General features: G+C 65.6%; 111 protein-coding genes, 1 tRNA gene and 11 pseudogenes (1 of these 123 cut by a window edge). 60 read left to right on the top strand and 63 right to left on the bottom strand.

Annotated elements, in window-relative coordinates; genetic code table 11:
• The 3 genes and pseudogenes from ccrA to PE067_RS03930 all read right to left on the bottom strand — a co-directional run.
• Positions 1-616 (bottom strand): annotated as a pseudogene (gene ccrA / locus PE067_RS03940) (crotonyl-CoA carboxylase/reductase); it reaches 677 nt to the left of the window's first position.
• A gap of 356 nt (positions 617-972) precedes the next feature.
• Positions 973-1638 (bottom strand): hypothetical protein, encoded by a 666-nt coding sequence (locus tag PE067_RS03935; RefSeq protein ID WP_276187930.1) that lies wholly within the window; start codon positions 1636-1638, stop codon positions 973-975.
• Between the two features lie 384 nt (positions 1639-2022).
• Positions 2023-2949, bottom strand: coding sequence for a DMT family transporter (locus tag PE067_RS03930; protein ID WP_276187929.1), 927 nt, complete (start codon positions 2947-2949; stop codon positions 2023-2025).
• 28 nt (positions 2950-2977) lie between these two features.
• Here PE067_RS03930 and PE067_RS03925 point away from each other — a divergent pair, with 28 nt between their 5' ends.
• Positions 2978-3940 (top strand): LysR family transcriptional regulator, encoded by a 963-nt coding sequence (locus tag PE067_RS03925; RefSeq protein ID WP_276187928.1) that lies wholly within the window; start codon positions 2978-2980, stop codon positions 3938-3940.
• Positions 3941-4445: 505 nt separating this feature from the next.
• Here PE067_RS03925 and PE067_RS03920 read toward each other — a convergent pair.
• On the bottom strand, positions 4446-4625 hold the full coding sequence (locus PE067_RS03920; protein ID WP_276187927.1) for a hypothetical protein: 180 nt from the start codon (positions 4623-4625) through the stop codon (positions 4446-4448).
• Between the two features lie 794 nt (positions 4626-5419).
• Between PE067_RS03920 and PE067_RS03915 the strand changes: the two are divergent.
• A pseudogene (locus PE067_RS03915) lies at positions 5420-7380 on the top strand (protein meaA).
• A 2-nt stretch (positions 7381-7382) separates the two neighbouring features.
• On the opposite strand, the gene PE067_RS03910 reads toward PE067_RS03915, so the two are convergent.
• Positions 7383-8273, bottom strand: a complete 891-nt coding sequence (locus PE067_RS03910; RefSeq protein WP_276188293.1) for a LysR family transcriptional regulator — start codon at positions 8271-8273, stop codon at positions 7383-7385.
• 84 nt (positions 8274-8357) lie between these two features.
• Between PE067_RS03910 and PE067_RS03905 the strand changes: the two genes are divergently transcribed.
• Both PE067_RS03905 and katG read left to right on the top strand, forming a co-directional pair.
• Positions 8358-9188, top strand: coding sequence for an SDR family oxidoreductase (locus tag PE067_RS03905; RefSeq protein WP_346429652.1), 831 nt, complete (start codon positions 8358-8360; stop codon positions 9186-9188).
• A 243-nt stretch (positions 9189-9431) separates the two neighbouring features.
• Entirely contained in the window at positions 9432-11606 is a 2175-nt protein-coding gene (gene katG / locus PE067_RS03900; RefSeq protein WP_276187925.1) for a catalase/peroxidase HPI, read from the top strand.
• A gap of 51 nt (positions 11607-11657) precedes the next feature.
• Here katG and PE067_RS03895 read toward each other — a convergent pair whose 3' ends face one another.
• The gene (locus tag PE067_RS03895; protein ID WP_276187924.1) at positions 11658-12017 is read right to left on the bottom strand and encodes a LuxR C-terminal-related transcriptional regulator; all 360 of its coding nucleotides are present in this window, start codon (positions 12015-12017) and stop codon (positions 11658-11660) included.
• A 119-nt stretch (positions 12018-12136) separates the two neighbouring features.
• Between PE067_RS03895 and PE067_RS03890 the strand changes: the two genes are divergently transcribed.
• Together PE067_RS03890 and PE067_RS03885 are read left to right on the top strand one after the other, a co-directional pair.
• Complete coding sequence (locus tag PE067_RS03890) at positions 12137-12367, top strand: hypothetical protein (protein ID WP_276187923.1); 231 nt, start codon at positions 12137-12139, stop codon at positions 12365-12367.
• A gap of 342 nt (positions 12368-12709) precedes the next feature.
• Positions 12710-13666 (top strand): hypothetical protein, encoded by a 957-nt coding sequence (locus PE067_RS03885; RefSeq protein ID WP_276187922.1) that lies wholly within the window; start codon positions 12710-12712, stop codon positions 13664-13666.
• 113 nt (positions 13667-13779) lie between these two features.
• Here PE067_RS03885 and PE067_RS03880 read toward each other — a convergent pair whose 3' ends face one another.
• From PE067_RS03880 to PE067_RS03860, 5 genes are all read right to left on the bottom strand, one after another.
• Positions 13780-16227, bottom strand: coding sequence for a caspase family protein (locus PE067_RS03880; protein ID WP_276187921.1), 2448 nt, complete (start codon positions 16225-16227; stop codon positions 13780-13782).
• A 39-nt stretch (positions 16228-16266) separates the two neighbouring features.
• On the bottom strand, positions 16267-16902 hold the full coding sequence (locus tag PE067_RS03875; RefSeq protein ID WP_276187920.1) for a hypothetical protein: 636 nt from the start codon (positions 16900-16902) through the stop codon (positions 16267-16269).
• 1 nt (position 16903) lies between these two features.
• Positions 16904-18391, bottom strand: coding sequence for a hypothetical protein (locus PE067_RS03870; protein WP_276187919.1), 1488 nt, complete (start codon positions 18389-18391; stop codon positions 16904-16906).
• A gap of 399 nt (positions 18392-18790) precedes the next feature.
• Positions 18791-20179, bottom strand: a complete 1389-nt coding sequence (locus PE067_RS03865) for an ATP-binding protein (RefSeq protein WP_276187918.1) — start codon at positions 20177-20179, stop codon at positions 18791-18793.
• Positions 20176-20916: a response regulator gene (locus tag PE067_RS03860; protein ID WP_276187917.1), complete on the bottom strand. Its 741-nt coding sequence runs from the start codon at positions 20914-20916 to the stop codon at positions 20176-20178. Before PE067_RS03860 ends, PE067_RS03865 begins: the two co-directional genes overlap by 4 nt.
• A gap of 418 nt (positions 20917-21334) precedes the next feature.
• Here PE067_RS03860 and PE067_RS03855 point away from each other — a divergent pair, with 418 nt between their 5' ends.
• Both PE067_RS03855 and PE067_RS03850 read left to right on the top strand, forming a co-directional pair.
• A complete protein-coding gene (locus tag PE067_RS03855) occupies positions 21335-21520 on the top strand; it encodes a hypothetical protein (protein WP_276187916.1) in 186 nt (61 codons plus the stop codon).
• Positions 21521-21950: 430 nt separating this feature from the next.
• Positions 21951-22211 (top strand): hypothetical protein, encoded by a 261-nt coding sequence (locus PE067_RS03850; protein WP_276187915.1) that lies wholly within the window; start codon positions 21951-21953, stop codon positions 22209-22211.
• A gap of 792 nt (positions 22212-23003) precedes the next feature.
• Here the strand turns inward: PE067_RS03850 and PE067_RS03845 are convergent.
• The 3 genes from PE067_RS03845 to PE067_RS03835 are packed head-to-tail and all read right to left on the bottom strand — an operon-like array spanning position 23004 to position 23797.
• Positions 23004-23474, bottom strand: a complete 471-nt coding sequence (locus tag PE067_RS03845) for a hypothetical protein (protein WP_276187914.1) — start codon at positions 23472-23474, stop codon at positions 23004-23006.
• Positions 23453-23623: a hypothetical protein gene (locus PE067_RS03840; RefSeq protein ID WP_276187913.1), complete on the bottom strand. Its 171-nt coding sequence runs from the start codon at positions 23621-23623 to the stop codon at positions 23453-23455. The genes PE067_RS03845 and PE067_RS03840 overlap by 22 nt, the downstream gene beginning before the upstream one ends.
• 36 nt (positions 23624-23659) lie before the next feature.
• On the bottom strand, positions 23660-23797 hold the full coding sequence (locus tag PE067_RS03835) for a hypothetical protein (protein ID WP_276187912.1): 138 nt from the start codon (positions 23795-23797) through the stop codon (positions 23660-23662).
• Between the two features lie 157 nt (positions 23798-23954).
• Here PE067_RS03835 and PE067_RS03830 point away from each other — a divergent pair, with 157 nt between their 5' ends.
• The 5 genes and pseudogenes from PE067_RS03830 (at position 23955) to PE067_RS03820 (ending at position 27846) form a co-directional block, all read left to right on the top strand.
• On the top strand, positions 23955-25037 hold the full coding sequence (locus tag PE067_RS03830) for an acyl-CoA dehydrogenase family protein (RefSeq protein ID WP_276187911.1): 1083 nt from the start codon (positions 23955-23957) through the stop codon (positions 25035-25037).
• Positions 25034-25678, top strand: a pseudogene (locus PE067_RS21785) (CoA-binding protein); the annotation flags it as partial. The gene PE067_RS03830 and the pseudogene PE067_RS21785, both read left to right, overlap by 4 nt.
• A 52-nt stretch (positions 25679-25730) precedes the next feature.
• Positions 25731-25961, top strand: a complete 231-nt coding sequence (locus PE067_RS21780; RefSeq protein WP_346429658.1) for a hypothetical protein — start codon at positions 25731-25733, stop codon at positions 25959-25961.
• The gene (locus PE067_RS21775) at positions 25961-27070 is read left to right on the top strand and encodes an acetate--CoA ligase family protein (protein ID WP_346429657.1); all 1110 of its coding nucleotides are present in this window, start codon (positions 25961-25963) and stop codon (positions 27068-27070) included. Before PE067_RS21780 ends, PE067_RS21775 begins: the two co-directional genes overlap by 1 nt.
• On the top strand, positions 27067-27846 hold the full coding sequence (locus PE067_RS03820) for a carnitinyl-CoA dehydratase (protein WP_276187910.1): 780 nt from the start codon (positions 27067-27069) through the stop codon (positions 27844-27846). The genes PE067_RS21775 and PE067_RS03820 overlap by 4 nt, the downstream gene beginning before the upstream one ends.
• Before the next feature lie 9 nt (positions 27847-27855).
• On the opposite strand, the gene PE067_RS03815 is transcribed toward PE067_RS03820, so the two are convergent.
• Complete coding sequence (locus PE067_RS03815) at positions 27856-28797, bottom strand: GlxA family transcriptional regulator (protein WP_276187909.1); 942 nt, start codon at positions 28795-28797, stop codon at positions 27856-27858.
• 80 nt (positions 28798-28877) lie between these two features.
• Here PE067_RS03815 and PE067_RS03810 point away from each other — a divergent pair, with 80 nt between their 5' ends.
• The 8 genes and pseudogenes from PE067_RS03810 to PE067_RS03775 all read left to right on the top strand — a co-directional run.
• Complete coding sequence (locus tag PE067_RS03810; RefSeq protein WP_276188292.1) at positions 28878-29765, top strand: 3-keto-5-aminohexanoate cleavage protein; 888 nt, start codon at positions 28878-28880, stop codon at positions 29763-29765.
• 32 nt (positions 29766-29797) lie between these two features.
• Positions 29798-31363, top strand: a complete 1566-nt coding sequence (locus PE067_RS03805) for an ABC transporter substrate-binding protein (RefSeq protein ID WP_276187908.1) — start codon at positions 29798-29800, stop codon at positions 31361-31363.
• On the top strand, positions 31360-32814 hold the full coding sequence (locus tag PE067_RS03800) for a carnitine 3-dehydrogenase (protein WP_276187907.1): 1455 nt from the start codon (positions 31360-31362) through the stop codon (positions 32812-32814). Before PE067_RS03805 ends, PE067_RS03800 begins: the two co-directional genes overlap by 4 nt.
• Positions 32811-33785, top strand: a complete 975-nt coding sequence (locus PE067_RS03795) for an ABC transporter permease (RefSeq protein WP_276187906.1) — start codon at positions 32811-32813, stop codon at positions 33783-33785. Before PE067_RS03800 ends, PE067_RS03795 begins: the two co-directional genes overlap by 4 nt.
• A gap of 4 nt (positions 33786-33789) precedes the next feature.
• Positions 33790-34620: an ABC transporter permease gene (locus PE067_RS03790; protein WP_276187905.1), complete on the top strand. Its 831-nt coding sequence runs from the start codon at positions 33790-33792 to the stop codon at positions 34618-34620.
• A gap of 4 nt (positions 34621-34624) precedes the next feature.
• Positions 34625-36226: an ABC transporter ATP-binding protein gene (locus PE067_RS03785; RefSeq protein ID WP_276187904.1), complete on the top strand. Its 1602-nt coding sequence runs from the start codon at positions 34625-34627 to the stop codon at positions 36224-36226.
• Positions 36223-37128 carry an alpha/beta hydrolase gene (locus PE067_RS03780; RefSeq protein ID WP_276187903.1) on the top strand — a complete coding sequence of 302 codons (906 nt, stop codon included), beginning with the start codon at positions 36223-36225 and terminating at the stop codon, positions 37126-37128. The genes PE067_RS03785 and PE067_RS03780 overlap by 4 nt, the downstream gene beginning before the upstream one ends.
• Positions 37129-37727: 599 nt before the next feature.
• A pseudogene (locus tag PE067_RS03775) lies at positions 37728-37979 on the top strand (IS481 family transposase); the annotation flags it as partial.
• Positions 37980-38028: 49 nt separating this feature from the next.
• On the opposite strand, the pseudogene PE067_RS03770 reads toward PE067_RS03775, so the two are convergent.
• From PE067_RS03770 to PE067_RS03760, 3 genes and pseudogenes are all read right to left on the bottom strand, one after another.
• Positions 38029-38391 (bottom strand): annotated as a pseudogene (locus PE067_RS03770) (hypothetical protein); the annotation flags it as partial.
• A 928-nt stretch (positions 38392-39319) separates the two neighbouring features.
• A complete protein-coding gene (locus tag PE067_RS03765) occupies positions 39320-40138 on the bottom strand; it encodes a tyrosine-type recombinase/integrase (protein WP_276187902.1) in 819 nt (272 codons plus the stop codon).
• A gap of 161 nt (positions 40139-40299) precedes the next feature.
• The gene (locus tag PE067_RS03760) at positions 40300-40608 is read right to left on the bottom strand and encodes a DUF6538 domain-containing protein (RefSeq protein WP_276187901.1); all 309 of its coding nucleotides are present in this window, start codon (positions 40606-40608) and stop codon (positions 40300-40302) included.
• A 345-nt stretch (positions 40609-40953) separates the two neighbouring features.
• Here PE067_RS03760 and PE067_RS03755 point away from each other — a divergent pair, with 345 nt between their 5' ends.
• Positions 40954-41538 (top strand): DUF2177 family protein, encoded by a 585-nt coding sequence (locus PE067_RS03755; RefSeq protein ID WP_322789440.1) that lies wholly within the window; start codon positions 40954-40956, stop codon positions 41536-41538.
• 4 nt (positions 41539-41542) lie between these two features.
• Here PE067_RS03755 and PE067_RS03750 read toward each other — a convergent pair whose 3' ends face one another.
• Genes PE067_RS03750 through PE067_RS03735 form a run of 4 tightly spaced genes read right to left on the bottom strand, consistent with a single transcriptional unit; the run spans position 41543 to position 43517 of the window.
• On the bottom strand, positions 41543-41818 hold the full coding sequence (locus PE067_RS03750) for a hypothetical protein (protein WP_276187900.1): 276 nt from the start codon (positions 41816-41818) through the stop codon (positions 41543-41545).
• Positions 41815-42276 carry an SDR family NAD(P)-dependent oxidoreductase gene (locus PE067_RS03745; RefSeq protein ID WP_276187899.1) on the bottom strand — a complete coding sequence of 154 codons (462 nt, stop codon included), beginning with the start codon at positions 42274-42276 and terminating at the stop codon, positions 41815-41817. The genes PE067_RS03750 and PE067_RS03745 overlap by 4 nt, the downstream gene beginning before the upstream one ends.
• Positions 42277-42279: 3 nt before the next feature.
• Positions 42280-42912, bottom strand: a complete 633-nt coding sequence (locus tag PE067_RS03740; protein ID WP_119898624.1) for a ChrR family anti-sigma-E factor — start codon at positions 42910-42912, stop codon at positions 42280-42282.
• Positions 42909-43517 carry a sigma-70 family RNA polymerase sigma factor gene (locus PE067_RS03735; RefSeq protein WP_276187898.1) on the bottom strand — a complete coding sequence of 203 codons (609 nt, stop codon included), beginning with the start codon at positions 43515-43517 and terminating at the stop codon, positions 42909-42911. Before PE067_RS03735 ends, PE067_RS03740 begins: the two co-directional genes overlap by 4 nt.
• A 169-nt stretch (positions 43518-43686) precedes the next feature.
• Here PE067_RS03735 and PE067_RS03730 point away from each other — a divergent pair.
• The 6 genes and pseudogenes from PE067_RS03730 to PE067_RS03705 all read left to right on the top strand — a co-directional run bounded on the left by PE067_RS03730 (position 43687) and on the right by PE067_RS03705 (position 49054).
• A pseudogene (locus PE067_RS03730) lies at positions 43687-44971 on the top strand (FAD-dependent oxidoreductase).
• Positions 44968-45747 (top strand): DUF1365 domain-containing protein, encoded by a 780-nt coding sequence (locus PE067_RS03725; RefSeq protein ID WP_276187897.1) that lies wholly within the window; start codon positions 44968-44970, stop codon positions 45745-45747. The pseudogene PE067_RS03730 and the gene PE067_RS03725 overlap by 4 nt, the downstream one beginning before the upstream one ends.
• Positions 45744-46883 (top strand): cyclopropane-fatty-acyl-phospholipid synthase family protein, encoded by a 1140-nt coding sequence (locus PE067_RS03720; RefSeq protein WP_346429651.1) that lies wholly within the window; start codon positions 45744-45746, stop codon positions 46881-46883. Before PE067_RS03725 ends, PE067_RS03720 begins: the two co-directional genes overlap by 4 nt.
• A 187-nt stretch (positions 46884-47070) precedes the next feature.
• A pseudogene (locus PE067_RS03715) lies at positions 47071-47319 on the top strand (deoxyribodipyrimidine photo-lyase); the annotation flags it as partial.
• A gap of 180 nt (positions 47320-47499) precedes the next feature.
• On the top strand, positions 47500-48342 hold the full coding sequence (locus tag PE067_RS03710) for an FAD-binding domain-containing protein (protein ID WP_276187896.1): 843 nt from the start codon (positions 47500-47502) through the stop codon (positions 48340-48342).
• 109 nt (positions 48343-48451) lie between these two features.
• The gene (locus PE067_RS03705; protein WP_276187895.1) at positions 48452-49054 is read left to right on the top strand and encodes a hypothetical protein; all 603 of its coding nucleotides are present in this window, start codon (positions 48452-48454) and stop codon (positions 49052-49054) included.
• 75 nt (positions 49055-49129) lie between these two features.
• Here the strand turns inward: PE067_RS03705 and PE067_RS03700 are convergent, their stop codons facing one another.
• From PE067_RS03700 to PE067_RS03670, 7 genes are all read right to left on the bottom strand, one after another.
• Entirely contained in the window at positions 49130-49615 is a 486-nt protein-coding gene (locus tag PE067_RS03700; RefSeq protein ID WP_062563573.1) for a fasciclin domain-containing protein, read from the bottom strand.
• Positions 49616-50284: 669 nt separating this feature from the next.
• Positions 50285-50542, bottom strand: a complete 258-nt coding sequence (locus PE067_RS03695) for a hypothetical protein (protein WP_276187894.1) — start codon at positions 50540-50542, stop codon at positions 50285-50287.
• Positions 50539-51213: a D-Ala-D-Ala carboxypeptidase family metallohydrolase gene (locus PE067_RS03690; protein ID WP_276187893.1), complete on the bottom strand. Its 675-nt coding sequence runs from the start codon at positions 51211-51213 to the stop codon at positions 50539-50541. The genes PE067_RS03695 and PE067_RS03690 overlap by 4 nt, the downstream gene beginning before the upstream one ends.
• Positions 51214-51286: 73 nt before the next feature.
• On the bottom strand, positions 51287-51574 hold the full coding sequence (locus PE067_RS03685) for a DUF6127 family protein (RefSeq protein WP_276187892.1): 288 nt from the start codon (positions 51572-51574) through the stop codon (positions 51287-51289).
• Between the two features lie 19 nt (positions 51575-51593).
• Entirely contained in the window at positions 51594-52634 is a 1041-nt protein-coding gene (locus PE067_RS03680) for a DUF2793 domain-containing protein (protein ID WP_276188291.1), read from the bottom strand.
• Between the two features lie 427 nt (positions 52635-53061).
• Positions 53062-54471: a HAMP domain-containing sensor histidine kinase gene (locus tag PE067_RS03675; protein ID WP_276187891.1), complete on the bottom strand. Its 1410-nt coding sequence runs from the start codon at positions 54469-54471 to the stop codon at positions 53062-53064.
• Positions 54468-55127, bottom strand: coding sequence for a response regulator transcription factor (locus tag PE067_RS03670; protein WP_276187890.1), 660 nt, complete (start codon positions 55125-55127; stop codon positions 54468-54470). The genes PE067_RS03675 and PE067_RS03670 overlap by 4 nt, the downstream gene beginning before the upstream one ends.
• A gap of 142 nt (positions 55128-55269) precedes the next feature.
• Here PE067_RS03670 and PE067_RS03665 point away from each other — a divergent pair, with 142 nt between their 5' ends.
• The 6 genes from PE067_RS03665 (at position 55270) to PE067_RS03640 (ending at position 60348) form a co-directional block, all read left to right on the top strand.
• Positions 55270-55587, top strand: coding sequence for a PepSY domain-containing protein (locus tag PE067_RS03665; protein WP_276187889.1), 318 nt, complete (start codon positions 55270-55272; stop codon positions 55585-55587).
• Positions 55588-55797: 210 nt separating this feature from the next.
• A complete protein-coding gene (locus PE067_RS03660) occupies positions 55798-56100 on the top strand; it encodes a PepSY domain-containing protein (RefSeq protein ID WP_074970975.1) in 303 nt (100 codons plus the stop codon).
• A 114-nt stretch (positions 56101-56214) separates the two neighbouring features.
• Positions 56215-56595, top strand: coding sequence for a PepSY domain-containing protein (locus tag PE067_RS03655; protein ID WP_276187888.1), 381 nt, complete (start codon positions 56215-56217; stop codon positions 56593-56595).
• Positions 56596-56621: 26 nt separating this feature from the next.
• Entirely contained in the window at positions 56622-57092 is a 471-nt protein-coding gene (locus PE067_RS03650) for a DUF2271 domain-containing protein (protein WP_276187887.1), read from the top strand.
• A gap of 12 nt (positions 57093-57104) precedes the next feature.
• Positions 57105-59408: a PepSY domain-containing protein gene (locus PE067_RS03645; RefSeq protein ID WP_276187886.1), complete on the top strand. Its 2304-nt coding sequence runs from the start codon at positions 57105-57107 to the stop codon at positions 59406-59408.
• Complete coding sequence (locus tag PE067_RS03640) at positions 59389-60348, top strand: FAD:protein FMN transferase (protein ID WP_276187885.1); 960 nt, start codon at positions 59389-59391, stop codon at positions 60346-60348. Before PE067_RS03645 ends, PE067_RS03640 begins: the two co-directional genes overlap by 20 nt.
• A gap of 18 nt (positions 60349-60366) precedes the next feature.
• Here PE067_RS03640 and PE067_RS03635 read toward each other — a convergent pair whose 3' ends face one another.
• From PE067_RS03635 to PE067_RS03560, 16 genes and pseudogenes are all read right to left on the bottom strand, one after another.
• Entirely contained in the window at positions 60367-62370 is a 2004-nt protein-coding gene (locus PE067_RS03635) for a cation-translocating P-type ATPase (RefSeq protein WP_276187884.1), read from the bottom strand.
• A 46-nt stretch (positions 62371-62416) separates the two neighbouring features.
• Positions 62417-62794 (bottom strand): hypothetical protein, encoded by a 378-nt coding sequence (locus PE067_RS03630; protein ID WP_276187883.1) that lies wholly within the window; start codon positions 62792-62794, stop codon positions 62417-62419.
• Between the two features lie 16 nt (positions 62795-62810).
• A complete protein-coding gene (locus tag PE067_RS03625) occupies positions 62811-63503 on the bottom strand; it encodes an ABC transporter ATP-binding protein (RefSeq protein WP_276187882.1) in 693 nt (230 codons plus the stop codon).
• Position 63504: 1 nt separating this feature from the next.
• Positions 63505-64638: an ABC transporter permease gene (locus tag PE067_RS03620; RefSeq protein WP_276187881.1), complete on the bottom strand. Its 1134-nt coding sequence runs from the start codon at positions 64636-64638 to the stop codon at positions 63505-63507.
• Positions 64635-65780: an efflux RND transporter periplasmic adaptor subunit gene (locus PE067_RS03615; RefSeq protein ID WP_276187880.1), complete on the bottom strand. Its 1146-nt coding sequence runs from the start codon at positions 65778-65780 to the stop codon at positions 64635-64637. Before PE067_RS03615 ends, PE067_RS03620 begins: the two co-directional genes overlap by 4 nt.
• Before the next feature lie 3 nt (positions 65781-65783).
• Positions 65784-66380 carry a TetR/AcrR family transcriptional regulator gene (locus PE067_RS03610; RefSeq protein WP_276187879.1) on the bottom strand — a complete coding sequence of 199 codons (597 nt, stop codon included), beginning with the start codon at positions 66378-66380 and terminating at the stop codon, positions 65784-65786.
• A gap of 233 nt (positions 66381-66613) precedes the next feature.
• Positions 66614-66904, bottom strand: coding sequence for a hypothetical protein (locus PE067_RS03605; protein WP_276188290.1), 291 nt, complete (start codon positions 66902-66904; stop codon positions 66614-66616).
• Between the two features lie 318 nt (positions 66905-67222).
• Positions 67223-67588: pseudogene (locus PE067_RS03600) on the bottom strand (lysozyme); the annotation flags it as partial.
• 10 nt (positions 67589-67598) lie between these two features.
• Positions 67599-67730, bottom strand: a complete 132-nt coding sequence (locus tag PE067_RS03595) for a hypothetical protein (RefSeq protein WP_276187878.1) — start codon at positions 67728-67730, stop codon at positions 67599-67601.
• Positions 67723-68472, bottom strand: a complete 750-nt coding sequence (locus PE067_RS03590; protein WP_276188316.1) for a hypothetical protein — start codon at positions 68470-68472, stop codon at positions 67723-67725. The genes PE067_RS03595 and PE067_RS03590 overlap by 8 nt, the downstream gene beginning before the upstream one ends.
• 154 nt (positions 68473-68626) lie before the next feature.
• A pseudogene (locus tag PE067_RS03585) lies at positions 68627-69178 on the bottom strand (DNA cytosine methyltransferase); the annotation flags it as partial.
• Between the two features lie 90 nt (positions 69179-69268).
• Positions 69269-69850 carry a hypothetical protein gene (locus PE067_RS03580; protein ID WP_276187877.1) on the bottom strand — a complete coding sequence of 194 codons (582 nt, stop codon included), beginning with the start codon at positions 69848-69850 and terminating at the stop codon, positions 69269-69271.
• A gap of 19 nt (positions 69851-69869) precedes the next feature.
• The gene (locus PE067_RS03575; protein ID WP_276187876.1) at positions 69870-70340 is read right to left on the bottom strand and encodes a hypothetical protein; all 471 of its coding nucleotides are present in this window, start codon (positions 70338-70340) and stop codon (positions 69870-69872) included.
• A gap of 51 nt (positions 70341-70391) precedes the next feature.
• Positions 70392-71354, bottom strand: coding sequence for a response regulator (locus PE067_RS03570; RefSeq protein WP_276187875.1), 963 nt, complete (start codon positions 71352-71354; stop codon positions 70392-70394).
• The gene (locus PE067_RS03565) at positions 71351-72685 is read right to left on the bottom strand and encodes an ATP-binding protein (protein ID WP_276187874.1); all 1335 of its coding nucleotides are present in this window, start codon (positions 72683-72685) and stop codon (positions 71351-71353) included. The genes PE067_RS03570 and PE067_RS03565 overlap by 4 nt, the downstream gene beginning before the upstream one ends.
• Positions 72682-73266 (bottom strand): hypothetical protein, encoded by a 585-nt coding sequence (locus tag PE067_RS03560; RefSeq protein ID WP_276187873.1) that lies wholly within the window; start codon positions 73264-73266, stop codon positions 72682-72684. Before PE067_RS03560 ends, PE067_RS03565 begins: the two co-directional genes overlap by 4 nt.
• A gap of 29 nt (positions 73267-73295) precedes the next feature.
• On the opposite strand from PE067_RS03560, the gene PE067_RS03555 reads away from it, so the two are divergent.
• The 7 genes from PE067_RS03555 to PE067_RS03525 all read left to right on the top strand — a co-directional run bounded on the left by PE067_RS03555 (position 73296) and on the right by PE067_RS03525 (position 77670).
• Complete coding sequence (locus PE067_RS03555) at positions 73296-73778, top strand: hypothetical protein (RefSeq protein WP_276187872.1); 483 nt, start codon at positions 73296-73298, stop codon at positions 73776-73778.
• Positions 73779-73780: 2 nt separating this feature from the next.
• Positions 73781-74131, top strand: a complete 351-nt coding sequence (locus PE067_RS03550; RefSeq protein WP_276187871.1) for a hypothetical protein — start codon at positions 73781-73783, stop codon at positions 74129-74131.
• Positions 74131-75540, top strand: a complete 1410-nt coding sequence (locus PE067_RS03545) for a VWA domain-containing protein (protein ID WP_276187870.1) — start codon at positions 74131-74133, stop codon at positions 75538-75540. Before PE067_RS03550 ends, PE067_RS03545 begins: the two co-directional genes overlap by 1 nt.
• Positions 75537-76088, top strand: a complete 552-nt coding sequence (locus tag PE067_RS03540; protein ID WP_276187869.1) for a hypothetical protein — start codon at positions 75537-75539, stop codon at positions 76086-76088. Before PE067_RS03545 ends, PE067_RS03540 begins: the two co-directional genes overlap by 4 nt.
• A 5-nt stretch (positions 76089-76093) precedes the next feature.
• Positions 76094-76564: a hypothetical protein gene (locus PE067_RS03535; RefSeq protein ID WP_276187868.1), complete on the top strand. Its 471-nt coding sequence runs from the start codon at positions 76094-76096 to the stop codon at positions 76562-76564.
• A gap of 70 nt (positions 76565-76634) precedes the next feature.
• Positions 76635-77138 (top strand): hypothetical protein, encoded by a 504-nt coding sequence (locus PE067_RS03530; protein ID WP_276187867.1) that lies wholly within the window; start codon positions 76635-76637, stop codon positions 77136-77138.
• 16 nt (positions 77139-77154) lie between these two features.
• Positions 77155-77670 (top strand): hypothetical protein, encoded by a 516-nt coding sequence (locus tag PE067_RS03525; protein ID WP_276187866.1) that lies wholly within the window; start codon positions 77155-77157, stop codon positions 77668-77670.
• Between the two features lie 113 nt (positions 77671-77783).
• Here the strand turns inward: PE067_RS03525 and PE067_RS03520 are convergent, their stop codons facing one another.
• The 4 genes from PE067_RS03520 to PE067_RS03505 form a co-directional block, all read right to left on the bottom strand.
• Positions 77784-77999 (bottom strand): hypothetical protein, encoded by a 216-nt coding sequence (locus PE067_RS03520; RefSeq protein WP_276187865.1) that lies wholly within the window; start codon positions 77997-77999, stop codon positions 77784-77786.
• A gap of 97 nt (positions 78000-78096) precedes the next feature.
• Positions 78097-78516: an acyl-CoA transferase gene (locus PE067_RS03515; RefSeq protein ID WP_276187864.1), complete on the bottom strand. Its 420-nt coding sequence runs from the start codon at positions 78514-78516 to the stop codon at positions 78097-78099.
• A gap of 132 nt (positions 78517-78648) precedes the next feature.
• Positions 78649-79545 (bottom strand): dihydrodipicolinate synthase family protein, encoded by an 897-nt coding sequence (locus PE067_RS03510; RefSeq protein WP_276187863.1) that lies wholly within the window; start codon positions 79543-79545, stop codon positions 78649-78651.
• A gap of 142 nt (positions 79546-79687) precedes the next feature.
• Positions 79688-80299, bottom strand: coding sequence for a LysE/ArgO family amino acid transporter (locus tag PE067_RS03505; protein WP_276187862.1), 612 nt, complete (start codon positions 80297-80299; stop codon positions 79688-79690).
• A gap of 98 nt (positions 80300-80397) precedes the next feature.
• Between PE067_RS03505 and PE067_RS03500 the strand changes: the two are divergent.
• The 3 genes and pseudogenes from PE067_RS03500 to PE067_RS03490 form a co-directional block, all read left to right on the top strand.
• A pseudogene (locus PE067_RS03500) lies at positions 80398-80532 on the top strand (LysR family transcriptional regulator); the annotation flags it as partial.
• 52 nt (positions 80533-80584) lie between these two features.
• Positions 80585-80854, top strand: coding sequence for a hypothetical protein (locus PE067_RS03495; protein ID WP_276188315.1), 270 nt, complete (start codon positions 80585-80587; stop codon positions 80852-80854).
• Positions 80851-81567 (top strand): SprT family zinc-dependent metalloprotease, encoded by a 717-nt coding sequence (locus PE067_RS03490; RefSeq protein ID WP_276187861.1) that lies wholly within the window; start codon positions 80851-80853, stop codon positions 81565-81567. Before PE067_RS03495 ends, PE067_RS03490 begins: the two co-directional genes overlap by 4 nt.
• A gap of 266 nt (positions 81568-81833) precedes the next feature.
• Here the strand turns inward: PE067_RS03490 and PE067_RS03485 are convergent.
• A tRNA-Ser gene (locus PE067_RS03485) sits at positions 81834-81923 on the bottom strand.
• Positions 81924-82025: 102 nt separating this feature from the next.
• On the opposite strand from PE067_RS03485, the gene PE067_RS03480 reads away from it, so the two are divergent.
• The 4 genes from PE067_RS03480 (at position 82026) to PE067_RS03465 (ending at position 87683) form a co-directional block, all read left to right on the top strand.
• Positions 82026-82886: a DUF2059 domain-containing protein gene (locus PE067_RS03480; RefSeq protein ID WP_276187860.1), complete on the top strand. Its 861-nt coding sequence runs from the start codon at positions 82026-82028 to the stop codon at positions 82884-82886.
• Positions 82887-82888: 2 nt separating this feature from the next.
• The gene (locus tag PE067_RS03475; RefSeq protein WP_276188288.1) at positions 82889-84046 is read left to right on the top strand and encodes an NUDIX domain-containing protein; all 1158 of its coding nucleotides are present in this window, start codon (positions 82889-82891) and stop codon (positions 84044-84046) included.
• Between the two features lie 71 nt (positions 84047-84117).
• Positions 84118-85149, top strand: coding sequence for a cysteine synthase A (locus PE067_RS03470; protein ID WP_276187859.1), 1032 nt, complete (start codon positions 84118-84120; stop codon positions 85147-85149).
• An 8-nt stretch (positions 85150-85157) separates the two neighbouring features.
• Positions 85158-87683, top strand: coding sequence for a DUF3772 domain-containing protein (locus PE067_RS03465; protein ID WP_276187858.1), 2526 nt, complete (start codon positions 85158-85160; stop codon positions 87681-87683).
• Between the two features lie 70 nt (positions 87684-87753).
• Here PE067_RS03465 and PE067_RS03460 read toward each other — a convergent pair whose 3' ends face one another.
• The 4 genes from PE067_RS03460 to PE067_RS03445 form a co-directional block, all read right to left on the bottom strand.
• Complete coding sequence (locus tag PE067_RS03460; RefSeq protein WP_276187857.1) at positions 87754-88908, bottom strand: AI-2E family transporter; 1155 nt, start codon at positions 88906-88908, stop codon at positions 87754-87756.
• 59 nt (positions 88909-88967) lie between these two features.
• Positions 88968-91658: a DNA gyrase subunit A gene (gyrA, locus tag PE067_RS03455; protein ID WP_276188287.1), complete on the bottom strand. Its 2691-nt coding sequence runs from the start codon at positions 91656-91658 to the stop codon at positions 88968-88970.
• A gap of 205 nt (positions 91659-91863) precedes the next feature.
• Positions 91864-92346 (bottom strand): disulfide bond formation protein B, encoded by a 483-nt coding sequence (locus tag PE067_RS03450; RefSeq protein ID WP_276187856.1) that lies wholly within the window; start codon positions 92344-92346, stop codon positions 91864-91866.
• Positions 92347-92400: 54 nt separating this feature from the next.
• Positions 92401-92997 carry a DedA family protein gene (locus tag PE067_RS03445; RefSeq protein WP_276187855.1) on the bottom strand — a complete coding sequence of 199 codons (597 nt, stop codon included), beginning with the start codon at positions 92995-92997 and terminating at the stop codon, positions 92401-92403.
• Positions 92998-93162: 165 nt separating this feature from the next.
• Between PE067_RS03445 and PE067_RS03440 the strand changes: the two genes are divergently transcribed.
• The 3 genes from PE067_RS03440 (at position 93163) to PE067_RS03430 (ending at position 96321) form a co-directional block, all read left to right on the top strand.
• Positions 93163-94011, top strand: a complete 849-nt coding sequence (locus tag PE067_RS03440; RefSeq protein ID WP_276187854.1) for a zinc metallopeptidase — start codon at positions 93163-93165, stop codon at positions 94009-94011.
• A 414-nt stretch (positions 94012-94425) separates the two neighbouring features.
• Positions 94426-95136: a hypothetical protein gene (locus PE067_RS03435; RefSeq protein ID WP_276187853.1), complete on the top strand. Its 711-nt coding sequence runs from the start codon at positions 94426-94428 to the stop codon at positions 95134-95136.
• A gap of 99 nt (positions 95137-95235) precedes the next feature.
• Positions 95236-96321: an integrase core domain-containing protein gene (locus PE067_RS03430; protein WP_276187852.1), complete on the top strand. Its 1086-nt coding sequence runs from the start codon at positions 95236-95238 to the stop codon at positions 96319-96321.
• A 227-nt stretch (positions 96322-96548) separates the two neighbouring features.
• Here PE067_RS03430 and PE067_RS03425 read toward each other — a convergent pair whose 3' ends face one another.
• From PE067_RS03425 to PE067_RS03415, 3 genes are all read right to left on the bottom strand, one after another.
• Entirely contained in the window at positions 96549-96857 is a 309-nt protein-coding gene (locus tag PE067_RS03425) for a type II toxin-antitoxin system RelE/ParE family toxin (protein ID WP_276187851.1), read from the bottom strand.
• Positions 96858-96861: 4 nt separating this feature from the next.
• Positions 96862-97116 carry an addiction module antitoxin gene (locus PE067_RS03420; protein WP_276187850.1) on the bottom strand — a complete coding sequence of 85 codons (255 nt, stop codon included), beginning with the start codon at positions 97114-97116 and terminating at the stop codon, positions 96862-96864.
• A 94-nt stretch (positions 97117-97210) separates the two neighbouring features.
• A complete protein-coding gene (locus PE067_RS03415; protein ID WP_276187849.1) occupies positions 97211-97579 on the bottom strand; it encodes a hypothetical protein in 369 nt (122 codons plus the stop codon).
• Between the two features lie 145 nt (positions 97580-97724).
• Here PE067_RS03415 and PE067_RS03410 point away from each other — a divergent pair, with 145 nt between their 5' ends.
• The 4 genes from PE067_RS03410 to PE067_RS03395 all read left to right on the top strand — a co-directional run bounded on the left by PE067_RS03410 (position 97725) and on the right by PE067_RS03395 (position 102244).
• Positions 97725-99248 carry a recombinase family protein gene (locus PE067_RS03410; protein WP_276187848.1) on the top strand — a complete coding sequence of 508 codons (1524 nt, stop codon included), beginning with the start codon at positions 97725-97727 and terminating at the stop codon, positions 99246-99248.
• A complete protein-coding gene (locus tag PE067_RS03405; protein ID WP_276187847.1) occupies positions 99248-100159 on the top strand; it encodes a plasmid partitioning protein RepB C-terminal domain-containing protein in 912 nt (303 codons plus the stop codon). Before PE067_RS03410 ends, PE067_RS03405 begins: the two co-directional genes overlap by 1 nt.
• Positions 100156-101073, top strand: a complete 918-nt coding sequence (locus PE067_RS03400; protein ID WP_276187846.1) for a plasmid partitioning protein RepB C-terminal domain-containing protein — start codon at positions 100156-100158, stop codon at positions 101071-101073. Before PE067_RS03405 ends, PE067_RS03400 begins: the two co-directional genes overlap by 4 nt.
• Before the next feature lie 415 nt (positions 101074-101488).
• Entirely contained in the window at positions 101489-102244 is a 756-nt protein-coding gene (locus tag PE067_RS03395; RefSeq protein ID WP_276187255.1) for an IS5 family transposase, read from the top strand.
• Between the two features lie 198 nt (positions 102245-102442).
• On the opposite strand, the gene PE067_RS03390 is transcribed toward PE067_RS03395, so the two are convergent.
• The 5 genes and pseudogenes from PE067_RS03390 to PE067_RS03370 form a co-directional block, all read right to left on the bottom strand.
• Positions 102443-102640 (bottom strand): hypothetical protein, encoded by a 198-nt coding sequence (locus PE067_RS03390; protein WP_081962562.1) that lies wholly within the window; start codon positions 102638-102640, stop codon positions 102443-102445.
• Positions 102637-102933: pseudogene (locus PE067_RS03385) on the bottom strand (hypothetical protein); the annotation flags it as partial. The gene PE067_RS03390 and the pseudogene PE067_RS03385, both read right to left, overlap by 4 nt.
• 571 nt (positions 102934-103504) lie before the next feature.
• On the bottom strand, positions 103505-103663 hold the full coding sequence (locus PE067_RS03380) for a hypothetical protein (protein ID WP_276187844.1): 159 nt from the start codon (positions 103661-103663) through the stop codon (positions 103505-103507).
• 116 nt (positions 103664-103779) lie between these two features.
• Positions 103780-104604, bottom strand: coding sequence for an AAA family ATPase (locus tag PE067_RS03375; protein ID WP_276187843.1), 825 nt, complete (start codon positions 104602-104604; stop codon positions 103780-103782).
• 1210 nt (positions 104605-105814) lie between these two features.
• Positions 105815-106159: a hypothetical protein gene (locus PE067_RS03370; RefSeq protein WP_276187842.1), complete on the bottom strand. Its 345-nt coding sequence runs from the start codon at positions 106157-106159 to the stop codon at positions 105815-105817.
• 52 nt (positions 106160-106211) lie between these two features.
• Here PE067_RS03370 and PE067_RS03365 point away from each other — a divergent pair, with 52 nt between their 5' ends.
• Positions 106212-107534 (top strand): recombinase family protein, encoded by a 1323-nt coding sequence (locus PE067_RS03365; protein ID WP_276187841.1) that lies wholly within the window; start codon positions 106212-106214, stop codon positions 107532-107534.
• Positions 107534-107914 carry a hypothetical protein gene (locus PE067_RS03360; protein ID WP_276187840.1) on the top strand — a complete coding sequence of 127 codons (381 nt, stop codon included), beginning with the start codon at positions 107534-107536 and terminating at the stop codon, positions 107912-107914. Before PE067_RS03365 ends, PE067_RS03360 begins: the two co-directional genes overlap by 1 nt.
• Before the next feature lie 9 nt (positions 107915-107923).
• Here PE067_RS03360 and PE067_RS03355 read toward each other — a convergent pair whose 3' ends face one another.
• Positions 107924-108862, bottom strand: coding sequence for a metallophosphoesterase (locus tag PE067_RS03355; RefSeq protein WP_276187839.1), 939 nt, complete (start codon positions 108860-108862; stop codon positions 107924-107926).
• A 628-nt stretch (positions 108863-109490) separates the two neighbouring features.
• On the opposite strand from PE067_RS03355, the gene PE067_RS03350 reads away from it, so the two are divergent.
• Genes PE067_RS03350 through arsC form a run of 3 tightly spaced genes read left to right on the top strand, consistent with a single transcriptional unit; the run spans position 109491 to position 111258 of the window.
• A complete protein-coding gene (locus tag PE067_RS03350) occupies positions 109491-109814 on the top strand; it encodes a metalloregulator ArsR/SmtB family transcription factor (RefSeq protein ID WP_276187838.1) in 324 nt (107 codons plus the stop codon).
• Positions 109811-110830, top strand: a complete 1020-nt coding sequence (gene arsB, locus PE067_RS03345; RefSeq protein WP_276187837.1) for an ACR3 family arsenite efflux transporter — start codon at positions 109811-109813, stop codon at positions 110828-110830. The genes PE067_RS03350 and arsB overlap by 4 nt, the downstream gene beginning before the upstream one ends.
• Positions 110827-111258, top strand: a complete 432-nt coding sequence (gene arsC / locus PE067_RS03340) for an arsenate reductase (glutaredoxin) (RefSeq protein WP_276187836.1) — start codon at positions 110827-110829, stop codon at positions 111256-111258. Before arsB ends, arsC begins: the two co-directional genes overlap by 4 nt.
• Positions 111259-111310 lie beyond the last annotated feature (52 nt).

The raw sequence follows: 111310 nt of genomic DNA, 5'->3' as shown, positions 1-111310 counted from the left end.
GCGGTTCATGGCCGAACAGCATCCGGTAGGCGGTGGCCGGGTCAGCGTATAGCAGGCCGATTCTTCCCAGGTCAGGTGCCGGGGGCGGCGCATCAACTGCTGGGCCTGAACGCGGGTGAACTGGGCGAACGACCCGTCCGGCGTCTCGTAGCCCCAGATGCGTTGGCTGGGCGAAAACATCGGGTCGCCGCCGTTGCATTCCTCGTCATTGCCGTCGTCCTGGTTACAGTGGATCACGACCTCGTCGCCCACTTTCCAGTTCTTGACCTTGTCGCCCACGGCCCAGACAATCCCCGAGGCATCCGAACCCGCGATGTGATAGGGTTCGCCATGGCCGTCGAAAGGGCTGATCGGCACGCCAAGGCCGGCCCAGATCCCGTTGTAATTGACGCCCAGCCGCCATCACCAGGACCAGCACCTCGTTGCTGTCGATGCTGGGGGTGTCCACGACCTCGACCAGCATGGCCTTGTCGGGTTCGCCGTGGCGTTCGCGACGGATGGCCCACGCATACATGCTTTTCGGAACATAGCCGAGGGGCGGCATCTCGCCGATGTCGTAAAGGTCCTTTTCCGGCGCGTCATAGGGCGCGATCGGGGTGGGTTGGTCGAGGGCCATTGTCTATCTCCATTGCCGCATTGCAGAATCGGCGGATGGTCAGCACCTACGACCTGCCCTGAAATATTGCAACCGATCAGATGCGGTATTTGAAACAATATGTCGTCAGCGACACCAAAGTGGCAGTTTCCATGTTGCAGCACAGCATTTTCGGGCAGCGGCTGCGCCGTGAAACCATCACCTTGCCGGGCGAAAGGCGCATATGATGCCGCTGCGGAATAGGCCCCGCCGGAAATGATCACCACGGCCCGTCCCTCTCAGGATCCGCGAACCGGCAGATCCCGCAATCGCGATTCGAGGGTGCGGGCAGGTCCGGACGTCCTGCTCTCAGCCATCGCCCCGGTTGCCGCCGCCATTCACTGGCGGTGGGTCCTGATCCCGGCGCGTCGATCATGGGCATTTGCCCATGCAAGCCCGAGCCAGATTGCGGCGAAAGTCGCTGCCGCAATCTGGATCGCCGGCCCGGCGAAGTTCAGGACGGTATAGTAGTGAGCGCCCATGCTTTCGGCCCATCGCGCGAGATACTCGACCAGACCGCCGGGCAGCATCGCACCGGCGGCTGTCATCAGCGCGCCGGCGACGATCAGGACCAGAACGGGTTGCCACCACAGACCCCACAGGATTTTTCTGCCGGGCGGCAGCAGAACCGGCGGCAGCGTGAAGGCTGCGACAAGTGCCAGGATCAGGCCGAGCAGGATTTTCAGTTCGTGACCTCGCGATGCGGGCAGCGCCACCGCTCGCATCAAGACCCCCGCCAGAGTCATGAAAACGGCCATGATCACCAGGGCACTCAATGTCGTCATGACCAGCGTGAGAGGGGTCGGTCGTGGCGCGGCGGTCGACCTGAAGACGGCACCCGCGACCAAGGCGCAGGGCAGGGCAAAGAACGCCAGCCTGACCGCCGCAATCTGTGTGAATGAGCGTGGGAAATGCAGCGCTATCTCCAAACCGGATCGGTTTGCATAGAGAATCGCCAGTGCCAATCCGGTCACAGGGACCCAGATCGTGATGGCGATGGCCATATGCTTCCAGTTCGTCATGCTCACCCGTGGCAGCCGGCTGCTCAGGACCGGGATTTTAAGGCACCGTGATCGTCAAGGGCAAGGGTCGGCATGCCTGGCCGCATATTGGTTCATGGCCTGACGGGTGCGGTCGAAAAACTGCAGGATGCGGATCGACACGATTATGATGGTCGCCCATGGCGCGATCAGGCGCGGTGTGCCGGGTGCGCTGCATCTTTCCGGCGGCATCCGGCTCGTCGTGGTGCGCATGCCCGGAAACAGCCGGCAGGGCAGGTTCGCGGGCATTGGCCATCCGCGACGCCCGCTTCGATGGCGGCGCTGGCCTTCATGTATGGCGAGGTCATCGGCACCGCCGCGTTTCGGATGGGCTGAACCGGGCGGCGATCAGCCCCGGACCCGGTCGGATCGGGTCCGGGGCCGGGACACGCTGTTGATGCCAAGCGCCGCGATGACACAGGCCACGCCCATGATTTCGGCCATGTTCGGGACATGCCCCTTCAGCAAGGCGACAGCGAAGGCCGTCACCGGCACGAGGTTGATGAACAGCACGCCCCGCTTCGGCCCGATCGCAGCCATGCCCGCGTTCCAGAACAGGAAACCCATCACCGAGGCCACCAGGACCAGATAGCCCATCGCCGGGGCCAGTTCGGGGATGGCGCTCATGGCTGGCCAGCGCGCCAGACCGGTGGCCAAGGCGACCAACTCGACCGCGAGGATGGTGATCGTCCCAAAGCCGAGGGTCAGGGTGGTATAGCGCAGCCCCGACCAGCCCGGAAAACGGCCCGCGCCGAGGGTATAGAGCACCCAGCAAACCGCCCCCAGCAGGACGAGGATCTCGCCGCGACCCGTCCCGACTTGCAGCAATTGCGCCGGATCGCCCCGGCTGACCACCAGCAGCACGCCAAGGGCCGCCAGGGCAATCGCGGCCAGCGCAGGCACCTGCGGCCGGGTGCGCTCGCGCAGGGCGGTGACCACCACCGCGATCAGCGGCATCAGCGCCGGGACCACGGCGGCATGTTCGGGGCGGGTGCTCTGGACCCCCAGCACCAGAAGCAGGCCGAATCCGGCAAAGCCCAGTGTTCCCAGCCACCAGAGTTGCAGCATGCGGCCCCCGGTGGACAGGGCCTTGCGCCCCTCGACCACCATCAGCAGCAGGACAAGGACCGGAATGGACAGGCCGAAGCGGAGCAGGGTCAGGCTGACCGGATCGAGATGGGGCAAGAGTTGCTTGATGACGGGGAACATGCCGCCCCAGGCCATCCCGGTGGCGGCAAGCATCACCCCGCCGCGCAGGGAGCCGGCAGATGTCATGTGAAATCCTGTAAAGACCTGCCCCGATATGGCCGTGGATCTTCAAAAGGAAATCGCCTGGAATTTCGCAATGCCTGTGCAAAAATCCACAGCCCCCCTTGGTTTCAAATGGGACCGCCTGCGCATCGTGCTGGCGCTGGCCCGGCAGGGCACGCTGTCGGCGGCGGCCCGCGACCTCGGCGTGGACCACACGACCGTCGCCCGGCATCTGGAAAGCCTCCAGCGCGATCTCGGCGGCGCGCTGTTCGAACGCGGCCCGGAGGGCTTCGTCATGACGCCTCTGGGCGCAGAGGTGGTGACCAGCGCGGAACGGGTCGAGGATGAGCTTTTCGGCCTCTTGCGCCGCCTCGACGGCGATCCCGGCCGGATTGCGGGCACCCTGCGGCTGACCGCGCCGCCCTTTCTGGCGTCCGGTCTTTTCGCCCCGGCGCTCGGCCCGTTCCTGCGCGCCCATCCGCATCTGCGGATCGAGCTGATCGGCGACAACCAGAGCCTGGACGTCGCCCGGCGCGAGGCCGATCTGGCCATCCGCTTCGCACGGCCCGAACTGCCCGCCCTGATCGCCCGGCAACTGGATGAGGTGGCTTTCGCCTGCTATGCCGCGACCACGGACCCGCGCCCGTTCGAGGCGCTGCCGTTCCTGGCCTATGACGCCGCCGCGGTGCATCCGGCACTGGATCGCTACATCGCCGCTATCATGCCATCCGACCGGATCGCGATGCGCGCCAACACCACGCAGATCCTGCTGGAAGGGGTCCGCGCCGGGCTGGGCTGCGCGCTTTTGCCCTGCCTGACCGGCGAGGCGGACCCCGCCCTGCGCCGCATTCCCGTCCCGCAGGCGATGCCGCCGCTGCCGCTGTGGCTGACCTATCACGAGGACATGAAACGCAGCCCGAGGCTGCGCGCGGCGGTCGAATTTGTCGAGACCGTCATCCGGGCCAGCAAGGCATCCCCGGTCCCGCACGGCTTTCCCGCCGGGGTGGGTGGCTGACACAGCCTGCCGCCTTTGCCCCCGGCATGATTGCCGTGATCGTCTTGCGCGACTGTCGTTCTGTCAGCAGTCTGGCGGTCCGGGTGGCGCCCGTTCGCCGATATCCTGACGACATATGAATCAGCCAGATCGGCCACGCGATTCGATGGGCATCCGGACCTGACAGCATGTCCGGCGTCACAAGGAGCTGGCATGGGCCGACCGCTGGCCGTCTTTCCGGAATGCCGGGCCGTGACCAGCAGCCGCCGATCCTGCGGCAGGGTCACAGCGCCGACGCGCTTGCCGACCCGGGAGCAGCCGGCCCCTTCATCGCGTTTTGGGAAGCCCATCAGGATCTTCGCGGGTATATAAGGAGGCAGCGCGGCAGGGCCGTTTTCTGAAACGCGGCGATATGCTTGATTTCGGAGGGATGCGCGCGCATATTTCCCGTGAGGGTGAGCCAGCATCACTGGGCATGTTCCTATGACGGGATTGCGTCCGTCCGCCCTCATCCTTACCTCGGATTTCAGCCCGCGCGCGCCTGCAAGGCATTCGGTGGCACATGCCGGAACGATGTCAGAAAGACGGGCTTTCGGTCACCGGATTTCTGCAGGGTCGCCGTCCGGCGCATTCCATCGGCGGCCTGAATGGTGGTGTTGACCTTCATGCCGGTGGCTGCCCGCCCCGGCCTCATGCCCCGGAACATTGCGCCGCCCTCAGCCGGGCAAGGGTGCGGTTCGAGATCATGCCCGAGGTCGGCGCGGGGAATGAAACGACATTCGCCCGGCGCGGCTTTCTGCGGTTGGTTGGGCGCGTATCAAATACCCTTCCAATGCCGTTTCGGCTCTAACGTATCGAAGACGCGGATTCCAATGGGTTTTCCGGTGAAGCGGTCGATATCGGCCGTGCCAACGGTGCCACCACCCAATCCCCTCGGCGCAACTCCCGAAGGTACTCTGCCCGTGAGTCCCTCCACGATTTCGGCAAGAGCCTCCGAAGAGAGGGATTGGTCCATAGTTCAATCTGGCGTTCGGCCCATGATATGTTGGGCAACAAGCGGCCGTCCCTCAGGTTACAGCCCTCCGGCACCAGATCTTCCCAAGCCATTTCCAACCTCCGGGTTTGTCGGATGATTATACAATCGTGCAGACCGCGCGTATGGCGAAAAACCGTCAGGGGAATGGATATTTATGATATTATATTAATGACTTATAAAATATGAAACGTGCCGGGCGTGACCATCCCTGCTGTGTTCCATACGTCACGCAGATAACGCATTGTCGTAAAGGAGATAGCTGGCCGATCCGAACGGGTGGGGGCCAACGGCCCGCGAACCGGGTGCCGGGATTCCGAAAACGGGTCTTGATCGCCCGCCGATTCATTGCCGGAAAATGGCGCATCGGGGGAAACTCTGCGCTCTCTGCACTGCGGCGAATTGACAGGGTATGATTGTTTCCGTATTCAATCGTCGTCAGTAATAATGTTGCGAAGGGCGCCCCAATGGCCGAGAAAGACAAACCCTGGCTGTTCCGCACCTATGCCGGTCACTCGACGGCAAAAAAGTCGAACGAGTTGTATCGCACCAACCTGTCCAAGGGGCAGACGGGCCTGTCGGTCGCCTTCGACCTGCCGACCCAGACCGGCTATGACAGCGACCACGTTCTGGCGCGGGGCGAGGTCGGCAAGGTCGGCGTGCCGATCTGCCATCTGGGCGACATGCGCGCGTTGTTCGACCAGATCCCGCTGGAACAGATGAACACCTCGATGACGATCAATGCGACGGCGCCCTGGCTCTTGTCGCTGTATATCGCCGCGGCCGAGGAACAGGGGGCCGATGTCTCGAAGCTGCAGGGCACCGTGCAGAACGATCTGGTCAAGGAATACCTGTCGCGCGGCACCTATATCTGCCCACCGAAACCGTCGCTGACGATGATTACGGATGTCGCCGCCTATACGCAGCAGCATCTGCCGAAATGGAACCCGATGAACGTCTGTTCCTATCACCTGCAAGAGGCGGGGGCGACGCCGGAACAGGAGCTTGCCTATGCGCTGGCGACGGGTATCGCGGTGCTGGACGATCTGCGCGGCAAGGTCGAGCCCGGCGATTTCCCGAATATGGTCGGGCGGATTTCGCTTCTTCGTGAACGCGGGCATCCGTTTCGTGACCGAGCTGTGCAAGATGCGCGCCTTTACCGAGTTGTGGGATGAAATCACCCTGCAACGGTTCGGGATCGAGGACGAAAAATACCGCCGCTTCCGTTACGGGGTGCAGGTCAACAGCCTGGGCCTGACCGAACAGCAGCCCGAAAACAACGTCTATCGCATCCTGCTGGAAATGCTGGCGGTGACCCTGTCCAAGAATGCGCGGGCGCGGGCGGTCCAGCTTCCCGCCTGGAACGAGGCGCTTGGCCTGCCGCGCCCTTGGGATCAGCAATGGTCGCTGCGCATGCAGCAGATCGTCGCCTATGAAACCGACCTGCTGGAATATGGCGATCTGTTCGACGGCAACCCGGCGATTGCCGCCAAGGTCGAGGAACTGAAGGCGGGCGCCCGCGCGGAACTGGACCTGCTGGACAGCATGGGCGGGGCGATTGCGGCCATCGACTACATGAAGGGCCGTCTGGTCAGATCGAATGCCGCCCGTCTGGGCCGGATCGAAACGAATGAGACCATCGTCGTCGGCGTCAACCGCTGGCAGCAGGGCGAGCCTTCGCCGCTGACGGCGGGGGATGGCGGCATCATGACCGGTGATCCGGGCGTCGAGGCCGATCAGATTGCCAGGCTGGTCGCCTGGCGGCAGGCTCGCGACGAGGGGGCCGTCGAGGCCGCCCTCGCCGCGCTGCGCGAAGACGCGCAGGCCGGGCGCAACGTCATGCCTGCGTCGATCGCAGCCGCCCGTGCAGGCGCGACGACGGGTGAATGGGCGGGCGTGATGCGCGCGGTTCATGGCGAATATCGCGGGCCGACCGGCGTTTCGACCAGCCCCTCGAACCAGACCGAAGGGCTGGAGCCGATCCGCGAGGCGGTCGATGCCGTCAGCCAGCGTCTTGGCCGTCGCCTGAAATTCATCGTCGGCAAGCCCGGTCTGGACGGCCATTCCAACGGCGCCGAACAGATCGCCTTTCGCGCCCGCGACTGCGGCATGGACATCACCTATGACGGCATTCGCCTGACGCCCGAACAGATCGTCACCAGCGCGCAGGAAAACGATGCCCATGTCGTCGGGCTGTCGATCCTGTCGGGCTCTCATCTGCCGCTGATCGAGGAAACCATGCAGCGCATGCGCGCGGCGGGCTCTGGGCCATATCCCGGTTCTGGTCGGCGGCATCATCCCCGACGAGGACGCGGCCCAACTGCTGAACATGGGCGTGGCGCGGGTCTATACGCCCAAGGATTTCGAGCTGAACCGGATCATGATGGATATCGTCGGGCTGGTCACGCCCGAGGAGCAGGCGGCCTGACCCTAAGCGTCAAACAGGCCGTGCCGGTTCAGCAGGGCGGTGATCCAGTCCTGAAACAGCCGCACCCTGGGCGACAGGTTGCGGCGGCGCACGAACAGGAAGGACAGCGGCACGGGCGGCGGCGGATGGGCGGGCAGGATCTCGACCAACCGGCCGCTGGCGATCAGATCGGCCACGTCATAGGCCGGGACCTGAATCAGCCCGAGCCCGGACAGGGCTGCGGCCAGATAGGCCTCGGCCCCGTCGACGGTGATCGTGCTGGCCATGCTGACGGGCCGGGCCTGCCCGTTTTCGGTGATTTCCAGCTCGGCCGACATGGCGGGCAGGCGCGTCGCGTAATTGACCAGCCGATGGGTCGCCAGCGCACCGGGGGCGCGGGGCAGGCCATGGCGCGCGACATAGGCGGGGCTGGCGCAGGTCACGAAACGCAGCATCCCCAGATTGCGGCTGACCAGTTCCGAATTTTCCAGTGAACCGACGCGCAGCGCGCAATCGACGCCATCGGCGACCAGATCGACGATGCGGTCCGAGGCGCTGAGATCGACCGACAATCCGGGGTGGCGATCCAGAAAATCGGGCAGCGCGGGCAGGATCAGCCTGCGCCCGATCCGGCTGGGGACATCGACGCGCAGCCGCCCGCTCAGATGCAGGTCGGCGTGCCGGAACATCTGTTCCGATGCGGTAACCGCATCCAGAATGTCGCGCGCGCTTTCGGCAAAGCGCCGGCCGTCCTGCGTCGGCACGACCTTGCGCGTCGTGCGCAGGAAAAGCTGCGCCTGCAGGCGATCCTCGACCAGCTGGATTTCGGTCGAGACGGTCGAGCGCGGCAGGCCAAGCGCCTGCGCGGCGCGGGTGAAATTCCCGCTTTCCAGCACTTGCAGAAAGATCTGCATCTGACGGATGCGGTCGGCCATGATTGTTCGCGTTTTCTGACAGGTCAGGTCGAATTTTCCACACTTGTCCGAAACTGGCAACGGATGATCTTGGCGCAGACATTGACAGCCGTTGATGCGTCACGAAAAAAAGGAAACGCCATGTCCAGAAATTCGATCAAAGGCAAAGTAGTGCTGATCACCGGGGGCGCAAAGAACCTTGGGGGGCTGCTGGCGCGCGAATTCGCGCGCGCGGGCGCCGGGGCGGTGGTCATCCATTACCACAGCGATGTCCCCGACAACGGGGTCGAGGAAACGCTGTCCGCCATCCGTGTCGAGGGCGCGCAGGCCGTCGCACTGCAGGGCGATCTGACCAGCGCGGGCGCGATGGAAAAGCTGTTCGCCGATGCGGTCGCCGCCGTCGGCCGCCCCGATATCGCCATCAACACCATCGGCATGGTCATCAAGAAACCGATTCTGGAGATTTCCGAGGCGGAATTCGACCAATCCAGCGCCGTGAACGTCAAGACGGCCTTTTTCTTTCTGAAAGAGGCGGGCCGGCATCTGAACGACAATGGCAAGATCTGCACGCTGGTCAGCTCGCTTCTGGGGGCCTATACGCCTTTCTATGCCGCTTACGAGGGGTTGAAGGCGCCGGTCGAACATTTCACCCGCGCGGCGTCCAAGGAATTCGGTGATCGCGGGATTTCGGTCACGGCGATCGGGCCGGGGCCGATGGACACCTCTTTCTTCTACCCGGCCGAGGAAAGCGCCGCGGTCGATTACCACAAAACCGCCGCCGCCCTGTCGAAGTTTTCGAAAACCGGCCTGACCGATATCGAAGACATCGCGCCCTGGGTGCTGTTTCTGGTGTCGGACGGCTGGTGGATGACCGGCCAGACGATTCTGGTCAACGGTGGCTATACGACGAAATAGGCCGCCGGGCCGGGCGATCTGGTGATGGCTGTCCGGCCCGTCCGTTTGTGCCATAGTCATAACTTTTGATTATCAAAAATTAAAATATTTTGAATTTCTCATAATGTCTGATCCGCGCTACATCTTTGTCATGCCTGTGGGTCACAGTGGCCCACAGGGACGTTTGACAGCCACGCGCAGGGTGGCGGGGGCAGGTCGCAGGACCGGCCCTTCACCCCCCGCGCAGCAAAGCAGGAGGATTTCATGGACGGAAACGACAAGCCCACCGCAGGCAAGTGCCCGGTGCTGCATGGGGGCATGACCGCTGCCTCTGGTTCCGTGACAAGCTGGTGGCCGAATGCGCTGAGTCTGGACATCCTGCATCAGCAGGACAGCAAGACGAAGCCGCTTGGCCCCGATTTCAACTACCGCGAGGAATTCAAGAAGCTGGATGTCGAGGCGCTGAAGGCCGATCTGCGCGCGCTGATGACCGACAGCCAGGACTGGTGGCCGGCCGATTACGGCAGCTATGTCGGCATGTTCGCCCGCGTCGCATGGCACAATGCCGGCACCTATCGCACCAGCGACGGGCGCGGTGGCGGCAATAACGGCAACCAGCGTTTCGCGCCGCTGAACTCGTGGCCGGACAACGTCAACACCGACAAGGGCCGCCGCCTGTTGTGGCCGATCAAGAAGAAATACGGCAATGCGATTTCCTGGGCCGACCTGATCGCGCTGGCGGGCAATATCGCCTATGAGGTCGCGGGGCTGAAAACCTTTGGCTTCAGCTTTGGTCGCGAAGATATCTGGCACCCCGAAAAGGATATCTATTGGGGCGACGAAAAGGAATGGCTGGCGCCATCCGACAGCCGCTATGACAACGTGGCCGAGGCGAAGACGCTGGCGAACCCGCTGGCTGCCGTGCAGATGGGGCTGATCTATGTCAACCCCGAAGGCGTCAACGGGCGCTCGGACCCGCAGGCCACCGCCAACCAGATGCGCGAAACCTTTGCGCGCATGGGCATGAATGACGAGGAAACCGTCGCCCTGACCGCCGGCGGCCATACCATCGGCAAGACCCATGGCAACGGCAGTGCCGACGATCTCAGCGCCGATCCCGAAGCGGCGGGGCCGGAATTCCAGGGTCTGGGCTGGATGAACACCAAGGGGCGCGGCATCGGCCGCAATACCATGGTTTCGGGTCTGGAAGGCGCCTGGACGACCAATCCGACGGTCTGGGACAACGGCTTTTTCGAGATGCTGTTCAAGCATGAATGGACGTTGACCCGCAGCCCGGCGGGCGCCTCGCAATGGGAACCGATCACCATCGCCGAGGAAGACAAGCCCGTCGATGTGGAAGATCCCTCGATCCGGGTCATGCCGATGATGACCGATGCCGATATGGCGCTGAAGGTCGATCCGGTCTATCGCGAGATCTCGCTGCGCTTCATGAACGATTTCGACGCGTTCAGCGATGCCTTTGCCCGTGGCTGGTATAAGCTGCTGCATCGCGACATGGGACCGAAATCGCGCCATCTGGGTCCCGATGTCCCGGCCGAGGATCTGATCTGGCAGGACCCGGTGCCGCAGGGCCCGACCGGCTATGACGTCGCCGCGCTGAAGGCGCAGATCGCGGCCTCGGGGCTGTCGGTCACCGATCTGGTCACGACGGCATGGGACAGCGCCCGGACCTATCGCGGTTCGGACATGCGGGGCGGTGCCAATGGCGCGCGCATCCGTCTGGCCCCGCAAAAGGACTGGGAAGGCAACGAACCCGCCCGTCTGGCCCGCGTGCTGTCGGTGCTGGAACCTCTGGCACAGGCGGCGGGTGCAAGCATCGCCGATACCATCGTGCTGGCGGGCAATCTGGGCGTCGAACAGGCGGCCAAGGCGGCCGGCTATGATATCGCGGTGCCCTTTACCCCCGGTCGCGGCGACGCGACCGAGGCCCAGACCGACGCCGAAAGCTTTGCCGTGATGGAACCGATCCATGACGGTTACCGCAACTGGGTGAAACAGGACTATGCGGTTTCGCCCGAGGAACTGCTGCTGGACCGCACGCAGCTGATGGGGCTGACCGCGCCTGAAATGGTCACGCTGATCGGCGGGATGCGCGTTCTGGGCACCAACCACGGCGGCAGCGCGCATGGCGTCTTTACCGACCGTCCCGGCGCGCTGACCACGGATTTCTTCGTCAACCTGACCGATATGGGCAATAGCTGGAACCATGTCGGGGATGGCGTCTATGAAATCCGCGACCGCCGCAGCGGCGCGGTGAAATGGACGGCGACGCGGGTCGATCTGGTCTTTGGCTCGAACTCGATCCTGCGCGCCTATGCCGAACTTCACGCGCAGGACGATGGCGGCGCGCGTTTCGTGCAGGACTTCGTCAAGGCCTGGACCAAGGTGATGGAGGCGGATCGCTTCGACGTGAAGTGACGCGCCATTGCGACAAACCACCCCGCAGCGCGCAATCGCTGCGGGGTTTTTCTATTCGGTCAGATGGTCGATGAAACGCCGGAACAGCACGCTCTGGCTGGAAATCCCAAGGCGGTGATAGTTGTTCGAGCGCTGGATTTTCACCGTCCCTTCGGTGATGCCAAGGTTTTCGGCAATCGACAGGCTGCCATGGCCGCGCAGGATCAGCTTGGTCACCGCGCATTGCGCGGGCGTCAGCAGATCGCCGAAAACCTGATCGGCATCGGCCCTGCCGGGTGCGGGCCCGGTGCTGCCGTCCGGGTGGTGAACCTGCGGCCAGTGCCGGCGCAGGCTGGCCGCGATGATCGGCATCAGCGCGCGGATCGCGGCGAATTCGCCTGCGTCAAAGGGTGCGCCGTGACGGTTGCGCATCAGCGAACAGGTCGCTGAAAAACCTTCGTTCAGGGGGACGACAAAACCGATTTCCTCGATCAGCGTGCCCGCCTCATCGGAATTGCAGGGGCCTCTCGCGATGCGGCGAAATCGGAATTGTGGAACGCGTCGGGGGCTTTGACCTGACGGCCTGTCGCGAAACGCGGGACAGCGTCGGCCAGCCCGTGCTGGCGATGCTGCGCGACGAAGGCAATGGCGCCTTTCAGCTTGGCCATTCCGACCTGAACGCGGTCGTCGCCAATCCCGCACTGGCGGATGAGCCGCGCATTCCCGACCCGCAATCGCCCGCCGCATTCCGCGAATTCGGGATTTTTTCCATGATGGGCTGAAAACCTTTTTTACCCGATATTTCGAGGAATTGCAGAATTTCTCGCAACTCGCCGGAACGCGGGACATGGGCGCGGCAGATGCCTTCGGACCATGGCAAGGGGTAGGGGGCTGTTCAGCGAAGGCGTGAACCCCGCCGCGCCGGGCCGCGCAAGAGGTTCAGCATGTCTTTGCCATCGAAGACTTTGCCTTCCCGCGCAATCTGGATCACGCTTACCCCTCGGCGGTCGCCCCTACGGATGACGATATCGACGATGCAACGCTGGCCCTTGCATGTCGCGGGCTGGACATGGCATCCGGCGGCATGCCGCGCGATTACGAGTCCATGCTGGCCTGTTGCTTCAATGGCGAGGGGCGGATCGTCACGCAGGAAAATCGGTATCCCGGAACATTTCGAATTCACCGGGGCCTGTATCGCGGGCAGCAATGCGGCCGCGCATGCGCTGGTCGGCGTGAGCGATGATGACAGGATGCTGGCGGAACTCCAGCGCCTGCGGCCGCACAGCGACAATCTGCTGCATTTCGGATCGGTCGACGCGCTGCGGAACGGGTCACGGACCTTTCTGCGTGTCCATGACCGCCCCGAAATCATTGCGGAACTGCAGCCCGATGAAATCGCCCGGCGCGCGGCGCTGGACCAGAACCGTCCGGGTGGTCAGGCCGAGACCGTCATCCGCGCGCTGCTGAACGGTCAGGCCTCGGCGGTGGCGGCGGCTGATCTGGGGGCGCAGGATCGCGACCTGCTATCGCTGCTCGATCTGGATCCGGCCGCGCCCTTTGATCCCGACCCGCCCACGGTTCTGGTCTCCCCGGCGGAATGTCGTGGCGACATGGTCGAGGCGACTGTCGCCGCCGTATCGGCCCGGCGTGCGTTTCCGACCGATGGGACGCCCGATACGGATCAGGCGCTGGAGATGCGGCTGGAGCTTGGCGATCCCGCGACCGGCCAGCCCGCGCAGCCGCAGGCGGGTCAGTCCCTGTGCCTGCCCCTGTCGCTGCGCGATACGGTGACGGGGGCCGCGCCGCGCGGGATCCGGCCGCGCTTTTTCGCCCGCCCCGTGCAGCCCGGCATCGCCGGTTGCGAAATGGCCGGTAGCGCCTTTCTGGCGACGGGGTGCACGCCTGAGGGGCCGTTCATGCTCTATCCCGTCGCGCTGCCGCCGGGGCTGTCGCTGCAGGCCGCCGTCGGCCTGATCTCAAAAGAGGATCCGCCACGATCCGCCACGCCCTTGGTCTTGCACCGGGTTTTGGGACCGCCCTGTCGGGCTGGCCGTGCAGGGGCTGCTGTGCGCCCTGCATGATGCCGGGCGCGATCTGGGGCGGGGCCGATCTGTCGGACCTTGGCCTTGACCATCGCCGCCACCGCCTGACCGGCACATCCGAGGTGCGCCTGCTGTCGCTGGATTTCCAGCCGCTACCAATCCGTATTCGTTCCGTTCGTATCCAGATGGACATATTTGTCGAACATGCCGATGCCGCCTGAAAACACCCCTTCCAGATCGCGCATCTGGCGCAGTTCGGCGGCGGCGACGGCGGGGGACAGGCCCTGCACCATGAAATCCACCGCCGAGAAACGCTGATGTTCCGGGTCGTCATCGCCCAGACAGGCGCGATAGGCGGCGCTGCGATAGGCCGCGACGATCAGGATCGGGCGGGCCAGACGGCCGCGCAACCGATCCAGCACCCGCGCCGTCGGGACCATATTCGGCCAGAGCGCGGGCGGCGGCAGCGTGTTCAGCCCCGCGCAGGCCCCGCCCGGCGCATTCGGCCCGCCAAGCGCCAGAAACTCCTCGGGGGTGAAATGCTGCAGGTTCAGCCCGGCGGCCCATTCCAGAAAGGCCTGCTGTTCGGCGGGGCCGGTCGGGTTCGCGGGCTTTCCGGCGGGCGGCGGTGCGACCGGTTCCGGTTCCGGCAGGCCTTCCGGGGTGACGGGCGTTCTGGCGCCTTGCGGCACGCCGCATTTGCCCAGCTCGCATTCCAACTGGACGATGACCGGGTTGCCGCGCGGGTTCGCGGTGACGGTAAAGGGGTTTTGCGCCTCGAACGCGGGGTCTTTGGGACCATAGGTATTGTATTGCGGCACCTGATAGCCGGTGACCCTGGCTGCGATCATGTCCAGAAAGGCCCGGTGACTGCCGCGGTAGGCGCCATTGGCCCAGGTCTCGACCAGCGCGCGGGTAAAGCGCCCGCCGCCGTTGATTTCCAGCGCGGATTCGGTGTCCTGACAGGCCGAAAGGCTGATGACCGAGGCACTGATCGGCCCCATCGGGTCATGCACGGCATTTTCGTCGATCATCGAATAACGGGCAAAGGTCTTGTATTCGTTGATATGGACCGAGTTCACCAGATCGGCGATGCTGGTTGGCATCGACCGCGAAATCCCCGGTCCCGTCGTGATGGCAAAGGGGTCCAGCGGATTGGCGCGGATCACCGTGCCGGAATTGCAGCTGTCGATCACCGCCAGCACCCGCACGCCCGGCCTGAACAGCGACAGCAGCCGAAAGATCTCGTCATCCGCGATCATGTAGTCGAACAGGCAAAGCGCCTCGTCATGGCCGTCGTCTTCGTCCTGATTGAAATCGGTGATGCGGCCGCCGTGGCAGGCGAAGGTCAGCAGGTAATGATCGCCCTCGGCCAGTTTTCCGGCATCCTCTTCGACCGCGGCGATCACGGCGGCGCGGGTGGCGTCGCGGTTGTGCAGCGCGCGCGCGTCGTAGCCCTGTTCCGTCGCGATGACCTGCATCTTTTCGGCATCGTTGACACAGCCGAAAAGCTGGCCGTTCCAGCCCGCATAGGTCTGGGTGTTCAGGAAATCTATCCCGACATGCAGGGACCGGGCCTGCGGCGTCCGGGCCTCGGCCGTGCTGTCGCCGCCCCGCGCCCGGCCGCCCCGCGTGCCCGCGCTGCGCGTGCCGCCCGCCAGCGCCTGCGTGATCGCCTTGTCGATCCGCCCGGCCGCGCTGGCGTAACCCTCATTGCGCGGGTGCAGCTCGTCATACCAGTTCGAAACGCTGCCCCGGCAATCGACATAGGTCAGGTTCGGCATCCGCTGCGCCAGCAGGCGCAGGCCGTTGTTGAAACGGTCCACCATCCTTTGCGCGATCTGGACCTGCAGCTTCGGGTCGGTGATGCCGCGTTTTTCCATCGGCACCCCCATCCATCTGCCGCGATTGGGGATGGCGTAATCATAGCCGTGGCTGATGATGCGCACCGCCGGAAAGCTGCCCGCCACATCGCGGCACATCCGTTCATATTGCGCAAAGGCATTGTCCAGAATCTGCTGGAACGAGGCGCGCAGGTAATCCTCGGGGCGCATCTGGGACGCGGTGTCGCGGTCGTAGGATTCAAGGTGATTGGCCAGCGCGCCGCCCGCGACCAGATCATTGCCGCCCGCCGAAAACAGCAGGATCTGCGCGCCATAGCGTTCCAGCGGCCCGGCATATTCCGGGGTCGTCACCATGTCCTCCAGCAAGGCGCCCGCCGAACTGAGACAGTTGATCGCCCATTTTCCCGACAGGTGGTCGATGACATCGTTCAGGATCAGCGGATATTGAAACCAGCTGTCGCCTTCGGCCACGATGACCGGCCCCGCGTCGTTTCCGGCGATCCTGCGGTCAAAGGCGGTCTTGCGGCGCCAGCGGCAATAGTCATTGGCGGCCGACAACATGCCTGCGGCGCGGATGCCGTCCAACGTCTCGGCGCCTTCGACATATTGGGGGTTGGGGCGCAGCGCCGGGTTCAGCGGGGTCGAGCGCGCCTCGTCTTCGATGAAATAGCGGGCGATATCGGATTCGGGGACCGAAGGGTCGGCCAGCATCCGCATCAATTCGTCCAATGTGATACGAGGAAGATCCTTGGTCATGGTCTGTTCCTTTGCGATCAATGGTTTGTCCGGTCGGTCTCAATCCTGAAAGCTTTGCAGATTGCGCATGATTTCCGCCTCGAAGGCGGGCAGGCGGTCGAATTTCAACTGGTGCATGCGGCCAAATCTGCCATAGGCGCCGCCAAGCGCGGTGACATGGGTCAGCGCCGTTTTCAGCGCGGGATTGTCGAATGGCGCGGTCCCGGCGGCCTCTGCCTGTCCCAGCATCAGGGGCGGGGCGCCGGTGCGGGGATCGCGTCTTTCGCAGGCATTGGCGACCAGTTCCAGAAAGCCGCGACCGTAGCCATCCAGAAACAGCCGCTGCTGGATGTCGGCATTCGGCAGATAGATCCGGCCCCGCGCGACGGCGCCGTCCAGCGGTTCGGTGCTTGCGGGCGCGGGGTCCGGGGCAGGGTTCGGGGCCAGATCGGGGGCAGGGCGCTGGTTCAACTGCCCGATCAGCGGAAGCAGGCGTTGCGCCGCCTGATCCAGCCGGATGGCGGGCAGGACCAGTTGCAGGCTGGCCAGCGACGCGGTCCGGGCATCGCGGATCGTGCCGGGCCTGCCGCGCAGGGCCTCGACCAGCGCATCGGCGACCAGCGCGCCCGTGCCTTCGGCGACGATATGCAGCGGTAGGCCGCGCGGCCCGGTCCAGTTCAGCATATGGCGCAGCATGTCAAAGGCCGGACCGGCGGGCGATCCTGCCGGGGGCTGCGCATCGCCCCAGACCGCGCGTGTCGCATTGGCACTGGATCTCGCGCCAGATCGCGCGGCCGATGCTGCGGATCTCGCCCTCGAAAACCAGATCGCGCAGACGTTCGCCATCGGCGCCGTTGCTGCCTGCGATGCGGGCGCTGCGTTCGGCGCTGTCGTGCAGCGCCTGCAGGGCGGATTCGCCGAAATTCCCGGCCCAGAACAGGGTAAAGGGATAATAGCCCATCGCCTCGATCGCGGCACGGCGGCGGGCGGCGGCGGTAAAGGATTCGCCCAGCAGATGCAGCCCCGAGGACAGCCACAGCACCACGCCCTTCCAGTCGCTGCCGCCCAGCCCCCGCAGGCTGTTTTCCAGCAGCGCCGGGCTGGAGGGATAGGCGCCAAGCCGGATGTATTCGCCATCCTCCAGCGTCAGGTAGCGCCCGATCAGGGCGATGCAGGGCGTCGAGTTCGGCACGGGTTCCTGCGCGGATCCCGCGCCCTGCCGGCCAAGCGTGAATTCGAAACTGTCGGGCGCGGGCACGCCAAGGCGCAGCACCCAGCCATCCATGACATTCTTTGCCCAATCGGCATAGCGCCATAATGCGACCCCCGCATAGCCGCGATAGCCGCCCCATTCCGGCCCCAGTGAATTCAGCACCAGAAAGCCGTGTTCGTCATAGCCGATCAGAACAAAGGCATGGCTGCCGCGCCGCTCTGCCGTGGCGGGGACGCGGATTTCGCCCCCGGCCCCGGCCACGGCCCGCGCCGACCAGCCGTCATGGATATGGGCCGCGACCAGCGCCGTGCCGGTATCGGTCAGCGCGGCATGGTAATGGTGCAGGATCGGCGCCAGCCGGCAATAGGCGCCAAGCGGCACGGCGCGCGCCGCATCCGCCTGCGGCGCGGTCGGAAAGGTGATTTCGGCCGCCTCGCCTTCGGGCGGGTCGGTCGGCCCGGCCGTGGGCCAGCAGGCATTGGCGTCGGGACCGTTTTCCAGACAGACCCCGTGATGATAAAAGGCCTTGAGCACGGAACGCAGGCTGCGTATGCCATCGCGGCGCGGCCGCGTGATCCCGGCAAGGCGGCTCATCCGTGCCGCTTCGCGCGCGCCATCCTTGTTGTCGCCATCCTTGCCATCACCGTCCTGCGGGTAAAGATCGTGCAGCCGGGCCAGCTGATACAGCATGTCGGCGCTGGTGCGTTCGTCATCCGCACCCACGGGTTCCGGCGCGGATGCCGCCTGCAGGCGGCGCTGCATGTCGATCAGCGCGGCCAGCGCAAAGCCGGTGCAGCGCGCGCTCTGCCCCTGATCGCGCACGCCGAACAGCGGTAGCAGGCGCCCATCCGGCTGCGCGGGTTGAAACAGCGCGGGATCGGGCATGACGCTGCGCCGCAGGGTCGTCAGCGGCGGCGTATAGGTCAGGTCGCGCAGATCCAGCCGGTCGGTTTCGACACCGTTCTGTGTCAAGAGGTCCTTGGGATCCTGCGGCATGGCGCGACTCTCTGTGTCGGGAAATCAGGAGGATTTTGGCAACTGTATCATGGGTTACGTCAAATGGGCGCCTTAACTTCGCGCCCCGATGCAGGGCTGTCGCCGGGGAATGCGCGGCCCCCGGCCGGGTGCTTGCAGTCCGCGAAAAGACGGGACAGGTGCAAGGACGGGGCAGGTGAAAAGATGGGGCAGGGGCATCCCGGACCTGTCGGTGCGGGACGGGCCAGCAGGTCCCGGTTTTCCCGAAGTGGCCGAGGCACTGGCCATCTGCCCGGCTCTGCCTGACCGGGATCGCGCCGGTGGGATCATGGGTGGCAAGGATCGACCTTCGAGCCGGTGATATCCTGCCCGGCATCGCTGTCATGGAAGATCTGTTCAGGTCGCGCGCCGCCTTGCCCACCGGCCGATCGGCGCGACAGGGGCGTATTTCGATCCTTTTTCCCGTCCCGTCCAGAGTTGCCGGGTGGCGAATCCTCTGCGCCGTCCGATCACCCCGCGACAGGCAGATGGCAGGTCTGGACCAGCCCCTGCGGGAGGCGGTTGGCGATGGTGATGGTGCCGCCGTTGCGCTCGACGATCTCGCGCGCGATGGCCGGGCCCAGTGCCCGCGCCGGGAAAGGATTTGCGCCGGGCCTGATCGACGCGGAAGAAAGGCTCGAAAATCCGCGCCAGCAGTTCGGGGGGCACGCCGGGGCCTTCGTCCTCGATGGTGACGACCGCCTGCGTGCCATCCCGCGCCAGCGACACATGCGCCCCGCCGCCATGTGTCGCGGCATTGGCGATCAGGTTGCGCAGCGCACGTTTCAGCGCGATCGGACCGCCCATCACCGTCATCTCGGGCAGGGCACCCATGTCGACCCGGTGGCCCGTGGCGCGCAATTCCTGCGCGATCTGCCCCAGCAGACGGTCCAGCCGCAGCGGTTCGCGGCCGTCGGGGCCGACCTCTTCGCGGACAAGACGGATGGCGCTGTCGGCGATCAGGTCCAGTTCCTCCAGATCGGACAGCCATTTCGCGCGCTCGCCCGCGTCTTGGATGAATTCGGCGCGCAGGCGCATCCGGGTCATGGGCGTGCGCAGGTCGTGGCCCGCCGCAGCGACCAGCCGCATCCGGCTTTCCATCGCATCCTTGAGCTGCACGGACAGCCGGTTCAGCGCCCGGGCCGCCGATTGCACCTCGGCCGAGCCCGTCTCGGGGACATGATCCAGCGTGCCGTCCGGTCCGACCCGGTCCGCCGCATCCTCCAGCAGTTGCAGGGGCCGCGTCAGCCGTCGCGCGATATGGATCGAAATCGCGGCGCTTCCCAGAACGATCAGCGCCAGCCAGATCGCCAGCACCTTCCAGCGCCCGGCCGGGGGCGACATGTCGGGGATCGCAAAGACCCGCCAGTTCTCAGGCGATACCCGGACAGACGCGTTCAGCGCCGTCCGTTCGCCAACCCGTGTCACCACGACATCGCGGGGGCTGCCGGTCCGGCGCAGGGCCTCGCGCAGAAAGTCGGATTCGCGGGGCAGGATCTCGCCCGCGGCTGGTTCCGGATGCAGATCGGCCTGCGGCGCGGACCCCCTGCCAGGTTCCGTGCCATCATGCCCCGTCCCGTGACCCAGCAGGTCAAGCGCCAGATGGATCTGACGCGCCACCGGCTCCATCGTCGCCTGCGGGGCGGGCGGCTGCATGACCCGCGTGGCGGCAAGGCTTGCCAGCGTCACCACGCCGATGATGGCGGCGACCAGCAGCGCGGCGATACGGGCCTGAAGCGATTTCACCCTTGCCCCGCCCCCACGGTCACCCCCGCGGTCGCCCCCACGGTCACCGGCACGGCAAGCTGATAGCCGCCGTTGCGCACGGTGCGAAAGAGCGTCTCGCTGGCCTTTTCGCCCAGCTTGCGGCGCAGCCTGCTCATCAGCACGTCGATCGAGCGGTCCAGCGGATCGCGGTCGCGCCCCTGCGTCAGGTCCAGAAGCTGGTCGCGCGACAACAGCCGCCCCGGACGTTCCAGAAACACCCGCAACAGGTCGAATTCGGCCCCCGTCAGTTCGATTTCGCTGCCATCCGCCGCCGCGACACGGCGCTGGCCGGGGTCGGCCTCGAACCCGGCGAAGCGATAGGTGCGGGCGTCCGGCGCCGGGATGTCCTCGGGGCCGGAGCGGCGCATGACCGCCTTGATCCGGGCGACCAGTTCGCGCGGGTTGAAGGGCTTGCCCAGATAGTCGTCCGCGCCCAGTTCCAGACCGATGATGCGGTCGACGTCCTCTTTCAGCGCGGTCAGCAGAACGATGCGCAGGCCGGGGCGATGTTCATGCAGGCTGCGGCAGATATCCAGCCCCGAACCGTCGGGCAGCATCACGTCCAGCACGATCAGGTCGGGCGCGCCATCGGCCACCCGCGCCTCGCATTCGCGCCGGTCGGCCGCGGTCGAGACACGAAAGCCCTGTTCCTCCAGATAGCGGCGCAGCAGGCTGCGGATTTCGGGGTCGTCGTCGGCAATGAGGATATGCGTCATCGGATCCACGTTGCTTTGCGATTCGTTCTAGCCGATTCCGGATCGCGCCGCTTGGGCTATTTTGTGACGAAACTTTGCTGAAATCGCTGCGGAAACATTCGTTTGCAAAACCGCGTCCCCCGGAAAGAATTCGTTACACCCAGGACCTAAGCCGGAAAAACGGCAGGGCTAATTTCATCGGTATCGCAACCGATGAAAGGTTTGAAAGATGAACGGATTTGCCACGAAAATCCTGCCTGCCCCTTACCATGCTGGGCACGCTTGCCGCGCCGCTTGCGGCGCAGGAGCCGCCGGTGGGGGCCGGGGGAATGGGGGCTGGGGAAACGGTGCAGATGCGGCCCGGCCCGGCTGTGCCGGGACCGCAGCGCCCCCGCTACCCTCGCAGCGATGCTCCCTGCCGCGATGCTCTCCTGCCGGAATGCCCCCCGCCGCAATTTCCGGGCCGGGCCTTGCCGCCCATTCGGCCGGGGCCGGGATATGGCTGGATATCACGGATGCGCAACAGGATGCCTGGCACGACTATTACTCGGGCGCCGATCGCCAACGGTCGCGCCCGACATGCGCGCCCCGTCTCGATGTCGCGCCGGATGCCGCCCGCGAGTGATGCCCCTAGATAATGCCCTGCGGCCCTTGCCCGCCGAAAGAATGGCCGGAAAGCGAGGCGCTGACCAGCGGCCGAGACGGCCCGGACCCTGCTGGATGCGGCCGCCGCCCTGCGCGATGTGCTGGAGCCCGCGCAGATCGACAGGCTGGCGCAGATCGGGCCGGTCTTCGGACCCGGCCCGCGTCGAGCGCATGGGCAGCATGGGCCGGATATGCGGCCCTGAACCCGATCCGCGAATTTCCCGGACATCTGCGACATGAAAAAGATGACCGTTTCCTGATACAGATTGCTGCCGTTGCAGCGGCGGCGCTTGGTGGCGGACAGATGGCCACGGCCGACAGCCGCCCGACCCCGCCGGAATGCCGCCAGAATGACCGCAAATGCCCGGAACCCCGGCCGGCAGAGACGAAACGCAAGGACGGTGACCGGCGTGAACAGCCCGCGCGACGCGCATCGCAACGGCAATCACCGGCGCGAACAGCCGCGCGACGCGCGCCGGGCCGAACATCGGGCCCCGCGCCCCGGCGACAATGGACGCGACGCCCGCCCCCGCCTGCGCGCGGAAAACAGCCGCTTCGCGCCCGCCCCGCGCGGTCAGGAATATCGCGTGATCCGCGATCAGCTGGTGCTGGTCGATCAGAAGACCAAGCGCGTCGTTTCGGTCCTCGGTCCCGTCGAGGGGCGGCGCTGACATGGTGACCGCGCGCAAGCTGGCGGTCGCGGTCGCGCTGGTCCTGCTGCATCGTCGCGAACACGCCAGCGGCGGCCGGGGCCGCCCGCATCCTGCGGTCAGGGCGAAGCGCGCGCACCCTCGACCCCGGAGCCTACCCGGAACCGGGCCACCTCTGTGCCAGCGGATCAGGCATCGCAAGGGCCGCGCGTGACCGGGGTCGCGCGGCAAGGCGGGCCTGAACAACTGGCCGCGCCCATCCGCGCGCTGGCAAAAGATGGTCCGTGGCGTCTCTCGTCCGCTCTTTGGCGGCGGTTGCGAGTTCGCGCAACACAGCGGAAAACGCTGCCGACGGGCCACGCTGACTGGGCCACGCCGGCCGGGCTACCCGGCCATCCTGGGCACGCCGGCAATCTGGCCACCCCGCGATGATAGGATCGCTGCCGGATTGCGAGGTCGCAAAGGGCGGGGTCGCAAAGCATGGCAGATGCGCCCGAACCTGCCGGATGGGGCGAAGGGTCGGCGGTGACCGGTTTCCGGATCGGCTTGGGCCGGTTCGACTGATCCGGCGGCGGAATCCGGCGGCCGTGCGGCAGGGATTTCGAGGCACCCTGCGCCTGCGGGCCGGTGGCGCGGCGCATCGGTCTCGGCCGCAGATCGCTGGCGAGCGAGGGCGTCCGGCCGAAATTCCCCGCCGAAGGCGCGCGCCAGCGAAGCCGCGTTGACATAGCCGCAGCGGGTCGCGATTTCGGCGATGGTCTGATTGGTATTTTCAAGCAGCCTCGCGCGCTTCGCGCCGGCGGATCCATCACCTCATCCTGTGGCGTGCAGCCGGTTTCCGCGCTGAACAGGCTCTCCAGCCTCTTGCGGTCCATCGCGCTGCGGCGCGCGATTTCCGGGATGGGCAGGGGGTTTTCGATATTCCGGCGCATCCAGCGACACCGCGCCATGGATGGCGGCATCCGGAGTCATGCGGAAATTCCACGGTGGCTCGCGGGTGCCGTGCATGAACATCGCCGCGACCTCAAGCGACAGCATCGCGCCGTGGTGTTCCCGGATCAGGTGCAGGATCAGGTCAAGCGCGGTGGTGACCCCGCCGCAACTCAGCCGGTTGCCGTCGATCCGCAAAGCGCGGTCGCGCAGCACCTGCCTCCGGGGAAGGTTTCCGGCAAGGCTGTCGTATTCGTCCCAGTGAATCGTGGCGCGACGCCCGTCCAGCAGGCCGGCGGTGGCCAGCAGCCAACTGCCGGTATCCGCGCCGATCAGCGTCGGATAGCGCCCCAAGCGGCGGCCGCGCGCCAGTGCGCGCGTGGTGGCGATATTTTGGCGTGGCTGCGGAAATCGTAACCGGGCACCACGATCAGGTAATCCCCGCCTTCGCTGTTGCGCAGGGCGCTTTCAGGCATCACCGGCAAGCCGCTGGAGGAGGTCACCGGCGCCGCCTCGATCACCGAGAAAACGCCGAGCGTCTACAAAGCGGCCTGCGCGAGATGCTGTTGGACGCGCAGCAGCCGCTCGACCGCATTGGCAAGGCAGAGATTGGAAAAGCGATCGAACAGCAGGACGTCGATCTGCCGCGTTCTTTCGTCCGGTTTCCAGCTTTGCATGATATCGGGACAGCCTTGCATGATGCCTTGCCCCGATCTGTTCCATCCTGTCCGGGAATCAGCAAGGGGATTTGCAATGGATTTCGGGCTTGGCGAAGACCAGCAGATGATCGTTTCGACCGTGCCGCAGTTTCGTCGAAAATGAAATCGTACCCGCATGAGGCATTGGTCAGAACGCACGGGACGGGTTCCCCGTGAACTGGGCGAAGACATCCGCCGCAAGGTCATCGACCTTGGCTTTTACGCCTGCAATTTCCCCGAAGAGGTCGGCGGGGCAGGGTTGTCGCATCTGGACATGACGCTGGTCGAACGGGAACTGGGGCGCGGTTCGATGGCGCTGACGCATTTCTTTGGCCGTCCCCAGAATATCCTGATGGCCTGCGCGGGCGAACAGCGCGAACGCTATCTGCTGCCCGCCGTGCGCGGCCAGCGCATGGACGCGCTGGCGATGACCGAACCCGATGCCGGGTCCGACGTGCGCGGCATGAAATGTCGGGCGGTGCGGGACGGCGGCGATTGGGTCGTCAACGGCTGCAAGCATTTCATCGCCGGGGCGGAACATGCCGATTTTTTCATCGTCTTTGTCGCGACGGGCGTGGATGAGACGCCGCAGGGACCAAAGCGGCGGATCACCTGCTTTCTGGTGGACAGGGGCACGCCGGGGTTTGAAATACGCGACGGCTACCGCGCGGTCTCGCATCGCGGCTATCGCAATTACACCCTGTATTTCGACGGTTGCCGCCTGCCCGATACACAGGTGCTGGGCGAGGTGGATGGCGGTTTCACGGTGATGAACGACTGGCTTTACGCCACGCGCCTGACGGTCGCGGCCTTTTGCGTCGGGCGGGCGCGGCGCTGTTTCGACCACGCCCTGACCTATGCGGCCGCACGTCGGCAGTTCGGCCAGCCGATCGCGCGGTTTCAGGGTGTCGGTTTCCAGGTCGCCGACATGATTACCGAAATCGACGCGGCGGATTGCCTGACCCTGTCCGGCGCCTGGCGGCTGGACCGGAACCTGCCCGCCAACCGCGAGATCGCCAGCGCCAAGCTGTACGCATCCGAGATGCTGGCCCGCGTCACCGATGCAACGCTGCAGATCCACGGCGGCATGGGGCTGATGGAGGACCTACCGATCGAACGGTTCTGGCGCGATGCCCGCGTCGAACGCATCTGGGACGGGACATCCGAAATCCAGCGCCACATCATCAGCCGCGACCTGTTCCGGCCTCTGGGTGCATGATGGAACGGCTGCTGCGGCCCCGTTCGACTGCTGCCGTGGGGGGCAGCGGCTGGTGCGGCAATATCGTCCGCGCCTGCCGGCGCATCGGCTATCAGGGGCGGATCTGGCCCGTGCATCCGTCGCTGCCGGAAATCGGGGGCCTGCCGGCTCTTGCGCGGCTGGCCGATCTGCCTGCGGTGCCGGATGCGGTCTTTGTCGGCGTGAACCGCGATGCGGCGCTGGATGTCATGGCCGATCTGTCCGCGATGGGTGCGGGCGGCGCCGTCTGTTTCGCCGCCGGTTTCCGCGAGGCTGCGGGCGAACTGGCCGATGGCGCCGAGATGCAGGACCGGCTGGTCGCGGCGGCGGGCGACATGCCCTTTCTGGGGCCGAATTGCTACGGATTTATCAACGCGCTGGACGGGGCGGCGCTGTGGCCCGATCAGCATGGCTGCGAAAAGGTGGATCGCGGCGTGGCGATCATCACCCAAAGCTCGAATATCGCGATGAACCAGACGATGCAGCGGCGCGGTCTGCCGCTTGGCTATGTCGTGACGCTTGGCAATCAGGCGCGCGTGGGCTTTGCCGGGGTCGGGCAGGCGCTGCTGACCGATCCGCGCGTCACCGCGCTTGGCCTGCATATCGAAGGCATTGCCGATCCTGCTGGCTTTCCAGGCGCTTGCGGCGACGGCGCGGCGTCTTGGCAAGCGGATCGTGGCGCTGAAGGTCGGGGCCTCGGATCAGGCGCGGGCGGCGGCGATGTCGCATACCGCATCGCTTGCCGCGTCGGATGCGGCGGGGCGGGCGCTGCTGCGCCGCCTTGGGATCGCGCAGGTGGACAGCCTTTCGGTGCTGCTGGAGGTGCTGAAGCTGCTGCATGTCGCCGGACCGCTGGCGTCGAACCGATCGCCTCGCTGTCCTGTTCGGGCGGAGAGGCCGGCCTGATGGCGGATGCGGGGCGGGTGCATGGCGTCGATTTCCCGGCGCTGACCACGGCGCAATCCGATGCGCTGCGCATGGCGCTTGGGCCGCGTGTCGCGCTGTCGAACCCGTTGGATTACCACACCTATATCTGGGGCAACCGCGAGGCGATGACGAATTGCTTTCGCGCGATGGCCGATCCCGCGCTGGCCATGGCCTGCGTGGTGCTGGATTTTCCGCGCGCCGACCGCTGCGGCAGCAGGGAATGGAACGATGTGCTGGCCGCGCTTCAGGCCTCGCGCGGCGCCAGCACGGCCCCCGCGATGCCGCTTGGCCTGATCGCGACCCTGTCTGACAACATGCCCGAGGACATCGCGCGGCGTTGCATCGCCGAGGGCATCACCCCCTTTTGCGGCATTGCCGAGGCGATGGCGGCGATTGCGATTGCCGCCGCGCCCCTGCCCGCCACCGATCCCGAAGCCGTCTGGCCGCCTGGCCCCGATCCCGCCGCGCCCGCCCTGCTGACCGAGGCGGCGGCCAAGGCCGAACTGGCCGCGTTCGGCCTGCGCATCCCCGCCGCCATCCGCGCCGCGACCCCGGATCAGGCCGCCGAGGCCGCCTCCCGGATCGGCTTTCCGGTCGTGCTGAAGGGCGAAGGCTATGCCCATAAGACCGAGGCGGGGGCCGTCGCGCTGAACCTGACCGGCGCCGCGCTGGTCCGTGACGCCGCTGCAACCATGCCCGCCCCGTCGCGGCTGGTCGAGGAAATGGTGACGGGCGCCATCGCCGAAGTGCTGATCGGCGTCACTCGCGACCCGGCGCATGGCTGGCTGCTGACCATCGGGGCGGGAGGCGTGATGGCCGAATTGCTGCGCGACAATGTATCGTTGTTGCTGCCGGTCACGCGCGATCAGGTCGGGGGTGCCCTGCGCGACCTGCGCATCTGGGCGCTGCTGCGCGGCTGGCGCGGCGGCCCCGCCGCTTGCGTGGATGCGATCATCGACGCGGTGATGGCGGTGCAGGAACATGTCCGTGCCACCCCCGGTCTGGCCGAGATCGAAATCAACCCGCTCATCTGCCGCGCCCATGACGCCGTCGCGGTCGATGCGCTGATCCGAAAGGAAATGCCATGAACCCGATCCGAACCGAAACCCTCGGCCATGTGTTCGAGGTCACGCTGGACCGTCCCCCGGCCAATGCCATCGACCTTGCGACCAGCCGGATCATGGGCGAGCTTTTTACCCGCTTCCGCGACGACCCCGACCTGCGCGTCGCCATCCTGACCGGGGCGGGCCGGAAATTCTTCTGCCCCGGATGGGACCTGAAGGCGGCGGCGGCAGGGGATGCGGTCGATGGCGATTACGGCGTCGGCGGTTTCGGCGGCTTGCAGGAATTGCGCGGGCTGAACAAGCCGGTGATCGTCGCGGTCAACGGCATCTGCTGCGGCGGCGGGCTGGAACTGGCCCTGTCGGGCGATATCATCCTTGCCGCCGATCATGCGACATTCGCGCTGCCGGAAATCCGGTCCGGGACGGTCGCCGACGCGGCCGCGATCAGGCTGCCCAAGCGCATCCCCTATCATGTCGCGATGGAAATGCTGCTGACCGGCCGCTGGATCGACGCGGCAGAGGCCGCGCGTTGGGGGCTGGTCAACCGCATCATCCCCGCCGCAAGCCTGATGGATCAGGCGCGGGCGCTGGCGGATGAGCTGGCCGCTGGCCCGCCCCTCGTCTTTGCCGCCATCAAGGAAATCGTCCGCGAAGCCGAGGACATGAAGTTTCAGGACGCGCTGAACCGCATCGCCAGAAGCCAGTTCGAAACCGTGGAACGGCTGTATCGCTCGGACGACCAGCAGGAAGGCGCCCGCGCCTTTGCCGAAAAGCGCGATCCGGTCTGGCGGGGCCGCTGACGTCAGCCATCAGCCGCGCCGCGTGCCCCGGATGGTTTCTCCGAAATGCGCCCGGTAGGCGCGGGCAAGGGTCGATGCCGATGAAAACCCCGTCCGCGCCGCGATCTCGTCCAGCGGTTTGCCGGTGTCGATGGCCAAGGCGCGGGCATGGGACAGGCGGATCTGGCGGTAATAGCCGCCCGCCGCCATGCCCAGATGACGGCGAAACAGCCGGTCCATCGTGCGCGTGGACAGCGCCGCCCGCGTTGCGATCACCGCCAGCGGCAGCGGCTGTTCCGCGCTTTCGCGCATCGCCAGAACCGCGCGCTGCAAAGGGGTGGGCAGGGCGCGGTCGGTCAGCCTGGCCTGCCCGACCAGCGAGGGTTCCATATGGGTGCGCCCGAACATGTTGCCGACATCATAGCGCAGCGCGTCATCGGCGCGTTGCCCGATCAGATCCAGCGACCATGACAGCACCCCCTGCGCGCCCCCGGCCGTGACGGTGTTGCCATCGGCGATCCAGGGGGCGGCCACGACCTCGACCTCGGGGAAGGCTTCGGCAAGGGCCTCGTGTTCCATCCAGTGGATCGTGGCGCGGCGACCGGCCAGCAGACCGGCCTCGGCCAGCATCCAGGCGCCGGTGTCGATGCCCGCGACCAGGGGCAGGCCGCGTCCCTTTTGCAGCACCTCCTGCAAGGTCGCGCGGCGCAGATGGTCGCGCACGCCATAGCCGGTCACGACGACCAGCGCATCGGTCGCGCCGACGCGGGGCAGGGCGATATCCACCCCCACCGACAGCCGCGACGAACTGGTCACGCCATTCCCGTCGGGCGAGGCGATCTGCCATGAAAACAACCGCTTTCCACTCAGGTCACGGGCGGCGCGCAGCGGTTCGATCGCGCTGGCCAGCACCATATTGGAAAAGCCGTCCAGCAGCAGGAATGTCAGGTGAAACGCGGAAAATGGCTGCATGGGAAAAGATTATGGCGGAATGTGCACATCACGCCAGGCAAATCCTCGTAACCTGAAAGCAACCACTCCCCGAGGATATGATGAATCACGACGTCTTTATCACCTGCGCCGTCACCGGATCAGGGCAAAGCCACACGAAATCGAACCTTGTGCCGATCACGCCCAAACAGATCGCCGATGCCTGTATCGAGGCCGCGAAGGCAGGAGCCGCCATCGCCCATGTCCATGTCCGCAACCCCGAAACCGGCGCGCCGTCCCGCGATCCGGCGCTGTATCGCGAGGTTGTGGACCGGGTGCGTTCGGCCGATGTCGATGTCGTGCTGAACCTGACGGCGGGCATGGGCGGCGATATCGTGCTGGGTTCGGCCGAGTCGCCCCTGCCGCTGTCGCCGCAAAGCGATATCGTCGGCGCGACCGAGCGGCTGGTCCATGTCGAGGAACTGCTGCCCGAAATCTGCACGCTGGATTGCGGCACGATGAATTTCGCCGAGGCCGATTATGTGATGACCAACACGCCCGGCACCCTGCGTGCCATGGCCGCCCGCATACAGGCCGCCGGCGTGCGCCCGGAAATCGAGGTCTTCGACACTGGCCATCTGTGGCTGGCGAAGACGCTGGTCGACGAAGGGCTGATCGACGATCCGGTCATGGTGCAGCTTTGCATGGGCATCCCCTATGGCGCGCCGAACGACCCGAACAGCCTGATGGCGATGGTGAACAACATCCCGCAAGGCTGGGTCTATTCGATGTTTTCCATCGGGCGGATGCAGATGCCCTATGTCGCGCAGGCCGCACTGGCGGGCGGTAATGTGCGGGTGGGGCTTGAGGACAATATCTGGCTGGATCGGGGCGTTCTGGCCCGCAACGGCGATCTGGTCGAACGCGCCGCGACCATCCTGAACGGCATGGGCTGCCGCATCCTTGGCCCGGTCGAGGTGCGCGAGAAACTGAAGCTGACCCGCCGCTGAACGGCAGGGCGCCACAACAGGGAGAACAGAAGATGACGATCCGCAAAGACATCTCGCGGCGCGGGCTGCTGGCCGGGGCGGCGGGGCTGACGGCCTCGACCATCCTTGCCGGCGGGCTGATCCTGCCCGGCGCGGCGCGCGCAGGCCGCGCCGCAAAGGGCGGGCAGTTCCGCATCGGCCATTCCGGGGGCGCGACCTCGGACACCATCGACCCGGCGACCTTCGCCGCCGGGCCGGTGGTGACGGCGATGCTGGCGGTGTGCAACAATCTGGTCGAAATCGACGCCAAGGGGCAGGCAGTGCCCGAACTGGCCGAAAGCTACGAACCCGACGCCGAGGCCCGCATCTGGACGTTCCGCATCCGTGACGCCAGTTTCGGCGACGGGCGCAAGGTCACGGCGAATGATGTCATCGCATCCTTCAACCACCACCGGGGCGATGACACCGTGTCGGGCGCCAAGGGCGCGCTGGCGCAGGTCAGGGACATCCGCGCCGATGGCGACAATGTCGTGGTGTTCGAACTGGAAAGCGGGAATGCCGATTTCGCCTATCTGACCTCGGATTACCATTTCATCATCATGCCGGCGAATGATGACGGTACGCTGGACTGGCAGTCCGGGCTGGGGACGGGCGGCTATGCGCTGGTCGATCACGAACCCGGCGTGCGGATCACGCTGAAACGCCGTGATGATTACTGGAAAGCGGACCGCGCATGGTTCGACGATGTCACGCTGATGACCATCAACGACCCGACCGCGCGCCAGAACGCCCTGATGACCGGAGAGGTCGATGCGATCAACGGCCCCGACCTGTCGACGATCCACCTGCTGCAACGCCGCCCCGGCATCACGCTGGTCGAAACCACCGGCACCGCGCATTACACCATGCCGATGTTCTGCGACGCAGCGCCTTTTGATGACGTGAATGTCCGGCTGGCGCTGAAACATGCGATCAACCGCCAGGAAATGGTCGAAAAGATTCTGCGCGGCTATGGCAAGGTCGCCAATGACAGCCCGATTGCCCCGGCAAACCGCTACTATGCCGCCGACCTGCCGCAAAACAGCTATGATCCCGACAAGGCGAAACATTACCTGAAACAGGCGGGGCTGAGCGATCTGACGGTGGAGCTGTCGACCTCGAATTCCGCATTCACCGGCGCGGTCGATGCGGCGCAACTGTTCCAGCAATCGGCCAGGGCGGCGGGCATCAACATCACTGTCAAACGCGAACCCGAAGACGGCTACTGGTCGAATGTCTGGCTGAAAAAGCCGTTCTGCGTCGGCTATTGGAACGGCCGCCCGACCGAGGATGACATGTTCAGCCTGGTCTATGCCAGGGGCGCGGAATGGAACGAAAGCCATTGGGACAATGAGCGTTTCAACGAATTGCTGCTGAAGGCGCGGGCCGAGCTGGACGACAATCTTCGCCGCGAGATGTATACCGAAATGCAGGGGCTTGTCAGTCAGGACGGCGGCACGATCATTCCGGTTTTCGTCAATTACGTCGATGCGCATAACGACAAGGTCGCGCATGGCGAGGTCGCGGGCGACCGCTTCTTTGATGGCTGGAAACTGGTCGAAAGGTGGTATGCGGCATGAAGATCGCGGCAATCGGCGGTGGTGTGATCGGCGGGGGCTGGATCGCGCGGTTCATCCTGAACGGCCATGACGTGGCCATCTACGACCCCCATCCAGAGGCGCGGCGGATCGTGGGCGAGGTCATGGCCAATGCGGCCCGTGCACGGGACAAGCTGTTTCAGGCGCCCTTGCCCGAACCCGGCCGCCTGATCTGGGCGGGCTCGATCGCCGAGGCGGTGGCGGGCGCGGATTACATCCAGGAAAGCGTGCCCGAACGGCTGGACCTGAAACACCGCATCCTTGCCGAGATCGAGGCTGCGGCCCCGGCGAGGGCGATCATCGGCTCGTCCACCTCGGGGTTCAAGCCGTCGGAACTGCGTCAGGGTGCGGCCCATCCCGACCGTATCCTTGTCGCGCATCCCTTCAACCCGGTCTATCTGTTGCCGGTGGTCGAGGTTGTGGGCGGCGGCGAGGCGGCGGACCGCGCATCCGCGCTGCTGGCGCAGGTCGGCATGAAGCCCGTCACCATCGCCCGCGAAATCGACGCCCATATCGGCGACCGCCTGCTGGAAGCCGTCTGGCGCGAGGCGCTGTGGCTGGTCCGGGACGGCATCGCCACGACGCAGGAAATCGACGATATCATCCGTTACGGCTTTGGCCTGCGTTGGGCGCAGATGGGGCTGTTCGAAACCTATCGCATCGCCGGCGGCGAAGCGGGGATGAAGCATTTCCTGGCCCAGTTCGGCCCGGCCCTGAAATGGCCATGGACCAGGCTGATGGATGTGCCCGACCTTGACGACGCCCTGATCGACCGCATCGCCAGCCAGTCGGATGCGCAATCCGGCGCCCATTCCATCCGCGAACTGGAACGCATCCGCGACGACAATCTGGTTGGCATCTTCCACGCGCTGAAAGCCAATGACTGGGGCGCGGGCCGGACTCTGCGAGAGGCTGAAAACCGGCTCTACAAACGTCAGCTTGCCGCGCCGTCGACCTATCCGCTGATGCTGCATCAGGCGCGGGTCGGCGGTTCATGGGTCGATTACAACGGCCATATGACCGAATTTCGCTATCTTCAGGTCTTCGGCGACGCGACCGACGCCTTTCTGGTCCATATGGGTCTGGACGAAACATGGATCGCGCGCGGCTTTTCCGCCTATACCGTCGAAACCCATATCCGCCATCTGGCCGAGATCAAGGCGGGCGAAAAGCTGCGCGTCGAAACCCGTCTGCTGGGCCATGATGCCAAGCGTTTCCGCCTGCATCACCGCATTCTGCGCGAAAATGACGAAGAGGCGGCGACCGGGGAACATATGCTGGTTTTCGTCAACACCGCCGAAGCGCGTTCCGCGCCGATGCCCGATCAGCTTGTGCATCGGCTGGACGATATCGCCCGGCTGGAAACCGGCCCCATTCCCGAACATGCGGGCGCCGGTATCCGCACCCTGCGCGCAAGGGAACCCGCCGCATGAGCAAAAGCGCCCCCAGCCACCCCCTGACCCGAATGATCCTGACGCGGTTCGCCATCGGCCTTTTCACGCTTCTGGTCATTTCGATCCTTGTCTTTCTGGCGGTCAGCCTGCTGCCGGGCGACATCGCCCAGCAGATCCTTGGCCAGTCCGCGACACAGGAAACCGTCGCGGCGCTGCGCCGCGACCTGGGTCTGGATCAGCCCCTGATCACGCGATATTTCGACTGGATCGGCGGTATCCTGAGCGGCGATTTCGGCAATTCGCTGGCCAATGGCAGGCCGGTTGCGGAGCTGCTGGCGGCGAGGCTGGGCAATACGATGTTTCTGGCGGCCTATGCCGCAGTCATCGCGATCCCCTTTGCCGTGGTGCTGGGGTTGCTGGCGGCGCTGTGGCGGGGGACATGGTTCGACCGCATCGCCAATGTCGTCACGCTGTCGGCGATTTCCTTTCCGGAATTCTTCATCGCCTATATCCTGATGTTCTGGCTGTCGGTGCAGATGGGCTGGTTTCCGTCCATCGCCGATCCGGGCGTCGATCCCGGCCTTGGCCAGATGCTGGCGCGCGCCTTTCTGCCCGCGCTGACGCTGGTTCTGGTCGTCACCGCCCATATGATGCGGATGACGCGGGCGGCGGTCGTCAATGTGCTGGGCGCGCCCTACATCGCCATGGCCCGGCTGAAAGGCGTGCCGCGCTGGCGCATCGTCACCCGCCACGCGCTGCCGAATGCGCTGGCCCCGGTCATCAATGTCATCGCGCTGAACGTCGCATGGCTGATCACCGGCGTCGTCATCGTCGAGGTGGTTTTCGTCTATCCCGGACTAGGCCAGTTGATGGTCGACAGCGTCAGCAACCGCGACATGCCGGTGGTGCAGGCCTGCGCCCTGATCTTTGCCGCCGTCTATATCCTGCTGAACATCATCGCGGATGTGCTGGCGATCGCCACCAACCCGCGCCTGCTGCATCCGAGGTAGGGCCATGGCGAGCACCCTGACCCGCACCCTGCGCCAGATGCCCGTCACCGCCATGCTGGGCATCGCGATCATTGTGGCCTATGCCATCGTCGCGATCCTTGCCCCGCTGCTCGCCCCTTACGGAGAGGCCGAAATCGTCGGCGCCCAGTTCGAGCCGCAGGGCGGCGACCATCTGCTGGGCACCGACAACCTTGGCCGCGACATGCTGTCCCGCCTGATCTGGGGCGCGCGCAACACCGTCGGCGTGGCGCTGGTCACGACCGCGCTGGCCTTTGCCATCGGGGCGGTCACCGGGCTTCTGGCCGCGACGCTTGGCGGCTGGCCGGACATGATCCTGTCGCGCATCGTCGATATCCTGATGGCGGTGCCCGCGCTGATCTTTACGCTGCTGGCGCTGTCGGCACTTGGGCCGGGCGTGTGGAATCTGGTCATGGTGATCGCGGTGCTGGACGCCACCCGCGTCTATCGCCTGACCCGCGCCACCGCGATGAATGTCATCGTCATGGATTATGTCGAGGCCGCCCGGCTGCGCGGCGAGGGGACATGGTGGATCATCCGCCGCGAGGTCCTGCCCAATATCGCCGCCCCCCTGATCGCGGAATTCGGGCTGCGGTTCTGTTTCGTTTTTCTGACCATCTCGGCGCTCAGCTTTCTGGGGCTGGGACTGCCGCCGCCCATGGCGGATTGGGGGGGCATGGTGCGCGACAATGCGGCGTTGATCACCTTTGGCGACACGACGCCCCTGCTGCCGGCGGCCTGTATCGCGGTGCTGACCGTCGCCGTCAATTTCGTGGTGGACTGGATGCTTCACCGCGCCTCTGGCCTGAAGGACTGACGCCATGCTGCTGGACATTCAGAACCTGAAAATAGAGGCGCGCGGCGATGACGGATGGACCCCGATCCTGCACGGCGTCAATCTGCAGGTCGGCAGGGGCGAGGTCGTCGGGCTGATCGGCGAATCCGGGGCGGGGAAATCGACGCTCGGGCTGGCGGCGATGGGCTATGCCGCGCCGGGGTTGCGCTTTGCCGGGGGCAGGGTGGTCTTTGACGGCACTGACCTGCTGACGCTGCCCGACCGCCGCCGTGCCGCCCTTCGCGGCCGCCGCATCGCCTATGTCGCGCAATCGGCGGCGGCCAGTTTCAACCCCGCGTGGCGGCTGATCGAACAGTTCTGCGAAGGGCCGAAGATCCACCGCACCGCCAGCCGCGCCGACAGCGAAACCTTTGCCCGAGAGCTTTACGCCCGCATGCACCTGCCCGGCCCCGACCGGTTCGGGCTGCGCTTTCCGCATCAGGTTTCGGGCGGTCAGTTGCAGCGGGCGATGGTGGCGATGGCGATGGCCTGCCGTCCCGACCTGATCGTCTTTGACGAACCGACGACCGCGCTGGACGTGACGACCCAGATCGGCGTTCTGGCCGCGATCCGGCAGGCGGTCGAAAGCTTTGGCACGGCGGCGATCTACATCACCCATGACCTTGCCGTCGTCGCCCAGATGGCCGACCGCATCAAGGTCATGCGTCACGGCCGCGAGGTCGAAGAGGCCCCGACCCGCCAGATGATGCAATCCCCGCGCGAGGATTATACCCGCTCGCTTTGGGCGGTGCGCGAATTCCGCCGCCCCGAACGCGCGCTGCCGGTGGCCGGCCATCCCGCGATCCGCATTGCGGATGTGACGGCGGGTTACGGTTCCGCTCTGGTTCTGCGCGATGTCGAATTTTCGCTGCCGAAAGGGGCGACGGTGGCGGTCGTGGGTGAATCCGGGTCGGGCAAATCGACGACCGCGCGGGTCATCACCGGCTTGCTGCCCCCGGTCAAGGGCCGGGTCGAGCTGAACGGCCAGACCCTGCCCGCAGGCCTTGCCGGGCGCACGCGCGAACAGTTGCGGCAGGTGCAGATGATCTATCAGATGGCCGATACCGCGCTGAACCCGCGTCAGACCACCCGCCAGATCCTGTCGCGGCCGCTGTCGTTCTACACCGGCCTGACCGGGCGGGCGCGGGACGAACGGCTGGAACAGTTGATGGACCAGATCGAGCTGGAGCCGAAGCGTTTCCTTGACCGCCTGCCGGGCGAACTCTCGGGCGGCCAGAAGCAGCGCATCGGCATCGCCCGCGCGCTGGCCGCCGGTCCCGAGGTGATTATCTGCGATGAGGTGACCAGCGCGCTGGATCAGCTTGTCGCTGAAGGAATCCTGAGGCTGCTCAGCCGGTTGCAGGACGAACAGGGGCTGACTTACATGTTCATTACCCATGACATCGCCACCGTCCGCGCCATCGCCGACGAGGTCGTGGTCATGCGGCAGGGTCAGGTGATGGATCGCGGCGCCCGGGCCGAGGTGCTGGACCCGCCGCGCCATCCCTATACCGCCGAACTGCTGGCCTCGGTTCCGCAGCCCGATCCCGACTGGCTGACCCGCCGCATCGCCGAGGGCGCGGCATGATCCGCGATCCGCAGGTGCTGGACTTCATCGCCGCGACCGAAGCCGCCTATCCGGCAGATGCGAATGGCGCCAGCACCGCCGAAAACCGCCGTTCCTACAACGCGATGTGCGATCTGTTCCGGGCTCCGCGCCCGCCGGGGCTGGCGGTGGCGGATCGCGTGATCGCGGGGGTGGGCTGCCGCGTCTATGGCGCCGAAACGCCGGTTTTCGTGCTGTATCTGCATGGCGGCGGTTTCGTCGTCGGCGGTCTGGACAGCCATGATGACATCTGCGCCGAAATCGCCGATGCGACCGGGTTACAGGTCGTGGCGGTGGATTATCGGCTGGCCCCCGAACATCGCTGGCCCGCCCAGCTTGACGATGCCCGTGCCGTCTGGCGCGCGCTTGCCTCTGTCCGTCGGGCTGTGGTTGTCGGGGACAGCGCGGGCGGGATGCTGGCGGCGGCGCTTTGCCTTGCCGAAACCGATGCGGCCCCGCTCGGGCAGGTTCTGATCTATCCCGGACTTGGTGGCGACGGCAGCGCGGCCTCTTATCGCGAAAATGCCGAGGCGCCCTTGCTGCGGACGCGGGACCTGCATGGCTACCGCGCCGCGCTGCACGGCGAAGGGCCGGAAGGGCCGGTTTCCGACCCGCTGGCGGCCCCCCTGTCCGCGCGCCTGCACGCGGATCTGTCCCCGGCCTTCATTGTCACCGCCGATGTCGATCCGCTGCGCGATGACGGGCGGGACTATGCGGCGCGGCTGACCCGGGCCGGAGCGGAGGCGACCCTGCGCAACGAACCCGACCTGCCGCATGGCTTTTTGCGCGCGCGTCACCGTTCGGACCGGGTGCGGCGCAGCTTTCAGGCCATTCTGGTTCAGATCGCCGTGTTGGCGTCGGCTGCCTGTCGCCGCAGCGGTTGATCCGCGCATTTCCGGGGGCCAAAGGCGCCGCCAAGCCCACCGGCATGACGGTCGCCCTGACGCCGGTTGTCCGGGGGCGATGATCGCGCGCCGCCGGGCAAGTGCCCCGGCGGTGTTGAGGTCGATGGTCAGGCCGATTGCCATCGTTGAAAACGCCTGAAGAAAGACCTATCCTGTTCAATGTCGGTTGGGTGAAGCGGTGCCTGCTCTTCAAGCCTTGCCGGTGCGGCGGCCTGAACACCCAGACCGCTATTTCCGTTTTCAGACCAGATTTTCGACAGGCTGCTTGTCGATCTGTCCGAAGCGGGGCTCAGACCGGGGTCACGCTTGGCGCCCTTCCAACTGGATTGTCCATTGCGAAACAGTTGATCCGATATGGCGATGGGCCCGCGTCATCGCCTGCCAGCAGCAGGCTTGTCCGAGACTGCGGCCAAATGTTCCCATGGACGCGCAGACACGGTCTTGAACTCGCAGCCTCTCGGGCAGGGATTTGGCGCGCAAATCCGCCATTGGTCCGAGGGCTGGCCCGAATGATCGCAAGCTTCGCTCGCGCAGCTGAGCCTGGGGGCCAAGCGATAAGGGATTGATCCAGTGGATCAATCGCCGCGCAGGACGGCGTCAACCCCAAGACCGTTGCGAAGTGGCGCAAGCGCGCGACGGTCGAGGATATGAAGACTGGGCCGTTGGCGCCACGATCCACCGTGCTGACCGAGGCGGAAGAAGCAATGGTCGTGGCATTCCGGCGCCATACGCTGCTGCCATTGGACGATTGCCTTTATGCCCTGCAGCCGTCGATCCCGCACCTGACACGATCTGCGCTGCACCGCTGTCTGCAGCGGCATGGCATCTCTCCGAGAACGCGGATTCGTGCGCCACCCGCGCCGCGTCAACCGAGTCGAACCCCAGCATGACCTTGGCCTCATCATAGGCCCCGGTTTCTGCATCCACCTGGTCGATGACAAAAGCATGGGGCGCGTCCGGATTGTCGCCCATGTAGAAATCCACATGGTCGCCGTCCGCGCCTTCCGTGCCCCGGAAATAGCCATAATGCGCGGGCATGGTGACCGACCATTCTTGCCCATTGGGATCGGTCCCGCGCCGCTCGCTGCCCTTTGCATTCTCGATGGACAGATCAAGTCCGTTCCAGCGCGTGTGACCTTTCCGATAATTCCCCGCCTCTTTCTGCGCCTCGGTCGGCTCGGGGTTGGCCTCGGCCGCCGCAACATCGATCGTGTTCGGCGCGCGCTCAACCGGCCCGCGCATAAGCGCGCGATCTTCGGGCATGGTTCCGTGCGTGCGCGTTTCGCCCGTCGCAACCCATTCTTCGCCACGGCGTTCGACGGCCTCGATCGTAACCGTGCTGGTCGCGGGATCGAACGCCAGCACGCGCTGATGTTCGCCGCCATACCCCTGGATGATGTTGCCGGGGGCCAGATAATCGGCGGTCGCGCGAGGCCGCGTCGAGCGGTTCATTTTCTTGCCGCGCCACGGCCAGTTTGCCGGTCCTTGTTGCGCACCTGATGGCGACAAGATGGTTTGACGATCACCTTGGGCCGTTTCACGAGCATCAACGGCTTGCGGCAGGTCTTGGGGAGGTGCCGTCAGCACCGGTCGCGGGGCCTCGATCGTGCCTGCATTGCTGATAGTCCCATTGCGGTAGAGGCGACCATAGGCTTCTTGCAGTGCGCGCTTTCCGCCATCGGACATGCCGTCCCAGACCATCGCCTTGCGGTATTCTCTGGCAGTAGCTGGGCCAGCCTCTTTGACGATAGCCGCTTTCGTGGCGTCGTTGGCGGCGGTCCACCAGGGGCCACCAGCGGGACAGGGGGAGCCCTAAGTTCAAAGCCCGCAGCGCGCGCCGCTTCATGCCGGCGTCGTTCGTCATCTTCGGGGGTGATAATTTCCCCGTCCAGGGCGGCAGCCGGCGCGGGTGATTCCTTCTGCGCGGCCTCGATCTGGCCGACGGCATCGCGACCCATGTCGAATTGCTCGGGCGTCAGGTCGATCGTCTGTCCCTTGATGCGGACGCGGGCGTTGCCTTCCGGGGTTTCCCCATGAACACGCCGTCCATGATTTCGCCCGTTTCCGGCTGGCCCAACCGAACGGCGCCGCCCGGCTTCTGGTCGGGGAAGGTCGGGGGAACCTCGGGGGCGGGCGCGGGCATTGCTGAAGGCAAGGAAGGCAGCCTAACCTACAGCGCCAGCGGCAGCGACAGATCGCGAACGAAGGCCATATCGCCGCCGAGGCCGTATTTCTCGCGCTTCAGCCCGTGCCCCATCAGATCGCGCCGCACGCGCTCGTCGATCCCGCCGACCAGCAACCGGTCCTCGAAGGCATGGCGCAGGCCATACATGGAGTGATCCGGCGTTTCGAGCAGCTTGTTTTCGGACAAGAACTTGTTGACTGTCGCCGACAGCGTCGCGCTGTTCGTCGCGTAGCGCGGAAACCCGCCCTTCATGGCCTTGATTGCGTCAAGGCTGATTCCGGTCAGGGGAATGTAGCGTTCGGAATGAGCGTTCTTCAGCGCGCGGTTCGCATTGGGCTGGATCAGGATATGCGGCACCTTGGCGTCGAGCTTGATGTCCTCGGGCATGAGGCCCGCGATTTCGCTCGGCCGCGCGCCGGTGTTGATCAGGGCAAGAAGGATATAGCGCGCATCGTCGTTCAGGCCATCGAGCGCGCCGGCCGCCAGCAGCTTGTCGCGGATCCACGCATCGGAAAAGGGCAGGCGCGTTCGCTTTTTTGTCCCGGCTTCTGATAGCGGCACCCCAGCCATGGAATAGAGCAGCTTGATCGACTTGGCGCGGGCGACCACTTTCCACATCGCGTTCAGATAGGTGAAATCCTTGTTCGCGCTGGCGGCCATGACCTTGCCATCCGCGACCCGATCTGCCCACCAGCTGCGGAAGGTGAAGCAGTCGTCGGTGGTGATCGCGCCCAGATCCTGATCGCCATTCACCTTGACCCAGTTCGCAATCGCCTTTGCGCGCGGCGCGCGGTGGCGCCGCATCTGGTCATCCTTCTTGCCGACCGTGCGGTCTTTTGCGAGCCTGTAGAACTCATCCAGCGACTTCGAAACAGATACGGACGGCGCAGGGACCAACCCCATTGCAGCATCCGCCTCTTGAAGATTCAGTCGACCACGCGAGTCGACGGCAGCTTCAGATCGCTTCAACAGCTCCGATAGCTGTAGGGCAGCGACGCGATCGACGGGGACCAGGCATAGCCTCGTCTCTGGGCGAGGTTATGCGCGGCCGCCATGCGGGCCTCGGCGTCGTCGTGACGCCCTTCCAGCTTGGATTCCCATGCCTCGATCATCTCGCGCCAGATGGTCTGCGCCTTGTCCTCGGCCAGTTTCAGACTGTCGGTGAACAGGCATATCTGGATGTAACCACGCGTGTCGACATGCTGGTAGCGCCTCGGGACGCGCCGACGGATGTAGTAATGTTCGCCGCGGAGGATGGGTTTGATCTTTTTCATGCCGAGAATGTCGCCTTTTGGGCTACATTTTGCAATGGACTTGGTGTAGCCAAATGCGCCACATTTTGAGCGTCAATATGTGAACCAATATCACGCATGAAATCCCGATCTCGACAGGAGGTCGACGCATTGCCCGGCGATTGCAGGATTTTTGAGGGTGACGATACGGGAAATGTGGCGGAGGGAAAGGGCCTGAAAGACAACCTTCTCCAATTGTAACGCATTGATTGTATTATATTTTGTTGAACACGATCTCAGATCGTGCTTGGAAAGCATTGGTTTGGCGCATTGTTATGCCGTCAGGTGTCAGCGGAGGTTGACGTCCACACCGTCCCTGGGGCCCGAATGCGCTCGGCGCTGTCGTCTATAATGAGGGACGATCAGTCTGCCGTTCTGCACGCAAAAATTGATCTGCTGCGAGGTTATGTGCGTAAAGCAAAGAAAATGGCCCGAATAGCAGAAGGTTCGCCCTATCTGCGGCGGCTGGACGACAACTGGCAGCTCAAGAATTTCGAGGGACTCCCCATGCTTCAAGTCGCGCTTCTCTATACTGCAACCGCCGCGGTGTTTCTCGCTCTGGATGCGATAGGGATCCGGTTTCTCATCCGGCCGGTGTTCGAGCGCAATGTCGGCCATCTTCTTGCCGATCCGCTGCGGCTTGGTCCGGCAGCGCTGTTCTATCTGGGATATATCGCCGGGCTTGTGTGGCTGGTTTCCTGGCCCGCGCTGAAGGGCAACGATCCCCTGCAGGCGTTGATCGGAGGCATGGTCATCGGGCTGATGTGTTATGGTACCTATGAGATGACTAATTACGCCACGCTCGCCGACTGGTCGTGGGAGCAGGTCATCATCGATGGATTGTGGGGCATGCTGCTGACCGGATTTTCAGCCTGGATTGGCGTTCTGGCACTTTCGGGGCGATTTAACTGAACGATCAGCCCAAGCGTCGCAACAGGCGCAGCGAGAGCGCATAAGGCAAGGCCCGCACCAGCTTCATCACCCAGGTGAAGCGGCGCGGGAAATGGATCTCGAATCCCCGCCGCTGCATCCCGCGCAGCACCGCCTCTGCCGCCTGCTCGGGAGTGATGATTGCGGGCATGGCAAAGTCGTTTCTTGCTGTCAATCTGGTCTGGACGAAGCCAGGACAGACCAGCCGCACGTCCACGCGCGGTGCCAGTTCGACCGCAAGCGTTTCGGCCAGGTTGTTCACCGCAGCCTTGGTCGCTGAATAAGGCTGCCCCCGGCAGACCGATATAGCCCGCAACCGAGCCGAACAGCACCAACTGTCCACCGTCGCGCAGCAGCAGGGGGCATTGGCGGGCGACCTCGATCATGCCCGAGGATGTTGACCCGCACCATCGCCTCGGCTTGGGCGGGGTCGATGTCGGCGACGCGACCGGGATCATAAAGCGCGGCGGTGCAGATGATCGCATCGAGCGGCGCCTCAAGCGCAAGCCGCTTCACCACCGCTGCCAGCGTTTCGGGTTGTCCCAGATCCAGCGGCAGGGCCTGCGCACCGCCGCATTCCGTGGCCAGCACCTCCAGCGCGTCACCATCGCGGGCGGAAAGGATCAGCTGCGCACCTTGCCCGGCCAGCGCCCGGGCAAGTGCAGCGCCGATCCCGGCGCTGGCACCAATGATCCAGATGCGGCGGCCTGCATGGCCCATCCTTCAAATCCGGAAGATCGGCTGCAACAGCCGCGGGATCAACGCGCGAAAGCGCAGGGGCGCATCTGTTGCCGCCAGGCAGATGCAAGGCTCGCCTGGGCCGGCCACGGGTTGGTGGTCGATCTCGTCATGCGCCACTTCTACGTCGCCGCGATGAAATGCGCCCGCACTGTCGGAAAAGCTGCCCTGCAGCACCAGCGTCAATTCCTGCCCGCTATGCCCGTGTTCGGGCACGGCCTTGCCCGGCGGGATATACAACAACCGCAGTGAGCCTTCACGATCGGTGGTCAGGATCTGCTGGCGGATGCCACCGCCCAACATGCGCCAGTGCGGCGGCCTTCCGCCCAATTCGTGCATCACAGCCGAGGGAAACGGGCCAGAGGCGCGCGGGGGCGGTTTCGGCGCCGGTGCGTCCAGTGCCGCCATCATACGGTCGCGTGCATCGGCGCGCAGGTTTGCACCCTCTGCACCCAGCAAAAACGCGCCGCCGATCATGTCTGCCGCCTCGTGGCGGGCGCGGCATTGGTCGCAAAGTGACAGATGCGCAGCCACGACCACGCCGAAGGCATGTGGCAAGGTTCCAGCGCGATACGCGTCAAGCATGTCGTCGGGGATGTGGTGGCGGATGGCGGTCATGGTGCTATCTTCTTCAGCTCGTGCCGGAGGCGTTCAAGGCCAAGGCGGATGCGGGACTTGATGGTGCCAAGCGGCAAGCCCGTCATTTCACTGATACGGCTATGGGGAACGTCATCGAAATAGGCGGCGCGCAGCGCCTCGACCTGTTCGGGAGCGAGTCGCGCAAGTGCCTCGGCCAGGTGGCGCGCCTCCTGCTGCAGAGCGATGATCTGGTCTGCGTCGGGTTCCAAGCTCTCAAGCTCGGGCATCTCGTCGGGTTGTGCCAGCGGGCGGCGGCGCGCCATGTCGATGCGCCGGTTCCGGGCAATGCCATAGATCCAACCGGCCGCGTCGGCGCGATGCGGGTCAAACTGCCCTGCCTTGTGCCAGACCGCAAGCATCACATCCTGCACCACATCCTCGGCAGTGCCGTCGCGCAGCCCGCCGCGCAGCATCATCGCCTTGATCCTTGGGGCAAAATGGTCAAAGAGCCGTCCGAACGCCGCGCGGTCACGGCTGTCGCGGACAGCGATCAAATCTCGACTCAACTCGGAAAGATCACTCATCGGCTGCTGACTCACCACTGTGGCACCCACGGCACCGCTATCGACCAGTGGCGGTGCCATCGGACTGAGCGTTCTATAAGTGCAAGGCTCGACAGGTGCAAATGCAGTGTTCATGCCATGCAATACGGGTGACAAGGCGTAGCAGATCATTCTTACGGCAATTTTTCGGTTTGATTGATCCAAGGCCAGGTTCCACGCGTAACCTTGTCAAAGAGTTAGTGGAGTCCAGATGCCTTTTGACATCACCAACGGCGCGCCGCAGCGAATTGCCATCGTCGGCGGGGGCATATCGGGCTTGGCTTGCGCATGGGTTCTGTCGCGCCACCATCATGTTACGTTATACGAAGAAGCGATCCGGCTTGGCGGCCATGCGCGCACGGTTCTTGCCGGCAAGCGGGGCGATCAGCCGGTCGATACCGGGTTCATCGTGTTCAACCATGTCAATTACCCGCATCTGACGGCGATGTTTCGCGACCTTGACGTGCCAATCGTCAAAAGCGACATGAGCTTTGGCGTCTCGCTGGACGCTGGCGGGGTGGAATATGCGCTGCGGTCCGGCAATGCGCTGTTCGGCCAGCGCCGCAACATCGTGGACCCGCGCTTTCACCTGATGATCCGCGACATCCTGCGCTTCAATGCCGGGGCCGAGGCCGAAGTGGCGGCAGCGCCCGAGATGACCATCGCCGCCCTGATCGCGCGGATGCGTCTGGGTGCACGATTTCGCGACCATTACCTTTATCCGTTCTGCGGGGCGATCTGGTCCACGCCCGATCACGACATCGGGGCCTTCCCGGCCCGTGCGATGGTGCGGTTCATGCGCAACCACGGGCTATTGTCGCGCGGCCAGCATCACCCGTGGTGGACGGTGGACGGCGGCTCGATCTCCTATGTCGAGCGCCTGTTGGCGGCGCTGGTGCAGGCCGGAGTCGATCTGCGCCCCGGCACTTGCGTTGAGGGCGGTCACGCGCAGCGGCGATACCGTAACCCTGCGCGCCAAAGGGGCAGAGGCCGAAAGTTTCGATCATGTCATCCTTGCAACCCATGCCGATCAGGCGCTCGCGATCCTGAGTGATGCTGACGGGACCGAACAGGCCGCCCTTTCGGCAATCCGGTTCCAGCCCAACCACGCTGTCCTTCACGCAGATCCATCCGTGATGCCGCGCCGCCGCAGATGTTGGAGTTCATGGGTCAGCCGGGGCGATACCGGGCGAGCGGGTGTGGCCGTCACCTATTGGATGAACAGGCTGCAGAATATCCCGGACGACGATCCGCTGTTTGTCACGCTGAACGCGGGTGACGGGATCGACCCGCGTTTGATCTACGATCAGGTAACCTTCCGTCATCCGGTCTTTGATCTTACGGCGTTGGACGCACAGGCGCGGATTGCCGCGATGCAGGGCAATCGCAACACCTGGTTTGCTGGAGCATGGCTGCGCAACGGCTTTCACGAAGACGGCTTTGCCAGCGCCATGCGCATCGCGCGGCGGTTGCTGCCTGTGGCGGTGCTGCCATGACCCTCGCCGCGCGGCTTGAGGAGGGTGAGGTGCTGGCGATGCCCGCGCTGGTGACCCATGCCCGGCGCGGTGCCCTGCGCCACACATTCCGTACCCATGCCGATCATCTGCTGCTGGCGCCTGAACATTTTCACCCGCCCCGGCTGATGGGGCATAACAGGTTTGGCCTGATCGCCTTTTACGACTCCGACCACGGCGGCCCGCGTGGCGCGGGCACCGGCGCCCACTGGGCCTGGGCGCAGTTCGGCGCGGCCGGGATCGCCCGCCGTCCGGGGCTGGTGCTGGTGCTGGTGACGCAGCCACGTTTCTTGGGCTACTGGTTCAACCCAGTCAGCTTCTGGATGCTGATCCAGGGCGACGCGCTGATCGCCGCGATTGCCGAGGTCAACAACACCTTCGGCCAACGCCACAGTTATCTGCTGGCCCGCCCCGACCTTGCGCCGATTACCGCTGAAACGGAACTGACCGCGCGCAAGGTGTTTCACGTCTCGCCCTTTCAGGACGTGGCGGGGGAGTATCATTTCCGCTTTGCCCTGCACCCCGACCGCATCGCCATCCGCATCGCACAACAGGACGGCGCGGGCGGCATCGACACCGCCATGACAGGGCGCCTGGTGCCGCTGACCACCCTCGGGGTTCTTGCAACAAGTTTTCGCCGGCCGGGCGGTGCGCTGCGGGTGATTGCCCAGATCTATTGGCACGCGCTGCGGCTGAAACTCAAAGGCGCTGCCTATCGCCGCGTTCCCACCCCACCCGATCAGGAAATCAGTCGATGAACCTTGCGACACGCTTTCTCAAGTCCCGCTTTCTTTCCGCCCTTGAAGGGATCGGCGATGGCATCCTGACCCTTACCACGCCCGAGGGCACGCGCCACCGCTTTGGCAGCGCCGGCCCCGAGGCGGACTTGCAGATCCGCGACTGGCGGCTGCTTCCGCGTCTGGCGCTGCGCGGCGATGTGGGCTTGGGCGAAGGCTGGATCGCCGGCGAGTGGCACAGCGAGACGCTGGAAGGGACGCTGTCGCTGGCCCTGCGCAATCTTGGTCTTCGGGCCGGTTGGGGAGAGCCGGGGCGGCTTCAGGCCATGCGAATGCGGCTGGTCGACCGGCTGATGCGGCCAAACAGCCTGCGCGGATCGCGGCGCAATATCCGCGCACATTACGATGTCGGGAACGAGTTCTACCAGTTGTGGCTTGATCCCGGCATGACCTATTCCTCTGCACTGTTTGGTGAAGGCGATGATCTGTCGCGCGCTCAGGCCCGCAAGAACGCGCGCATCCTGGCGCAACTGACACCGGGCGAAAGCCTGCTGGAAATCGGCTGCGGCTGGGGCGGGTTCGCCGAAGCTGCTGCGGATCACGGCCATGACGTGACCGCGATCACGCTGTCGCCCTCGCAAAAGGGCTATGCCGATGCCCGGCTGGATGGCCGCGCCGAGGTGCGGCTTCAGGATTACCGTCAGGTGACGGGCAGCTTTGACAACATCGTGTCGATCGAGATGATCGAGGCGGTGGGAGAACGCTATTGGCCGACCTATTTCGCCACCCTCAAGGCGCGGCTGGCACCGGGTGGGCGGGTGGTCTTGCAGGCGATCACCGTGCCGGATGCCGAGTTTTCGGTCTATCGCCGCCGCTCGGATTTCATCCGTCAGCATGTCTTTCCCGGCGGCATGCTGCCCTGTTCTGCGATCATCGTCCATGAGGCCGCAAAGGCCGGGCTGCGCGTCCAAGACAGCCACGCTTTCGGCCCGGATTATGCCCGCACCTGCCGGATCTGGTGCGAGAGGATGATGCAACAGCGCCCGCGCATCGAGCGGCGCTTGGCTATGGTGACGCGTTCCTGCGCGGCTGGCAGTTCTATCTGGAGGGCTGCGCCGCTGCCTTTGCCACAGGGCGCTGCGATGTGGTGCAGGTGACGCTTGACCACGCGGATGCGGCTTGAATGACGGCGCCCGGCATCCTCTGGCTGACCCGTGATTTTCGTCTGCATGACAACCCCGCGCTTCCAGGCCGCCATTGCCGATGGTCCACTGCTGCCGGCTTTCATCATCGACCGGCTGACCATGACGCAGGGCGCGGCCAGCCGCTGGCGGCTGATGCGCGCTGCAATCGCTGGATGCGACCCTTCGGCAACGCACCGGCGGCAAGGGCATCACGATCCTGCGCGGCGAGGCGGATGAGATCCTGCCACCGTTGATGAAGCGGCTGGGAGTGCGCAGGCTGCACCAGTCCGACTGGCCCACATCCGAAATGCGGACGCTGCAAGGCCGCATGCGGGCGGCCCTGCGGCCTGCGGGTGCCGAGCTGGTCCTGCATCCGGGCCATCTTCTGGTGCACCCCCGGGCGATCCGAACAGGCAATGGGGGCGCCTATCGGGTCTATTCCCCCTTTGCGCGGGCAGTGCGGCAGCTCGGCCCCGATCGGCCCGCCGCTGACGCGCCGCGGCGGATCACAGCTTGCACCGAGCCGCTTCAGGGGCTTGATCCACTGAAATTGGATCTCGCTCCGGACCTGCACCGTGGCCGCGCCGCCTTGGAGCAGTTTGCTCCGCCTGCGGGCGAAGGCGCCGCGCTTGCCCGGCTGGACGACTTTCTCGACCGAGCCTCTGCCTATCCCGGCGGGCGTGATCGCCCCGATCTCGACGCGACTTCCGGCCTCTCCGACCATCTTGCGGTGGGAGAAATCAGTCCACGCGTGGTCTGGGCCAGAGCCATGCTGAGGGCCGAGGTGTCGCCCGAACACGCAGCCGGCATCGGCAAGTTCCTGTCCGAAGTGATCTGGCGCGACTTTTCACGGCATCTGCTGATCGAGTTCCCGCAGATGCCGGTTGCCTGCTGCCGTCCCGAATGGGAGGGCTTTCCCTGGCGCAAAGACGCCCCCGAGCTGATCGGCTGGCAGCGGGCGGAAACCGGGGTGGCGCTGGTCGATGCCGGATTGCGCCAGATGTGGTTGACGGGCCGGATGCACAACCGCGTGCGCATGGTGGTTGCAAGCTGGCTGACCAAGCATCTGCTGATCGACTGGCGCGTGGGGCTGGCGCATTTCGCCGATTGCCTGACCGATTGGGACCCGGCCGCCAATGCGATGAACTGGCAATGGGTGGCGGGCTGCGGCCCCGATGCGGCGCCCTATTTCCGCATCTTCAACCCCGAGAGGCAGGCGGAACAATACGACCCTCAGGGCGATTATCGCCGGCGCTGGCTTGCTGGATTTGACGGTGCCTCTTACCCAGAGGCTGAGGTCTGGCTGCAAAGCATTCCACCGGCGTGGAACCGCGGACCTTGGCTCCCCGGTCCCCCATCCATGCTGGCCAAGGGGCGCAATGCCGCGCTGGCGGCCTTGGCACAGTTTCGCGCCACCATATCGGAGACCTGAAATGAATGACCGCAACGCAAGGATCATCATACTGCTGTTGGCTGTGGGTTTCGCCGTTTCGCCCGTCCTGTCGAATGGCTTTGGCGGCTTTTACACGGAAAGCTTTCCCGTGCAGGTGGACCGCTGGCCCGCCCAACCCGTTGGATGGGCCTTTTCAATCTGGGGGCTGATCTATTTGGGGCTGATTCTTGCCTCGGTATGGGCTCTTTGGCGCCCTGAAACCATGCCGGGCTGGGGGCGCGCTGCCTGGCCCCTTGGCATCAGCCTGTTCATCGGCGTGTTCTGGATCGAGGCTGCCCTCCGTTCCCCATCGATCGCCACGGCGATGATCCTGGTGATGGCGGCGGCTGCGATCATGGCGATGCTGCGGGTCGGGCCCGGCTGGCGCGAATGGGCACCCATCGGGCTATACACCGGCTGGCTGACGGCTGCATCAGGGGTCGCCCTGTCGGTGGTGGCGACGGGATATGGCATATTGCCGCCGCGAACAGCCGCCATTGCGCTGATCATTTGCGTCCTGATTGCGGCTGTTGCGGTCGCCTTCGTCCGTCCGCACGTCTGGTCCTATCGCGCCGGTGTCATCTGGGCATTGTTCGGCGTCATTGTGGCCAATGCGGGCGCCGGCGACTGGCTGATCGCCATGATCTGCGGCGCGGGAATCATCATGCTCGCAATGTTCGACCGGTTCATCCCCAAATCCAGCCGCGGCTGATCGCTATAAAACGCTACCCCGGCTGATACAGCCGGAGTCTATCTGGTTTACATATGATCAACTGTGCCATTCGCCTCAGTTGGCAGGAGGCATGATCACCGCGTCGATGACATGAATCACTCCGTTCGAGGCCGCGATATCGGCCGTGGTGATGTTGGCGTCATTGACTTTCGCGCCGCCATCAAGCGTGAAGGTCACCTCGCCGCCCTGAACCGTGGCTGCCGACATCCCCTCGGTCAGATCCGAAGACATGACCGCACCCGGAACCACGTGATAGGTCAGGATCGAGACCAGTTGATCCTTGTTTTCCGGCTTCAGCAGCGTGTCCACGGTCCCTTCGGGAAGGGCCGCAAAGGCCGCGTCCGTCGGCGCTAAGACAGTGAAGGGACCTTCACCTTTCAGCGTGTCCACCAGCCCGGCCGCCTGAACCGCAGCAACCAGCGTCGTGAAATCGCCCGCGGCAACTGCCGTATCAACAATGTCCGAGGTCGCATCTTGCGCCATGGCGGCACCTGCCAGCATGGTCGTTGCCGCAGCCCCCATCAGAAACTTGCGTAGCATTCCGTTTCTCCATTGTGTCAAGTAGTGTTTCGCAGAGGACAATATCCGTACCCTCCATCGTCATTACGCAGGTCGCCCCCGGACGGATCAAACTTGCGGACAGGAAAAATTCGATTTGCGTGCGCGGATGTCCAAATCGACCAGATCATGCCGGAAGCAGCAGGTGTGTCAGACATTCCCTGGCACTAGAGCGGGATGAGGAAAAGTGTGAAGCGGTTTTCCGCCCGCATCCTGCTCTATCTCTTTGGAATCGATCGCGCTTATGAATTCAGGTCGATTCGACCTGAATTCATCGCGATCTATGGCACCATGGCGCCGTGCGGCCGTAACGTGTGACAGGCTCACGCTTGGTGAACATTTGTGCCCATTTCCGCACGCGACATGTGGCGCCGCAACTGCCATCGTCGCCCTGCCGCTTTTTTACATCGTGAATCTTTGAGATTGGCCGGGCGGTGCCCTGCGGTCGAGGCGTCTGGCGCTTCCTTCAATGCCACTGCCCGGTCCGGTTTTCAGTGGCACGCGCGCGCCTGGTCGCGCGTGACAGCGTATTCGCTCAGCATTTCCGCGATCATTGATCCCTCCGGTAGCCGGGCCAGTTCCTCGGCTGCCCGCGCCACGAACTCCCGGCCATACTCGACCACGGGCGGGCACGTCGCGAGCCTGCCGTCCTCAGAACGAACCGTCCCGCAGCCGTTCAGCAAGCTCGTGGTGATCGCGAGGACGGCGAGCCGCCACTTCCAGCATCCGGCGTTGGACATCATTGGCCTTCTCCATGGTTTCAAGGCGTTCGGCGAGGCGTCCCGCTCGCTCGCCAGACCGCCGAAGCGACAGCAGGAACAGAAGGATCGCGACTGCGATGACGCCGTGACGCAGCGCCGCCCGCACCCACGGGCTGGCCGCGATCCCGGTGAGGAGCCCGGCGATCACCGCCGGCCCCGCTTCCAGTCATCGAGGCGGGCATAGATGGTGACCGCGATGCCACCGAGTGCCATCGCGATGAACACCCAGCGCAGGGTGTCGAGATACGGCACGAGCGGCAGGATCGCGGTCTGGGTCTCGGCGAGGACGCTCTGCGCCACCTCAACACCCGCGGCACCCAGCGTCGCCACACCAGCCGCCCCTCCACCCTTCATGGTGCGGCTGGCGGCCAAAACCTCGCGCGCTGGTGGCGATTCTTCGGCGAAGGCAGTCGCCCGGACCGGGAAGCGCTCGCCCCACTGACGTGCGGGCCCGAGATCGACATGGATGAACCCCGAGCGCGGGTAGAAGCCGAAGCCGAGGAACCCGACCTCGCGCGCCGCAGCCTCGAAGGCCACCGGGTCGTGGTTCGCCATGGCGATATCAAACGCCGTGCCGTCCATGTGCTTCGACGCCCTGGCTCCACCCACCGCGCGGTTGTGCTCGGGGCTGCGATAGGCCGAGCGTACGATCAGCGGCTTGCCCAGCCGGTCGCGCAGCGCCTGCAGCCTGTCGAGCGCGGGCTCGTTGACGAGCAGCTTGCCGGTGCCCCGACAGGCGATTTCGGCGGGTGAGAAATTCGGCCAGCGCCAGGTGCCCTCGGGCACGTCGCGCCAGTGGCTGTGGAAGGTCTTCGTCATGGAGTCCTCCGAAAACGAAAAATCCGCCTCGAGGGCGGGTGCGGTTGGGCTGATGAATGGGGATGGGGCGCGGCTACGGGCCGCCGCCGAAGATCTTCAGCTTGATCGCGATCCCGGCGAGCAGCGCCAGCATGACGCCGGTGGTGATCATGCGGACGGCGGTCTGCATGGCGGTGCGGCGCACCAGCCGGATGCAGTCGACCAAGGAGCGCAGATCGCGGATGTCGAGCGCGGCCTCGTCGCCGTCGAGGCCCACATCGGCCAGCGCACGTTTCGCGCCTTCTTCGGCCGCGCGGGTCAGGATGGCCTCGAACTCGGCGTCGGGTATCCGCACGAAGCCCTCGGATCGGGGTGGGTTCATCGGATCCTCCTTCCTCCGCTCAGCCGATCTTGCAGCCCCAGAAGGACGTGTGATCGGCCGCGAAATACCCGTCCGCGACCCGGAAATACCCCTGCAGCTCGACGGTATCGCCGGCCGTCAGCGGGACCATGGTCTGCAGCCAGATCGCGGTGGCGAGCGAGACGTGGGTGGCGGAGGTCTCACCCATCGAGCCGCGGATTTCCGTCGTCCCGTTCAGCACCAGCCGCCCCCGCATGCGCGCGGTCGTGCTGGCGTTGACCTTGTAGAGTAGCGTCGCGCCGAAGAGGTAGGTGCCGTCCACGGGCGCCACGAAATGGTTGTTCTTGGCGTCGAAGGCGCCCTGGTCGTTGTAGTCGGTGTTGTTCAGGCCGATCTTCGTCCAGGTCCCGACGCCGACATAGTTGTCGTAGTTGGTATACGCCTTGAACCGGGGCAGCCGGGGCTGGTCGACGATGCCGGTGGCGTTGTCGACGCTGAGCCCGTCGAAGAAGGTGCTGCCGTCGGCCGAGACCGCCGGGCGGAACCTGTCCGAACCGAACAGCCCAACCAGCGCCTTGGTGACGAAGCCGGTCTGCAGGGTCAGCCCGAGATCGTCGCCCGCGGCCTCCTTGTTCATGGTGTAGAACAGATCGCCCGTTCCGCCCTCGGCCACGGTCTTCGCCGTCCAGAGCGCCGCATTGAGCTTGGCCGAGAACGGGTTCGAGGCGTCGGCCGTGGTGCCGATCCCGAGCAGCGCGAGGTTCTGCAGCACGTCCGGCGTGGTCCCGATCCAGCCCGCGCCATCGTATACCAGCAGCAGTCCTTCATCCTCGACCCAAGTCCGCCAGCCGGTCCTCGGAGGCAGACGCAGCCACGCGCCGTCCGCCCACAGCGCCACATTCAGGTCCCACCCCGCCCAGTCGCCCGTCGCGCCCGAGCCGACGATGTAGCGGTCGCCATCCGCAGGGCTGCCGGGCGGCGCTGTAAGGTTCCGGTCGAGCACTGAGAGCTGGACGAGCCCGTCGAGGATCCGCAGCGCCTCGTTGTGGGTGACGTGCTTCTGCGCCTGTGCCGCGAGGATGACCGAGGCATCGACGCGCGCCGCGGTCGCGGCAGCGACATCGATCAGGGCACTATATGAAGGTGAGGCCGGAACGGACTATCTGGGCTGATCCGGCCGTTTCGATTTCAGTCGCGGGCGAAGGGATTTGCCCCTGCCAACGGTTTCCAGCCGCCTGGTCTGGTTTTCCCCTTGGTTTACAGGTAGATACGGAAATTAACCGGAATGGCGCGGTTAACAGGTCCGGAGAATATCGGCCCGGAGAGAACACTTCCGGGCCTCTTGGTGCCGGTGCCGGTTAACAGCCCGCGTCATATAACCCTCGAAAACAACGGATAAATCCGGCGGCTTTCGGATCGGGAGCACGCTTTCGCGAGGGCAAGTGGCGGAGGGAGTGGGCCTGATATCCAACCTTCTCCAAATTAATATATTGATTATATTCACAAAATTAAGACGCGCTTGAACTCACACTATGACGGCTGGGACGATTGTCCCGCTTCTCGACCTCACAGTCGGAAGCGCAGGGCAGCATCATCTCCGCGGTGAGGCCGCTTGTAGCGCCGGGGCGCGGAGAGGTCAGATGCAGGCGTGATCCGATGCGCTCGGCGATGGTGGCGACGATGGCGAGGCCGAGGCCGCTGCCTTCGGCGCTGCTGCCGGCGCGGGTAAAGCGGGTGGCGAGACGGGCAAGCGTTTCGGGAGGGATGGACAGGCCGTCATTGGACACACGTAGGATGCCCTCTGAGGTGAGCGTCACGTCGACCGGTTTTGCCGGATCGCCGTGGCGCAGTGCGTTGTCGATCAGGTTGCGCAAGATGATGGCCAGCGCATCCGGGTCGAGGTCGGACAGAACCGCCGCTTCGGGCAGGCGAAGGCGGATGCGCTCGTCGCCCGCGTCGCGGCCCTGTTCCTCGACCAGTATCCGCACCACGGGGCACAGATCGGCGGCGCTGTCCCGGCGCAGCCTCGCCCCCTCGGCGCGGGCAAGCTGCATCAGGCGCTCGCTGACCCGTAGCAGGCGTTTCAGCGCCGCCTCCATCGCGGCCGCGCGCATCCGCGCGGCCGGGTCCGCCGTCTCGGCCTGAAGACGCTGTGCCCGGGCGATGGCGCCGGCCAGCAGGGTGCGCAGCTCATGCGCGGCGTTGGCGGCGAAACTCCGCTCGGCCTCGAAAGCGGCGGACAGGCGGCAGAGCACATCATCGAGCGTGGCGGCGATCGGGGCGAGTTCCGAAGGCAGATCGCCCGCGGACACCGGCGACAGATCCCGCGCGCCACGCGCCGCCAGCCGCTCGCGCCAGCGTTGCAGTGGCGCAAGTCCCGCCCGCAGCGCCAGCCATATCGCCGCGAAGGCCAGCGGCACCACCACCAGAAGCGGCAGCAGCAACATCCACAGCGCCTCGCGCGCGATGCAGGCGCGGTGGGCCAGCGGCTCGGCCACGGTCAGTCGCACCGTGTCTCGCAATGCGGCGATATTGTAGAGGCGAAGCGTCGCCGTGCTGCGAAACCCCGGCCCGTCCCAAGGCGGAAACCCGGCCGGATCGACAGCATGCGATTGCAGCAGCACCCGACCGGCCGGGTCGCGCAACACATAGGTCAGGAACTCGTCATGCGGAGCGATGACGCCCAGAATGCGTGGATCGTCCTCGTCATTCTCGTCGGCCGGGCCGCGACCCAGCACATCGTTGACAGCGAGAGGCAGCAGGCGTTCGGCGCTTTCCTGAAGCGCCGAGTCGAACAGCGCGTCCAATTCACGCCGCATCAGTCCGGCGGTCAGCAGGGCGGTTGCCAGCCACAGCGCCACCAGCGCCAGCCCCAGCCAGAGCGCCAGCCGGCCCCGCAGGCTTGCGGGTGCCCTCATCCGCGACCCAGCCGATAGCCGAGGCCGCGCTCGGTCTCGATGACGCTGGTGCCCAGCTTCTTGCGCAGGCGGCTGACATGGACCTCAATGGTGTTGCTTTCGACCTCGGCGCCGAAAGCGTAAAGCTTGTCCTCGAGCTGTGCCTTCGAGAACAGTTGGCCGGGATGGCCCAGCAGGGCCTCGAACAGCGCCCATTCGCGCGCCGTCAGCGGCACGAGCCTGCCGGCGCGATGAACGCTGCGCGCGGCAAGGTCGATTTCCAGATCGCCATGCTGGATCAGCGGGTTGGGGTTGCCGGCATAGCGGCGCGCGACCGAGCCGATCCGCGCCGTGAGCTCCGCGAGATCGAAGGGCTTGATCAGATAGTCGTCGGCCCCCGCGTTCAGGCCTTCGATGCGGTCCGAGACCTGATGGAGCGCGGTGAGGATGATCACCGGCGTGGCATTGCCGCGCCCGCGGAGCGCGCGCAGATAGGGAATGCCACGCCCGTCGGGCAGCATCAGATCCAGCAGCACCAGGTCGTAGGGGATGGTTCTCAGATGCTCGCTTGCCGCATCGAGCCGATGCACCCAGTCGGCGCTGTGACCATCCGCTGTGATCTGGTCGCGCACCGCCGCGCCCAGCACCGTGTCGTCCTCGATCAGCAGGATGCGCATGGTGGTTCCCTCTCACGGCTCGCTTCCGGATTGCCCGCCGCAACTGACGGCAGCCTTACCGTAACCGGGGCGCCGCTTCAGTTTGCTGTCAGCTTTCCATGCCATCAGGGTGCGAACGAGTTGGCAAGGAGGAGTGTGACCAATGCGCAAGGCGCTGACAATGCTGGTTCTGGCTCTGGTGTTGCCAGCGGGCGCGGCACTGGCCGACGACGATTGCCGCGTCCCCATGGCCGACTGGCAACCGCGCGAGGCGGTGATGGCGTTGGCGCAGGAGCGGGGCTGGACGATTTCGGGCATCAAGATCGATGACGGTTGCTACGAAGTCCGGGGCACCGACGCCGAAGGCCATCAGATCAGGGTCAAGATCGACCCCGGCAATCTCGATCTGGTCGAGATGCGCATCCGTTATCGCGACAGGGATGGACGACGGTCGGGCCCACCGGAAGGGAACCATGACTGACGGGGCACACGCACCCGACTCATCAAAGCCTTGCGCTCCGCCGGACACCGGCGGGGCGCTTTCGTTTCATGTACCACCGTCGGCACCTCCCCTCGGTTCGCCCGCCGCCCTGACAGCAAGCTGAAGCAGATTCCCGGCGGGCGTCAGCACCCCGTCAGTCACGCCCTCCAGGTTGGTCACATCAGGCAACCCGAACCGAGGAGAAACGCCATGAAGACCCTGCTCACCGCCGCTGCACTTGCCCTTGCGATCCCTGCCGGGGCGGCGCTTGCGGACACCCATTGCGACGTGCCGACCGCGAACATGCAGTCCTGGGAATCGCTCATCCAGCTGACCAAGGATTTTGGCTGGTCCATCTCGAAGATGGAGCTCGACGATGGCTGCTACGAACTCAATGTCATCGATCAGGGCGGCAATCACCTGGAGATGATCGTCGATCCCCAGACGCTCGACGTCATCGACGGCAAGGTCGAGCGCTGGAGCGACGGCACCAGGCCCGAAAAAACGAAGTGATCCCGCCAGTGCTCCGCGGCCCGGTTGTCGCGGAGCCATTTCAATCGGGCGCCAGCCTTCAGATCGGTGATCGGGAAGGTCGCCCCACACACACTTCAAAAGGATGAACTGACCATGAGGATCCCGTGGATTGCCGCCGCTTGCCTTGCGGCGCTGCCGGCAACGGCTGCGCTGGCGGAGGATGACTGCCATGCGCCTCGTGCCGCACGGCAGCCGCGCGAGGCGGCCATGCAGGCCGCGAGCCGCCTTGGCTGGCGCGTCGAGGAAATCGAGGCCGATGACGGCTGCTGGGAGATCGAGGGCCGCGATGCCGAAGGCCGGCGCATCAAGGCCAAGCTCGACCCCGCCACGCTGAACGTCGTCAAGCTGCGCCACCGCGACGGCGGCCGCGACCGGCGGCGCGAGGACGTGCGCGCACCGGCCGCCCCGCTGGCCGCCCCACCCGCCAATCCGCTGTTCCAGAACGGCAAGCCGCCCGTAGTGCAGGTGAACTGACACCCCCAATGAAGGGAGATAACAAGATGAAATCCGCCATTGCAGCATTTGCACTGACCTCGGCCCTCGTGGCGCCCGGCCTCGCCGCAGCCCGGCCAGTCACCTTCACCACCACGCTGAACAACTACGGCGGCGACGGCGCCTATCTGGTGCTTTACCTAACCGATGCCGCGGGCCGCTATGCAGGCACGCTCTGGGTCGCCGGGGGCAAGTCGAAATACTACGATTCGCTTGCCGGCTGGTATCGCGCCACCGGTGGCGATCCGGCGCAGATCGACGGCATCACCGGCGCCAGTGTCGGCGCGGGCCGGACGCTGGAAATCACGCTCGACCTGGCCGATGCGCTGTTTGACGCGGGCTATGTCCTGCATGTCGATGCCGCCGTCGAGGATATGCGCGACAGCCCCGACGACGTGGCGGTGCCCCTGACCACGCAAGGCGCAGGCAAGCCCACGCCGGGCCGCCGCTACGTCGCCAGCCTCAAATACGACATGTGACGGAGCCGGCCGATGATCCGCTTGCTTCACCGCTGGCCGGGGCTGGCCGGCCTGCTGCTTGTCGCCCTGCTGGCGGTGAGCGGCGCGGCGCTGTCGGTCTTTCCGGTGATCGAGCAGTTCGCCGCGCCACGGGCGGCCGCCGGGCTGAGCGTGGGCGACCTCGCCGCCCGCGTGCAGGCCGAGTATCCGGGGGTCGAGCAGATCCGCCGCGCACCCTCAGGACGCATCACGGCCTGGTGGTTCGAGGATGGCACGCCCGGGGCGGCGGTGATCGACCCGGCGACCGGGCAAGGCGTAGCGTCGGCCGATGCCAACCCGGTCGAACGCTGGCTGGTCAACCTGCATCGGCAGCTGTTCGCGGGCGATACGGGCCGACTGGTCATGGCGGCGGGTGCGGGGGTCATGCTGCTGCTGTGCGCCTCGGGGGCGGCTTTGATTGCGCGGCGCATGGGCGGCTGGCGCCGCTGGTTCGGCCCCGCGCGCGGGGGGCCGGCGGCACGGCTGCATGTCGAACTGGCGCGTATAGCGGTGGCGGGTCTGGCGCTTTCCGCGCTGACCGCGCTGTGGATGACGGCCTCGACCTTCGGACTGCTGCCTGATCAGGCGCGGGCGCCGCTCTTTCCGGCCACGACCAGCGGCCAGACCGGGATCGCCCCCAACCATATCGCGGCGCTTGCCGATCTGCCGGTGGCCGCGCTGCGCGATCTGAGCTTTCCCGACCCGACCGATCCCGCCGACGCCTTCACGCTGAAGACCGACCGGGGCGCTGGCTATCTCGATCAGGGCACGGGCGAGGTTCTGGCCTGGACCGATGCTCCGGCATTGTCGCGGGTCACGGATACCTTCACGATGCTGCATACCGGGCGCGGCGCGGCGGTCATCGGTCTCGTCCTGGGTCTGATGGCGCTTTCGGTGCCGGCACTGGCAGTGAGCGGGTTTGCCCTCTGGCTGGCAGGCTGGCGGGCACGCCCGCGCATCCGCAGAAACGCTTCGGCAGGCCGGGCCGAGACTGTCATCTTCGTCGGCTCCGAGGCCGGCAGCACCTGGGGCTTTGCCGCCACGCTGCACCGCGCGCTGAGCGAGGCTGGGCAGTCCGTCCATGTGGCGCCCATGACCGCCTTCGATCCCGCATGCTACCGGGCGGCGAAGCGCCTGCTGATCCTTGCCGCCACCTATGGCGACGGGATGGCCCCGGCCTCGGCCAAGGGTTTCATCGAGCGGCTGGAACATGCCCCGGCCCTTTCCGGCGTACCGGTCGCGGTGTTGGGCTTCGGCGATCACAGTTTTCCGGCCTTCTGCGCCTTTGCCGACGAGGTCGCGCAGCTGCTGACCGCGAAGGGCTGGACGGAACTTCTGCCGCCTGACGCGGTGGACCGCCAGTCGCCGCAGGATTTCGCCCGCTGGGGCCGCGCGCTCGGGCGGACACTCGGCCTCGAGCTGGAACTGGTCCATCAGCCGGCCCAGCCCGCCACCGAGGCCCTGACGCTGGTCTCGCGGCGCGACTACGGCGCGGAGGTGCAGGCCCCGACCGCGATCCTGCGTTTTGCCCTGCCGCGCGCGGGGTTTTGGCAACGGCTGATGCGGCGCGGATTCGCACGCTTCCGGGCCGGCGACCTGCTGGCGGTGCTGCCCGAGGGGGACGCTGTGCCGCGCCTCTATTCGCTGGCCTCAGGCAGCCGCGACGGCTTTGTCGAGATCGTCGTGCGCAAGCAACCCGGCGGGCTGTGTTCGGGGCAGCTGGTGGCGCTGGAGCCGGGCAGCACCATTCGCGCCTTCATCCGCCCCAACCCCGGGTTTCACTCCGGCCACGGGCGCGCCCCGCTGATCCTGATCGGCGCCGGCACCGGAATCGGACCGTTGGCGGGCATGATCCGCGCCAACCGCCACGCCCGACCGGTGCACCTGTTTTTCGGCCTGCGCGCCCGAGAAAGCGACTTCCTCTTTGCCGAGGAACTCGCCGGCTGGCAGCGGGAAGGCCGCCTTGCCCGACCGGTGCACCTGTTTTTCGGCCTGCGCGCCCGAGAAAGCGACTTCCTCTTTGCCGAGGAACTCGCCGGCTGGCAGCGGGAAGGCCGCCTTGCCCGGCTGACCACCGCCACGTCGCGCGGGCCGCGCCCGTACTACGTCCAGGACGCGCTGCGCCATGAGGCGGCCGAGGTGCTGACGATGATCCGCTCGGGCGCCCGCATCATGGTTTGTGGCGGGCGCGCGATGGCGGAGGGCGTGACGGCTGCATTGACCGATATCCTTGCCCCGGCGGGGCTGACGCCGGCGGTGCTGAAAGCCGAGGGACGCTATGTCGAAGATGTCTTCTGATCCGGTCCGCCACGCACTCAACGGCCCGACCATGGGTACGCGCTGGCAAGCCGTGTTCCACGCGGCGCCCGGCTTCGATCCGGACCCGCTGCGCGCGGCGCTGCAGGCCGCCGTCGATGAGGTGGACGCACAGATGTCCACCCGGAAGCCGGACAGCGCGCTGATGCGGCTGAACCGCGCCCCTTTGGACGAATGGTGCGCCATCCCGGCCCGGCTTGCCGAGGTGCTGCGGCTGGGGCTGGAGATCGGCCGCGCCTCGGGGGGCGCCTTCGACATCGGCATGGGCGATGCCGTGCGCGCCCGGGGTTTCGGACCCGAGGCGGCCGAGGCTGGGGCGATCCGCGCCGTCATGGCCGCGCTCCGGCGCCCCGCGCATGAGGTGCTGGATATCGACGGCCAGCTTGTGCGCAAACGGGCTCCCATTGGGCTCGATCTCAACGCCATCGCCAAGGGCTACGGCGTCGATCGGCTGACCGAAACCCTGCACGACCACGGCATCACCGCCGCGCTGACCGGAATCGACGGCGAGATGCGCGCCACCGGGCTGCGCCCCGACGGCAGCCCGTGGGCCGTCGCGGTCGAAGCTCCCGACCCGGAGCGACGCGCGGCGCATTCGATCCTCGCGCTCGAGGATTGTGCCGTCGCGACTTCCGGCGACTACCGTCACCGCGTCGAGGTTCGGGGGCAGAGCCTCTCGCATACCATGGACCCCGGGCACGGCGCACCGTTGCGGGCTTCCGCCGCCTCGGTCACCGTCCTTGCCCGCAGCTGCGCCGTGGCCGATGCCTGGGCGACCGCGCTGATGGTGCTGGGTCCCCGGGCAGGCGGGGACCCGGCGGCGCGTCTGCGCCTCGACGCGCTGTTTCTGATGCGCGAGGCGGAGGGCATCCGACCCCGCGCCATCGGCGCCCTGTTCGGCGGCGACGCCGCGCCCGGCTGAACCGCGCCAGACGACCCGCTACCCGGTCTCGCGCACCGGCTCGGGGCGGGTCGGATCATCGCCGCTGTACTGCGTCGTTGTCGCCGCTCGTGGTGAGATGACTGGCGCCGCAGTCGGCTCAGCCCGCGGCTTCGGCCGGCGGATCGGGTCCGAGAGCAGCCGCAGCCCGTTCAGCACCACCAGCACCGTGCCGCCCTCATGGCCGATCACCGCCAAGGGCAGCGGCAGGTCGAAGAAGAGGCCGCCGGTGACCAGCACCAGCATGGCACCGATGGCGAAGACCAGATCCTGACGGATGACGGCGGAAGCGCGTCGCGACAGGCGATGCGCGTCGGCCAGCCGCTCCATGTCCTCGGACAAGAGCGCCACATCGGCGGCCTGAAGCGCGACCTCCGAGCCGGCGGCGCCCATGGCGATGCCGACATCGGCGCGGGCGAGCGCCGCCGCGTCGTTCACGCCGTCGCCGACGAAGGCGACCTTGCCGTCTCGGGTCAGATCGGCAATCTGGCGCACCTTGTCCTCGGGCAGCATCCCGGCATGGATCTCGTCTGGCGCAAGCCCCAGTTCGCCGCCGATCCGCAGCGCCACCGGACGACGATCCCCGGTCATCATCACGATGCGGCGAACCCCGCCCCGGCGCAGGGCGGCCAGGGCGGCGGCCGAACTCGGCCTCGCCTCGTCCGCGACGCAGACGGCGCCGAGAACCCTCTGGCCGCGCCCCAGATAGACCACGGTCTGCGCCGTATCCGCCAGCGCGCGAAGCTCGTGCCGGTCGATCCGGGCGCCCATCTCCTCGGCCAGATAGGGGTTGCCGGCCCAGAGGGGGCCGTCCTCGTCCCGCCCGAGGATGCCGAACCCGGGCCGCGCCGTTGCGTCCACGACCTTCGCCACCTGAAGCCCGCGCGCCCCGGCCTCGCGGGCGATGGCGGCGGCGATATGGTGTTCGGACCCGGCCTCCAGCCCGGCCAGCAACGACAGGAAGCCGGCCTCGTCGCCATCGAGCGCCACCACCCGCGTCACCTCCGCGCGGCCATTGGTCAGGGTGCCGGTCTTGTCGAAGGCGAAGGTATCGACGGCGGCCAGGGTTTCCAGCGCGGCGCCGCCCTTGAAGAGCACGCCGCCGCGTGCCGCCGCCGAGAGCGCCGACAGGATCGCAGCCGGGACCGAGATGACGATGGCGCAGGGGCTGGCCGCGACCAGCAGCGTCGCCGCCCGGTAAAGCGCTTGCTCCCAGTCGCGGCCCAGTCCCCAGAAGGCGGCGAAGGCGATCACTGCCCCGGCCATGACCACGACGGTATAGCGCTGGCCGAACCATTCGCTGAACCGTTCGGAGGGCGCGCGAGCGGCCTGCGCCTCGGTCACCAGCCGGATCATCCGGGCGATGGTGCTGTCGCCGACCGTCTTGGCGACGCTCATCTCCATCACGCCGTCCAAGTTGACCGTGGCCTCGAATACCTGCGCGCCCGGCTCTTTCGAGACGGGCATGGATTCGCCGGTGATGTTGGCCTCGTCGACGCCGCCGCGACCGGCGAGGATCACGCCGTCGGTGGGCACCCGGGCGCCGGGCCGCAGCACCACCACGTCGCCGACGGCCAGTTGCCCGGCGGCGACTTCCTCGATGACGCCGCCCGCAGTCCTGCGCAGCGCCGTCTCGGGGCGCAGCGCCATCAGCGCCTCGATGGCGCGCCGCGCCCGGCCGAGCGCGCGCTCCTCGAGCGTGGTGGAGATGCTGAACAGCGTCAGCAGCACCGCGCCCTCGAACGGCGCGCCGACCACCGCCGCAGCGATTGCGGCGGCGATCATCAGTAGGTCGATGTCGAGCACATGCTCGCGCCAGAGTTCCGAAACCGCGCGCCAGGCGGTCGGAAACCCGCCCGCCAGATAGACGAGCGCCAGCCCCGGAGCCAGCAAGGCGCCAAGAAGCTCGTGCGCGGGCCACCGTCCGGCCACGGCCATCGCCATGCCGAGAACGGTGGCGAGCGAGAGGACCAGCGACAGGTCCACGGGCAGGGATCGCTTCATGTCAGGCTCCGGGCTGGCGCAAGTGCTGGCTGGGTTCGAGATTCGTTCAGGTGGGCTTCTTGCCCCGCAACGCAAGCGCCGCGATGGCGGTCCAGATGCAGGTGCGCAGGATCATCGCGCCCATGGTGCGCGCCTCCCAGGCGCCGCCCGTCAGGACATGCCAGAGGAAGGCGACGAAGACTAGCGCCGTCGCCACGGCAATGCCAAGCGCCAGCATCGGCGCCCAAGCCCCGCCGCGCCAGAGTCCGATCCCGGCCAGAACATAGGCGAACCCGGCGCCGAAGTTGAACCATAGCACGAAGGGCACCACCGCGCCCATGTCGACGCCGCCGAAGAGCGCACGACCTCCCGAAACGATGGTCAAGAGGCCGAAGATCACGGCGACGGCCGCGGCGATGGTCAGTGAGAGGGGGCGGCGGCTCATGGGGTTCCTCCGAAGCTCAGGCGGCGGCCAGGCGGCCGTCGCGCAAGTGGATCAGGCGGTCGAAACGGTCGAAGATCTTTTCGTCATGCGTCACGGTGACGATGCAGGCCTGCTGCTCGACGGCCAGCTTGCGCAACAAGTCCATCACCAACCCGGCGCGTGCGCTGTCCAGCGCGGCGGTCGGCTCGTCGGCGAGGATGATGCGGGGCCGGTTGGCGAGCGCGCGGGCGATCGCCACGCGCTGCGCCTCGCCGCCCGACAAGAGCGCCGGCTTGACCTTCGCCCGGTGACCGACCTCGAGATAGTCCAGCAATTCACGCGCCCGTGACCGGGCTTCGTCGGCGGGCCGCCTGGCGAGGTCGAGGACGACGGCGACATTCTCCTCGGCGGTCAGGAACGGCAGGAGATTGTGCGCCTGAAAAATGAAACCGATCTTGTCGAGCCTGAGGCGTCGCAAGTCGCGCCGCAGCCATCTGCCGTCGAACACCGGCTCTGCGTCCAGCACCACCCTTCCCGAGGAGGGAGCAAGGATGCAGCCGATGATGTTCAGAAGCGTGGTCTTGCCGGAACCGGAGGGGCCAAGCAGCGCGATCACCTCGCCGGCGCGCACGGTCAGATCGACGGCGCGCAGGGCATCGACGCGGGTCTCGCCCTCGCCGAAATGCTTGGCCACGCCCGCAACCTCGATCAGGGTGTCGCCAAGCGCCATGTCAGCTCCCGAGCGCGGTGGCCGGATCGACCTTCATCGCCGCCCGCACGCCGAGCGCGGAGGACAGAAGGCAGACGGCGGCAATGATGCCGGCAAGGACCATGACGTTGAACGGCTCCAGCACCACGCGGCGGGGGAAGTAGTCCTTGACGGTCAGGATGAGCAGCAGGCCGATCGCCCAGCCCGAGGCGCCGAGGATCAGCGCCTGCTGCACGATCAGCGCGATGATGGTCCTGTCGGGGGCTCCGATCAGTTTCAAGGTGGCGATCTGCTTCAGCTTCTCCATGGTCATTGTGTAGATGATCAGCGCGATCACCACGGCGCTGACGGAAAGCAGGATGCCGAGGAACAGCCCGATCTGGCGGCGCGCCTTGTCCACCACCGAGGCGAGCAGCAGTTCCTCCTGTTCCGCTTGGGTCATGGCGGCGAGGTGCTTCCACTGGCGCACGGTCGCGGTCAGCAGATCGACATCGGCCCCCGGCGCCATGCGGGCGATGACCGCGGCGACGGAGGCCGACTTGACGGAAACTGCCCCACGCGCCGCCTGCACCCGCTGGGCTGCCGGATCCAGTTCGGTCTGCAACGCCATGGCGTCAGAGAGCGTCAGATAGACCGCCGGATCGCCACCCGAGTTCATCGCCCCCTCGACGAGGCCGACAACCGTGAAACGGTTGCGCCCCAGCCTTATGGTGTCGCCGGGAAGCAGCCCGGTCTTGCGGTCGGCGACCAGTTCGAAATGGCTGGCGCCGATGCCGCGCCCCTGCATGATCGCCAGCGGCCCGCCGGGGCGGCCCGGCTCATAGCCGACGACGTAGAGTCTCAGCGTGTGCCCGGCATGGGGCGTTTCGACGTTCTGGTAGTTCACCGCGCCGGCCTCGGCCACGCCGGGCATCCGTGCCACCGCGTCGCGGGTATCGGCGGGAATGCTGGACGCTTCTGCGAAGGGGCCCTTGGTGCCGGCCTCGACCACCCAGACATCGGCCGCCGGCGCCTTCACCACCGCCAGCGCATCCGCGACAAGCCCGTTGTAGATGCCGATCATCGCCAGAACCACGGTCATCAGCAGCCCGAGCCCGAAGCAAGTGAGGAGGAAACGGAACAGCCCGTGGCGGATGTCCTTGAGCGCGAGGTTCATGGCGCCTCCGCGATGCGTGCGCGCCGGCCCTCGGCCGCGCCCTTCGGCACCCGGGCGACGATCGCGGCCCCCTCGGGCAGGCCGGCCGTGACCTCGACCCGACCGCGGTTATCGCGCGCACCGAAGGTCAGTTCCGCGCGGGTCAGGCGCCCGTCCGCAACCGTCCAGACCGTGCCGCGATGCCCGTCAAAGCCGGTGATCGCCAGTTCGGGCACCATCAGCGCGGAGGCACGGGTGCCGGTCAGAATGCGCACCTCGGCCTGTTCGCCCAGGAACATCTCGGCCGGGCAATCGGAGCAGGTCAGCCAGACGCGGCGCTCCTCGTTCACGCGATCGCTTTCGATGCCGATGCGGCCAATGGTGCCGTGAAACTCGGCCGCGGGCTGCGAGCGCAGGCGGATCGTGCCGGGCTGGCCAAGAGAAAGCTGGCCGGCGCGTTCCTCGTCGACATAGGCCTCGATCCAGATCGAGGCCGGGTCGATCAGGGTCAGGACCGGATCGCCGGCCTTGACCACGGTTCCCGCCTCGGCATGGCGGGCGACGACCAGTGCGTCATAGGGGGCGATCAGGCGGTGATGGGCCAGCAGGGTTTCCTCCTGCCGCAGGGCTGCCGCGGCATCCATGCCCTGCGCCCGGATCACCGCGACATCGGCCTCGGCTACCGCCAGATCGGCGCGCGCCACGTCCTCGTCGCGCTGCGCCTCCTCGGCGCGCTGGATCGAGGTGACATCGCGCTGCGCCAGCCCCTGCTGGCGGCGGTTCGCCGCCTCGCGCTGCGCCAGGACTGCGCGGGCGCGCACGACGGCGGCATCGGCCTTGGCGAGATCGGCCTCATTGGCCGCCACCGCAGCGCGGGCGCGAGCCACGCGCGCCTCCTGTTCGGCGGCGTGCAGGCTGGCCATTTCCTGACCCGGTGCCACCCGGTCGCCGGCATCGACCGCAAACGCCGTCAACGCCCCGCCGACCTCGAACCCCACGCGGCTGAGGATGCGCGCCTCCACCGTCCCAAGCCCGTAGATGCGCAGGGCCACATCGCTTTCGGGCTGCGCGACCGTGACCGTCAGCGGCCTTTCGGTCAGGAACAGGAAGCCCGCCGCGATCGCCAGCGCCGCAAGCAATCCGAAAAGCCAGGCGCGCCGCATCGCCTATTCCCTTTCTGCGGCCAGAAGCCGCAATTGCACCTCGAGCAGCCGCAACCCCTCACCCTGCAGGTCGAAATCGCGCGCACCCAGCGCCCAGCGGATCGCCACCCCCTGCACCAGCGAGGTCAGCAGCACCGCCGCATCCACAGTCTCGATGTCGCCGTGCAGAATGCCCGCTTGCTGCCCGGCGCCGACCTCGCGCGCGAGCAAGCCGCGAAAGGCCGTCAGCAAGCCATGAAACGTGGCGCGCAGTTCCGCGTTGGTGACGTTCAGCTCGCGCGAGAACAGTAGCATCGGCAGCGCTGGGGTCGCGGCGATCTGTGCGAATTGCGCCGCGATCAGCGCGCGCAGCCGGTCAATCGGCCCATCGTCGCGGCTGAGGGCGTCCTCCCAAGCCGCTGCCAGCCCTTCGGCGACATGTTCGGCAACGGCCTGCCACAGCGCGGCCTTGGTGGGAAAATGCCGGAACAACGCCGCCTGCGTCACCCCGATTGCCGTAGCCACCGCCCCGGTCGTCACCCGGTCCGGCCCGATCCTGTCGGCCAGAGCGAGAACGACGGTGACAATCTCGGCCTTGCGCCGCTCTGCTGGCTTTCGCATGGACGTTGATAAGTGAGTGAGTAATTACATATATATGATTGACGGAAGCATGTCTGTCAAGATGCGAGGTCCGCAATCCGCTGATCTCGGGCGCCTCGGCGCCTTTCGACCCCAATGCCAGCCTCGATCGGGCGCGCGCACCACAGACGCGCCAGCACCTGCCATCATCTTTTGCAGCGAATCCATTCCGCTCTTTGCAGCCGTGAATCGGACCGGCAGTCTCTGCCTACAAATCAAAAGTCCGTCTCGACATAGCCCCCGGCGCAGTCGAAGGCGACGGCGGCGGCCGTTGCTCCGGTGTTCATGAACAGCCTCGGCGACAAGAACTGGGTCGCGGCGGGCAGATCGGCGGTGATCTCCTGCTCGAAGACCGCGCCCGAAACTTCGTCGACGACGCGCACCCAGACGGAGCTGCCGTTCGGCGGGGCGGCGATGAACAGGGTCAGCACGCCTCCCGTGGCGATGGCGAAACTCGCACCCATGTCGGTGAGCGTCGGCGCGCCAGTCCCGTCGTTCGTGACCAGCTGCCAGCGGGTGTGCGTGCCGCGCTGGAAGCCGATGCCGATGCAGCTGATGGCTGCGGCGAGCGTCAGCCGGGCGAGCCAGCTTGCAGGTGCGTCGGGCGCAGGCTCGGGGACAGACGGCAGCAGCGCAGGCGTCGGTCGCAGCAGGTCCAGCGCCTCGGCCTCAGTCAGGCGGCGAACAGGGCGAGAGAAGTCGACACGGCCCCCGCGGTCCACGGACCAGACCGGGATCGTCCCGCCGGGATAGCGTCCGTGGCGGAAGAGGTCGCGCTCGACCTCGCGGCGCGGGATGATCGAGGCCGGCCGCCGCCAGTTCAGAAACGCGTCGGCGGCTGCAACGCGATTTCCGGCGTTGAGCGCCTTCGTCAGCGTGGCCCCGGCGATGGCGCCGGTGTTGTAGTGGAAGGAGACCAGCGCATCGAACGCATGTGGTTCTAGCGGCACCTTCACGGCGCGTCGCACCTCGGCCTCGTAGGCGGCGAGGTCTGCGCGGAAGAGCCGGAAAGCCTCGCGGATCCCCGTATCCAGATCGGCGGGCATGCCGCGCGGCATTTGCGCCGGATCGGGTGGACCGGCGGCGGCCGTGTGGCCGATGCCGAAGGTCCAGACCTGTTTCACATCGAGATAGGGTCCGGGCACGATTCCTTCGTGCCGGACGAGGGCCAGGAGGCCCCGGTCGGTCATGTGCATGGGATTACCGGAGAAGTGAGAGGACGAGGATCAGCGCGGCGATGGCGAGGCCGATGCGCAGGCGGTGGGCGAATGCCAGACCGGGATCGCCCGGCTCGCAGCGAAGGGCGCGCGCGCGGCGGAGAAGGTCATTCATCGTCGGCCCCTCCCTTCGCGCCACGCAGCCGGGCGAGGAAGAGTTCGATGAAGGCGGGGCCGAAGACGCCCACGAGATAGGCGGCCGAGCCTGCCGCCCCACCCGCAGGGATCGCCTGCGGCGGCAGGGCGAGCCACGCGGTGACGAGCGCCATCGAGAAGCTGCCCATTCCGGCCGCGATCAGCCCGCCGAGCAGGATGTGGCGCAGCGCGTCGCGCAGCCGCATGCGCGTGGTCAGGGCATTGGTCGCCCCGCCCAGCGCGCCCCAGGCGGCGAGGATCGGCCAGCAACTGAGCTGCGAGAGTTCGCAGCGCATGCGCCGCAACCAGAGGCACCACGCCGTTTCCACAGAGGCGAAGCCGGTCCACCCGGTGGGCCAGCCCATCAGCGCCTCGACGAACAGCGGGTTCAGCGTCCGGCGCGGCTCGGAGGTATCGCTCCCAGCCATCGGCGTCACCAGGACACGGCGGCCAAGGAGCCCGTTGACCGGGGTGTTGGCAAGACTGGTCGCCCCGTCCTTGTGGTCCCGTGCCGTCGGCGTCATCCACATGCGGCTGGCATGGGTCAGATCGGCCGTCTTGCGATTGCCCGCGCTCGGCTTGCACCCGTCGTTCGCCATCGGCGTCGGCCAGTCCCGCGCCATCCGGTCCAGACCCTTCTCGTCGCGCCTGTCGCCACCCCGGCTGCGGAAGCTGTCGGTCTGCGGCGTCGGCCACATCGCGGCTGTCGTCGCGAGGTTCATTCCATGCTGCCCCGCTTCCTGCGATGGCGTCGGTTTCGTCTGCCGGTTCTCGTTGGCGCTGGCCCTCGGCGTCGGCCAGAGCCGCAGCAGTTCCGTCCGGTTGCCGCCACTCGATCGGGTTCCAGAGCAGGCGCGCGGGGTCGGCCAGCTCGTCGCCCTCGCGGATGGCGAGGATGAACAGCCGCTCGCGCCGATGGGGCGCCCCGACTTCCGCCGCCGTGAAGAGGCCTGCCGCAAGGCGGTAGCCCATGCCGACCAGTCCGCTGGCGACTTCGGGGAAGCCGAGGCGGAGATGATGGGCGACATTCTCGAGGAAGACGAAGGGCGGCTCGACTTCATTGATGATGCGGGCGACATGCGGCCAGAGGTGGCGCGGGTCGTCCGCGCCCCGGCGCTTGCCCGCGACCGAAAAAGGCTGGCACGGATATCCCGCAGTGACGATGTCCACCGCGCCACGCCATGGGCGGCCATCGAAGCTGGCAACATCGTCCCAGAAGGTCGCGAGCTTTCCCGGCGCAGTGTCGTCGGCCGTGATCCAGATGTTGTGCGGCTTGCCGTCCCGGCCCTGACCCTTGTCGACGAAGCCGCGGAGCGGGATCAGCCCCTCGCACCAGCTGAACACGGTGTCGAGGAAGACGGCGATCTGCCCGGGCTCGGGGTCGCAGCCGAAGGGGTTCTCGGACGGTGGCCCGTCATTGAAGTCCATCCACGGGTTGAAATGCAGGATGCCGTCGTCGCTCATGCCGGCAGCCTCCAGCATGGCATGTGGAAGTCTTGCTGGAGCCCAAACCACCGCTCAGCGCCCCGCGGCGCGCATCCACACTGTCCGACGGGCCTCGACCGGGGTGCCGTGGACGACCGAATCGATTTCCATGACGCCATAGAGCGTCGACCAGTCCATCGCCATCATGCGGTAGGTGAAGTTCATCTGGACGCCGTCGACGACTGCAGTGGTGGTTCCGATCAGCCTTGGCAGGTCGAGTTGCGAGCAACCCGCCGTCAACGCGACCTCATCGGGGCTCAACAACGGCTCGGGGATCGAGGGGTTGTCGGTGTCGACAGTCCACCGGGGCTCCTCCGCAAGCCTCAGGACCAGCGGCGCCTGCTGCTCGGGATGGGTCGCCTGAAGCGTGTCGCCCAATTGCCAGATGGTGATGGTCTCGACCTCGCCATCGCCGGGAAATGGCAGGATCATGCCGCCCATCGCGGCATAGCCCGCCTGATGCTCGATCAGCCAGTCGCCGGTGAAAATCTCCTGGATGCGCGGCCAGTCTCCCTGACCGGAGGTTCCGCAGAGCGGTTGGTCTTCGGCGGCTGCAGGTGAGGCTAGCAAGGCCACGACGAATACTGCACCAGCCCTCATGTGATATCCTTTCATATTCGACGCCCTTTTGCCTTCACCGGCAGCCAGCGGTGGTCAGCCGGAACGCGCCTGTATCCGACAGCTCCGCCAGTCCTTCGGCCATCAGCGCCTCGCCGATCTCGCGGAGCTCTTCGTCGGCCAGTCCCAATCCGTTGAGTATCTCGTTGATGTTCGACCGGTCCACGGTGCAGCCGGCGGCCGCGATCGCGGCGACGGTGCGTTCGGTTGGAGTTGCTCCGGCTATGGTGCAGCCGGGGGTCGTCAACCGAAAGACTCCCATTTGGGACACATCGGCCAGACCGTCGGCGACAAGTCCCTCCCCGATTACGCGGAATTCCGCGTCGCTCAACCCGAGGCCGTCCAGAACATCGTTGACGTTGGAGCCGTCGACAACGCAGCCCGCGGCCTTGATCGCGGCGACGGTGCGTTCCCTCGCCGTTTCGGCGAGAGCGGGGGGCGCAATGCACGCAACGCAAAAGGCAAGTGGAATCAATTTTGTTTTCATTCTGGATGTCTTCTCGGTGTCATCGGGTTTCAGCCGGTTTCAGCGCGCCGATCATGGATCGCTCCACGTCATCGGCATCGACAGGATCAGGGCCATCAGATCGGCCTGGCGGCGGGTACCGGTCTTGTTGAAGACGTTGCGCAGGTGAAAGGCGACGGTGTTGGGCGAGACGCCCAACCGTGCAGCGACCTGATCGCGCCGCAGCCCTTCGGCGACAAGTCGGGCGACGTTTGCCTCGGTCGGCGTCAGATCGAACAGCTGCCGCAGCACCGCAGAGTCGAGCGCTTCTTGGCGGTCGGGATCGCTGAGCGTGAGCATTGCGACGGCGTCCCGCGTCGGGCCCGCACCAAACGGACGGCCCAGCACCATCACGCGGCGCAAACCGTCATCCAGCCACAGGGCAGCACCGCTCTCGCTGCCTGACAGGATCCGCGCGAGTAACCCGGCCAATTTGCGGCCACCCTCGCCCTTCCCGGTCAAGCGCGGCTCAAGAGTGATGCCGGCATCACGCGCCAGCTCGATTGCCGCAAGATTGGCATGGCACACGCCGCCTTCCACGTCCAGCAGCACGACCCCGACCGTCAGGCGGTCCAACGCGTCTGTTTCCGCCTCACGCCCGCCCGCAGACCGTAGGCGGGCCACCTGGTCGAGACGGGCCGCGATCATCGCCCGCAAAAGATCGTAGTCAATTGGCTTGGTGAGATAATCGTCGGCCCCCGCCCTGCGGCCCTCGATCATCTGCTCGAGCGACGAAAGGGCGGTCAGGAACACGAAGGGGATACCATTCAGCTCGGGCCGGGCGGACCGTAAATGGGCCAACAAGGCGCGGCCGTCCATTCCTGGCATGACAATATCGCAAAGGATGAGATCGGGGCGCCGGTCGTCGAGCCGTTCGAGAGCGTCGCGGGCATCAGCCGCCTGGATGACCTCATAGCCCGCCTCGCCCAGTTCGGCGGCGATATCGTCTCGCAGCGAAGGCTCGTCTTCGATGCACAGGATCAGGGGGGCGTTCATGCCGTCACCGCGCCAGGAAGGGTCAGCCGCGCGACCAGCCCGCCGCCGGCGCGCGGGGCAAGGGTCACGTCGCCGCCCTGGAGCCGCGCGAGATGGCGGGCGAGTGGCAGCCCCAGACCCGAACCTGGCAGATCGCGGTGACGTGCCCCGCGCGCGAAGTCCTCGAAGGCGCCAGCCAGTTCTTCCGGCGTCATCCCCGGGCCTCTGTCACTGATGTCGCAGATGGCCATTTCGCCGCCAAGCATTGGCCTGACGTCGATCTCGCTGTCGGGCGAAGAGTAGAGCAAGGCGTTTCGCAGCAGGTTTGCGAGAATCTCGCCAGTGAGGACCGGGTCGCAGATTGCGGGGACCTGCCGGTTGCCGCTGCCGAGGATCACCCGGTCGGTGTCCAGCGGTCTGACCGAGCCGTGTAGGTCTTCGATGGCGGCAGCCGCGATCCTGTCCAGGTCATGGCACGCCAGTTCTGGTGCGACAGTACCCCGATCGACCCGCGCCATGAGAAGTGCCGTATCGGTCAGCCGGACAAGGCGCGCCACCGCCTCGCGGGAGACCTCCGCCTTGGCGCGAATGATCTCGGGCGACGGCGGCTCACCCGGCCGCGACAGCCGATGCATCGCGCTGTCGATCACGGCGAGCGGCGTGCGCACCTGATGCGCGATCAGGTCGCTGAAGCGCCGGTAGCCTTCGGAGGTCTGCGCTTCCTGGTTGAGATCACGCTCCAGTCGCTCGGCGCGCAGCCGGTCCATCTTGGACCGGATCAGCCGTCTTTCGCGATCGATGAGGAGTGCCGCCAGCACTGCTCCAGAAATCAAGGCTCCCAAGATGGTTCCGAGCGCCAGCAGGTGCAATCGGCCCAAACTGTCCAGGCGTTCGGACTGGAGCTGCCACTCGCGCGACATCACCCGGCTTGCCTTGCCGCGAAGCGCCGTTGACAGCGCCGCCACATGCGCCGCCAGCGCCGCCCGGTCGCCGCCCTCGGCCGGATCGAGGGCCAGCAACCCGTCGCGCCAACCCATCAGGCCCTCGGCCAGTCCCGCCTCGCTGAGGAACCGCCATTGTGGTCCGTCGCGCAGGAGGTTCAGCCGCGACACCAGAAGATCGAAGCGAAGCTGGACCTCGGTTGGGTCTGCGTCGTCCGACAGAGCCGCGGCAAGGTTCAGCGCCTCGATCTGGGTCTGCCCGAAAATCCAGGTCATGTTCTCGGTTGCGGAGATCTGCATCTGCCGCTCGATCCGGACGATGTTGACCGCAGAGATCAGAAGAAGCCCGATGCAGCCAACGATCAGCGCGGCAAGACCGCCATAGCGCAGCGGACCCGAGAAGCGCGTCATTGCACATGCAGTGCGACGAGTTGCCAGACCCATCTCATGTCATAGCGGATGTCGGCCAACACCCCGTGATCGTCGCGTGGATAGACGATCCAGATCGGCCCCTTGTCGCGCGGTGTCAGGGCGGTCCCGTCCATGTAGAGCGCCGCGATCACGTCAAATTTGTGGAAGTCGCCGACAGGAATGTCGATGACGTAGTCGTTCAGCGCACGCGCGGTCACCATCTCGCCCCGCGCTTCGGCCAGCGCCAGGATGTCACGCATCAGGACCCCTCTGAAGAGCGGTCGTCCGTCGGTGACGGTCGTCGAGGTCGCGATCTCGTGCCACTCCAACGCATCCAGATCGGAGCGCGATATCTCCACCTGCCCGCCATCCACCGCACCCGTCAGCGTCAACAGCGGGCTTTCCGCAATCGCTTTCGGCGCGGCAAGAGCGATCATCGCCAGCACGAGAAGGCATGAATAGAGGCGATGCGTAAACGTCATGAGAATCGCGTGAATAATGAGGCCTGAATGGATGCTAGCACATATTTTTTCCGCGGCGCCCCATTCAAACGGACGGGGCGCGAAGCTGCGCGAGTGCATATCCTGCGGCTCAACAAGGAGAACGTTACATGTTCATAAACGCTTCCATGCGCCGCGCGATCGGAATTTGCGCTCTCTCCTGTCTTCTGGCGACGGCTGCCATTGCTGAGGAACCGGGCGGTCAGGTCATCGGCAGTTTCGGGGAGCAGCCGCTGGAACTGTCGATCTCGCCCGATCTTTCGGACGCGACGATCATCGGAAGTTACGCCGACGCATCTTTTGCCGCCGCACAGACAGAGGGCGATCAGGGGCCTTTCATGCTGACGCTGGCGTTCAATGGCGAATTGCCCGCGCCGCAGGAGGTGACGCTCGACATCGTCTTCGCGCGTGACATGGGGCGCAACTGGCGGGGCGATCAGGACAGCCTGACGCTGGACCTGGCGGATTTTTCCGCGACGGATGGAGTTGTGAGCCTCACCGGCACCGTGACCGGCGATATCAGCGGCGGACCTGACTCGGAAACGCGCCCCGTGACCTTGAGCTTTGACGCGCGGCTGGAGCAGGTGAACTGAACATGCGCGCGACTGCCATTGCAATGATCATGCTTGCCGCCCCCGTGGCAGCAGCCCCCGCGGGTGGCGTCTATGACGGCTTCGACTGCGCGGCCCCAGTCAGCGACCAGCGCGTGACGCTGCAGGGCGACCGGATCGTCTATTGTGAATCAAGCTGCCATCTGACGGACCCCCGAAGCGTCGAGGGCTGGGAAAACGCCACGCTCTACTGGGCCGATTGCCGGGGCGAGGGACAGGACTGGCGCGAACGCACCCTGCTGATGACGCGCATGGGCGGCGATCTCATCGTGATCGGTGACGGTTGGGCGGAACGCTATGCGCCCTGCCCGAACCTGCAGCCGAGGCTCGACTGATGCGGAACGCAATCTTCACCGCCGCCTTCTGCGCTGCCACTCCGCTGGCGGCTGATCCTGTCACCGTGATCGTCTTCGACGCCTCGGGCTCGATGTGGAACCGGCTCGAAGGCGATCTGAGTCGGATCGAAGTGGCGCGCGATGTCATGGGAAACTACTTCGTCGACCGCGATCCCGACGCGCCCTATGCGATCGTGGCCTATGGTCACAACCGGCGTGGCGATTGCGGAGATATCGAGGTGGTTACGCCGATGGGCCGCCATATCGGCGCGGGCCAGGCCAACCGGATTGTCGGGCTGATCCCCCAGGGCATGACGCCGCTCACCGATGCGCTGCGGGTGGCGCGTGACCAGATCCCCGACACCGCCGAGGCCGCCGATATCGTGCTGATCACCGACGGGCTGGAGACTTGCGGCGGCGATCCCTGCGCGCTGGCTGAACGATTTGCCGCCGAAGGCATCGCCCTGCGCGCGCATGTCGTGGGTTTCGGCATGGCGCCGGGCGAGGTTGGCGCGCTATCCTGCCTGCCGGATCAGACGGGGGGATTGCTGCTCGAGGCTGCGACCGGGGCGGAACTGGCCGCTGCACTTGCGCAGGTGACGTCCGCCGAACCCGTCACGGTCACGGTCGTCATGTCGCTTCATGCGGTCTCTGCCGAAACCGGAGCACCGCTGGGTGCAGCCGACTGGCAGATCACCAGTTCCGATGGCGCGGTCGTCGCCGAAGGCGAAGGGAGCGATCCTCTTGACATCGACCTGCTGCCCGGCGAATACCGCGTGGCAGCCTCTGCACCGGGCCACTCCGGCGAGATGGCCCTGACCGTCCGGCCCGACATCGTCCAGCGCGTGGCCGTGCCCTTGACCGAGAATCGCCTCGAGGCTTCGCTCGAGGCACCCGAAACCGCCCCGGCGGGCGGAGGCCTCGATGTCGGATGGTCCGGCCCCGACGCCGAGGGCGACCGCATCACGCTGGCCAGCCCCGGCGCGGCGGTCGGCGAGACATTGGCGGTGACGCTGACCCGGAACGGCAGCCCCGTGACGCTGCGCTTACCCGACGAGACTGGCACTTTCGAGCTGCGCTACGAGCAATATGAGCCGCAGCGCATCCTCGCCACGCGCGCGATCACGCTGATCGCGACCGAGGCCAGCATCACGCCGCCGGAGACCGCCCCCCCGGGTGAACGTTTCGAAGTCGTTTGGACCGGCCCCGCCGGCCCAAAGGACGAGATCGTGCTGGCCGATACCGGTTCTCCTGACGATGCCCGCATCACAGCGACGCAGACACGTTGGGGGTCGCCTGCCAAGCTGAAAGCCCCGGACGTGGCCGGAACATACGAGCTGCGTTACCGCGTCGGCGCCTCGGGCCGCATTATCGCACGGGCACTCGTCACCATCGGAGCAATCGAATGATCCGCGCAGCGCCTTCCGCCCTGCTTGTCATGACCGCCGCGCCGGCTGCGGCCCAGCAGAACATCGCCATACCGAACGAGATCTGTTCCGAGGCACCGCGGGGCGCCGACAAACTCGACCTGCGGCGCATCGGACCGCTGCTTGAAGGTACTTGGACCGAGACCGCCGCTGGCATCGGTGCAACGATGGGTGTCCACAGGAACGTTCTCGAGATCGTCTACGATCGGATGCGCAACCGGCTCTACATCGCCGCCGACGGGATGCGGACCGAACTCGTCCCGGTGCGGGGTGGCAACAGGGAATTGCGCTATGATTTCGTGAAGGGCGCACCGATGGACCCCAGCATGTTCGCGATCAAACCGGACGTGGCCGAATGGGCCTTCGTGCTTGGCTGCGACATGGGCCTCGCCCCCCAATTCTCCTGGCACATCGGCAGCGGCGCACGGCGTGCGGACGGCATCATCAGCTTCTTCTCCGAAACGGAGGCGATGGGGACGAAATGGAACTCGGGCAGAGGCGCCCGCGAAGTCAGCCTGAGCCGGAGGTGATCTTGTTGAGACGGCTTTTTCTTGGATTTTGCGTCGCCGCCACGCCGGCGCTCGCATTCGACTCGGTCGGCACCGTGACGGCCTATCTGGATGGCGCCGACCTGATGTGGGAGGTGCTGCGGATGGAAGACGGTTCCACCATGGCACAGGTCAACGATATCGGTCCGCTGACCCTGATCGACATCAACGCCATGGGGGACGGGGATTTTCACATCAATCTGATTTTCGAAGGGAAGCCTTCGGCAGACTCGGCCCCTGCGGGCATTACCATCGACATCCGTCCCGACGGCGCGACCGGCCCTGCACGGCAAAGCGATGGGGCGCCGTACCCGCCCAAGCTTATGCTCGAACGGCTCGACCTCGATGGCGCAGGCCGGATGGAGGCCAGGTTCGTCGCCTCCCTCTGCCGCAGCGATGCGCCGACAACATGCAAACTCGTCGAGGGCCGGATCGACACCGGTCTGGGGATGCCGTGACCCTGCCGGATCTGCTCGCGATGGATGCTTCATTTTCTTCTTGGCTGTCGAAAACGGGGGAGCCTCGGCCATGATGGCGCGGCTGAACACCCCCAAGCGGTTCGAGATCGAACTAGCCATACCCCGTTTCATTCTGTGGTTCGTGATGCTGCCGGTGGTTCCGGTCACAGTTTTCGGGCTGGCACATCTTCTGGGCGGCGAGGTGATGACCGGGCTGATCCTGCTGGTGGGCCTCAACGGCGCATTTTACCTTGGCCACGCCTCCCTGTCCCAACGTACGATCCTGACGCTCGACAAGGCGTCAAGGCTGGTGACTGTCAGCCGAGACTCGCGGTTCCGCCCGCGATCGGACACCTATCCTCTCGACGCGCTGGACAGTGCCGAACTCGAGCGCACTCATACCTCCGCCGAGGAGCGGGCGACCTCGAAGGTGATGCTCGTATTCCGCAACACCCGGCCCGCGACCAGGATTCCGCTGTCGGGCTGGGGCGTGTCAGGGGACGGCCCCGGCAGGATCGCCGACGAGATCAACGACTGGCTGCGGCGACACGTGTTTTCCCAAGACGACCAATGATCGGCAACGGAGCCACATGATGCACATCAGACCCCTTTTCATCGGCACAGCCCTCGCGGCCGGCCTTTTCGCCACCTTCGGTCAGGCCCAAAGTTCGGGCGAGATAACCGTGATGATCGCGGGCGCGGAACGGACCATCCCCGTCTGGGCCGAACAGAGCGACTGGAGCGGCAGCGAGGACTGGCCTTCGATCAACATCCATGTGCGCGATTTCACCGATAACGGGGAAGAGCCAATCGTTGTATCCTTGGGCTTCGAGGCGTCCCGCTGGGAACCGAGCGCGCCAGAGTTGGATATGAGTCTGTACGAGATCAAGGAGCGCGTCGCCGTGCTTTATGGCCGCGAAGAGCAGGAGCGTGGCGGGCTGAGCGTCACCCTCGACGATCACTCGATCGACGGCACGCAACTGAGTATCAGCGGCAGCTTCGAGGGCATGCTGGGACCTTCGGACAACTTTGGCAACGACATCGACCTGTCGCAGGGCGTTCCCGTCACCGGGACCTTTTCCGTCACCCTGGAGCAGTTGGAATGAGTGTTCGTGATTGGTCGATTCTTCGGACGGCAGCAGCCTATCTTTAGCTAGCCTGCGCCTGAGATCCCCGGCTGTATTCGACCACGGGCGGGCAAGTTGCGAGCCTGCCATGCTCAGAACGAACCGTCCCGCATCCGCTCAGCAAGCTCGTGGTGATCGCGAGGACGGCGAGCCGCCGCTTCCAGCATCCGACGTTGGACGTCATTGGCCTTCTCCGTGGTTTCAAGGCGCTCGGCGAGGCGTCCCGCTCGCTCGCCGGAGCGCCGAAGCGAAAGCAGGAACAAGAGCACGGCGAACGCGATGGCGCCGTAGCGCAGAGCTACCCGCATGCACGGGCGGGCGGCGAGGCCTAGCAGCGTGAGGTTCTGCAGCGCCGCAGGCGTCGTGCCGATCCAGCCCGCGCCATCGAAGACGACCAGCAGGCCCTCAGCCGAGCGGATCGGCCGTGGAATAGTGCAGCACCACCGGGATCACGGCCGCCTTCAGGCTGGCCGCGCCCTCGACCGGCAGATCGACCGGACGCGGCGCTTCCGCCTCGACCCAGTCGCAGAGGCCGCCCAGCGTGCGGTCGGCGGTGAGCGCCGCGCCGATGCTTGCGACGAGCGTGTCGAAGGCGGCGTCACGGTCGGGGCCCTGCACGACAGCCTCGATCTCGGCGCGGTGCTGGTAGTGGTAGGCCAGCGGCGACAGCGTCACCTCCGGCTCCCCCGGCTCGCCGTCACGCAGGATCAGCAACCCCTCGGCCGGCACGCGCTCGGGCATCACCTCGCCCCGCAGAGTGGTCGCGGGCAGCGCCGAGAGCCGCGCATGAAGCGCGGCGAGGATGGTTTCGCGGGGGGTGGGCATGATTTCCTGTCAGGCCGCGAGTGCAGAGACGGTTACTTCGACCAGTTCCGGCTTGCGGCATCACCAAATGGATCCTGTCCGAAACGGTGGCGACCGGTCAGGCGACCGCCTGAACAATTGGTCCCTCAGGCCTCAGACGGCATCGAGAAGCGAACGCAAGGTCAACTCGACCCTTTGCCGGTTTGCCTCCTCCAGCGGAAGGACCGGACGCGGCGGAGTGAGACGACCATAGCCGAGAACTTCAGCGATGGTGAACATCACCCGGAAGCTCCCGAACTCACGGAAGAGCGCCCAAAGGGGGCCAAAGGCGCGGTCGATGTGCTCGGCCTCGGCCGCATCTCCGGACTGCGCAGCGCGCGTGAGCGCCACGGCGGGTTCCGGTAGGAGACCGGCCACGACGCTGTACCAGCAGGCGCCGCCGGCGAGCAGCGCGTCCTTTGCGCCCCAGTCGCCGCTGTAGCCGATGGAAAAGCCCTGCGGAGTCATCTCCTGCAAGCGACGCAGCTCGGTGACGTAGTCTCCGTCCGCCGGTAACGGCATCTTCACGGCGGCCACGTTCGGGATCCTGGCGACGCGCGCGATGAGGTCCGGACTGAAAGTGAACTTCGTGGTGCCCGGGTTGTTGTAGATGCACAGCGGCAGCTCCCCGGCTGCGGCGACGGTCTCGAAATGCTGGAAGACCTCTTCTTCGGTCAGCGGCTGATAGGACATGGGCGCGAGAAGCAGGCCATCCGCCCCGGCCTTCCGGGCGTCTCGCGCGAGCTCCTCGGCAACATGGGTCGTAAGGGCGCCGACACCGATGATGAGCGGCGTTCGGCCCGCCACGCACTCCACGGCGGCCCGCAGCGTGCGCTTGCGTGCCTCCGGCGTCAGGTACGCATATCCGCCGGTGCTGCCGAGGAGCCCGATGGAATCCGCACCAGCTGCCACGATCCGCTCGAGGAAGCGTTGCAGAAGCTGGGGCTCCAGCTGCCCTTCTTCGTCGGTGGGCGTGAGGGGAAAGGCTGAGAGGCCGGTAAACAAGGTCATGCGAGCAACTCCCTCAAACGCGTGACAAGAGCAGGCGCAGGCCGGCAAACCCGAAGAAGACGGCCAGGACGCCTTCGATCCCGCGCCGGGCGCGGCGGTAGAGGCTGATCATCGGCGCCGTCGAGAACACGAGCGCGTACTCTCAGGTTCCGGCCAGCAACTTGAAGGCGATAAGCCACATCACCATTGCGATGAGCGTTTCGAGAATGCGCCAGGCCGCCGGTCGCTCGAACACCGGGCGCAGTTTGATGGCACCGTAGCCGAGGGCGAAGAAGAAGACGAACGATCCGAGAATCGCACCGATCGCGAAGGACCCCTGGCTGTCCGTGAACTGGGTGGAGATGGTGCCCAGCAGGACGACCGTGTCGAGATACACATGCGGGTTCAGCCAGGTGATGGCGAGGCAGGCAACCAGCGTGCGGAAAAGATCGGTCGTCGCCAGCGAGACATCGGCCGCCAGCGCCTCGTTCGAACGCAGCGCCGAGCGAAGGCTCTTCAGGCCATACCAGATCAGGAAGGCGGCGCCGCCGTAGCGCATCACAGGCTCGAGCCAGGGCAACCATTCCGAGACGGTACGGAAGCTGGTCACCCCCACTGTGATGAGGATCGCGTCCGAGATCGCGCAGGCCAGACAGACGGGGAGGACATGTTCGCCGCGCAAACCTTGCCGCAGCACGAAAGCGTTCTGCGCTCCGATGGCCACGATGAGGCTGAGGCTCATCATCATTCCGGTGAAGAAAACGGCCAGGTCCATTGGCGGGCGTCCCATTCCAAGCGTTTCGACTTGAGCTAAGACCTAACGACGGATTAGACAAATTAAGGATGCTGACCCTGATTAAGGAAAACTGAACCGTGATCGACTACGCCGCCCTCCGCGCCGTTGCCGCAGTCGTTCGGACCGGAAGTTTCGAGCGTGCCGCGGCGTCACTCCATGTGACACCGTCTGCCATCTCCCAGCGCGTCAAGCATCTCGAGGAGCGCCTCGGCGCGGTCCATCGAAGGCGACTCGAAGAGCTACTCGTTCCGCTACATCGATTGGGTGCGGCCGGAGAACAATGTCTTCCACGTCACTGCCGAGTTCTCGGTCGAAGCAGCATCCATCGCCCTGGAGATCATCGACATCATCAAGTCCCACCTGATCGTCGACATCTGGTCGAACGAAGTGGCCCAGAACAAACTGCACAATGCCATTGATGACTACTTCTTCGACGTTCTGCGTGACGAGAGGGGCGTCGACCTGCCCGTGGAGGTGCTCGACGATCTCGAACTCAAGATCATGGATCTTGCTCGGGCCCGGTTCGCGGCATGACGCGGGAAATGCACTGCTTGCAGTACGGCGAGCAGGAGATCCGGTACGAGATCGTCCGCCGTCCGAGGAAGACGCTAGAGATCGCTGTCGAGCCGGATGCTTCGGTGGTGATCGCGGCCCCGGAGGACGCGACGCTCGACGCAATAGAAGCCAAGCTGCGGAAGCGCGCGGCATGGGTGACGCGGCAGCAGCGGTACTTCGCCCAGTTCCTTCCAAGAACACCGGAGCGCAGTTTTGTCGCCGGTGAGACCCATCTCTACCTCGGGCGCCAGTATCGGCTGAAGGTCGTCCCGCATGTCCAGGAAAGCGTGAAGCTGATCCGCGGCTTCATCGTTGTGCAGACACACCGGCCGACCAGGCCGGAGGTGACGCGCGAACTGGTCGAGGCATGGTACCGGGACCGGGCACACATCAAGTTCCCGGAGCGGATCGAGCTCTGTCTCGGCCACTTCCCGGATCCGGAGGCATTCAGGCCGAAAGGTCTCATCGTACGCCAGACCCGGCAGCGATGGGGGTCCATGTCGCCGGCCGGACGCCTGCTGCTGAACCGCCGCCTCGTGCAGGCGCCGGTCGACGCCATCGACTACGTGATCACCCACGAGCTCTGCCATGTGGCGGAGCCTCATCACGGTGCTGCCTTCTTCGAGCTACTCTACAAGGTGATGCCCGATTGGAAGCGTCGGAAGCAGAGGTTGGAAAGGGCCATGGCCTGAGAACTTCCGAACCCGGTCGCGGCAGACGCAAACGCGACTCCAATCCAAGCAATTTCTGACGCTGGATTTTCTTGATATCTCACAAGGGCTTATAAGAAATTCATCAAACGGGCGCAGTCATCAGGTTCGGAGAATATCGCCCTGGAGAGACCGCTTCCAGGCCTCCTGGCGCCGATGCCAGTGCTCAGCCCCACCCGCATAACCCTCGAAAACAACGGAAAAATCCGGCCGCAGCCGGATCGGGAGAACGCTTTCGCAGGGGCAAGTGGCGGAGAGGGTGGGATTCGAACCCACGGAACCCGTGAAGGCTCAACGGTTTTCGAGACCGCCCCGTTCGACCACTCCGGCACCTCTCCGCGCTTCTTGGGTGGTGAGGCAGGCATTTAGACCGGCATGGGTTGAAGCGCAAGAGGGTTCGCGCGAAAAACTTCGACAGTCGCGTAACAAGGAGGTTCTGGTTGCTGATAGCCATCGTGATGGCCGCCATTTTCTGTTTTCTGGGCGTGGGGCCTGCGCCCGCAAGGGCGGAAAGCACTGGTGCCAGCACCACGCGGCTGTCCATCATTCAACATGATATCAATGACCTGATCCATCTGGATCGGCTTCTGGACATGATGGCCCATGAGGCGGTTTCTGAACTGCTGCTGTCTCTGGGCGAGGGGATGGGGCCCGACGATTCGGCGGTCCTGCGGATCAACCTGCAACGCATCTATGCGCCCGAACGGCTGTCCCGGCTGATGTCGGCGGCGCTTTCGGCTGAACTGGCCGCGCAGGATCCGCAGGTCATCGACATGGCGTTGCGTTTTTATGACAGTCCGCCCGGCCGGCGGCTGGTCGGGCTGGAACTGTCGGCGCGGCGGGTTTTGCTGGACCCCGACCAGATGCAGGTCGCCGATGAGATGCTGTCGCAGGCGCAGGAACGTGGCGATCCGCGCCTTGACCAGATCGAAAGGCTGATCGCCGCGACCGATGTGGTGGAAACCGGCGTGGTTTCCGGGCTGAACGGCAGCATCCAGAGCACGCGCGGATTCTATGCCGCGATCGGGGAAAGGCCGGATCCGCAAGAGCTTACCGTCGATGCGACCCTGATCGAGGATCGGCTGCGGCCCGAAATCAGCCAATGGGTGCGGCGCATGTTGCTGCTGGCCTATCAGCCGCTGGATGACGCGGAAATCGAGGCGCTGATCGTTTTCGTGGCCACCCCCGAGGCCCGCATCCTGTCCGCTTGCCTCAACCGCGCCTTTGATGCAGTTTTCATGCGCCTGTCGTTCGAGGTGGGCATCATCAGCGGCGCGGCCCTGAGCGGAGAGGGAATTTGATCGTGATTGCCGGGCCTCTGGCCCATCCAGAGATGATGGCCGCGCTGAATCTGCGGGGTGAGCCTTGTCGCCTGTCCGGGCGGCTGATCGGCGGCGCGCGGGCGGGGATTGCGCTGAACGGCTGGCCGCGGCGGCTGCCGGGTGCCGAAGACATTCCCGCCCTGCGCGTCGAATGGACGGCGGAACTGTGCCGCTATGCCGAGATCTTTGACCTGACCGCGCAGGACGGCGTGCTGGGGCTTGGCGCTGGTCCCGCGGCTGGCGACGAGGATACCGGGCAGGAGCGTGACTGGAACCCGCAGCTTGCGGCGGCGATGGCGGCCTGGCTGGTCGGGCTGGATATCGGCATGGCGGCGGAACGGATCCGGGCGCGGCTGCCCTCGGTCGCGGGCTGGGTCGCGTCCCGGCTGCGCGGCGAATCCGAACCCCAGACCCCGCTTGGACCGACTACGCTTGGACCGGGGGGCGGCGCGTGGGAACTGCTGTCGCGCAGCGAACCCTATGCCCATTTCTTTTCCGTCGAAAGCCTGCGCCTGCGGCATTCGCTGAATTCGGGCGGCTGGTCCGACCCGCTGGAGCGGGCGGTTTTCGTTTCGGGCGACGCGACGGTTCTTTTACCCTGGGACCCGGTCCGGGATCGGGTTTTGCTGATCGACCAGTTCCGCGCCGGACCTGCGGCGCGCGGCGACCGTGAACCCTGGCTGTATGAAGCCATCGCGGGCCGCGTCGATGCCGGTGAAGCGCCCGAAGCCGCCGCGCGCCGCGAGGCGGTGGAGGAGGCGGGCATCGCGATAGGTCAGGTCTTTTCGGCCCCGGCGCATTATCCCAGCCCCGGCGCGGTCGCCGAATTTCTTTATCTTTACATCGGGATCGCCGATCTTCCTGATGGCGCGGCCGGTATCGCCGGGCTGGCATCCGAAGACGAGGATATCCGGTCGCATCTGGTCAGCCGCAGCGCACTGATGGATATGGTCGACAGCGGCCGGATCCGCAACGGCCCGCTTCTGGTGCTGGCGCTGTGGCTGGATCGCCATGCCGACCGCCTCCGCGCCGAACTGGAAACGGGCGCGAACGGAGCCGGACCCGTCGCGGGGCAGGGCGCGGGGCAGCTTGCGGGGCAGGGCGCGGGGCAGCTTGCGGGGCAGGGCGCGGCGATTTGACCCGCTCGCCCTTGCCGCGACAAACAGCAGACGTATAACTGTGCGTAACCGTTTCTGTGAAAGGCCGCGATATGCGCATCTGCCCTGATCTTGCCTCTGCCATCGGTCATACGCCGCTGATCAAGCTTCGCCGGGCGTCCGAGGCGACGGGTTGCACCATCCTTGGCAAGGCCGAATTCATGAACCCCGGCCAGTCGGTCAAGGATCGCGCCGCGCTGTATATCATCAAGGATGCGGTCGAACGCGGCGTTCTGAAACCGGGCGGCACGATCGTCGAAGGCACCGCCGGCAACACCGGCATCGGTCTGGCGCTGGTCGGCGCCTCGATGGGGTTTCGTTCGGTGATCGTCATCCCCGAAACCCAAAGCCGAGAAAAGAAGGACATGCTGCGGCTGGCCGGTGCCGAACTGGTCGAGGTTCCCGCCGCGCCCTACAAGAACCCCAACAACTATGTGCGCTATTCGGGCCGTCTGGCCGAGGCGCTGGCCCGCACCGAACCCAATGGCGCGATATGGGCCAATCAGTTCGACAATACCGCGAACCGCCGCGCGCATCTGGAAACCACCGGCCCCGAGATCTGGGAACAGACCGGCGGCAATGTCGATGGCTTCATCTGCGCGGTCGGTTCGGGCGGGACGCTGGCCGGGGTCGCGATGGCCCTGCAGCCCAAGGGCGTCAAGATCGGTCTGGCCGATCCCGAAGGCGCGGCACTGTATAGTTTCTATACCACGGGCGAATTCGACAGCCCCGGCACCTCGATCACCGAAGGCATCGGGCAGGGGCGCATCACCGCGAACCTCGAAGGCTTTACCCCCGATTTCAATTACCGCATCCCGGATTCCGAGGCGCTGCCGGTCGTCTTCGACCTGCTGGAATACGAAGGGCTGTGCCTTGGCGGATCGTCGGGCATCAATATCGCGGGCGCGATCCGGATGGCGCGGGACATGGGGCCGGGCAAGACCATCGTGACGGTCCTGTGCGACAGCGGCACGCGCTATCAAAGCAAGCTGTTCAACCCCGATTTCCTGCGCGCCCGCAACCTGCCCGTGCCGGGCTGGATGGACCGCAAGCCCGCCGATATCCCCGCCGTCTTCGAGGACTGATCCTGACCATGCGCGCGCTTCTGGCAGCCTTCGTCGGCCTGTGGGTCATCTTTGCCGCGGCTGTGCATGCACAGGAAACGCCTCAGCCCGATTACACGGCCTGGGAAAAGCTGGCCGGGCAGGCCGAACAGATCCTGCAATCGGGCAGCGCCAATGACGCGCGGCTGGAAGCGATCCGGGCCGAGGTCGTCAAATGGCGCGAGTCCTTTCGTGACGCGCAGGGCACCAATGCGACCCGCATCAGCACGCTCAAGGACCAGATCGCCGCGCTTGGTCCGGTTCCCGCCGAAGGCCAAAGCAGATCCGACGATATCGCCGCGCGGCGCAAGGCGCTGAACGATCAGCTGGCCGAATTGCAGGCCCCGGGGCTGAACGCGGTCGAGGCCCATGGCCGCGCCGATGGCATCATCCAGGAAATCGACCGGGCGCAGCGCGAACAGCAGGCGACCGAACTGCTGCGTTCGGCCCCGGTGCCGCTGAATCCGGCGAACTGGAAACTGGCGATGCAGGACGGCGTGACGCTGGCCGCAGGCGTCGCGGACGAGGTTCGCAGCCGGTTTCAGGCGCAAGGCGGTTGGGCGGGCGCGAAAAGCTGGGGCCTGATCGTTCTGATCTGCATGGTTCTGGCCGTGCTTTTGCTGACGCGTGGCCGCGACTGGATCAACGAGGCACCTTCGCGCCTGTCGGCCCGCGCCAGCGAGCGCACGCGGACGGTGGTCGAATTCGGGGTCTCGCTCGGTCAGATCATCGTGCCGGTGCTGGGCGTCGTGCTGGTGGTCGTCGCGCTGTTTTCGACCAATCTGTTCGCGGATTGGGGGCGGCCCCTGCTGGTCCTGCTGCCTCCGGCGGCGATGACGGTGTTTGTGGGCCTGTGGATCCTGCGCGGCATGTTTCCGGCATCGGGCGTGGCCACGGCGGTTCAGGACGGCTCGCTGCCCGCGACCGAACGCCAGCGCAATCAGGCGCGGTTCAATGGCGCGATTCTGGCCGTCGTGCTGGCGCTGCATCAATATCTGACCCTTGCCGCGCTGCCCCTGGGCGGGTTTGCGGGGGCGAGCGATGACAAGCTGCGCGTCCCGATGGAGTTTTCCGACGGCTCGGCCGTGGTCTGGCATTACCCGCTGCTGGTGTTGGGCGGGTATTTCCTGTTCCGGCTTGGCAATATCCTGCGCAACATCGGCAAGACCACAGCGGCGGACAGCGACAGTTACCGCCGCCGCTTCGCCGCGATTCTGGGCAATCTGGCGCGTCTGGTGGCGGTCGTGGCGGCGGTGCTGCCGCTGGTCGGCTTTACCACGCTGGCCAATGCGATGCTGTGGCCCACCGTGATGACGCTGGCGCTGGTCGGCCTGCTGATCCTGTTGCAGGATTTCGCGACCGAGCTTTACGCCATGGCCAAGGGCGGCGGGCAGGCGGCGCGCGATGCGCTGATGCCTTTGGTGATCGGCTTTGTGCTGGCGCTGTTCTTCGTGCCGCTTTTCGCGCTGGTCTGGGGCGTGCGCGCCACCGAGCTTGGCGAATACTGGACAAGGCTGCGCGAAGGCATTTCGTTCGGCGGCATCACCATTTCGCCCACTGGCATTCTGGCGATGATGGTGATCTTTGCGGTGGGCTATTCGATCACGCGCTTTGTGCAGGGTGCGATGCGCAGCACGGTCCTGCCCAAGACGAAAATCGACGCGGGCGGGCAGAATGCCATCGTCGCGGGTATCGGTTATATCGGGATCATTCTGGCCTTGATGCTGGCGATCACGGCGGCGGGGATCAACCTTGCCTCGCTGGCCTTTGTCGCGGGTGCCCTGTCGCTTGGTATCGGTTTCGGACTGCAGAATATCGTGTCGAACTTCGTCTCCGGCATCATCCTGCTGATCGAGCGTCCTGTCACCGTCGGCGACTGGATCGCGGTCGGGCAAAATCAGGGCGTCGTCAAGCGCATCTCGGTCCGGTCCACGCATATCCAGACCTTTGACCGGACGGAAATTGTCATTCCGAATTCGGATCTGGTGACCCAATCGGTGACGAACTGGACGCGCAACAACCTGTCGGGCCGGATCATCGTGCGCATCGGCGTGGCCTATGGCACCGACACGCGGCTGGTCGAAAAGATCCTGCTGGAGATTGCCGAGGATCAGCCGACCGTGCTGATCAACCCGGCTCCGGTGGTGATGTTTACCGCCTTCGGCGCGGATTCGATGGATTTCGAACTGCGCGCCGTGGTCGCCGATATCAACGGCGGCGTTGGCGTCGTCTCGAACATCAACCACGCCATCGCCAAGCGCTTCGCCGAGGAAAACATCGAAATTCCCTTTGCCCAACGCGACCTGTGGCTGCGCAACGCGGGCGATCTGCTGAAGCCGGGGGCAAAGGCACCCGACAGCAGCCCCGCCGCGCCTGCGGAACAGGCGGACAAGGCGTCCGACGACGCGACGCCGAACAGGACGCCCGCCCCTCCGCAAGAGGCCGAAAGCGCGGATATCGCCGACGACGATCCGGTGCAGGTGACGGGCTACGGCCAGGAACGCGAACGCGACTAGCGGCGCGACAGGCGCGGCGCGGGCAAGGCCTGCTGCTTGCTGGCGCCCCGCGTTGGGTCCGGTCGCGGGATCAGACCGCTTCGCGGTCCTGTCCTCCAACGGTAGTAGTGGTGTTCAGATCAGGGACGTCCATGACCGCCGGCGACGCCGGGCGGGCGTCGTTTTCGAACAGGTTTTCATCGGCCAGACCTTCCCGAGACAGGATGATGGCCAGCGGGCGCAGCCAGGGAATATGGGCGCAGATGATCATCACGGCGGCCATGATCGGCACCGACAGGAACATGCCCGGCAGCCCCCAGACCGCGCCCCAGACCGCCAGCGACAGGACGATGCCAAAGGTCGACATGCGCAGCGTCTGACCCAGCAACATCGGGTCGATGACATTGCCGATCAGGAACTGGATGGCGGTGCAGATCGCGCCGATGGCCACGGTTTCGCCCACTGATCCGGTCTGCGCCAGCGCCAGCAGGATCGCGATGATCGTCGCCACGATCGAGCCGATCGTCGGGATGAAATTCAGGATAAAGGTGATGACGGCGATCGGGCCGGCCAGTTCCAGCCCCGCCAGCCGAAAGGTCAGCCAGACCAGCGCGGCCGTGACCACGCTGACCAGGGTTTTCACCACCAGATAGCGGTTCACGCGCCGCATGATCGACGAAATGATGCGCTGGACCTTGTCCGCCTGAACCGGATCGCTGGTCAGTCGCTCGATCTTGATCGGAAACCAGATCCTTTCGCTGAACATGAAGCCCACGAACACCAGCACCATGACCACGCCCGACACCAGGTTGGACGCCTGCGCCGCCAGCGACCGGATCCAGCCGGTCAGGTCCAGGCTGCGGATGAAACTGTCGATGGCGACCGTCGCATTCGGCCCCGCCCATTCCGTCAGTTGCGGCAGCAGTTTCTGGGCGCGTTCGGCATAGCTGATCGCGGTCGAGACGATTTCGTTGACCTGCGCCACCAGCGCGGTCACGACCCACAGCAGGCCGATGGTGATGACGGCCAGCGCCAGCGTCGTCGCGAACCAGGTCGGCACCCTCAGCCGCGCAAAGGCGGATATCGCATCCGAAGTCAGCGAAAAGATGATGATCGCGATGCTCAGCGTGATCAGCAGGAATTTCGCCTGAACCAGCAGGAACAGGATGACGGCGAAGGCGATGACCCCGAGAAACCCGGTCTGAAGCTTCTGCCTCAGCGCGTTGTCGCCGTCATCCACCGTCACCCCCAACGCGCCTCTTGGCCCTTACCGCTACCACTGCCGCCCCGGTGCGGGGGCGGGTATTATTCCTGCGACTGTTCTTCGCCCTCATCTTCACCACTTTCGGCGATGCGGGCAACCGAAACGACCTCTTCCCCGGCGGCGGTATTGAACACGCGCACGCCACCGGCGGAACGCGACCGGAAACTGATCCCGTCCACCGGCACGCGGATCGACTGGCCGGTCGAGGTGGCCAGCATGATCTGGTCGTCGCGTTCGACCGGGAAGCTGGCGACCAGCGGGCCGCCGCGCATCGCCTTGTCCATGGCGGTGACGCCCTGACCGCCGCGACCGCGCAGCGGATAGTCGAAGCTGGACGAAATCTTGCCCGCCCCCTTGGCGGTGATGGTCAGGATCAGGTCCTCGGCCGCCGACATTTCGGCATAGCGTTCCTGGGTGATGCTGCCTTCCTCGACGGTTTCGTCCTCATCGGGTTCGGCGCCGTCATCCAGCGCGCCCTCGACGGCGCGGCGCATCTTCAGATAGGCGGCGCGTTCGGCGGGATCGGCCTCGAAATGGCGGATCACCGACATCGACACCACGCTGTCGCCGTCATTGACCAGACGGATGCCGCGCACCCCGGTCGAATCGCGGCCCTTGAAGACGCGGACATCGGTGGTCTGGAAGCGGATCGCCCGGCCCGAGGCCGTGACCAGCATGACATCGTCGTTTTCGGTCGCCATGCGCACGCCGACCAGTTCAACGCCCTCGGGCAGCTTCATCGCGATCTTGCCGTTGCGTTTGACATTGGCGAAATCCGACAGCGCATTGCGGCGCACGTCGCCCTGAGAGGTCGCGAAGATCACCTGATAGTCGTCCCATTCCGCCTCGGGCGCATCGACCGGCATCAGCGCGGCAATGGACACACCGGGCTGGATCGGCAGGATATTGACGATGGCCTTGCCCTTGGCGGTGCGGCCACCAAGCGGCAGGCGCCATGTCTTCAGCCGGTAGACCATGCCGTCGGTGGTGAAAAACAGCAGTTCCGTATGGGTATTGGCAACGAACAGCGTGGTGACGACATCGTCTTCCTTGGTCGCCATGCCCGACAGCCCTTTGCCGCCGCGCCGCTGGCTGCGGAATTCGGCCAGCGCCGTGCGCTTGATATAGCCGCCCGAGGTGATGGTGACGACCATATCCTCGCGTTCGATCAGGTCCTCGTCGTCCATATCGCCGGACCAGTCGGAAATCTCGGTGCGGCGGGGGACGGCGAACAGCTCGCGCACTTCGCGCAGCTCGTCCGAGATGATGCCCATGATCCGCTCGCGAGAGGCAAGGATCGCCAGATATTCGCGGATCGCATCGGCCAGTTCGGCCAGTTCGTCCGTGACTTCCTTGACGCCCAGTTGCGTCAGGCGCTGCAGGCGCAGTTCCAGAATGGCGCGGGCCTGGGCTTCGGACAGGTTATAGGTGCCGTCCTCGTTGACCGGATGTTTCGGGTCGTCGATCAGGCGCAGATATTCCAGAATCTCATGCGCGGGCCAGCGCCGGGTCATCAGCTTTTCGCGGGCCTCGGCCGCGTCGGCGGATGCGCGGATCGTGGCCACGACCTCATCGACATTGCTGACGGCCACGGCCAGACCGCACAGGATATGGCTGCGTTCGCGGGCCTTGCGCAGCTCATAGGCCGTGCGGCGTGCGACAACTTCCTCGCGGAAGGTGATGAAATTGGCCAGAAAGTCGCGCAGGGTCAGCTGTTCGGGGCGCCCGCCGTTCAGGGCCAGCATATTGGCGCCGAAACTGGTCTGCATGGGGGTAAAGCGGAACAACTGGTTCAGCACGACATCGGGGGTCGCGTCGCGTTTCAGGTCGATGACGACGCGCACACCGATGCGGTCGGATCTGTCCTGAACATGGGCGATGCCCTCGATCCGTTTTTCCTTGGCCAGTTCGGCGATCTTTTCGATCATCGTGGCCTTGTTCACCTGATAGGGGATTTCCTCGATGATGATCGAGGACTTGCCGCCCCGGCCTTCCTCGATCCGGGTCTTGGCCCGCAGGATGATGGATCCGCGACCCTCCAGATAGGCCTTGCGCGCGCCAGAACGGCCCAGGATGATGCCGCCGGTCGGGAAGTCGGGACCGGGGACGATTTCCATCAGCCGTTCGCTTGGCAGGTCGGGATTGTCGATCAGGGCCAGCGTGGCGTCGATCACCTCGCCCAGGTTATGGGGCGGGATATTGGTGGCCATGCCGACGGCGATACCGCCCGCGCCATTGACCAGCATGTTCGGGAAACGGGCGGGCAGGACGGTCGGCTCGCGGTCCTTGCCGTCGTAGTTGTCCTGAAAATCGACCGTATCCTTTTCGATATCGGCCATCAGGAAGGCGGCGGCCTTTTGCATCCGCACCTCGGTATAGCGCATGGCGGCGGCGCTGTCGCCGTCCATCGAGCCGAAGTTGCCCTGACCGTCCAGCAGCATCAGCGACATCGAAAACGGCTGCGCCATCCGCACCAGCGCGTCATAGATCGAGGCATCGCCATGGGGGTGGTATTTACCCATGGTGTCGCCGACCGGACGGGCCGATTTGCGATAGGGCTTGTCATGGGTGTTGCCGGTTTCGTGCATGGCGAACAGCACGCGGCGGTGCACCGGCTTCAGCCCGTCGCGCAGATCGGGGATCGCGCGGCTGACGATGACCGACATGGCATAGTCCAGATAGGCGGTCCGCATCTCTTGCGAGATGTCGATGACCGGCCCGTCATGCACCATCACCGCGCGTTCGGCCTCTGTCGCTGCCTCGTCCTGCGCGATGTTGTCTTCGTTCTCGTTTTCCGGTGTATCAACCACGGCCAAGCCTCAAGATATTGTTGGACGTGGTATATCCCCCCCATGGCCCTTGTGCAATCATGGCGGTGCGGGGTGCGCGGGTTTCCTGTGGAAAATGCGGGATTTCTGCCGGTTTTTGCGCCGGATTTCAGCGCGGGTCGCGCCCAAGCGCCGAGAACGTCCAGATCACCGTCAGCCCGGCCGAGATCAGGGCGTTCCAGCCCGCCATCGACAGGCCCAGCAGGCTCCACGACACCTCGTCGCAACGCACGACCGGGGCCGATTGCAGCTGTGCCATCAGGTCCTGCGTGGACATCTGGGTCATGCCGCTGATGCCGCCCGAACAATGCTGCGGCCCGGCCCAGAGCTTCAGTTCGACCCCGCTGTGATAGATGGCCAGCCCGGTCGCGGTGGCGGCGGCCAGCACGCCCAACAGGACCAGCCAGCGCCGCCAGCCCAGAAACCAGACCGCAGCCGCGATCACGGCGGCGGCCAGATGCGGCCAGCGTTGCAGGATGCACAATTCGCAAGGCGCATAGCCCATCGACTGAAAACCAAGCGCCGCGATCAGCAGCAGCGCCGATCCGGCCCCGGCGGCACCCGCCAACTGTCTGTCATTCAATCCGAACATGGCCCTGACCTAGAATTCTGCCCCGGTGCTGGCAAATGCCTTTTGCGTGAACGATCAATGCGGCTTCCAGGTGATGACGCGATACAGATAGACCGCGATCACCGTCACCACGACCAGCTTGGAAAACGGGTCGATGTAATCGGCGATCAGCGCGTAATTGCTGTGCAGAACCAGCCCCGCGACGGTCAGGAAGGCGGTCCAGACCAGCGTGCCGATGGTCGTGAACAGCAGGAATTTCCACATCGGCATCTTCGCCAGCCCCGCAGGCACCGAAATCAGCGTGCGCACGGTCGGGATCAGGCGCCCGATCAGCACCGCATAGCCGCCATAGCGGTCGAACCAGACATGGGCCGCGTCGATATCGGACGGCGACAGGGTCAGCAGGCGGCCATGTTTCGCGGCAAAGCGCTTCAACCGTTCCTCGCCGATGGCCATGCCGATGTAATACCACATCATCGTGCCCAGAACCGCGCCGATCGTGCCCGCGATGATGGTCAGGGCAAGGTTCAGCTTGCCGCTTCCGGCCAGAAAGCCCGCCAGCGGCATGATGATTTCGGACGGGATGGGAGGAAAGACGTTTTCGGCCAGCATCAGGAAAAAGACGCCGGGATAGCCCCAGCCGTCGATTGTCGAGACAACCCATTCAAACATCTGCCCGCCTTCCGTTGATCGCGCCTGTTGGTCGTCGGTGGGAACGCGTCTGTCAACCCGAAACCGGGCCGGGACCCGGGTTGCCTGCGGCTTCGTGATCGCCCTTGCACAACGCCGGTTTTTGCGCAGAACTGAACGAAACATCGACTTTCAGGGAGTCGGCCTATGGAATGGCGGGGGCGGCGTGGCAGCCGCAATGTGGATGACCGGCGCGGCATCAGCGCCTCGGGGGCCGGAGGGGTCGGCGTCGTCGGCATGCTGGCGATTCTGGCGGTCGGCTATTTCTTCGGGATAGATATCTCGCCGCTTGTGCAGGGCATGGATCAGGGCGCGCAGACCGGCGAGCCGCGCGAACTGACCCAGCAGGAACGCGAGATTGGCCAGTTCGTTTCCGTCGTTCTGGCCGATACCGAAGATGTCTGGAACCGCGTCCTGCCCGAACAGGCGGGCGTCCCCTATCGCGAACCGACTCTGGTGCTGTTTTCCGGCGTCGTGCAATCGGCCTGCGGCGGGGCATCCTCGGCCATCGGGCCGTTCTATTGCCCCGGCGACCAGCGCCTGTATCTGGATACCGATTTCTTCAACGTGATGAGCCAGAAGATGGGGGCGGGCGGCGATTTCGCCTATGCCTATGTCATCGCGCATGAGGTCGGCCACCATGTCCAGAACCTGATCGGCGTGCTGCCAGAGGTCAACCGCGCCCGTGCCCGCGCCAGCCAGTCGGATTCCAACCAACTGTCGGTGCTGACCGAACTGCAGGCCGATTGCTTCGCCGGCATCTGGGCCCGGCAGGCCAGCGACCAGTTCGGCACGATCGACCAAAGCGACATCCGCGAAGCGATCACCGCAGCGGGCGCGGTCGGCGACGATGTGCTGCAAAGCCAGGCGGGCAGGGTGCCCATGCCCGACAGCTTCACCCACGGCTCTGCCGCGGACCGGCAATCCTGGTTCACCAAGGGATTCAACAGCGGCAATCTGAACGATTGCAACACCTTCCGCGAGGCGGGGCTGTAACCGCCGGGCAGACCCGCGCCATTCGCCCACGGCGCTGCCGATGTCGCCATGGGTTGTGCCCCGAATCAGTCGATCTGCGCGTCTGCGCCGATCGTCTCGGTGACGGCATTGAAGGTCGGTCCGATGCTGCCGAGGAAATCGGCCGGAGGGAGCCAACCTGATACCGAACTCTCTCCGTGTGAAGCAGCGTAGTGGCAGGCGCTCAAGCGAACTGCCGCGCGATCATTTTTCGAAGGCTTTCGCGCATCGTCAGCTCTGGAAGGGTATCGCTGCGCCGCCATCGCGCGCCTCGGCGGGGTCTTGGGGGCACCTCGGACTCTCGGTCTGGGGTGCCTGACGTCCTTCTCCCGTCACGCGCGCTTTTGGTCTTCCTGAGAGGGGTGCCAAAATGTAGGCACGTCTCATCGCATTGACATGACGGCAATTTTTTTAAGGGCCGTGGTGGAGCCCGGCAAGATGAATTCGACGTTCTCCCTCCTTCTGGTCTTCCTAGCCCGGCTCTTCATGCCGCGGCACAACGCGCAGATGAGGTTGCTCAAGGCCCAGATCCATATTCTGCGGGCCCGCATCCCGGCGCAAAGGATAATCTTGTCGCCCGCCGAGAAAGCCGAGCTTCTGCGCATCGGGGAGGAGTGTGGGCACGATATCGACGGGATCATGGAGGTGGCTAGGCCCGCGACCTACAAGCGCTGGCTTGCCCAGATGCGCAACGGGCGCCCCTTCAAACCCGTGGGCAGGCCGCGCCTGACGCAGGAGCTGCGCGATGTCGTCATCCGCATCGGGTCGGAAAACCTCCTCTGGGGTTACAAGCGGATCGCCGGGGAGCTGAAAAAACTCGGGCTCTATGCCGGCGCCAATTCGGTCAAGCGCATTCTTGATGAGGCGGGCATCCACCCCAGCCCCGAGAAGCGGCGAAAGAAGCCGGCCCTGCCATGGACCACCTTCATCAGGGCGCATATAGAAAGCATGGTCCGGAGGGAGCCAACCCGGCACCCAACTCTCTCCCGTCCTGTATCGCGCTGCACGGGGGCGTCGCGAACTCCTGCGCATCATTGTCGGACAGCAAAATTCCGGGGAAAGCCCGCGTTTGACCGCTTCATCGAAGCCCCGGTCTGGGATGCCTGATGGCCATCTTCCGCCCCGCGCGCTTTTGGTCTTCCTGAGCGGGGTGCCAAAATGTAGGCACGCCTCATCGCATTGACATGACGGCAATTTTTAAGGGCCGTGCTGGGGCCCGGCAAGATGAATTCGTCGTTCTCCCTCCTTATGGTCTTCCTAGCCCGGTTCTTCATGCCGCGGCACAACGCGCAGATGCGGCTGCTCAAGGCCCAGATCCATATTCTGCGGGCCCGCATCCCGGCGCAAAGGATAATCTTGTCGCCCGCCGAGAAAGCCGAGCTTCTGCGCATCGGGGAGGAGTGTGGGCACGATATCGACGGGATCATGGAGGTGGCTAGGCCCGCGACCTACAAGCGCTGGCTTGCCCAGATGCGCAACGGGCGCCCCTTCAAACCCGTGGGCAGGCCGCGCCTGACGCAGGAGCTGCGCGATGTCGTCATCCGCATCGGGTCGGAAAACCTCCTCTGGGGTTACAAGCGGATCGCCGGGGAGCTGAAAAAACTCGGGCTCTATGCCGGCGCCAATTCGGTCAAGCGCATTCTTGATGAGGCGGGCATCCACCCCAGCCCCGAGAAGCGGCGAAAGAAGCCGGCCCTGCCATGGACCACCTTCATCAGGGCGCATATAGAAAGCATGGTCGCCTGCAATTTCTTCACCAAGACCGTGCTGACCGCCCGTGGGCCGCTGACGGCCTATGTGCTGATCTTCATCCATCTCGGCAGCCGCCGCGTGTTCTGCAGCGCCCCGACCTATGCCCCGGGCGCGGCATGGGTGACGCAGCAGGCCCGCAATACGCTGATGTGGTGCGCGGAACAAGGGATCACGCCGCGCTTCCTGATCCGCGACGCCGACACCAAGTTCAGCGCCAGCTTCGATGCCGTCTGGGCGTCGGAAGCTGCCCGGGTCATCCAGATCCCGCACCGGGCGCCGAACGCCAATGCCTTCGCGGAATCCTTCATCGGCACCATCAAGCGCGAATGCCTGGATTTCTTCGTCTGCTTCAGCCGGTCGCAGCTCGATTACATCCTGCGCACATGGGTGCGCCATTACAATGTCGAGCGTCCGCATCGAGGCCGGGACATCGGGAACAATGTGCTTCAGGTCGACTTTCGTCCTGCCCGTGACGGCCCAATCCGCTGCCGACGTCAGCTTGGCGGCATCATCACCTCCTACACCCGCGATACGGCGTGATTGGCGGCTGTCCACGCACTGATGGATGCCGCACCATCGGCCACGGCGCGCTGAGCCGGTCCGCCGCCAGGTCGTTGAAGATGGTCGCCGCCGCAGCAGCGCCGAACTTACGACAATCCTTGGAATAATTACCGGAGGGGATGGGTCTGACGTCGAACCTTCTCCACCCCGGCCACCTCATCGCGAGATGCCATGAGGATAATCGTTATCAAAATACAATCAACGCATTACGAGAAGTCATCCTTGAATCGATCCATCTGATGCATTCGCTCGTGCAGGATGGTGACGATCCCGATGTCGTCGTTCAAAAGCCGTCTCCAATAAACGAAATGACGCTCGTAGCGAAAGAAATACCCTTCCACCCTGAACTCGGCTGGCACGGGCCTCGACATCACAGCATGCGTTTCGATCTGCTCGAACGCGGCGAAGAGGCCGGTGACATAGGTGTCGGCCTGCGCTTCGCCCCACCGGTCACGCGTGTACCGGTAGATTTCGTCGAGACGGACCGATGCCGCCTCCTGGATGCGGATCGCCATCGGCTCAGGTCCGGTTCCGGGCGATCACCTCGGCAGCGGTCAGCGGCTTGTAGCTGTCCTCGGGCGCGGCGAAGGCACGGTTCAGCTCGGCCTTCAGGCGGTCGAAAGTCTCGGCTTCCGCCCGCTCCTTGTCGCGCCGGATCAGATCGCGGATGTACTCGCTGACGTTCTCATAGGAACCATCCTCACCGACATTGGCGGCCACGAAATCGCTCAGCGCGCCGCCGACACGGACGGTCATGGTCGTAGTTCGGGACATGGGCTAGCCTCCGATTGCTGCTCGCGCATTCAATATAACCAATAACGAACACCAGACAAGGCCGAACGGCACCCGTCGCGCAGCGCCGCCCCCGTCAGTCGCGCTGATCGTCGCCCAACCGCCGTACGGCATCCAGCAACTCGGCGATCGCCCGCTCGGCCGCCGCGAGCTTTGTGGCTGCCATCAGTTCCTCCCGCCCCGCCATTGCGAGGAACATTCCCAGCACCTCGTCGGAATGTCGCGCCAGGGCAACCAGATGCTCTCCGCTCGGACCGTATCTGCCGGCGAGCCAGTTTTTCACCGTCTTCTCGTTGGCATCGGTCCAGGAGGCGACGATCTTCGCCCCCGCCCTGCTGTCTCCGAGAGATCGCCTCAGGGCTGACGCGATTTCAGCGGCGAACCAGTTGTCCGCAGCATATCCGCTTTCTTTCGGAAAGAACTTGCCCTTTTTCGGAAACGACATTCCGGCCTCCCTCGCTTTACATGGACGAGGGGGATTCAGCCGCAGCTTCGCGCGGATTGGACGAATTTTCCTTGAATGACGGGGAGGTGTGCACTTGGGGGGGCGTTGGACGACCAATTCGAACAGGAACGACGGGCTGCCCGAGATGGACGTGCCTGCGGTCGCCTATGTCCGGATGTCCACCGATCACCAGAAATGCTCAACCGAAAACCAGTTGGACGTCATCCGCAGCTATGCGGCTGCGCGCGGTCTGCAGATCCTGCGGGTATTCGAGGATGCGGGTCGGAGCGGGCTACGCCTCGACGGGCGCGAGGCGCTGCAGAATCTGATGGCCGAGGTTCAATCCGGTCAGGCCGATTTCAAGGCGATACTTGTCTATGACGTCAGCCGCTGGGGCAGATTTCAGGATGCCGACGAAGGCGCCTATCACGAGCATGTCTGTTCGCGCGCGGGGATCCGCGTCCACTACTGCGGCGAGCAGTTCGAGAATGACGGCAGCATCGGCTCGAACCTGCTAAAGACCGTCAAACGGGTGATGGCGGGCGAATACAGTCGCGAGCTGTCCGTGAAGGTCTTCGCTGGGCAATGCCGCCTCGTCGAGCTGGGCTATCGCCAAGGTGGCGCGGCCGGATACGGGCTGCGACGGGTACTGATCGACGAGCACGGCAACCTGAAGGGCGAGTTGTCGCGCGGCGAGCAGAAGAGCCTGCAAACCGACCGCGTGATCCTGGTGCCCGGCCCGGAAACGGAACAGCGCGTCGTCCAGCGCATGTACGAGATGTTCGCGGGCGAGGGCCGTCCGGAGCGCGAGATTGCGGAGACCTTGAACGCCGAAGGGCACCGCACCGATCTTGACCGCCTCTGGACGCGGGCGACCGTCCATCAGGTGTTGACCAACGAAAAATACATCGGAAACAACGTATTCAATAAGGTGCCATTCAAGCTGAAGCAGCGCCGTGTGGTGAACCCGCGCGAGATGTGGATCCGCGCGGAAGGTGCCTTTCCCGCCATCGTCGATCAGGCTCTGTTCCTGCGCGCTCGGGAGATCATGGATGCGCGCAGCCGCCATTTCTCGGACGAGGAACTGCTGGAAGCCCTGCGCGCGATCCTGAAACGCCAGGGGATGCTGTCGGGGCTGATCATTGACGAGGAGGACGGCCTGCCGTCCTCCAGCGCCTATCGCAGCCGCTTCGGCAGCCTGCTGCGGGCATACCGGCTGATCGGCTACGAGCCAGACCGCGACTATAGCTACATCGAGATCAATCGCGCGCTGCGGCAGGCCCACCCGCAGGTGGTGGCCGAGATCATGGCGGGGGTCACCCGCCACGGCGGATGGGCCGTGCAGGACCCGGCGACAGACTTGGTTCGCATCAACGACGAGTTGACGGTTTCCATCGTGCTCGCCCGCTGCACGGCGACGGCGGCCGGATCGCTGCGGTGGCATATCCGCCTTGACACCGGCCTCGTCCCTGACATCACGATTGCGGTGCGCATGGACGAAGTAAACGAGGCGCGGCGGGATTACTACGTGCTGCCCAGCATCGACATGACCTTTGGCCGCCTGAAATTCGCCGAGCAGAACGGACTGGCGCTGGATGCCTACAGGTTCGATACGCTTGATTTCTTCTACGCGCTCGCCTCGCGGGCCATGATCGCGGAGGTGGTGTGATGCTCGAGGATATGGAGCCGAAGAGCAACAAGCAGGTGACCCTGATCCCGACCGACAAAATTCGGATCCTCAACCCGCGAGTCCGCAACCGGCGAACCTTCGAGGAAATGGTGGCCAACCTTGCCCGCATTGGCTTGAAGCGCCCGATCACCGTGGCGCCGCGCAAAGGCACCGATCCGCTGGAATATGACCTCGTCTGCGGACAGGGCCGCCTCGAGGCCTTCATCCAGCTCAAGCAGGACCGCATCCCGGCCATCGTGATTGAGGCCGACGAGAGCGATTGCCTCGTGATGAGCCTCGTCGAGAACTGCGCGCGGCGACAGCACAACCCGATCGACCTGATGCGCGAAATCGGCGCACTCCGCAAACGAGGCTACAGCGACCGTCAGATCGCCGAGAAAATCGGTGTTTCCACGGAATACGTCACCATGATCGCCGGGTTGCTGGAAAACGGCGAGGAACGCTTGGTCTCAGCCGTGGAAACCGGCCTCCTGCCATTGAACCTCGCCATCCAGATTTCTAAGACCGACGCAAAGGGCGCGCAGAAGGCGCTGATGGACGCCTACACACAAAACAAGCTGCGCGGCAGAAAGCTGACCCTCGTGCGCCGGCTGATCCAGCAGCGCGACCTGCGAGGTCCGCAGCTGCGCCACAATCCCTTTGGCCGCCGCGACGGGGCGAAGCGGGCGCTGACCAGCGAAGGGCTGGTGCGGGCCTACCAGCAGGAAGCCACCCGTCAGAAGCTGTTGATCAAGAAGGCAGAGTTGACACAGAGCCGATTGATGTTCGTGCGCGAGGCGTTTCGGAAACTCTGCACGGACGAGCATTTCATGACGCTTCTGCGGGCCGAAGGGCTCGAGACGATGCCGGGTGACCTCGCCAGAACTGTCACGGATGGGAGGCCGACTTGAACCGCGATGCGAACCAGCCCCCATATGACGTCAATCGCGGTTTCGAAGACGACTGCGTCACCATTGCCATCGAGGCGATCCTTCCGCTGCGCACGCTGGGCAAGTCCGCCAAATCCAGCCGGAAGTATCGACAGATCCAAGCCTCCATTGGCGAGATAGGTCTTGTCGAGCCGCCGGTCGTGGCGCGAAACCCGGATCGATCCGCCACATGGCTGCTGCTCGACGGGCATATGCGGATCGAGGTATTGAAGGACCAAGGCGTTCAGGATGTGGAATGTTTGGTTTCCACCGATGACGAGGCGTTCACCTACAACAGGCAGGTCAGCCGCCTCGCTCCGGTCCAGGAACACAAGATGATCCGCAAGGCAATCGAGCGCGGCGTCTCTGATGAGAAAATCGCAGCCGCGCTTGATCTCAATCTCAGCAGCATTCGGCGCAAGATTCACCTTCTGCACGGGGTCTGCGAGGAAGCGGTGGCGATCCTGAAGGACAAGCCATGCACGGCCGCCGTCTTCGAGGCGCTGCGCAAGATGAAGACCATGCGGCAGATCGAGACCGCAGAGTTGTTGGTGAACGCGAACAACTATTCCGTCGCCTATGTGAACGCGATCCTCGCGGGAACACCGCAATCGCAATTGCTCGAGTCGTCGAAGCCGAAGAAGGTCAAGGGCATCACTCCAGAGGCCATGGCGCGGATGGAACAGGAACTGGCCCGACTGCAGGAGGGTATCGCTTCGATCCAGAACACATACGGCCAGGATCACCTGCATCTTACCGTGATCAAGGGATATGTCGGCAGGCTCCTCGGGAATGCTCGTGTCGTGCGTTATCTCGCGCAGAACCACCGCGAATTCCTCGGCGAGTTTCAGACAATCACCAAGATCACACCGGTGGAAGCCGATAACCCCGACTGACGGGGCGGTAGCGGAGGATGGGGACCCGGACCCGAAAGCGCGGGGACCGCGGGAGACGCCGGACTGTGGGCCGGATCGAGCGCGGTGGTGGGGATGGCGGCGAACCCGTTCGGAGCCCACCAGGCTGGCTCGAGTTTTCGCCGGCCGCGTGGCCGCACCTGCGGCTGCGTCAAACTCTGGGCGTGTCGGAGGCGGCCCGCTCCGACACGCCCCATTTCCCAATGTGGCAGACTGAATCTCGGGCATTCCTTAAGGTGTTGCAATCCGTGCCAAACTGCGGCGTCGTCCGGGTGCCGCCAATGGACTCCAGCACGTTGACCGCTTTGTTTTACTTCCGGATCTCGGATGCTAGGCTCAGGACCCATTGATTTCCGACTGGCGGCGTGATTCACGGTTCGAAAAGCGAGCGGTGACCATGTCTGATCTTTTTTGGTTGACGGACGCGCAGATGGCGCGTCTTGAGCCTTTCTTCCCCAAGTCCCACGGCAAGCCTCGCGTCGATGATCGACGCGTGTTAAGCGGGATTATCTTCATCAATCGCAATGGCTTACGGTGGCGCGATGCCCCGGCAGCCTATGGCCCGCACAAGACACTATACAACCGTTGGAAGCGGTGGAGCGACAAGGGCATCTTTGCCCAAATGATGGCGGGTCTGGCGGCCGGGCACGGCGAAGAGAAGACCGTGATGATCGACGCCACTTACCTGAAGGCCCACCGCACCGCGACCAGCATGGGCGTGAAAAAGGGGGCGTGGGCGCCTGATTGGTCGCACCAAGGGCGGCATGAACACCAAGTTGCACGCCATCTGCGACAGCCAGGGCGCCCCCTCAACCTGTTCGTCACTGCCGGACAGGTCAGCGATTACATCGGCGCGCGGGCATTGCTGAGCAGCCTGCCGGATGTCGATTGGCTGCTCGGGGATCGCGGCTATGACGCCGACTGGTTCAGAGAAGCGTTGAAAGACAAAGGGATACGCGCCTGCATCCCAGGCCGGAAGCAGCGGAAGAAAACCGTCAAGTACGACAAGCGCCGGTACAAACGGCGCAACCGGATCGAGATCATGTTCGGCAGGCTCAAGGATTGGAGGCGTGTGGCGACCCGGTACGACCGTTGCCCCAAGGTATTCTTGTCAGCAATCGCACTTGCTGCCCTCGTCATCTACTGGCTTTGAAACTCAATGAGTCCAGACCCTAGATCAATTGCGACGTTATCCGTAAACGGGGTTCTTTGTTGAGCGATACGGCCCAACTCTCCTTGCTTACCACCTCTTTACCCAGTTCGCCACGATCAGCCCCGGCGCGCTGTCCAGCGCCCGGTCCGCATCCCGCGCAAGATCCAGCCGCTTCCACGTCGGCTGGTGTCCAAGGGGTCATTTCCTCACCTCTCGTTGTGTTGGGCGCGCGCCGTAGAGACGCTCGCCGAGTTGCCGCACCAGCTCCCGCTCAGGCCAAGTAAGTCTCTGATCGTCAAGGGAAACTGCGAACACGCGTTGCTCCTTCCAGCCGTCGCGCTTGACCTGTTCGGGGTTGCGGCGCTCGCCGCCATAGCCACGGGGAAACCGCCTCATTGCAGGCCCCCCTTGGTCTCCAGCGCCCAGAGCAGGATCGCGATGGCGTCGGCCTCGTTGTCGTCGGCGGGGCTGAAGCCGCGCGCCCCGGCCGCGGCGATCATCGCCTGCTTGGGAGCGTTGCCCTTGCCGGTGGCGTGGCGCTTGATCGTGCCGACCGGGACGCCCTCGTAGGGAATGCCGCGCAGTTCGGCCCATGCGGTCAGCGTGGCCATCAGCCCGCCATAGACATGGGCCGCGTCGGTGGCCGCGTGGCGGCGGACCTCCTCGAACCAGATGGCGGCGACGGGCCCGTGGCGGTGCCGAGGTCGAGCGCCAGCATCGCGCGGTTGGCCCGGACGGCGGGTGGCAGATCGGGGATTGCCTCGCGGCGGTGTGCGGCGAGAGTCAGGTCAGCCATGAGTAGTCTCCTCTTCTGGTTGGCTGCTCGGGTGGAAGACGACGGCGGTCTGGTGCTTGGCGGTACGGGGCCGCCGTCGCCGGATCGGAAGGTTGGCGCGTGGGCAGGCATCGCGCGCGAAACCCCTGAGGGTGGGCGTGGGAGAACCCGCCTGCGGCGTTCTCCCCCACCCCCGGAGGGGTGGTTTCACCCCCGAAACTGGAAAACCGCATCAACACGCTGACAAGAAATGGGAATTCCAGTTTCGGGAGGGTGCTTTCGCCTGACTCGCCCGAAACTGGGTGCAGCGTAGCGGTTGCGGCATCCGCGCAATCCTGCGGGGGCAGTTTCGGATGCGGGCCGAAACTGGGCACAGCGGGCGCTTTGCGCTTCTGCGTGAGGGTGGCAGGGCAGTTTCGGCAAGGCCACATCTGGTTCAAACTGGCCGCTGCGCAATTCTGTGCGAGAGCGATCTGCGGGGGCGATCATGTCCGTTCACCCTCCGGATAAACCCAGACCTGGGGGTTCTCGACCTCGAGCAGCGCCCCTGTCTGCGGCGATTTGTAATGGGTGGGCAGCACTGCGATGCTGGCGAGGTTGACCTCGCCGGTCGCCGGATCGACATCCTCGCCGCCCGTGGGCATGACCATCCCCTCGACGCAGAGGTACCCGAAGCGCGACCGCGACGGCCCAAGCCCGTAGAGGGCGCCGTCGCGGATGCAGGCTGATCGCCCCCTTGGTGGCTTGAACGGCGATCCGGTCACGGATGGTCGACTGGCTGCCGAGACCGTGCTGGTTCTCGAAGGCCTCGCGGAACTGCGTCGAGGTGTAGAGCCGCCCCTCGGCGGCCTCGGCGAGCAGGATCGAGAGGATGACGTCGCGCTTGCGATCCCGCTCGGCGTCGTGCTTCGCGCCCATTTCCTGGCCGCACGACGCGTTCGAAGAGCCGGCTGACCTCAACCCATGTGCCCCCGATCTTGTCGACCAGCTTCGCCTCCAGGGCCGGGCCGTTGCGCAGTTCGATCTCGAGGCGGCGGGTGGTGCTGTCGTCGTCGGGGCGGTGCAGGATCAGGCCGGAGGTGTAGTAGCCCCGGAGAGCACTGGCACCGGAGAGAGCCAGGAACGGATCGTCCTTCACCTGCTGCTTCGAGAGCTTCTTCGTGTGGTGGACGAGGATGACGCCGGCATCGGGATTGACCGCTGCCTGCAGCGCTTCGACGCGTTCCTTGAGGAAGAACATCATCGCGCTGTTGTCGTTCTCGCCGGCGCTGCCGCCGTTCGGACCCGCCGGCCCGCCGTCGAAGACGTTCCGGATCGGATCGATGCAGATGATATCGGGCGGGCTCTCGGGAAAGGCGCTCCGGATTGCCTCCAGCACTCGGGTGACTGCCACTCGTGCGTCGAGCAGCAGCTTCAGCCGCGGGGTGGCCACAGAGCCGTCTCGGGCGGCAACAAGGACTTCGGACGGCAGGCCGATCTGGTGGAGGCGCTCGCGCAGGTAGTGATACTGCAGCTCGGCCTGCAGATAGAAAATCCGCAGCGGCCGCGGCAGGGTGAAGCCGAGGAAGGGCACGCCGGCCGCCATGTTGCACAAGCAATGCGATCAGCCAGGTCGCTCTTGCCGACCTTGGGCGCGCCGCCCAGCGCCAAGAGGCCGCCCGGCGTCAGCACGCGCGGGCCGATGATGTCGTCGGGCATCGGGCTCGTGTCGTCGAGCAGCGCGCCCAGCGTGAAGGTGGGCAGGTCGGTTTGCGCGGGCGCCGCGCTGTCGAGACGGATCAGCGGCGACCCGTGCCGCTTGATATGCAGCTTCCACAGGCGGTTGGTCTCGCGCTTCAGCCGGTCGAGCGGCCAGCAGGGGCGCAGCATCGCGGCGTTGTAGCCGGAGATCGCCGTCCAGCCCTCGTCCATCGACATCCGGCCCTCGTGGACCGGCCGCAGGAAATAACCGATGGCGGCCGAAGCACCCTCGAAACGGGACCAGTCGTCCGTGCCGCCCTCGTGCACCAGGGTCACCAGCACGTCGTCAATGGCGGGTTTCTCGCGGGGCTCTGCCGTCGCCATGCCGACGCCTGGCATGGGCGGCATGTCGGCGACGCGCTCAGCCATCTCGGCGTGATCGACCTCGAGCTCTGTCGCCTCGCGGATCTGCACCAGCCGGGTGAGCCCGCCCTTGTGATAGACGGTGCCGGGCACGCGGATCGGCTGGTGGGCCGAGCGGAAATGCGTGTCGCCACCCACCTTCAGCGCGATCTCGCCACGAAGCTGGCAGAGCCGGGCGAGATCGGCACCCTCCGCGGGTTCGGTCAGCTTCCACCAGACATGGAGCTTGGTCGCGCCCTCGGGCGTGCGCCCGCCGCTCTCGACGGTGAGCGTCGGTCGCCCGAGGTGGTGGACCAGATGATCAAGCTTGGCCGGGATGTCGCCCGAGTCGAGATCGACCACGAGGCTTTGCATCTGCAGGACATCCGCGGCGCGGGTCTGGCCCGTTTCCGCGACGGTGCCGAGGATGACGTAGACCGCAGCCCCCTCGCGCGCGGCCCAGCCGGCGAAGGTGGCGAGCTTCTTTGGCGCGGTGGCGTCCGCCTCGATCCAGATGTTGTGCGGCCGGCCGTCCTTGCCCTGACCCTTGTCGACGAAACCGCGAACCGGGATCAGCCCGTCGGAATAGCCAAAGACCACATCGACGAAGCGCGCGATCTGGCCCGCGTCCGGTTCGACCGCGAAGGGATCGGCCAGAGGTGCCGCGTCGTTGAAATCCCGCCGGGGATTGAAATGGATGATGTTGTCGTCGCTCATGCCGGCAGGCTCCAGCAGCGCTCGGCACACGGGCAGAACCGGCATTCGAAGAAGTCGCGATTGGCGGCGATGCGCGGGAGCAGCTCGCCCGCGTCGGTCGCCCGCAGGATCCGGACGCCGCGGTCCGACATGCGCTGCGCGAGGTCGGCATCGAAGGGCACGAGGTCGTGGTGCAGCTCGGCCGTGTCCTTGTTGATCGCGGTGAACAGCGCGGGGTTCGCGCTGATGCCCGGCACCGTCGCTTCCATGTAGGCTTGGTAGAGCGCGATCTGCGCGGCATAGACCGGCTTCGCGACGGTCACGCCCTTGGCCACCGTCTCGCGCCAGTTCTTCGCGTTCATAGTCTTGCACTCCCAGAGCGCGGGGGTGGCCCATGGTGCGGAGGCCCGCCCCATGAGCCGCGCCAAGCCCGAACCCGTCCGCCGCCTGCGCTGCGCTATCTATACCCGCAAGTCGAGCGAGGAAGGGCTCGACATGGAGTTCAACAGCCTCGACGCGCAGCGCGAAGCCTGCGAGGCCTACATCGCCTCCCAGCGCGCCGAGGGCTGGGTCGCCCTGCGCGACCGCTACGACGACGGCGGCTTTTCCGGCGGGACGCTGGACCGCCCGGCGCTGACGCAGCTGATCGCCGACATCGAGGACGGTTTGGTCGACGTGGTCGTGGTCTACAAGATCGACCGCCTCAGCCGCGCGCTGATGGACTTCTCAAAGCTGGTGGAGATCTTCGACCGCCTCGGCGTGACCTTCGTCTCGGTCACCCAGTCTTTCAACACCACCACGTCCATGGGCCGGCTGACGCTGAACATCCTGCTCAGCTTCGCCCAGTTCGAACGCGAGGTGATCGGCGAGCGGATCCGGGACAAGTTCGCGGCCTCCCGCCGGAAGGGGATGTGGATGGGCGGTCCGGTGCCCCTTGGCTATGTCGTGAAGGACCGCAAGCTGGTGATCGAGCCCGCTGAGGCGGAACAGGTCCGGACGATCTTCCGCCTCTATGCGCGGTCAAGTTCCACCGCGCAGGTGCTGAAGGAACTGCACGCGCGCGGGATCCGCACCAAGCGCGGCGCGGTGTTCGACCGGGGCTACCTGCTGAAGTTCCTGCACAACAAGGTCTATCTCGGCCTCGCGGTGCACAAGGACGACGTCTATCCGGGCGAACACGCCGCGATCATCGACCAGAAGCTATGGGACGAGGTGCACGCGGTCATCGCCAACAACCGTGTGGCGCGGGCGGCGGTGGCGCGCGCGGCGCAGCCTGCGCTCCTGCGCGGGCTGATCTTCACCGAGACCGGTGCCGCCATGACGCCGCACCACACCAAGCGGAAGGGCAAGCGTTACTGCTACTACACGTCCATGGACGTGATCCGGAACGATCCTGCAGCCGAGTTGCGTGGGCCGCAGCGGCTGCCAGGTGCCATGGTCGAGGAGGCCGTCATCGGCGAAATCCGCCGGATGCTGCGCACGCCCGAGGTGGCGGCGCGCACGGCGCGAGCGGTCCGGAAGGACCGTCCCGATCTCGACGAGACCACCGTCGTCGTCGCGCTGGCGCAGTTCGATGACCTGTGGAAAGCGCTGATCCCGGCCGAGCAGGCACGCATCGTCCAGCTTCTGGTCGCGCGCATCACCGTGAGCGAGGCGGGCATCGCCATCGACCTGCGCCACGATGGGCTGGGCGCTATCGCGGCGCTGATGGCCCCGCCGAAGAGGGAGGTCGCCTGATGCCCGAGCCCGAGACCCTGCGCGTCCATATCCCGCTCGAACTCCGCCGTCGCGGCGGTCGTCCCCGGATCCTTCCGCCGAAGCATGTCGAGGCCGCCATGGGCCGCGGGCAGGATCCCCACCTGCTGCGCGCCATCGGCCGCGCATGGGGCTGGCGGCAGCGGCTGGAACGCGGCGACGTCGCCACGCTCGCCGACCTCGCCGCCGACGAGGGCCTCTCCGACCGCTACGTCGGCCGCCTCCTGCGGCTTGCGTGGCTGGCGCCAGAGGTTCTTGAGCGGCTGGTCGTCCACCGCGAGCCTTCGACGATCAGCATCTACGATCTGTGCTTCGTCGCATCCCTTCCGTGGGACGAGCAGCCGGGGCGGGTGTTCGACTGAGACGAAGGGTCAGTAAGGGATCGCGTGAAGCCAAACCCGGTCGGGGGAGAGCAACGTCTCACCCGGGTGCAGTTCGTATGTGACCAGCGGCCCATCCTTGCCTGCGGAATAGTCGAGGCACAGCGCGTTCGGAGCCTGCAGGACCGGATCGCCGCTGAGCCAGTAGTGACCGAAGAAGACGAGGCGTTCGTGGACGGGATAGGTCTGCGCCATCAGGGTTCCCGGTAGTGGTGCATCGGGCAGATCATCCGGAACAGGAACCGAGATAGAGATGTCACGCCAGGTCCGGGCCCCTGCATTCCACCATTGCAGCCGAACGTGATCGCGGTGGGTGCCGTCTTTGTCGCGGAATGCAAACCCATCGGGAAGCTGGTGTTCGGGCCCCTTCGTGATTTCCTCGGCAAGGTGGAAAAGCTCGTCGGCAGGGTCAGCCGCGCGGATCAACTGCTCTTCGGACAGAACGCCGTCCTTGGTGAGCGCCCGCACGCGGTCGATCGAGGGGGCGACCCAGCAGGCATGCACGGCGCGGAATCCCTCAGCTTCCAGAAACAGCGGGAGGCTGTGCATCCACGCCAGCGCCTCGTGGGTCTCGCCGGCACCGACGGGGAACTCCGCCAGGAAGCTTGCGTGCTGGCGCAGGTTCTTCTCCGAATGAGCGCGGAGGGGCTGGCCGGTCTCGGGGTGGGCCGTGTGGAAGTGAAGGGCATTGAGCTCGTGGTTGCCCATGATCGCGCGGGCCTTGCCGCTGTCGATCAGGTCGCGCACCAGGTGAATGACGGCCCGGTTCTCCGGCCCACGGTCGATGAAGTCGCCCAGAAAAACGATGGTCCGCTCCGGGTCGGGATGGATCCAGCCCGCCGCGTTCCGCCGCCATCCGAGTGCATCGAGCGCTCCCCGTAGTTTCGCGATCTGCCCGTGGATGTCGGGGATGATATCGACTGTTCCCATGCACTCTCCTGAAAATCGTTCCATATGATGATGGCTGGTTCGCAAGTGCCGTTGGTCACCGCCCTGCGCCTTGTAACGCTAACGAGTTCAAGTCCTTTTGTCGTCGGGGTTTTCCGGTTCTCGTCACGGGCGGACACCGCCACCGCTACGCGCCATTCGGCCAGCGCACCCAGCGGCTGCGCCCCTCGCGTGTTGCGGCTCTGTTCCCCTCCAAGGCGATTGACACAAGGCCCGAAGTTTTGGCGGGGTTGAAACTCAGGCCATTGGAAAAGCGTGAAAAAATCCAACCGAACCGAATTCGGTGAGGTTCGCCCGAACAGAGACGGAGAGTCGTTCAGAGCCCGGAACGGGCCCGGCGCGCAGTCTCAGAGGTTCGCATGGGGAGAGCAAAGCCCTTTGAAAACACGACGATTTCCGCACCTCGTGGGGAACCTGTCCGTGTTCGCAACAGGGATAATGGCGGAGGGAATGGGCCTGACGTCCAACCTTCTCCACCTTAAATCATTGATTTAAAACGATCACGAGAGGTCGCTTCGCCCGTTTGGCCACGATGGTTGCTCTGCAGCGAACACCATTGTGTGCACTACATTTATCGTCTATCGACGATTGACGAACACAGGGATTGCTCATGCAGGATACTGACATCGAGATCGCTGACCTGGCCAAGGCGCTCGCGCATCCGGCACGGCTGCGCATTCTGCGGCTGCTGCTCGCCACGCCCGGATGCATCGGCGGCGACATCGTGGACGCTGTCGGCCTGGCGCAGTCCACGGTCTCCGAGCACCTGCGCATCCTGAAGGCCGCCGGGGTCATCACCGGCGAGATCTCCGGCCCGCGTACTTGCTACGCGTTGAACCCCGCCGCGCTCGAGCCGCTGGCAGAATTTATCGGCACGCTGACCGCGCCGTCCGCCGCGGTCTGCTGCATGCCCGACGAGAAGGAACTTTCATGAGCCTGTTTGAACGCTGGCTGACCCTCTGGGTCGCCCTCTGCATCCTGGCCGGGCTCGTCCTCGGCAGCCTCGCGCCGGGTCTGTTCGGCGCGCTGGCCGCGCTGGAGGTCGCCTCGGTCAACCTCGTCGTCGCCGTCCTGATCTGGGCGATGGTCTATCCGATGATGATCGCGGTGGATCTCGGATCGCTCAAGGCGGTGGGGCAGCGCCCGAAGGGCCTTGTCATCACGCTGGCCATCAACTGGTTGATCAAGCCCTTCACGATGGCGGCGCTTGCGGTCCTGTTCTTCAACTACGTCTTCGCCGGGCTGATCGATCCTGAGCGCGCGCCGGAATACATCGCGGGCCTGATCCTGCTCGGCGCCGCGCCCTGCACCGCGATGGTCTTCGTCTGGTCGCAGCTGACCAAGGGCGATCCCAACTACACGCTGGTGCAGGTCTCGGTGAACGACCTGATCATGGTGGTGGCCTTTGCCCCTATCGTGGCCTTCCTTCTGGGCGTGACCGACATCAGCGTGCCGTGGGAGACGCTGATCCTGTCGGTCGTCCTCTACATCGTCATTCCCCTGATTGCCGGTCTCCTGACGCGACGTGCGCTGATCGCGAAGGGTGGCGAGGCCGCGGTGACGGCGTTCACGGCGCGCATCAAACCGGCTTCGGTCGTGGGTCTCCTTATCACCGTAGTGCTCCTCTTCGGCTTTCAGGGGCCGGTGATCCTTGCGCAACCGCTGCTGATCGCACTGATCGCGGTTCCGATCATCATCCAGTCCTACGGCATCTTCGCGCTCGGGTATGGATGGGCCTATCTTTGGGCCGTGCCGCACCGGGTCGCCGCGCCCTGCGCGCTGATCGGCACGTCGAACTTCTTCGAACTCGCGGTCGCCGTGGCGATCGGGCTCTTCGGGCTGAACTCGGGCGCGGCTCTGGCCACTGTGGTGGGCGTGCTGGTCGAGGTGCCGGTGATGCTCAGCCTCGTCGCGTTCGCGAACCGGACACGCGAGAGGTTCCCCGCGTGAGCACCTTCCCGGTTGTCATCCACCACAATCCCGACTGCGGCACCTCCCGCAACGTCCTCGGGATCATCCAGGCGGCCGGGTACGAGCCGACCGTCATCGAGTACCTCAAGGAGGGCTGGACGCGCCCGCAGCTTCTGGCGCTGTTCGCAGCCGCCGGGATCACGGTGCGCGAGGCGCTGCGCATTGCGCGCTCACCGGCTGAGGGGATGGGGCTCACCGCGCCGGACGTCTCCGACGACGCATTGCTGGACGCCATGACGCACCAACCGATCCTCGTGAACCGCCCGATCGTCTGCACGCCGAAGGGCGTCAGGCTCTGCCGCCCGTCCGAGACTGTCCTCGATCTGCTCGACAAGCTCCCTCCGGGTCCTTTCGCCAAGGAGGACGGCCAATTGATCATCGACATCGAAGGAAACCGGATTGCCTGACACCCTGACCGATCTGACCACACCAGATGATCCGTCACGTCGTCAAAGACGG

This window comes from Paracoccus sp. DMF-8, from assembly GCF_029309835.1.
Lineage (GTDB): Bacteria > Pseudomonadota > Alphaproteobacteria > Rhodobacterales > Rhodobacteraceae > Paracoccus.
The sequence above is the reverse complement of the archived record's forward strand: the minus strand, read 5'-3'. Positions and strand labels throughout refer to the sequence as shown.

What these genes read in the sequence shown, in the direction of transcription:
- PE067_RS03935 (WP_276187930.1), bottom strand. Translation starts at nt 1,638, where the DNA reads ATGGCCATCGCCATCACGATCTGGGTCCCTGTGACCGGATTGGCACTG.
- PE067_RS03930 (WP_276187929.1), bottom strand. Translation starts at nt 2,949, where the DNA reads ATGACATCTGCCGGCTCCCTGCGCGGCGGGGTGATGCTTGCCGCCACC.
- PE067_RS03925 (WP_276187928.1), top strand. Translation starts at nt 2,978, where the DNA reads ATGGCCGTGGATCTTCAAAAGGAAATCGCCTGGAATTTCGCAATGCCT.
- PE067_RS03920 (WP_276187927.1), bottom strand. Translation starts at nt 4,625, where the DNA reads ATGTTCCGGGGCATGAGGCCGGGGCGGGCAGCCACCGGCATGAAGGTC.
- PE067_RS03910 (WP_276188293.1), bottom strand. Translation starts at nt 8,273, where the DNA reads ATGCAGATCTTTCTGCAAGTGCTGGAAAGCGGGAATTTCACCCGCGCC.
- PE067_RS03905 (WP_346429652.1), top strand. Translation starts at nt 8,358, where the DNA reads ATGATCTTGGCGCAGACATTGACAGCCGTTGATGCGTCACGAAAAAAA.
- katG (WP_276187925.1), top strand. Translation starts at nt 9,432, where the DNA reads ATGGACGGAAACGACAAGCCCACCGCAGGCAAGTGCCCGGTGCTGCAT.
- PE067_RS03895 (WP_276187924.1), bottom strand. Translation starts at nt 12,017, where the DNA reads ATGCGCAACCGTCACGGCGCACCCTTTGACGCAGGCGAATTCGCCGCG.
- PE067_RS03885 (WP_276187922.1), top strand. Translation starts at nt 12,710, where the DNA reads ATGGCGAGGGGCGGATCGTCACGCAGGAAAATCGGTATCCCGGAACAT.
- PE067_RS03880 (WP_276187921.1), bottom strand. Translation starts at nt 16,227, where the DNA reads ATGACCAAGGATCTTCCTCGTATCACATTGGACGAATTGATGCGGATG.
- PE067_RS03875 (WP_276187920.1), bottom strand. Translation starts at nt 16,902, where the DNA reads ATGCTGCGCCATATGCTGAACTGGACCGGGCCGCGCGGCCTACCGCTG.
- PE067_RS03860 (WP_276187917.1), bottom strand. Translation starts at nt 20,916, where the DNA reads ATGACGCATATCCTCATTGCCGACGACGACCCCGAAATCCGCAGCCTG.
- PE067_RS03855 (WP_276187916.1), top strand. Translation starts at nt 21,335, where the DNA reads ATGCCCCCCGCCGCAATTTCCGGGCCGGGCCTTGCCGCCCATTCGGCC.
- PE067_RS03835 (WP_276187912.1), bottom strand. Translation starts at nt 23,797, where the DNA reads ATGCAAAGCTGGAAACCGGACGAAAGAACGCGGCAGATCGACGTCCTG.
- PE067_RS03830 (WP_276187911.1), top strand. Translation starts at nt 23,955, where the DNA reads ATGAGGCATTGGTCAGAACGCACGGGACGGGTTCCCCGTGAACTGGGC.
- PE067_RS21775 (WP_346429657.1), top strand. Translation starts at nt 25,961, where the DNA reads ATGGCGGATGCGGGGCGGGTGCATGGCGTCGATTTCCCGGCGCTGACC.
- PE067_RS03820 (WP_276187910.1), top strand. Translation starts at nt 27,067, where the DNA reads ATGAACCCGATCCGAACCGAAACCCTCGGCCATGTGTTCGAGGTCACG.
- PE067_RS03815 (WP_276187909.1), bottom strand. Translation starts at nt 28,797, where the DNA reads ATGCAGCCATTTTCCGCGTTTCACCTGACATTCCTGCTGCTGGACGGC.
- PE067_RS03810 (WP_276188292.1), top strand. Translation starts at nt 28,878, where the DNA reads ATGAATCACGACGTCTTTATCACCTGCGCCGTCACCGGATCAGGGCAA.
- PE067_RS03805 (WP_276187908.1), top strand. Translation starts at nt 29,798, where the DNA reads ATGACGATCCGCAAAGACATCTCGCGGCGCGGGCTGCTGGCCGGGGCG.
- PE067_RS03800 (WP_276187907.1), top strand. Translation starts at nt 31,360, where the DNA reads ATGAAGATCGCGGCAATCGGCGGTGGTGTGATCGGCGGGGGCTGGATC.
- PE067_RS03795 (WP_276187906.1), top strand. Translation starts at nt 32,811, where the DNA reads ATGAGCAAAAGCGCCCCCAGCCACCCCCTGACCCGAATGATCCTGACG.
- PE067_RS03790 (WP_276187905.1), top strand. Translation starts at nt 33,790, where the DNA reads ATGGCGAGCACCCTGACCCGCACCCTGCGCCAGATGCCCGTCACCGCC.
- PE067_RS03785 (WP_276187904.1), top strand. Translation starts at nt 34,625, where the DNA reads ATGCTGCTGGACATTCAGAACCTGAAAATAGAGGCGCGCGGCGATGAC.
- PE067_RS03780 (WP_276187903.1), top strand. Translation starts at nt 36,223, where the DNA reads ATGATCCGCGATCCGCAGGTGCTGGACTTCATCGCCGCGACCGAAGCC.
- PE067_RS03765 (WP_276187902.1), bottom strand. Translation starts at nt 40,138, where the DNA reads ATGCGGCGCCACCGCGCGCCGCGCGCAAAGGCGATTGCGAACTGGGTC.
- PE067_RS03760 (WP_276187901.1), bottom strand. Translation starts at nt 40,608, where the DNA reads ATGAAAAAGATCAAACCCATCCTCCGCGGCGAACATTACTACATCCGT.
- PE067_RS03755 (WP_322789440.1), top strand. Translation starts at nt 40,954, where the DNA reads ATGCGCTCGGCGCTGTCGTCTATAATGAGGGACGATCAGTCTGCCGTT.
- PE067_RS03745 (WP_276187899.1), bottom strand. Translation starts at nt 42,276, where the DNA reads ATGGGCCATGCAGGCCGCCGCATCTGGATCATTGGTGCCAGCGCCGGG.
- PE067_RS03740 (WP_119898624.1), bottom strand. Translation starts at nt 42,912, where the DNA reads ATGACCGCCATCCGCCACCACATCCCCGACGACATGCTTGACGCGTAT.
- PE067_RS03735 (WP_276187898.1), bottom strand. Translation starts at nt 43,517, where the DNA reads ATGGCACCGCCACTGGTCGATAGCGGTGCCGTGGGTGCCACAGTGGTG.
- PE067_RS03725 (WP_276187897.1), top strand. Translation starts at nt 44,968, where the DNA reads ATGACCCTCGCCGCGCGGCTTGAGGAGGGTGAGGTGCTGGCGATGCCC.
- PE067_RS03720 (WP_346429651.1), top strand. Translation starts at nt 45,744, where the DNA reads ATGAACCTTGCGACACGCTTTCTCAAGTCCCGCTTTCTTTCCGCCCTT.
- PE067_RS03700 (WP_062563573.1), bottom strand. Translation starts at nt 49,615, where the DNA reads ATGCTACGCAAGTTTCTGATGGGGGCTGCGGCAACGACCATGCTGGCA.
- PE067_RS03690 (WP_276187893.1), bottom strand. Translation starts at nt 51,213, where the DNA reads ATGACGAAGACCTTCCACAGCCACTGGCGCGACGTGCCCGAGGGCACC.
- PE067_RS03685 (WP_276187892.1), bottom strand. Translation starts at nt 51,574, where the DNA reads ATGAACCCACCCCGATCCGAGGGCTTCGTGCGGATACCCGACGCCGAG.
- PE067_RS03675 (WP_276187891.1), bottom strand. Translation starts at nt 54,471, where the DNA reads ATGAGGGCACCCGCAAGCCTGCGGGGCCGGCTGGCGCTCTGGCTGGGG.
- PE067_RS03670 (WP_276187890.1), bottom strand. Translation starts at nt 55,127, where the DNA reads ATGCGCATCCTGCTGATCGAGGACGACACGGTGCTGGGCGCGGCGGTG.
- PE067_RS03665 (WP_276187889.1), top strand. Translation starts at nt 55,270, where the DNA reads ATGCGCAAGGCGCTGACAATGCTGGTTCTGGCTCTGGTGTTGCCAGCG.
- PE067_RS03660 (WP_074970975.1), top strand. Translation starts at nt 55,798, where the DNA reads ATGAAGACCCTGCTCACCGCCGCTGCACTTGCCCTTGCGATCCCTGCC.
- PE067_RS03655 (WP_276187888.1), top strand. Translation starts at nt 56,215, where the DNA reads ATGAGGATCCCGTGGATTGCCGCCGCTTGCCTTGCGGCGCTGCCGGCA.
- PE067_RS03650 (WP_276187887.1), top strand. Translation starts at nt 56,622, where the DNA reads ATGAAATCCGCCATTGCAGCATTTGCACTGACCTCGGCCCTCGTGGCG.
- PE067_RS03645 (WP_276187886.1), top strand. Translation starts at nt 57,105, where the DNA reads ATGATCCGCTTGCTTCACCGCTGGCCGGGGCTGGCCGGCCTGCTGCTT.
- PE067_RS03640 (WP_276187885.1), top strand. Translation starts at nt 59,389, where the DNA reads ATGTCGAAGATGTCTTCTGATCCGGTCCGCCACGCACTCAACGGCCCG.
- PE067_RS03635 (WP_276187884.1), bottom strand. Translation starts at nt 62,370, where the DNA reads ATGAAGCGATCCCTGCCCGTGGACCTGTCGCTGGTCCTCTCGCTCGCC.
- PE067_RS03630 (WP_276187883.1), bottom strand. Translation starts at nt 62,794, where the DNA reads ATGAGCCGCCGCCCCCTCTCACTGACCATCGCCGCGGCCGTCGCCGTG.
- PE067_RS03625 (WP_276187882.1), bottom strand. Translation starts at nt 63,503, where the DNA reads ATGGCGCTTGGCGACACCCTGATCGAGGTTGCGGGCGTGGCCAAGCAT.
- PE067_RS03620 (WP_276187881.1), bottom strand. Translation starts at nt 64,638, where the DNA reads ATGAACCTCGCGCTCAAGGACATCCGCCACGGGCTGTTCCGTTTCCTC.
- PE067_RS03615 (WP_276187880.1), bottom strand. Translation starts at nt 65,780, where the DNA reads ATGCGGCGCGCCTGGCTTTTCGGATTGCTTGCGGCGCTGGCGATCGCG.
- PE067_RS03610 (WP_276187879.1), bottom strand. Translation starts at nt 66,380, where the DNA reads ATGCGAAAGCCAGCAGAGCGGCGCAAGGCCGAGATTGTCACCGTCGTT.
- PE067_RS03595 (WP_276187878.1), bottom strand. Translation starts at nt 67,730, where the DNA reads ATGAATGACCTTCTCCGCCGCGCGCGCGCCCTTCGCTGCGAGCCGGGC.
- PE067_RS03590 (WP_276188316.1), bottom strand. Translation starts at nt 68,472, where the DNA reads ATGAACCTCGCGACGACAGCCGCGATGTGGCCGACGCCGCAGACCGAC.
- PE067_RS03580 (WP_276187877.1), bottom strand. Translation starts at nt 69,850, where the DNA reads ATGAAAGGATATCACATGAGGGCTGGTGCAGTATTCGTCGTGGCCTTG.
- PE067_RS03575 (WP_276187876.1), bottom strand. Translation starts at nt 70,340, where the DNA reads ATGAAAACAAAATTGATTCCACTTGCCTTTTGCGTTGCGTGCATTGCG.
- PE067_RS03570 (WP_276187875.1), bottom strand. Translation starts at nt 71,354, where the DNA reads ATGAACGCCCCCCTGATCCTGTGCATCGAAGACGAGCCTTCGCTGCGA.
- PE067_RS03565 (WP_276187874.1), bottom strand. Translation starts at nt 72,685, where the DNA reads ATGACGCGCTTCTCGGGTCCGCTGCGCTATGGCGGTCTTGCCGCGCTG.
- PE067_RS03560 (WP_276187873.1), bottom strand. Translation starts at nt 73,266, where the DNA reads ATGCACTCGCGCAGCTTCGCGCCCCGTCCGTTTGAATGGGGCGCCGCG.
- PE067_RS03555 (WP_276187872.1), top strand. Translation starts at nt 73,296, where the DNA reads ATGTTCATAAACGCTTCCATGCGCCGCGCGATCGGAATTTGCGCTCTC.
- PE067_RS03550 (WP_276187871.1), top strand. Translation starts at nt 73,781, where the DNA reads ATGCGCGCGACTGCCATTGCAATGATCATGCTTGCCGCCCCCGTGGCA.
- PE067_RS03545 (WP_276187870.1), top strand. Translation starts at nt 74,131, where the DNA reads ATGCGGAACGCAATCTTCACCGCCGCCTTCTGCGCTGCCACTCCGCTG.
- PE067_RS03540 (WP_276187869.1), top strand. Translation starts at nt 75,537, where the DNA reads ATGATCCGCGCAGCGCCTTCCGCCCTGCTTGTCATGACCGCCGCGCCG.
- PE067_RS03530 (WP_276187867.1), top strand. Translation starts at nt 76,635, where the DNA reads ATGATGGCGCGGCTGAACACCCCCAAGCGGTTCGAGATCGAACTAGCC.
- PE067_RS03525 (WP_276187866.1), top strand. Translation starts at nt 77,155, where the DNA reads ATGATGCACATCAGACCCCTTTTCATCGGCACAGCCCTCGCGGCCGGC.
- PE067_RS03520 (WP_276187865.1), bottom strand. Translation starts at nt 77,999, where the DNA reads ATGCGGGTAGCTCTGCGCTACGGCGCCATCGCGTTCGCCGTGCTCTTG.
- PE067_RS03515 (WP_276187864.1), bottom strand. Translation starts at nt 78,516, where the DNA reads ATGCCCACCCCCCGCGAAACCATCCTCGCCGCGCTTCATGCGCGGCTC.
- PE067_RS03510 (WP_276187863.1), bottom strand. Translation starts at nt 79,545, where the DNA reads ATGACCTTGTTTACCGGCCTCTCAGCCTTTCCCCTCACGCCCACCGAC.
- PE067_RS03505 (WP_276187862.1), bottom strand. Translation starts at nt 80,299, where the DNA reads ATGGACCTGGCCGTTTTCTTCACCGGAATGATGATGAGCCTCAGCCTC.
- PE067_RS03490 (WP_276187861.1), top strand. Translation starts at nt 80,851, where the DNA reads ATGACGCGGGAAATGCACTGCTTGCAGTACGGCGAGCAGGAGATCCGG.
- PE067_RS03470 (WP_276187859.1), top strand. Translation starts at nt 84,118, where the DNA reads ATGCGCATCTGCCCTGATCTTGCCTCTGCCATCGGTCATACGCCGCTG.
- PE067_RS03465 (WP_276187858.1), top strand. Translation starts at nt 85,158, where the DNA reads ATGCGCGCGCTTCTGGCAGCCTTCGTCGGCCTGTGGGTCATCTTTGCC.
- gyrA (WP_276188287.1), bottom strand. Translation starts at nt 91,658, where the DNA reads ATGGTGCATGACGGGCCGGTCATCGACATCTCGCAAGAGATGCGGACC.
- PE067_RS03450 (WP_276187856.1), bottom strand. Translation starts at nt 92,346, where the DNA reads ATGTTCGGATTGAATGACAGACAGTTGGCGGGTGCCGCCGGGGCCGGA.
- PE067_RS03445 (WP_276187855.1), bottom strand. Translation starts at nt 92,997, where the DNA reads ATGTTTGAATGGGTTGTCTCGACAATCGACGGCTGGGGCTATCCCGGC.
- PE067_RS03440 (WP_276187854.1), top strand. Translation starts at nt 93,163, where the DNA reads ATGGAATGGCGGGGGCGGCGTGGCAGCCGCAATGTGGATGACCGGCGC.
- PE067_RS03435 (WP_276187853.1), top strand. Translation starts at nt 94,426, where the DNA reads ATGACGGCAATTTTTTTAAGGGCCGTGGTGGAGCCCGGCAAGATGAAT.
- PE067_RS03425 (WP_276187851.1), bottom strand. Translation starts at nt 96,857, where the DNA reads ATGGCGATCCGCATCCAGGAGGCGGCATCGGTCCGTCTCGACGAAATC.
- PE067_RS03420 (WP_276187850.1), bottom strand. Translation starts at nt 97,116, where the DNA reads ATGTCCCGAACTACGACCATGACCGTCCGTGTCGGCGGCGCGCTGAGC.
- PE067_RS03415 (WP_276187849.1), bottom strand. Translation starts at nt 97,579, where the DNA reads ATGTCGTTTCCGAAAAAGGGCAAGTTCTTTCCGAAAGAAAGCGGATAT.
- PE067_RS03410 (WP_276187848.1), top strand. Translation starts at nt 97,725, where the DNA reads ATGGACGTGCCTGCGGTCGCCTATGTCCGGATGTCCACCGATCACCAG.
- PE067_RS03405 (WP_276187847.1), top strand. Translation starts at nt 99,248, where the DNA reads ATGCTCGAGGATATGGAGCCGAAGAGCAACAAGCAGGTGACCCTGATC.
- PE067_RS03395 (WP_276187255.1), top strand. Translation starts at nt 101,489, where the DNA reads ATGTCTGATCTTTTTTGGTTGACGGACGCGCAGATGGCGCGTCTTGAG.
- PE067_RS03390 (WP_081962562.1), bottom strand. Translation starts at nt 102,640, where the DNA reads ATGAGGCGGTTTCCCCGTGGCTATGGCGGCGAGCGCCGCAACCCCGAA.
- PE067_RS03380 (WP_276187844.1), bottom strand. Translation starts at nt 103,663, where the DNA reads ATGCCCACGGGCGGCGAGGATGTCGATCCGGCGACCGGCGAGGTCAAC.
- PE067_RS03375 (WP_276187843.1), bottom strand. Translation starts at nt 104,604, where the DNA reads ATGGCGGCCGGCGTGCCCTTCCTCGGCTTCACCCTGCCGCGGCCGCTG.
- PE067_RS03370 (WP_276187842.1), bottom strand. Translation starts at nt 106,159, where the DNA reads ATGAACGCGAAGAACTGGCGCGAGACGGTGGCCAAGGGCGTGACCGTC.
- PE067_RS03365 (WP_276187841.1), top strand. Translation starts at nt 106,212, where the DNA reads ATGAGCCGCGCCAAGCCCGAACCCGTCCGCCGCCTGCGCTGCGCTATC.
- PE067_RS03360 (WP_276187840.1), top strand. Translation starts at nt 107,534, where the DNA reads ATGCCCGAGCCCGAGACCCTGCGCGTCCATATCCCGCTCGAACTCCGC.
- PE067_RS03355 (WP_276187839.1), bottom strand. Translation starts at nt 108,862, where the DNA reads ATGGGAACAGTCGATATCATCCCCGACATCCACGGGCAGATCGCGAAA.
- PE067_RS03350 (WP_276187838.1), top strand. Translation starts at nt 109,491, where the DNA reads ATGCAGGATACTGACATCGAGATCGCTGACCTGGCCAAGGCGCTCGCG.
- arsB (WP_276187837.1), top strand. Translation starts at nt 109,811, where the DNA reads ATGAGCCTGTTTGAACGCTGGCTGACCCTCTGGGTCGCCCTCTGCATC.